Source organism: Nitrospira sp. Vd2 (genome assembly GCF_979581665.1).
On the sequence record NZ_CEFZSK010000005.1, the window covers coordinates 1 to 102,675 of the forward strand.

87 protein-coding genes, 2 tRNA genes and 2 pseudogenes are annotated in these 102,675 nt (G+C 60.9%); 44 read left to right on the forward strand and 47 right to left on the reverse strand.

All coding sequences use genetic code 11. From position 1 onward, the window contains the following. Positions 1 to 35: 35 nt before the first annotated feature. A complete protein-coding gene (locus AC1U7K_RS02650; protein WP_480249246.1) occupies positions 36 to 413 on the reverse strand; it encodes a DUF4410 domain-containing protein in 378 nt (125 codons plus the stop codon). A 1,561-nt stretch (positions 414 to 1,974) separates the two neighbouring features. Between AC1U7K_RS02650 and AC1U7K_RS02655 the strand changes: the two genes are divergently transcribed. Beyond that, a complete protein-coding gene (locus tag AC1U7K_RS02655; protein WP_480249247.1) occupies positions 1,975 to 2,349 on the forward strand; it encodes a hypothetical protein in 375 nt (124 codons plus the stop codon). A gap of 210 nt (positions 2,350 to 2,559) precedes the next feature. On the opposite strand, the gene AC1U7K_RS02660 is transcribed toward AC1U7K_RS02655, so the two are convergent. Next, complete coding sequence (locus AC1U7K_RS02660) at positions 2,560 to 2,847, reverse strand: hypothetical protein (protein ID WP_480249248.1); 288 nt, start codon at positions 2,845 to 2,847, stop codon at positions 2,560 to 2,562. Between the two features lie 982 nt (positions 2,848 to 3,829). On the opposite strand from AC1U7K_RS02660, the gene AC1U7K_RS02665 reads away from it, so the two are divergent. Then, positions 3,830 to 4,510 (forward strand): DUF3313 domain-containing protein, encoded by a 681-nt coding sequence (locus AC1U7K_RS02665; RefSeq protein WP_480249249.1) that lies wholly within the window; start codon positions 3,830 to 3,832, stop codon positions 4,508 to 4,510. Between the two features lie 329 nt (positions 4,511 to 4,839). Beyond that, a complete protein-coding gene (locus tag AC1U7K_RS02670) occupies positions 4,840 to 5,004 on the forward strand; it encodes a 50S ribosomal protein L27 (protein ID WP_480249330.1) in 165 nt (54 codons plus the stop codon). Between the two features lie 1,068 nt (positions 5,005 to 6,072). Here the strand turns inward: AC1U7K_RS02670 and AC1U7K_RS02675 are convergent. The 9 genes from AC1U7K_RS02675 to AC1U7K_RS02715 all read right to left on the reverse strand — a co-directional run bounded on the left by AC1U7K_RS02675 (position 6,073) and on the right by AC1U7K_RS02715 (position 18,303). Further along, complete coding sequence (locus AC1U7K_RS02675) at positions 6,073 to 8,832, reverse strand: cation-translocating P-type ATPase (protein ID WP_480249250.1); 2,760 nt, start codon at positions 8,830 to 8,832, stop codon at positions 6,073 to 6,075. Positions 8,833 to 9,023: 191 nt separating this feature from the next. Then, the gene (locus AC1U7K_RS02680) at positions 9,024 to 9,857 is read right to left on the reverse strand and encodes a universal stress protein (RefSeq protein WP_480249251.1); all 834 of its coding nucleotides are present in this window, start codon (positions 9,855 to 9,857) and stop codon (positions 9,024 to 9,026) included. Between the two features lie 99 nt (positions 9,858 to 9,956). Next, positions 9,957 to 12,641, reverse strand: coding sequence for a formate dehydrogenase subunit alpha (fdhF, locus tag AC1U7K_RS02685; protein WP_480249252.1), 2,685 nt, complete (start codon positions 12,639 to 12,641; stop codon positions 9,957 to 9,959). Between the two features lie 5 nt (positions 12,642 to 12,646). Beyond that, positions 12,647 to 14,143 (reverse strand): NADH-ubiquinone oxidoreductase-F iron-sulfur binding region domain-containing protein, encoded by a 1,497-nt coding sequence (locus AC1U7K_RS02690; protein WP_480249253.1) that lies wholly within the window; start codon positions 14,141 to 14,143, stop codon positions 12,647 to 12,649. A gap of 85 nt (positions 14,144 to 14,228) precedes the next feature. Next, positions 14,229 to 14,699, reverse strand: a complete 471-nt coding sequence (locus tag AC1U7K_RS02695; protein WP_480249254.1) for an NADH-quinone oxidoreductase subunit NuoE family protein — start codon at positions 14,697 to 14,699, stop codon at positions 14,229 to 14,231. A 10-nt stretch (positions 14,700 to 14,709) separates the two neighbouring features. Further along, a complete protein-coding gene (locus AC1U7K_RS02700; protein ID WP_480249255.1) occupies positions 14,710 to 16,059 on the reverse strand; it encodes a hypothetical protein in 1,350 nt (449 codons plus the stop codon). A gap of 88 nt (positions 16,060 to 16,147) precedes the next feature. After that, complete coding sequence (locus tag AC1U7K_RS02705) at positions 16,148 to 17,119, reverse strand: universal stress protein (protein ID WP_480249256.1); 972 nt, start codon at positions 17,117 to 17,119, stop codon at positions 16,148 to 16,150. A 114-nt stretch (positions 17,120 to 17,233) separates the two neighbouring features. Beyond that, positions 17,234 to 17,749: a universal stress protein gene (locus AC1U7K_RS02710; protein ID WP_480249257.1), complete on the reverse strand. Its 516-nt coding sequence runs from the start codon at positions 17,747 to 17,749 to the stop codon at positions 17,234 to 17,236. A 59-nt stretch (positions 17,750 to 17,808) separates the two neighbouring features. Continuing rightward, on the reverse strand, positions 17,809 to 18,303 hold the full coding sequence (locus tag AC1U7K_RS02715) for a hemerythrin domain-containing protein (protein ID WP_480249258.1): 495 nt from the start codon (positions 18,301 to 18,303) through the stop codon (positions 17,809 to 17,811). A 652-nt stretch (positions 18,304 to 18,955) separates the two neighbouring features. On the opposite strand from AC1U7K_RS02715, the gene AC1U7K_RS02720 reads away from it, so the two are divergent. The 7 genes from AC1U7K_RS02720 (at position 18,956) to AC1U7K_RS02750 (ending at position 23,057) form a co-directional block, all read left to right on the forward strand. Continuing rightward, complete coding sequence (locus AC1U7K_RS02720; protein WP_480249259.1) at positions 18,956 to 19,354, forward strand: HPF/RaiA family ribosome-associated protein; 399 nt, start codon at positions 18,956 to 18,958, stop codon at positions 19,352 to 19,354. Between the two features lie 87 nt (positions 19,355 to 19,441). Then, on the forward strand, positions 19,442 to 19,900 hold the full coding sequence (locus AC1U7K_RS02725) for a cupredoxin domain-containing protein (RefSeq protein ID WP_480249260.1): 459 nt from the start codon (positions 19,442 to 19,444) through the stop codon (positions 19,898 to 19,900). 622 nt (positions 19,901 to 20,522) lie between these two features. Continuing rightward, positions 20,523 to 20,996, forward strand: a complete 474-nt coding sequence (locus AC1U7K_RS02730) for an Hsp20/alpha crystallin family protein (protein ID WP_480249261.1) — start codon at positions 20,523 to 20,525, stop codon at positions 20,994 to 20,996. A 35-nt stretch (positions 20,997 to 21,031) separates the two neighbouring features. Beyond that, positions 21,032 to 21,193, forward strand: a complete 162-nt coding sequence (locus AC1U7K_RS02735; protein ID WP_480249262.1) for a hypothetical protein — start codon at positions 21,032 to 21,034, stop codon at positions 21,191 to 21,193. 125 nt (positions 21,194 to 21,318) lie between these two features. Then, complete coding sequence (locus tag AC1U7K_RS02740; protein ID WP_480249263.1) at positions 21,319 to 21,732, forward strand: cupredoxin domain-containing protein; 414 nt, start codon at positions 21,319 to 21,321, stop codon at positions 21,730 to 21,732. An 87-nt stretch (positions 21,733 to 21,819) separates the two neighbouring features. Beyond that, positions 21,820 to 22,674 (forward strand): universal stress protein, encoded by an 855-nt coding sequence (locus AC1U7K_RS02745; RefSeq protein ID WP_480249264.1) that lies wholly within the window; start codon positions 21,820 to 21,822, stop codon positions 22,672 to 22,674. Between the two features lie 14 nt (positions 22,675 to 22,688). Next, positions 22,689 to 23,057: a c-type cytochrome gene (locus AC1U7K_RS02750; protein WP_480249265.1), complete on the forward strand. Its 369-nt coding sequence runs from the start codon at positions 22,689 to 22,691 to the stop codon at positions 23,055 to 23,057. Positions 23,058 to 23,096: 39 nt separating this feature from the next. On the opposite strand, the gene AC1U7K_RS02755 is transcribed toward AC1U7K_RS02750, so the two are convergent. Then, on the reverse strand, positions 23,097 to 23,252 hold the full coding sequence (locus tag AC1U7K_RS02755; RefSeq protein WP_480249266.1) for a hypothetical protein: 156 nt from the start codon (positions 23,250 to 23,252) through the stop codon (positions 23,097 to 23,099). A gap of 93 nt (positions 23,253 to 23,345) precedes the next feature. Here AC1U7K_RS02755 and AC1U7K_RS02760 point away from each other — a divergent pair, with 93 nt between their 5' ends. Then, positions 23,346 to 23,759 carry an MBL fold metallo-hydrolase gene (locus tag AC1U7K_RS02760; protein WP_480249267.1) on the forward strand — a complete coding sequence of 138 codons (414 nt, stop codon included), beginning with the start codon at positions 23,346 to 23,348 and terminating at the stop codon, positions 23,757 to 23,759. A 599-nt stretch (positions 23,760 to 24,358) separates the two neighbouring features. Here AC1U7K_RS02760 and AC1U7K_RS02765 read toward each other — a convergent pair. The 3 genes from AC1U7K_RS02765 to nrfH are packed head-to-tail and all read right to left on the reverse strand — an operon-like array spanning position 24,359 to position 26,537. Continuing rightward, a complete protein-coding gene (locus AC1U7K_RS02765) occupies positions 24,359 to 24,691 on the reverse strand; it encodes a hypothetical protein (RefSeq protein WP_480249268.1) in 333 nt (110 codons plus the stop codon). A 6-nt stretch (positions 24,692 to 24,697) separates the two neighbouring features. After that, positions 24,698 to 26,065, reverse strand: coding sequence for an ammonia-forming cytochrome c nitrite reductase subunit c552 (locus tag AC1U7K_RS02770; RefSeq protein ID WP_480249269.1), 1,368 nt, complete (start codon positions 26,063 to 26,065; stop codon positions 24,698 to 24,700). A 25-nt stretch (positions 26,066 to 26,090) separates the two neighbouring features. Next, on the reverse strand, positions 26,091 to 26,537 hold the full coding sequence (nrfH, locus tag AC1U7K_RS02775; RefSeq protein WP_480249270.1) for a cytochrome c nitrite reductase small subunit: 447 nt from the start codon (positions 26,535 to 26,537) through the stop codon (positions 26,091 to 26,093). Positions 26,538 to 26,953: 416 nt separating this feature from the next. On the opposite strand from nrfH, the gene AC1U7K_RS02780 reads away from it, so the two are divergent. The 8 genes from AC1U7K_RS02780 to AC1U7K_RS02815 all read left to right on the forward strand — a co-directional run bounded on the left by AC1U7K_RS02780 (position 26,954) and on the right by AC1U7K_RS02815 (position 37,976). After that, positions 26,954 to 27,271, forward strand: coding sequence for a DUF2934 domain-containing protein (locus AC1U7K_RS02780; RefSeq protein ID WP_480249271.1), 318 nt, complete (start codon positions 26,954 to 26,956; stop codon positions 27,269 to 27,271). A gap of 127 nt (positions 27,272 to 27,398) precedes the next feature. Then, the gene (locus AC1U7K_RS02785; RefSeq protein ID WP_480249272.1) at positions 27,399 to 30,140 is read left to right on the forward strand and encodes a bifunctional acetate--CoA ligase family protein/GNAT family N-acetyltransferase; all 2,742 of its coding nucleotides are present in this window, start codon (positions 27,399 to 27,401) and stop codon (positions 30,138 to 30,140) included. Between the two features lie 498 nt (positions 30,141 to 30,638). Further along, a complete protein-coding gene (gene hyfB / locus AC1U7K_RS02790; RefSeq protein WP_480249273.1) occupies positions 30,639 to 32,663 on the forward strand; it encodes a hydrogenase 4 subunit B in 2,025 nt (674 codons plus the stop codon). Between the two features lie 16 nt (positions 32,664 to 32,679). Continuing rightward, positions 32,680 to 33,630 carry a respiratory chain complex I subunit 1 family protein gene (locus AC1U7K_RS02795; RefSeq protein WP_480249274.1) on the forward strand — a complete coding sequence of 317 codons (951 nt, stop codon included), beginning with the start codon at positions 32,680 to 32,682 and terminating at the stop codon, positions 33,628 to 33,630. After that, positions 33,631 to 34,293, forward strand: a complete 663-nt coding sequence (locus AC1U7K_RS02800) for a hydrogenase (protein WP_480249275.1) — start codon at positions 33,631 to 33,633, stop codon at positions 34,291 to 34,293. Positions 34,294 to 34,301: 8 nt separating this feature from the next. Beyond that, the gene (locus tag AC1U7K_RS02805; protein ID WP_480249276.1) at positions 34,302 to 35,834 is read left to right on the forward strand and encodes a hydrogenase 4 subunit F; all 1,533 of its coding nucleotides are present in this window, start codon (positions 34,302 to 34,304) and stop codon (positions 35,832 to 35,834) included. Next, positions 35,834 to 37,417: a hydrogenase large subunit gene (locus AC1U7K_RS02810; RefSeq protein ID WP_480249277.1), complete on the forward strand. Its 1,584-nt coding sequence runs from the start codon at positions 35,834 to 35,836 to the stop codon at positions 37,415 to 37,417. Before AC1U7K_RS02805 ends, AC1U7K_RS02810 begins: the two co-directional genes overlap by 1 nt. Positions 37,418 to 37,436: 19 nt before the next feature. Then, positions 37,437 to 37,976: an NADH-quinone oxidoreductase subunit B family protein gene (locus AC1U7K_RS02815; protein WP_480249278.1), complete on the forward strand. Its 540-nt coding sequence runs from the start codon at positions 37,437 to 37,439 to the stop codon at positions 37,974 to 37,976. An 825-nt stretch (positions 37,977 to 38,801) separates the two neighbouring features. On the opposite strand, the gene AC1U7K_RS02820 is transcribed toward AC1U7K_RS02815, so the two are convergent. The 11 genes from AC1U7K_RS02820 to AC1U7K_RS02870 all read right to left on the reverse strand — a co-directional run bounded on the left by AC1U7K_RS02820 (position 38,802) and on the right by AC1U7K_RS02870 (position 54,692). After that, a complete protein-coding gene (locus AC1U7K_RS02820) occupies positions 38,802 to 39,770 on the reverse strand; it encodes a formylglycine-generating enzyme family protein (protein ID WP_480249279.1) in 969 nt (322 codons plus the stop codon). A gap of 72 nt (positions 39,771 to 39,842) precedes the next feature. Then, positions 39,843 to 40,727 carry a formylglycine-generating enzyme family protein gene (locus AC1U7K_RS02825; protein WP_480249280.1) on the reverse strand — a complete coding sequence of 295 codons (885 nt, stop codon included), beginning with the start codon at positions 40,725 to 40,727 and terminating at the stop codon, positions 39,843 to 39,845. 213 nt (positions 40,728 to 40,940) lie between these two features. Further along, the gene (locus AC1U7K_RS02830) at positions 40,941 to 41,855 is read right to left on the reverse strand and encodes a carboxypeptidase-like regulatory domain-containing protein (RefSeq protein WP_480249281.1); all 915 of its coding nucleotides are present in this window, start codon (positions 41,853 to 41,855) and stop codon (positions 40,941 to 40,943) included. 387 nt (positions 41,856 to 42,242) lie between these two features. Then, positions 42,243 to 47,153: a hypothetical protein gene (locus AC1U7K_RS02835; RefSeq protein WP_480249282.1), complete on the reverse strand. Its 4,911-nt coding sequence runs from the start codon at positions 47,151 to 47,153 to the stop codon at positions 42,243 to 42,245. Positions 47,154 to 47,684: 531 nt separating this feature from the next. Continuing rightward, positions 47,685 to 49,082 carry a sigma-54 interaction domain-containing protein gene (locus tag AC1U7K_RS02840; RefSeq protein WP_480249283.1) on the reverse strand — a complete coding sequence of 466 codons (1,398 nt, stop codon included), beginning with the start codon at positions 49,080 to 49,082 and terminating at the stop codon, positions 47,685 to 47,687. 49 nt (positions 49,083 to 49,131) lie between these two features. Then, positions 49,132 to 49,599, reverse strand: coding sequence for a response regulator (locus AC1U7K_RS02845; RefSeq protein ID WP_480249284.1), 468 nt, complete (start codon positions 49,597 to 49,599; stop codon positions 49,132 to 49,134). A 244-nt stretch (positions 49,600 to 49,843) separates the two neighbouring features. After that, entirely contained in the window at positions 49,844 to 51,091 is a 1,248-nt protein-coding gene (locus tag AC1U7K_RS02850) for a protoglobin domain-containing protein (RefSeq protein ID WP_480249285.1), read from the reverse strand. Positions 51,092 to 51,148: 57 nt separating this feature from the next. Continuing rightward, positions 51,149 to 52,516 carry a sigma-54-dependent transcriptional regulator gene (locus AC1U7K_RS02855; protein WP_480249286.1) on the reverse strand — a complete coding sequence of 456 codons (1,368 nt, stop codon included), beginning with the start codon at positions 52,514 to 52,516 and terminating at the stop codon, positions 51,149 to 51,151. A 280-nt stretch (positions 52,517 to 52,796) separates the two neighbouring features. Then, complete coding sequence (locus tag AC1U7K_RS02860; protein WP_480249287.1) at positions 52,797 to 53,102, reverse strand: hypothetical protein; 306 nt, start codon at positions 53,100 to 53,102, stop codon at positions 52,797 to 52,799. Positions 53,103 to 53,238: 136 nt separating this feature from the next. Next, positions 53,239 to 53,314 (reverse strand) — tRNA-Lys (locus AC1U7K_RS02865). A 55-nt stretch (positions 53,315 to 53,369) separates the two neighbouring features. Continuing rightward, entirely contained in the window at positions 53,370 to 54,692 is a 1,323-nt protein-coding gene (locus AC1U7K_RS02870; protein WP_480249288.1) for an adenylosuccinate synthase, read from the reverse strand. Between the two features lie 249 nt (positions 54,693 to 54,941). Here AC1U7K_RS02870 and AC1U7K_RS02875 point away from each other — a divergent pair. Then, positions 54,942 to 55,017 (forward strand) — tRNA-Ala (locus tag AC1U7K_RS02875). 440 nt (positions 55,018 to 55,457) lie between these two features. Continuing rightward, on the forward strand, positions 55,458 to 57,293 hold the full coding sequence (locus tag AC1U7K_RS02880; protein WP_480249289.1) for an ABC-F family ATP-binding cassette domain-containing protein: 1,836 nt from the start codon (positions 55,458 to 55,460) through the stop codon (positions 57,291 to 57,293). A gap of 598 nt (positions 57,294 to 57,891) precedes the next feature. Here the strand turns inward: AC1U7K_RS02880 and AC1U7K_RS02885 are convergent. Further along, the gene (locus tag AC1U7K_RS02885) at positions 57,892 to 58,260 is read right to left on the reverse strand and encodes a PilZ domain-containing protein (protein WP_480249290.1); all 369 of its coding nucleotides are present in this window, start codon (positions 58,258 to 58,260) and stop codon (positions 57,892 to 57,894) included. 27 nt (positions 58,261 to 58,287) lie between these two features. Next, positions 58,288 to 59,634, reverse strand: a complete 1,347-nt coding sequence (locus AC1U7K_RS02890; protein ID WP_480249291.1) for a replication-associated recombination protein A — start codon at positions 59,632 to 59,634, stop codon at positions 58,288 to 58,290. 112 nt (positions 59,635 to 59,746) lie between these two features. Between AC1U7K_RS02890 and AC1U7K_RS02895 the strand changes: the two genes are divergently transcribed. Further along, positions 59,747 to 60,538: an alpha/beta fold hydrolase gene (locus tag AC1U7K_RS02895; RefSeq protein WP_480249292.1), complete on the forward strand. Its 792-nt coding sequence runs from the start codon at positions 59,747 to 59,749 to the stop codon at positions 60,536 to 60,538. 24 nt (positions 60,539 to 60,562) lie between these two features. On the opposite strand, the gene folE is transcribed toward AC1U7K_RS02895, so the two are convergent. From folE to nuoF, 5 genes are all read right to left on the reverse strand, one after another. Beyond that, a complete protein-coding gene (folE, locus tag AC1U7K_RS02900) occupies positions 60,563 to 61,153 on the reverse strand; it encodes a GTP cyclohydrolase I FolE (RefSeq protein WP_480249331.1) in 591 nt (196 codons plus the stop codon). Between the two features lie 38 nt (positions 61,154 to 61,191). After that, complete coding sequence (locus AC1U7K_RS02905; protein WP_480249293.1) at positions 61,192 to 61,608, reverse strand: 6-carboxytetrahydropterin synthase; 417 nt, start codon at positions 61,606 to 61,608, stop codon at positions 61,192 to 61,194. Between the two features lie 79 nt (positions 61,609 to 61,687). Then, a complete protein-coding gene (gene erpA / locus AC1U7K_RS02910; protein ID WP_480249294.1) occupies positions 61,688 to 62,008 on the reverse strand; it encodes an iron-sulfur cluster insertion protein ErpA in 321 nt (106 codons plus the stop codon). Positions 62,009 to 62,023: 15 nt separating this feature from the next. After that, positions 62,024 to 62,401, reverse strand: coding sequence for a 2Fe-2S iron-sulfur cluster-binding protein (locus AC1U7K_RS02915; RefSeq protein ID WP_480249295.1), 378 nt, complete (start codon positions 62,399 to 62,401; stop codon positions 62,024 to 62,026). Positions 62,402 to 62,445: 44 nt separating this feature from the next. Beyond that, a complete protein-coding gene (gene nuoF, locus AC1U7K_RS02920; protein WP_480249296.1) occupies positions 62,446 to 63,744 on the reverse strand; it encodes an NADH-quinone oxidoreductase subunit NuoF in 1,299 nt (432 codons plus the stop codon). Positions 63,745 to 64,113: 369 nt separating this feature from the next. On the opposite strand from nuoF, the gene AC1U7K_RS02925 reads away from it, so the two are divergent. The 6 genes from AC1U7K_RS02925 (at position 64,114) to AC1U7K_RS02950 (ending at position 72,178) form a co-directional block, all read left to right on the forward strand. Further along, positions 64,114 to 65,817, forward strand: a complete 1,704-nt coding sequence (locus AC1U7K_RS02925; protein ID WP_480249297.1) for an NADH-quinone oxidoreductase subunit 5 family protein — start codon at positions 64,114 to 64,116, stop codon at positions 65,815 to 65,817. Continuing rightward, a complete protein-coding gene (locus AC1U7K_RS02930; protein ID WP_480249298.1) occupies positions 65,814 to 67,121 on the forward strand; it encodes a proton-conducting transporter transmembrane domain-containing protein in 1,308 nt (435 codons plus the stop codon). The genes AC1U7K_RS02925 and AC1U7K_RS02930 overlap by 4 nt, the downstream gene beginning before the upstream one ends. Continuing rightward, positions 67,118 to 70,351 (forward strand): DUF2309 domain-containing protein, encoded by a 3,234-nt coding sequence (locus AC1U7K_RS02935; RefSeq protein ID WP_480249299.1) that lies wholly within the window; start codon positions 67,118 to 67,120, stop codon positions 70,349 to 70,351. Before AC1U7K_RS02930 ends, AC1U7K_RS02935 begins: the two co-directional genes overlap by 4 nt. 18 nt (positions 70,352 to 70,369) lie before the next feature. Next, positions 70,370 to 70,705, forward strand: coding sequence for a DUF190 domain-containing protein (locus AC1U7K_RS02940; RefSeq protein ID WP_480249300.1), 336 nt, complete (start codon positions 70,370 to 70,372; stop codon positions 70,703 to 70,705). Positions 70,706 to 71,342: 637 nt separating this feature from the next. Continuing rightward, positions 71,343 to 71,687: a hypothetical protein gene (locus AC1U7K_RS02945; RefSeq protein ID WP_480249301.1), complete on the forward strand. Its 345-nt coding sequence runs from the start codon at positions 71,343 to 71,345 to the stop codon at positions 71,685 to 71,687. A gap of 92 nt (positions 71,688 to 71,779) precedes the next feature. After that, positions 71,780 to 72,178, forward strand: coding sequence for a carbonic anhydrase (locus AC1U7K_RS02950; RefSeq protein ID WP_480249302.1), 399 nt, complete (start codon positions 71,780 to 71,782; stop codon positions 72,176 to 72,178). On the opposite strand, the gene AC1U7K_RS02955 is transcribed toward AC1U7K_RS02950, so the two are convergent. From AC1U7K_RS02955 to AC1U7K_RS02970, 4 genes are all read right to left on the reverse strand, one after another. Further along, complete coding sequence (locus AC1U7K_RS02955) at positions 72,138 to 72,743, reverse strand: urate hydroxylase PuuD (RefSeq protein WP_480249303.1); 606 nt, start codon at positions 72,741 to 72,743, stop codon at positions 72,138 to 72,140. The genes AC1U7K_RS02950 and AC1U7K_RS02955 overlap by 41 nt on opposite strands. 69 nt (positions 72,744 to 72,812) lie before the next feature. Next, entirely contained in the window at positions 72,813 to 73,757 is a 945-nt protein-coding gene (gene mdh / locus AC1U7K_RS02960) for a malate dehydrogenase (protein WP_480249304.1), read from the reverse strand. A 168-nt stretch (positions 73,758 to 73,925) separates the two neighbouring features. Then, positions 73,926 to 74,330, reverse strand: coding sequence for a hypothetical protein (locus AC1U7K_RS02965; RefSeq protein WP_480249305.1), 405 nt, complete (start codon positions 74,328 to 74,330; stop codon positions 73,926 to 73,928). A 3-nt stretch (positions 74,331 to 74,333) separates the two neighbouring features. Beyond that, positions 74,334 to 77,360: a nitric oxide reductase activation protein NorD gene (locus AC1U7K_RS02970; RefSeq protein ID WP_480249306.1), complete on the reverse strand. Its 3,027-nt coding sequence runs from the start codon at positions 77,358 to 77,360 to the stop codon at positions 74,334 to 74,336. Positions 77,361 to 77,643: 283 nt separating this feature from the next. Between AC1U7K_RS02970 and AC1U7K_RS02975 the strand changes: the two genes are divergently transcribed. The 6 genes and pseudogenes from AC1U7K_RS02975 to AC1U7K_RS03000 all read left to right on the forward strand — a co-directional run bounded on the left by AC1U7K_RS02975 (position 77,644) and on the right by AC1U7K_RS03000 (position 82,957). After that, positions 77,644 to 79,467, forward strand: a complete 1,824-nt coding sequence (locus AC1U7K_RS02975; protein ID WP_480249307.1) for an ABC transporter ATP-binding protein — start codon at positions 77,644 to 77,646, stop codon at positions 79,465 to 79,467. Positions 79,468 to 79,542: 75 nt separating this feature from the next. Further along, positions 79,543 to 80,616 (forward strand): Rieske 2Fe-2S domain-containing protein, encoded by a 1,074-nt coding sequence (locus tag AC1U7K_RS02980; RefSeq protein ID WP_480249308.1) that lies wholly within the window; start codon positions 79,543 to 79,545, stop codon positions 80,614 to 80,616. Positions 80,617 to 80,802: 186 nt separating this feature from the next. After that, entirely contained in the window at positions 80,803 to 81,231 is a 429-nt protein-coding gene (locus tag AC1U7K_RS02985; RefSeq protein WP_480249309.1) for a ferredoxin-thioredoxin reductase catalytic domain-containing protein, read from the forward strand. An 86-nt stretch (positions 81,232 to 81,317) separates the two neighbouring features. Further along, positions 81,318 to 81,737, forward strand: a pseudogene (locus AC1U7K_RS02990) (M28 family peptidase); the annotation flags it as partial. A gap of 100 nt (positions 81,738 to 81,837) precedes the next feature. After that, positions 81,838 to 82,494: a hypothetical protein gene (locus tag AC1U7K_RS02995; protein ID WP_480249332.1), complete on the forward strand. Its 657-nt coding sequence runs from the start codon at positions 81,838 to 81,840 to the stop codon at positions 82,492 to 82,494. Positions 82,495 to 82,510: 16 nt separating this feature from the next. Continuing rightward, positions 82,511 to 82,957 (forward strand): WapI family immunity protein, encoded by a 447-nt coding sequence (locus AC1U7K_RS03000; RefSeq protein ID WP_480249310.1) that lies wholly within the window; start codon positions 82,511 to 82,513, stop codon positions 82,955 to 82,957. A 516-nt stretch (positions 82,958 to 83,473) separates the two neighbouring features. Here AC1U7K_RS03000 and AC1U7K_RS03005 read toward each other — a convergent pair. From AC1U7K_RS03005 to AC1U7K_RS03030, 6 genes are all read right to left on the reverse strand, one after another. Continuing rightward, a complete protein-coding gene (locus tag AC1U7K_RS03005) occupies positions 83,474 to 83,896 on the reverse strand; it encodes a glycine zipper family protein (protein WP_480249311.1) in 423 nt (140 codons plus the stop codon). An 11-nt stretch (positions 83,897 to 83,907) separates the two neighbouring features. Continuing rightward, positions 83,908 to 84,240, reverse strand: a complete 333-nt coding sequence (locus tag AC1U7K_RS03010) for a DUF167 domain-containing protein (RefSeq protein ID WP_480249312.1) — start codon at positions 84,238 to 84,240, stop codon at positions 83,908 to 83,910. Then, positions 84,218 to 85,045 carry an AAA family ATPase gene (locus AC1U7K_RS03015; protein WP_480249313.1) on the reverse strand — a complete coding sequence of 276 codons (828 nt, stop codon included), beginning with the start codon at positions 85,043 to 85,045 and terminating at the stop codon, positions 84,218 to 84,220. The genes AC1U7K_RS03010 and AC1U7K_RS03015 overlap by 23 nt, the downstream gene beginning before the upstream one ends. 108 nt (positions 85,046 to 85,153) lie before the next feature. After that, positions 85,154 to 85,531 carry a tetratricopeptide repeat protein gene (locus tag AC1U7K_RS03020; protein WP_480249314.1) on the reverse strand — a complete coding sequence of 126 codons (378 nt, stop codon included), beginning with the start codon at positions 85,529 to 85,531 and terminating at the stop codon, positions 85,154 to 85,156. 114 nt (positions 85,532 to 85,645) lie between these two features. Next, a complete protein-coding gene (locus AC1U7K_RS03025; RefSeq protein WP_480249315.1) occupies positions 85,646 to 89,131 on the reverse strand; it encodes a PAS domain S-box protein in 3,486 nt (1,161 codons plus the stop codon). Between the two features lie 145 nt (positions 89,132 to 89,276). Then, positions 89,277 to 90,776 (reverse strand): phosphatidylglycerol lysyltransferase domain-containing protein, encoded by a 1,500-nt coding sequence (locus AC1U7K_RS03030; protein ID WP_480249316.1) that lies wholly within the window; start codon positions 90,774 to 90,776, stop codon positions 89,277 to 89,279. A 204-nt stretch (positions 90,777 to 90,980) separates the two neighbouring features. Here AC1U7K_RS03030 and AC1U7K_RS03035 point away from each other — a divergent pair, with 204 nt between their 5' ends. The 8 genes from AC1U7K_RS03035 (at position 90,981) to AC1U7K_RS03070 (ending at position 97,964) form a co-directional block, all read left to right on the forward strand. Beyond that, entirely contained in the window at positions 90,981 to 92,471 is a 1,491-nt protein-coding gene (locus AC1U7K_RS03035) for a hypothetical protein (RefSeq protein WP_480249317.1), read from the forward strand. Positions 92,472 to 92,477: 6 nt separating this feature from the next. After that, entirely contained in the window at positions 92,478 to 92,813 is a 336-nt protein-coding gene (locus tag AC1U7K_RS03040) for a glutathione S-transferase N-terminal domain-containing protein (RefSeq protein ID WP_480249318.1), read from the forward strand. A gap of 42 nt (positions 92,814 to 92,855) precedes the next feature. Continuing rightward, on the forward strand, positions 92,856 to 93,971 hold the full coding sequence (locus tag AC1U7K_RS03045; RefSeq protein ID WP_480249319.1) for a KamA family radical SAM protein: 1,116 nt from the start codon (positions 92,856 to 92,858) through the stop codon (positions 93,969 to 93,971). Between the two features lie 24 nt (positions 93,972 to 93,995). Continuing rightward, positions 93,996 to 95,162, forward strand: a complete 1,167-nt coding sequence (locus AC1U7K_RS03050) for a 2'-deoxycytidine 5'-triphosphate deaminase (protein WP_480249320.1) — start codon at positions 93,996 to 93,998, stop codon at positions 95,160 to 95,162. Between the two features lie 6 nt (positions 95,163 to 95,168). Beyond that, positions 95,169 to 95,546 carry a hypothetical protein gene (locus AC1U7K_RS03055; protein ID WP_480249321.1) on the forward strand — a complete coding sequence of 126 codons (378 nt, stop codon included), beginning with the start codon at positions 95,169 to 95,171 and terminating at the stop codon, positions 95,544 to 95,546. Between the two features lie 88 nt (positions 95,547 to 95,634). After that, positions 95,635 to 96,336, forward strand: coding sequence for a TIGR04283 family arsenosugar biosynthesis glycosyltransferase (locus tag AC1U7K_RS03060; protein WP_480249322.1), 702 nt, complete (start codon positions 95,635 to 95,637; stop codon positions 96,334 to 96,336). Then, positions 96,333 to 97,079: a TIGR04282 family arsenosugar biosynthesis glycosyltransferase gene (locus tag AC1U7K_RS03065; protein ID WP_480249323.1), complete on the forward strand. Its 747-nt coding sequence runs from the start codon at positions 96,333 to 96,335 to the stop codon at positions 97,077 to 97,079. The genes AC1U7K_RS03060 and AC1U7K_RS03065 overlap by 4 nt, the downstream gene beginning before the upstream one ends. 150 nt (positions 97,080 to 97,229) lie before the next feature. Continuing rightward, a complete protein-coding gene (locus tag AC1U7K_RS03070; RefSeq protein WP_480249324.1) occupies positions 97,230 to 97,964 on the forward strand; it encodes an SDR family NAD(P)-dependent oxidoreductase in 735 nt (244 codons plus the stop codon). 345 nt (positions 97,965 to 98,309) lie between these two features. On the opposite strand, the gene AC1U7K_RS03075 is transcribed toward AC1U7K_RS03070, so the two are convergent. From AC1U7K_RS03075 to AC1U7K_RS03085, 3 genes are all read right to left on the reverse strand, one after another. Continuing rightward, positions 98,310 to 98,633, reverse strand: coding sequence for a glutaredoxin family protein (locus tag AC1U7K_RS03075; protein ID WP_480249325.1), 324 nt, complete (start codon positions 98,631 to 98,633; stop codon positions 98,310 to 98,312). Positions 98,634 to 98,923: 290 nt separating this feature from the next. Continuing rightward, positions 98,924 to 99,163: a BolA/IbaG family iron-sulfur metabolism protein gene (locus AC1U7K_RS03080; RefSeq protein WP_480249326.1), complete on the reverse strand. Its 240-nt coding sequence runs from the start codon at positions 99,161 to 99,163 to the stop codon at positions 98,924 to 98,926. A gap of 57 nt (positions 99,164 to 99,220) precedes the next feature. Further along, positions 99,221 to 100,399, reverse strand: a complete 1,179-nt coding sequence (locus AC1U7K_RS03085) for a GGDEF domain-containing protein (protein ID WP_480249327.1) — start codon at positions 100,397 to 100,399, stop codon at positions 99,221 to 99,223. A 447-nt stretch (positions 100,400 to 100,846) separates the two neighbouring features. Here AC1U7K_RS03085 and AC1U7K_RS03090 point away from each other — a divergent pair. Beyond that, positions 100,847 to 100,996 (forward strand): annotated as a pseudogene (locus AC1U7K_RS03090) (5-formyltetrahydrofolate cyclo-ligase); the annotation flags it as partial. A gap of 208 nt (positions 100,997 to 101,204) precedes the next feature. Here the strand turns inward: AC1U7K_RS03090 and AC1U7K_RS03095 are convergent. Beyond that, the gene (locus AC1U7K_RS03095) at positions 101,205 to 101,579 is read right to left on the reverse strand and encodes a response regulator (protein WP_480249328.1); all 375 of its coding nucleotides are present in this window, start codon (positions 101,577 to 101,579) and stop codon (positions 101,205 to 101,207) included. A 147-nt stretch (positions 101,580 to 101,726) separates the two neighbouring features. Between AC1U7K_RS03095 and AC1U7K_RS03100 the strand changes: the two genes are divergently transcribed. Next, positions 101,727 to 102,590, forward strand: coding sequence for a class I SAM-dependent methyltransferase (locus AC1U7K_RS03100; protein ID WP_480249329.1), 864 nt, complete (start codon positions 101,727 to 101,729; stop codon positions 102,588 to 102,590). Positions 102,591 to 102,675 lie beyond the last annotated feature (85 nt).

The following is a 102,675-nucleotide window of genomic DNA, read 5'->3' on the forward strand; positions in this document are numbered from 1 at the left end:
TCCTGGCCAGCGTGGCTCGATTTTGTCAGCGCACTTCAGAGACAGGACACTAGATACCCGCGGAGTACGAGGTCGTTGACTTGCGGCTTCGAGAAGTCCGATGCGCGTCTCGCCGAGAGCCCCATGCTGAGAATCTCCTGGACCAACTGCTTGGCAATCTGAGAGCCCAGCTCACGGCCCACGGCGATCTGTTCAGGAGTTTGAGAGGTGGAATGATCGACGGCCGCCGCTGAGATGGGTGCGTCGGAAGGAACGTCCTCCGGCGTCGCGGCGAAGTCATAGACCCAGATGTCGGCGGGTCGCGGAATCTTTCCCCCCTGATATTCTTGACGGCCGGTTATTTGAGTCGAGGCACACCCGGCAGCGAGCACGAGAGCCAATAGCGCAATGAAGAGCCGCGAGAAGGAACGCATAGCACACCTCCGTGTATCACTGATCCGCCGTTGAGGAGCAGCGAGTCTCCTGTCTTCCGTTTTCTCCGGTTTCACCCGGCTATGGGAACCGATCGGCTCGGGGAGGTATTCGGAGGGATGTCAACCTCTTTAGGCTGTCTTCCCTTTCTTGTCGTTCACTCCGGTGTAGCGGTCAGGGTAGGAACTAATGGGCGCTCCAGGAACTGTCAGAATTGACAGCGCACCTGCGTTGAAAGCTGCAATTGCTCGTTATCAGATGTGCGAGAGGAAAAAGGCGCTCTCAATCGCCTTGCCGTCGGAGCGAGTACAAGGCCATTGATAAATGGTGAGCCGCCTGGGACTCGAACCCAGGGCCCTCGCTTACAACGAGTTACAAGGATCTGTCCTATATAGGACAACCGGCTTTGAGCACCGGGAACCGTAGTGATGACAAGCGCGTCGCCTCGTTTCCCTGCAGAAATGGAGGCTCGAAAGATGACCGTTAAAGAGCGCGTTCGAACGCACCGTGCGCGACTGCAAGAAAAAAGCTGCTGCCGCCTGTGGGCAGAACCGTCCTGGACGATCTCAAGTTCGTCGCCACCATCGCGGTCTTTTCCTTCGACACGTGCTGCACGAGGCGCGCGGCAGTCTGTTACCAGATACGAAGGTGTGCTGAGCGTGATGAAGCGGTGTTCCGCCGCCCGTTCGCGGTAACCGGTGGCCATGATGCTGTCGTCTGAGGACAGGCCGAAACAGGAACGACGGAGAACGGCTTCGTCATCAGCGTGGAAGCCGGGGGCAGAGTGGCAACCCTCGTGGCCGCCCGACGGTTGCCGCGGAGATCCGGGACCTGGCTCGCAATCATGCCCGGGAGGCGATTGAGCGGCTCGTCGCGTTGGTGCAGTCGGACAACCCGCAAGTCGCCCTTCGTGCTGCGGAGGCGCTGTTGGACCGGGGTTACGGACGGCCGATGCAAGCCATACAGGTAAACGGCAACGATAAGAGGCCGATTCAGTCGATAGAAGTAGTTTTGTGGAGCCGCCCAAGGTCGTTAAGCAGCGGCGCGCGCAGCGTCAGCGTAGAGATTCCGAAACGCGCCTCACGGATGACGACAATCGGCCACCCGATTGAGACTCACGAGCAAGTACGAGCGAATGTTCACAATTGGGCCGTTGGTTCGACGATTCCACAAGGGGCTCCGCATCCGGTCACCGTGAATTTGTGTATCTTAACCGCACCGTGTCTGTGTGCCGTTTGACGGGGGCAACTCCAAGTTGCGGTTGCCGCTGGAAGAAGAGCGCCTGTCACTCCTGACAGTATCCTCCGGTCCTGCCCGGAGAGACGATACGCGAAGGTATTCGGTAGATACGAAGGGCTCAAGAGCAGGAGGTATGGGCGGCCTTGCTGTCGTGAAGCGCGAAGCCCGGCGCACCGCCGGTGTGGCTCTCTATTTGTTCGTTTGTTTTAGTATCCTTGGACCCTGAATAAACTGTTTCTGGCGACCTACCAGATCGAGGTCTCTGCGCTGGTACCGGCAGTCATCGGTACGCTTGCTCTCGCAAAGGTCGTTGTTGTTCTTGACATGACAGCCGTCGCCGCCCGTCTGGACAACAGACGTCCAATCTGGGTGGCCGCGCTGTACAAGACCGTGTTCTATTGTGCCGTCAGTGTCCCTATACTGCTCGCGGAGAGAGTCGGGCATTTCTATCAGGAAGCCGGGGCGCTCGACAAAGCCGTCGTAGAGGCATGGAAGCATGCCGATCGAAACCGGGTGCTCGCCAAAGTAATCATTGTGGCCCTAGTGTTTGGGTGCTACCACCTCTACAAAGGAATCGACCAGCGTCTTGGACAAGGCAAGCTGTGGCGCATGATGATCAGTGAGCCGCAGGCGAAGCCGGCCACCGGGAAGGCCGACGGTTCATCGCCGAAGGTCGAAAGCGTGAAGGACTACCGCTAGCCCTGCTTTCGTTTTCTTAAACCGACGCGCACCTCGCAAGCCCACTCAGATAGAACGCGTTACTTCATCTTGGCTCGCCCACTTCCATCGGGGCTATCAGCTGTGTGGCCTCGACGGCGCTTCCGTTGCTGGTAGACGGCGTGACCAGTCTTTCGTTCGTGCTCGCCGGCGCGGTCCTCATGCTCGAAATGCCATTCTGCACCACACTCTTCACAGACGAAAACCCAAGTACTGTAGGCGCTTGTGGTCATACATCACCCTCTTCGGCTCCCAGGCAAGGCCTTCAGCGTCTGCAACGGGATGCGGGTTTAGGTGACCAGACGGCGTGCCACTCATGCGTGAGGTTGCGCCGGCATTGGATAAAGGTTCTATGGTTAATCGAGAGTGAAGACGTAATGAAGCAGTAAAGATTGTCCTTGTTATGCTTACGGACTTGCGGATTGGCAGCACCACGGGAATCGGCACGCGCAGCACCGCGTAATCGACGAGGAAATCCATGGGTACACTCCTCATCTCCAAGTGCGGTCGGCGAGCAGAAAGGTTACAAAGGTGAGGCGTCTTGGTTACAGTCCATCCGGCACAGCGGACTGCGGCAGAAGCTCTAGCTGTCTAGCGGGTGAAGATTGCGGACAAGATGTGGTGTCCATAGAATACATGGCATCGACCATGTCTTTCAGACCCGGTGCATGTGCCTCCCATTCGTCGTGTCCAAAATAAAAAAGCCGCGTCCGGTGTGCGGCGACGAGGCATCGATTGATGGGCGGGTCGTCACTCAACCTCAACGACTCGCATGGCACAACGACTCCACCAAATCCGCAACGAATAATGATGACACGGGTGCGATCCGCCATTGCTTTCTCCCTGGCTTCAACAGGGAATTTTCTGCACGCCGCCCATTTCCCACTACCGCATATAACCGAAATCCTCTGTGCCCCGGAGCTGTGAAAAATTGACAGATCACGCGGCAGACCCATTCCTGGCAGAACCGAACGACAAGCAACTGGCGTTGGCCGTTGGTATCAGAACAGCCTTCCGTCCGGAAACTGTCTGGTTGTGGACCACCGGCTGTTTAAAAATTCACCAAGGCACGTCAATGGCGCGCTCGGGACCGCGGGTTCCGGAGCAGGAATGGGCCTGCTGAAGCGGCGCCGGCGATTTCCGAGGAGCAGCTGCTATTTGTGACAGTAGTCAACGCGAAGGGGTGGAACGATGATTGTGGAGGCGCAGAGAAGAACATCAAGGCGTTTATCTGCCGATAGTAACCCATAATTTGAATTCTTTTTGAGATAACAGTTATGTGACTGACTCAGCGACCTGGCCTCTCGACAGAGGGCTTTGGTGAAAGGAGGCAACCATGTGCGTGGATCGGTGGAAGGTACCAAGAGAACGTCAAACCCAAGCGGTCACTGCTAGATCCCAGATGCTAGTTTTGTTTGTCCTGGCGATTGTCATACTGGTCGGCTGTGCACAAACGCGACATGTGACAAGAGAACGAGATATCGACAAATCGGGATTTTTGGGATCAGAGCTGTACGAAAAGCTGGCGCCGGGTGATGAGAAGCAACTCGAACCGGCCTTTCGGTGGCGCGATGACACCGTCAATTATGGACAGTACAGCAAAGTGATGCTCGACCCTGTCCTTCTCTATCGTCAGCCTCACCATGTCGGAGGCGGCAACACAAACGAAAATGCGCAGGCGTTGATTGATTACTTTCACGCGAAGCTCAATGACGCGCTCTCTAAATATGTGACCATCGTCGACAAGCCCGGCCCTGACACCGCACGCCTTCAATTGGCATTGGTTGATTATGAGGCGACGTGGGTCGGCTTGGACATGGTCTCCACCCTCTATCCTGCTGCCAGGGTGCTCGCGGAAGCCAAAGCTCTTGCGGTCGAGAAACCATCATTCGTCGGCGCAGTGCAGGCCGAGTTTAAGCTTTCGGACTCGGAAAGTGGCCAGGTGATGATTGCCGGGATTGATCGCCGAGTCGGGGGGAAAACGCTGAGCAAAGGGGTCTCACGATGGTCCGATGTCCATAACGCGATGGACTATTGGGCGCTCCAAACGGCATATCGAGTCTGTAAACTCACGGCAAAACCCGATTGCATCAAACCTACCTACGGGATGATGGGGACGCTGAAGACAGAGACTGAGAAGTGATGGGGGTACGCCGAAATTCCTTCAGGCAGGTCGAGAGCGTGACCTGCTTTTCGAAAGTTTTACACTTCAGTGGCACGAGTCACAGGGGTGTCTCGTGCGCCACTGATATCTCGAGGCGGAACCCCGTGACCAACTGAATCTGGACGAAAAGGAGATAGCCGCCTTTCGGAGCCTTAACTCCGCCCGGAAGCACGGCGCCGTCGCAGTTAAGGAGGTAGAGGCGCTGATACGCGAGCAGTTGGTGGAACGCTACCGAGCCTATCATACCACGGGCCTGGCCGGCATCGCCCCCTACGAACGAAACAGTGGAGGTCAAATTCTCGGCAGCGATGAGCTGTTCCTCTCCTCGAAGGCATCTACAAGGCGTACGGCGGCGAGCAGGTTCGGGCGGGCAGCATCATTGTCAGCGCGGCACACAGTTCCATCCGGGGTTCAACGTCGGACAGGGCCGCGACTATACGGCTCCTTGCGAAGTATCTCCCACATGCCTATGAACTGCTGCTGAATTACCCGATGACCAAGATAGAAGAGGCCGAGAGCTTCGAGGAACAGTTTTTCTGGCTAAATTTTGAAGTCTCCGGGCGGCCGACGTACGTGTTGTCTCACCGCCTGCTCTTCCGGGTGGGCGAAGCGTCTCTCATCGCTGATCGGCACTACTATGCTAGCCATGATTACAACACCTGCAGCAAGGAGCCGCAGCGATCCCAACGAAGGAGGGCATGGTCGTCACTTAGTCAGTCGGCTCTGGACTGATCAGATTACGGGATTTGGATCTGCGGCGAAGCGGAGCATTGCTCGCGCTATGATGATGCCTCGCCTTAAAGAGCAGCTGCTTGCCCTTCGAGCGAAAGCTGAAAAGCGGTAGCGATGCCAAGAAGGCGACCCCGTCCGGATCACAACGGAACCCGGATGGAGCAATGTGCGAAGCTTCAAGAAAGTATGAGGCCTCCGTGTGCAGGCGGGCGAAAGTCATCGATCTGCACTTCCATGATCTCCGCCATACGTTCAGCACCCACCTGCAACGGCTGGGAGCCGATTATGAGCGTCGTCAGGCATTGCCTGGCATCGGATGCCGGGCATGACGGTGACGGCGAGTATTCGCACGGAGGTCCCGCTTGGGATACCAAGCTCCGGGAAGCCGTCACATTGCTGGAAGCCGGCTACCAGTTGTCCTGTGGCCTGTCCTATGGAGAGAAAGCGGCAGTGGTTGGTGCAGCAGAAGGTGTTGGTAATTGGTGAGCCGCCTGGGACTCGAACCCAGGGCCCCCTCGCCTTAAAAGGGTAGGCGAGAAAAAGTTCGCCTAATATTACTCTGCAATGGCTAATGAAAGAGTCTCACCGGAAAAAGGCGTCAAAGTTTGTCACACTGAATTTCAGACATTTTCGTCTTTTTACACTTTCAAAAGGCGCTGGCGCCTTTTTGTAAAAACTTACTCATGCGGAATAGATAAAGCGAGAATGTGATTCAACCATTGTCGAATGACGCACTCATTCCGACGATTCGGATAGCCTTGAACGGTCAAATCCTATATTTGCCGAAGCGGGAGGCGAATTTAAGTTCGTCATTGCTGTGCAATATCAGCTCGAGGCTCTCCTTTGTCGTTTCCATGTTGCGGCTCAATCATTAGGGCGCGTATGGCTTTCCACAGTTCCATCGCCCCCAACGGCGAGAGCGCCAGGCCGACAACGAGGAACCAATCGGCCGGCGAAAGCGAGACGACGTTAAAGATCGGCTGCATCCACGGCGTCCAGACCACGAGAACCTGGAGCACGGCCGACCCCATGATCGCTGCGAGTAGCGGCAGATTCGTGTGGAGACCCAGCACAAAGATCGACACCGTGTTGCTGCGGCAGTTCAAGGCGTGCACGAGATGCGCCATCATCAGTACGCTAAAGGCCAGTGTCCTTGCATATCCTAGCGTTTCGCCCCGGCCCCACAGCGCAACGGTGAAGACACCCAACACGAGCACGGCCAGAAAGAGCCCTTGCACGAGCATCAGCCCCAGCCGTTCCCCATTCAGAATTTTGTCGGCGGCACGGCGGGGCGCCTCGTGCATGATGCCCGGCGACACGGGATCGATCGCCAGCGCAAGAGCCGGCAAACTGTCGGTGACCAAGTTGATCCAGAGGATCTGAACGGGAAGAAGCGGCAGCGGAAGACCCAGCACGGCGGCGAGCAGCATGACGAGCACTTCACCGATATTGCCCGATACGAGGTATTGAATGGTCTTCAGGATGTTGCTGTAGATACCTCGCCCCGTTTCCACCGCCTTCGCAATCGAAGCGAAATTATCGTCAGTGACGACCATATCGGACGCTTCTTTCGTCACATCCGTCCCGGCCAATCCCATGGCGACTCCGATGTCGGCTTCCTTGACGGCCGGCGCATCGTTCACCCCGTCGCCCGTCATCGCGACAACCGCGCCTCGCGCTTTCCAGGCTTTCACGACACGCAGCTTGTCGGCGGCCGAGACCCGAGCATAGACGGCGATCCGTTCCACTCGTTCGGCCAGCTCGGCATCGCTCAGCCGATCTAATTCGAGGCCGGCGATGGCGTCATAGCCGTTCAGGATACCGAGCTCACGCGCAATTGCGATTCCGGTCTCCTTGTGATCGCCGGTGATCATGATGGTCCGAATGCCCGCTCCCCGGCAGGCCCGGACCGCCTCAACCGCTTCGGGGCGGAGCGGGTCTTTCATCGCGACCAGCCCTAGCAAGGTCAGCTCTCGCTCGACGTCGTTGCCCGCATCCGTGTCCGGCACAGCGGTCAGCACTCGACGGGCGACGGCGATGACCCGCAGGGATTCACGCGCGAAGGCTGCACCAACGGCCAAGAAGCGTTCCCGCTCGGCAGTCTCAAGCGGCACCACCGCCCGGTTCTCGGTAAGATAGGACGACGCCCGAGCCAGCACGACTTCCGGCGCCCCCTTGACGTAGGCGATGGCCCCATCCGGCGTTCGGCGAACCATCGTCATCAGCTTCCGTCCGGGATTGAATGGAATCTCTCGGAGCAACGGCTGTTGGGTCGCGACCGCCTTCTTCCACACACCGTGCTTGGCTGCGACAACGAGTAGGGCCGCTTCCGTCGGATCTCCAACGATCCGCCAACGTCCGTCTTCCTGTGACAGCTCGGCGTTGTTACAGAGGACGGCGGCGGAGAGGAGATCGACGAGCGCCTGGCTTCGATGAGCCGGGAGGCCGCCCACTCGAATCTCGCCGTGGGGTGCATACCCTTCCCCCGTCACGTTCATGCGAGAGGCTCCGAGGTAGAGCGCGGTCACGGTCATCTCGTTCTTCGTCAGCGTCCCGGTCTTGTCGGTACAGATAACCGTCGCGGTCCCGAGCGCCTCGATGGCGGCGAGGCGCCGGATCAACGCATGCTGCTTGACCATTCGCACGACTCCAAGCGCGAGTGTCATTGTCACGATCGCCGGCAGCCCCTCGGGAATGGCCGCCACGGCGAGGCTGACCGCGGTGAGCAGCATTATGAGCCATGGTTCGCCCTGAACGAGCCCCGCTCCGAAGACCGTGGCGCCGGCGATCAGCGACAGAGACAGCAAGCGTCGGCCGAGATGTTCCATCTTGCGTTCGAGGCTGGTCCGCTCGTCCCCCTTGGTCTGCATGAGGGCGGCAATCCGGCCCAGCTCGGTTCGAAGTCCCGTCGCCACGACAAGCGCCCGCCCCTTCCCGCCGACCAGGCTCGTCCCGAAAAACAGCATGTTGCGGCGATCCGCCAGCGGCAGACTCGACGCACCGAGGAACCGAGCGTTCTTGTCCACGGGCATCGACTCTCCCGTTAAGGCCGATTCCTGCACGCGCAACGTCGCGGCCGAGAGTAGGCGAGCATCGACCGGCACGTGATCTCCGGCTTCGACTTCGATCACATCCCCCGGGACGAGATCGCGGGCCGGGATGGAGTGCAGCACACCCTCACGAACGACTCGTGCCGTCGCGATGGACAACCGCTTCAGCGCCGCGAGCGCGCGCTCGGCCTTGTACTCCTGAACGAACCCCAGCACGCCGTTGAGCAGGACGATGGCAAGAATCGCGACGGCATCGATCCACTCCTGCAACAGGCCGGAGAGGATCGCAGCGCCGATGAGAACCCAGATGATCAGGCTGGAGAATTGGGACAGGAGCAAGCGCCACGGAGAGACCGGAGGCTCTGCGGGCAACTCATTTGGACCGACGGTGGCCTGACGGCGTAGTGCCTCGGCGCCGGAGAGCCCGAAAGTCCCATCCGACTGCAGTTGGTCCAGCAGCGCTTCGAAAGACAAGGCGTGCCAGACCGCGCGGCTCTCGAGTGTTTCACGATCGATCATGCCTCCCCCCGGCCCGGTCGATGACCGATATCGCGAAAAGACATCTCGCCATCATCAGCACTGCCGGATTCGAGAAGGAAGCCAACTTCGGCAACGTTTCGGTCGTTTCTTGGTTGGTCGAATCAGCCAAGTCGCAATTTGGTCATCCCAACTTCGACTGTCATCGCAACCCGACCACAATGGAGATGGGGTCATCGAACAACGAGGACCGAGCAGGGGCTATGATGGAGGAGTTTCGTCGAGACGCTTCCCAACAAGAACCGGGCGACCGCGCCCAGGCCCTTTGCGCCGGCCACAATCATATCGGCCTGGTTTCGTTCGGCAATCTTGATCAGCTCGTCGGGGGCATGTCCGAGTTTCAGTGATTCCGTCACCTCATAGCCCGCCTTCGCCAGTCGTTCGGCATCGCGATCGACGAGCGCCTGCCCCGCCTCTTTGAGTTCGGGATATTTCAGAAAGGGCATGATATGCCCGACCATCACCTCGGCCCCCTCGGGCCGCATCCCGCCGGTCAGAAAGCGTAAGGCTTTATCGGAGCTTTTCGATCCGTCGGTTGCGAACAACAGTCGGCGCAACGGACGCGCCGGCTGTTTGACGACCAAGACCGAACAGGGAGCATGGAGAATCACCCGCGTGGAAACGCTGCCGAGCATGAAGCGATCCAATGGGTTCAGACCACGACTGCCGAGAACGATCAGGTCGCCACGACGAGCATGCTTCAGAATCGTCGGCGCGACCGGTCCCTTTTCCAGCACGATTCGGCCTTTGAGAGTCGCCGACGCAAGAAACTGCCGGGCCTCGTCGATCACGCGCTTGGCCTTCGCCTGCAGCCGTTCGATCTCGGCCTGAATGTAAGGCTCGTTGCCGGCGACGAGCGGCTGAACTATGAAGGGGGCCCGCACCGAGGCCACATCGACCGCATGAATGGCCATCACGTTGGGCGGCGTGCTGAGGGGCAGCCGCGACACCCACTGCATGGCCCACCGACTATGTTTCGATCCGTCCACTGCAAGGATGATTTTCATCCAGGCTCCCTGTGTCGAATCAAAGATTGATTGCCTCGATCCGCATCGGACGATCCTTCATTCAGCGCTCGGTCTGAGGCACGCGGTCATCGACGGGCTTCAGCCGGGGGAACAGCCGGCGACTGAATCGACACGCACCGCCGAAACTTTGTACTCTGGGCATTTCGAGCTTTCATCCGCACTCGACGACAACAGCGAGTTCACGTCACTCGCAGGAAAGTGAAAGCTCGTGAAGAGCTGCCCCCGTTGCACCCGCTCACTGAGCGTCACCGAAAGGACCGCTTCGCCTCTCGCGCTCGTCAGCCTCACCCGCTCCCCGTCACCAATGCTCAACGCCGCCGCATCGGCAGGATGCATCTCGAGGACGTCTGCGGTGACGAGCTTGATGATGTCGGTCCGCCTCGTCTGGGCGCCGCAGTTGTAGTGGTGCAGGATGCGACCGGTCACGAGAAGAAAGGGATAAGTATCGCTCGTTGATTCGCCGGGGGGAAGGTACTCGACGGGGACAAAGCGCGCGGCGCCGCGCGGGAACCGGTCGCCGTGCATGAGTGCGGTACCCGGATGATCGGCGGTCGGGATAGGCCACTGCAGACTCCCTTCCTCCTCCAGCCTTGCATACGAGACGCCGGCGAGCGCGGGTGTCAGTCGCGCGATTTCATCCATGATCTCGGAGGGGTGACGATACTCCATCCGATAGCCCATCCGGTTCGACACCTCGCAGACGACCCGCCAGTCCGCCAACACGGCCTCGGGCGGCTCCACGGCTTTGCGAACGCGCTGCACGCGGCGTTCGAGATTCGTAAATGTTCCGTCCTTTTCAAGGAACGAGGCGCCGGGGATCACCAGATGCGCAAGCTTCGCCGTCTCGCTCATGAACAAATCCTGAACGACGAGGAACTCCAGCCGGCGCAAGGCCTCCCGCACCTTCTTCGAATTGGGATCGGTCTGCGCGACGTCGTAGCCGATGATCCACAGTCCTTTCAGCCGTCCGTCCAGCGCCGCGTCCCACATGTCGGGGATCTTCATGCCGCGCGCGGTCGGCAACGGCTGTCCGGTGATCGCCGCATGCTTCGCTTGCAACTCCGGATCATCGAAGGGCTGATACCCGGCAAAGTAGGTCGGAAGGCAGCCGACGTCGGATGCCCCTTGCACGTTGTTCTGCCCGCGGAGCGGATTGATCCCGGTACCCGGCCTGCCGACATTGCCTGTCGCCAAGGCCAAATTGCAGAGCGCGATGACCCCGTGACTGCCCCATCGGTGCTCCGTCACGCCGAGGCCGTGGACACAGAGTGAAGCGCCGCTTGTCGCGTAGGCTCGGGCGGCCTCGCGGACGGCGGATGCCGCCACGCCGGTGATCGCTTCGGTCGCTTCCGGACTGCAGTCTCGAATGGATTCCATCCACTCTTCCAGCCCGGCGGTACGCGACTCCACAAACGCGTGGTCGAGGCATCCCTCCTGCGCGATGACGTGGCCCATTGCATTCAGCAAGGCGACGTTGGTCCCCGGCTTGAGCTGAAGATGCACGTCGGCCAGCCGGGCGACTTCCGTCCGGCGAGGATCGATCACGATCAGCCGCGTCCCGCGCCGGACCGCCTGCTTGATCCGCGCTCCGACGACGGGATGCGACTCGGTGGGATTCGCCCCCACCACGAGAATCAATTTTGCAGCATCGAGGTCTGTAATCGAGTTGGTGGCGGCCGACGCGCCGAGCGTCTCCATCATCCCCGTCACGGTCGCGCTGTGGCAGACACGGGCGCAATTATCGATGTGATTCGTCCCGAGGACACAGCGCACGAACTTGCCGAACAGATAATTCTCCTCATTGGTTCCGCGGCTGGAGGAGATCACGGCAAGCGCGTCCGGGCCATAACACGCCTTAATGCGCCCGAACTCCTCCGCAATCCGATCCAGCGCTGCCGGCCATCCGATCACTTCACAGCGGTCGCCGCGGCAAAGGACGGGCCGACGAAGCCGGTCTGGAGCATTGATATAGGTCCAGCCGTAACGGCCTTTCATGCAGGCATGGCCGTGATTGGCAGGGCCGTCGGCCGGCGTCATGCTTACCACGTGCCCATCCCGGACACCGGCTTCGAAGGCACAGCCGACACCGCAATAGGCGCAGATCGTCCGGACCGCATGCCTCGAAGGCCCGAACGCGAGCCGCGAGCGGTCCTGTAAGGCGCCGGTTGGACATTCGGCCACGCAGGCGCCGCAAGACACGCAATTCGATCTCATGAATCCGCTGCCGTCACCCGCCACCGGCCGTGTGTCGAATCCGCGCCCGATCATGGTCAGCGCACACGTCCCTTGAATCTCCTCGCAGGTCCGCACACAGCGCGCGCATGAGACGCACCGCGCATTGTCGAAGCTAAAAAAGGGATTGGAGTCGTCTCGGTATGCCGTACGGCGCGTCTTTCCGCCAAAGCGATTGGGCGATGCTCCAAACGTGCGGGCCCATGTCCGCAACGGCTCCGGCGGTTCGGCACCGTCAGGTTGCTCGGACAGATAAAGTTCGAGGACGCCGCGGCGCAATCGGGTGATTTGCGCGCTGTCCGTATGGATCACCATGCCGTCGCGGACTGGTGTGGTGCAGGAAGCCGGCGTGCCTCCCTGTCCTTCAATCTCACAGAGGCAGAGACGGCAGGCGCCGTACGGCGCCGTGTGATTCGACGCACACAGCGCCGGGATGGCAATGCCGGCCTTGTGGGCGGCGGTCAAGACGGTATCGTCTGGATTCGCCGTCACCAGACGACCGTCGATCGTGATGTGGACGTTCGTGGCCATCCTCCTCAACGTGCAAATGGAAATTGCCGCTCACAGAATTCGTGTCCGAAATGCTCGATGGCGGTCAGCACCGGATAGGGCGCCCGGCCGCCGAGCGCACAGAGGCTTGCCGCCTTCATCGTCTCGCCGAGATCGGCCAACAACTCCAGGTCCCCGACGCGCCCGTGTCCTTGCTCCAAACGCTCGAGAATTTCCTTGGCACGGACTGCTCCGATCCGGCAAGGCGTGCATTTCCCGCACGACTCATCGGCCGTGAACGTCATGAAATGGTGCGCCAACTCTACCATGTCGGTCTCCTCGTCAAAGACAACGATGCCGCCGTGTCCAAGAATCGCGCCCGCTTTCGCAAACTCGTCGTAGCAGATAGGGATGTCGAGCTTCGACGCCGGGAACAGACTCCCCAATGGCCCACCCACCTGCACGGCTTTGAACCGCGCGCCCTCGGCCATGCCGCCGGCAAACCGATCGAAGACCTCACTGAGCGTGAGCCCAAAGGGCACTTCCACGAGACCCGGTTGTCGCACGCGCCCGCCGAGCTGAAGTGGGATGGTCCCCTTCGAGCCTTCCGTGCCCATGGATGCGTACCAGTCACCGCCCATTGAGAGGATAGCGGGCACGGTCGCAAAGGTCAGGACGTTACTCACCACAGTCGGGCGGCCGAACAGGCCGGAGACAGCCGGATACGGAGGTTTGATCCGGACGGTCCCCCGTTTGCCTTCCAGAGATTCCAAGAGCGCCGTCTCTTCGCCGCAGACATACGACCCGGCGCCGACATACACTTCGAGATGAAATGACGCGTCGGATCGGCTGAACAGTCCCGCCTCCTCCGCGATCGTGATCGCCCGCCGCAAAGCTTTTTGGGCGGCTGGGTACTCATGCCGGCAGTAGATGTACCCCTGGTCCGCCCCGATGGCCCTCGCACAGATCAGCATGCCTTCGATGAGGCGAAACGGCTCTCCCTCCATGATCATCCGATCGCAATACGTGCCGGCGTCCCCTTCATCCGCGTTCGCGACGACATATTTCCGATCCGCATTCATTTGTCGTGCGATCTGCCACTTGGTCCAGACCGGGAAAGCCGCCCCGCCCCGGCCGCGCAAGCCGGACGCCTTCAATTCGTGAATGATCGCATCGGGTGAAAGCTCCCAAGCCCGGTCCAATCCCTTCAGGCCGCCGTGGAGCAGATAATCGTCCAGCGACAGCGGACGCAGTTCGCCGAAATTCGCATACGTCACGCGCGTCTGATCGCCGAGAAACGAGATGTCGGCCAGACGAAGGCCGCCTTCGCCGTTGAGGATCGTCGGCAGATCTTCCGGCCTCGCACGAGGCCAGGCCCGCCTCCCATCCGGCATGTCCCGTTCGACCATCGGTTCGAGAAAAAAGGCGCCGCGTGAGGAGGTGCGAACGATGTCGACATCGGGCGTCCCGGCCCATGCCTGCGCCAGCTCCTCGATGCCGGCGGCTTGCGCCGACGTATCGTTGGATAGATAGAGGCGGATCATCTGTCTGGTCCGTTTAGTCCGTGAAGTCCGTTAGCTTCGCGTAGCATTAGTTTCTTCCCAACGGAAGAAACGGGCGACACGGCATTCACCGATACTTCTCCAGCAGGCGGCGGACACCGGTAGCTGTCACTCGCCCGTAGACATCCTCATCGATCACGACTGTCGGCGCCACGGCACAATTTCCCACGCAGAACACGCGCTCCAGCGTGAAGCGGCCATCCGAGGTCGTCGCATTGAGCCCGAGTCGCAGTTCCTCTCCGAGTGAGGCCAAGAGCCGTGCGCAATGATTGGCGACGCACGATTCCCCCATGCATAGACGTATGATGTGCCGGCCCGGCGGCCGGGTTCGAAGATCGGGATAAAAACTGCGCACGCCCGTCACCTGCGCCTCCGTCATGCCCAAGCGGCGTGCAATGTCGGGGACAGCTTCTGGAGGGACAGACCCGTGTGCATCTTGAACAGAGAGCAACGCGCCGAGAATAGTCGGCCGACGGCAGACCGGGGTCAAGTTTAGGTTGAGAGAAAAAGCATCCAGCTTTGGGGACTCGTGTTCCATGTGCTCAACCTCATCCTTCCCCCAGCCCGATGTGTGCGCGAAGCGTATTGTAGTCATAGCCGCGCTTGCCGGTTTGGCGCACTCCTACGTCATCGCGTTCGATCTGATCGATAATGGCCGCCACTCGATCACGGAGAGCCGACTGGGCGGCCGCATGGCGGGGTGTCCGGCCCTCGAGCGCGGCCGACGGCCGGTCCGGCCATTCGAGATAGACCGTCTCCAGGAACGACGACACCAGCCGGTGTTCTTCGTCCCGAGAGACGATCACGACCGGCGGTGTCGGCGTCTCCGCTTCCAGATTCACTTCTGGGACATGATGCCGCGGCACCGCCGTCGTCTCACCGCGGAAATGAAGTGCAAATCCGAACACCGAAGCCAATTGATGCTTCAAGCCGTTCAGCCGGTCCTCACTGTCACATTCGAGAAAGAGTTGAAATGGCGTCACCGTGATACGGGAAATGATATCGCCGGCTTTGTTGCGTTGGACCCACTCTTTCGCGTGTTCCAACGGTTCCGAAGACACTCCTATTCCTTCCAGCTCGTTCAAACCGTCAACCACATGGCGACACGCATCGTGCTCGTACAGCGCTATGGCATAGAGGAACGGCTGCCCGTCGGGCGTGCGATACACGATCGACCGCTCGGCGGCCAGCAGGGCGTCCAGCCGCGCTTGAGCGAACATCCAGAGCAGGACATAGCCATAGCGCTTGGTGTACTCTCTCCAGTCCCCAAGATTGAACGACCCCGATTCGGCCTCCATTTCGCGTTGGCACTCTCGACAGGACTCAACAATGCGCCGGGCTATCGACGGAGCCAGGACAATTGCGGTCCCCGGCCAGGTGATGGCCTCGGGCTGAGCGGGGAGCGGAATCAGCCGCGTCAACAGCCCTTGTCCGGCCGTCACCCGCTGCGAAAATCCACCGACCGCCAGCTGAAACGTACGCCCGTCTCCCATCGACCTGAGCGTCAGGCTCCCCTCTCCGCCGTCCTGTGTGATCGTCCGGACCTCCAGCAGATCCATCGCCGAGTGTTTCAACGGATCGAGCCACTGCCGCTCTTCGTCGGGAACATGGACCTCGATCGTGTCTCGAACCTGCTCGATGAGCGAGAGCTGTCCGTCGTCGGGGAAATAATCGGTCGACACATACAACTCTGCCAGGTCCAATTCCTCGGCCAGCGGTGTCAATCCGATCGGCTGGGCATTCTCCATATAAGGCTGAAGCGCTCGACCCAAGGCGATCTCGCGTTGACGGCGGAATGCCGGGCGCAGCGCAAGAGCCTTGAGCCGACCGATCAGCGCGCGAAGCGACCGATCGTGGAAACCGGATTGGAGTACCGGAGCGGCTTGCTCGGGCTTCATGGATTTCCTCCATGACGGCCACCTCGGCTTCGGGCCGATCGTCGAGCGCAACGCCCTCTCTGCTTCTTCTCCTCGTGCCTGCTCACGATCACCTGTGCCCTGGGGCCTCCTTATCGGCAAGCTCACTTCGATCCGCGGAGAGTCGGATGATTCGCCGATAGCCGGGGGCAAACTTCGGGCTCTTGACGGTGAGGACGGGACACCGCGCACGGCGCAACACCGCCTCGGCGACACTGCCCCTCATTGCGTGCGACACACCGCGCCGCCCGTGCGTTCCCATGACGATCAGGTCGTACATTGATGTCCCGACGAGATCGAGAATCGAATCGGCCGGCATCCCGCCCTTCACCAGATAGTCCACGCCAAGTCCCTCGGCTTTGATCGCGCTTGCGACCCCATCCAGCTCTGTGAAGATTCGGTCTCGGAGCCGCTCTCGCTCTGTGGGATGAGCAACGGTGAAGTCCAGACCATAGGAGACGGGTTCCAGGACGTGCACGATCGTGAGCGTCGCTCCGAACTTCTTCGCCACCTGCGTTCCGTACTCGAGGGCACCCAACGAGCAGTCGGAAAAGTCGACGGGGATGAGCAGGCGTCGGAGTCGGATGGGATCGAGCACACGGCTTGGCGTCGGGTTCGACGTCCGCACCGTCAAGACAGGACAGGGTGCCGTCGCCACGACACGCTCCGCGGTACTTCCCAGCACGATATGTTCGAGCCCCGTGCGCCCACGGGTGCCGACGACGATGAGATCCGCTTGGCCTTCGCCTGCAATCGTACAGATTCGCGCGCTCGGGATCCCGATCACCTGTTGGCCGGCAACAATCAGCTTCCGCCGCTGCAGCCGTTCGACTGTCGCCGCCAATTCTCGATCCGTCTCGCTCCGAAGCTGCGCCAAGTAGAGCGTGTTCACGGGATACTCTGGGTTCATTCCCGGATACAACTCCAGCACATGGAGGACGTCGATCGTCGCCCCGTACGTCGTTGCAATACAGGCGACATACTCTTCCGCCTGCCTCGCGCATTCAGAAAAGTCTGTCGCAAAGAGCAGCCGAGTAATCACAACCTCCTCCTCAAAAAACCGTGAAGGGCATGAAACCATGGGCAAGGGATCCAGCGAGCGAGACGCCGCGGAGAAGAAGAGCCTGCACCAAGACTGAAGGTCCATGCCTCATCATCATTCCTCCTTCAACCGCATGGCGTGCTCTCGCGCGGCGCTTGGCAGAGGCGTCGGAAGTGGGACCGTCAACACCGGACAGCCGACGGTCCGGACGACCTTTTCGGCGGTACTCCCAAAGAACATCTTCTCCACGCTGCCCGACTGGCCGCTATAGCTGCCCATCACGATCAAGTCGACCTTCTCGGTGCGTGCCATCCGGGCAATTTCAACAAACGGTGTGCCTTCCCGGACCGAGCGCCAGATGGCCACTCCTTTGGCGGCGTCGCTGCGCATCAAGCGCCGCATGTTGAGCCGCGCAGTGTGACGCAGCCGTTTCTTTTGCCTCGCCTCTTCGCTCGGCAGGGCCAGCCCCAGCCGATTGAGGGCCTCCAAACTCTTCGTATCGACGACATGGAGCAACAGGACTTCGGCCTGGAACACCCGAGCGAGTGAGAGCGCCACCCGGAAGGCTTCCTCCGAGCACGGGGAGTAATCGACCGGCACGAGAATCTTCGAGAACAAAAGTTCCGGCATGGCATCTCCCGCAAGACGTCAAGGCTCTGATTGTGGTTCTTGCAACTTCACCTTAGCCTTCAACCTCCGCCTATCTTTTCGTGCCCCATCGACCCGCAGCATTGGTGGAACTGCTCCTCTGGCATCGCTTCCATGCGAGCGATCAACTGTTCGGCTTCCCCCTCCCCGACCATCCGATCGAGCCATGGGTACAGCACGTGTTCCTCCTTTTTGTTGTGCACCAGCAGGGCCTCGACCAATTCCTTTGCCACGTCGTCGATGGGCTGCCCGTGTGCAAGCCGATCATGAATCCGTTCGAGATGGTCTTTGATGGCTCGATGCTCCCGCCGCATGACGGCCGTCGGCCCCTGGCCTTCCATGCCTGAACGTTCATCAAAGATCGGAAACAGGATCTCCTCTTCCCACACGATGTGCCGCTGCAATCCTTGCCTGAACTCGGCAAACCGGCGGGCAACGCTGTCCGCATCCTCCCCGATCAGCGTCTGAACATTTTGGAACCGACCGTCCAAGCGGTCGTGATCACCCTGCATGAACGTCTTGATCGTACTCATCATCGCTGAACTCCTTTCTCTCCTCAAAGGACTTCGCAAGGGCAATGCCATGATGCCGACCTGTCTCCCGCTTAAGAGAAGCACAAGCTTTACGGAGGTCCGCGACGCGAAGAATAATGAGCGTCACGCTTGCGGACGCCGGCGAGATGGTGAGCCGGCGGTATCTGAGCGGCGCGCCGCGTGACGCGTCCGAGCGGTCCACGCCGCTCCGTCTTTCAAGCGGAGCTGCTGCTCCCGTCCCGGCTCTTCTCCCACGGCACAAGATATTTTGAGATAGGTTGTAAAGTGAGGCTACACCGGGGCCCCGAGAAGAAGAGGAAGATCAACGCTCTCGCTTCAGCATGTTCCAGTTAACGATTCAAGCCTCTCTTTGAACCTCGAAAGCCTGTTTGCCTCTCTTACGACCGCAGCGGGCGGCTGTTCCGTTGCTTGCATGTTGATGATGCAATGGTCGCGATGGCACTAGGGGAAGCCATCGATCGCGTGGAGGACTGCCGCATTTGGCTTCATCTTTAGGACTGCAACTGAGGAAAAACGCGCCAGGGGCCACAAGCACCTGTTGTCGATATCTTCAAATCATTGGCCGAGGCATCGCGGTCGGCGTGGCATGTCGCTTGCGGATGGATACCCTAGCAGTGGAACCCAAGGAGAATCTATGAAGGTCGAAGTTGGAAGTCGAAATGTGACGATGGCGCCTCGATGGAAGGATGAAATCGACAAACGCATGACCAGCCTGCAGGCCGGTCATCAGGATTTGACCCACGGCCGGGTCACCCTCATGAAAAACCGACACCACAAGAAAGACGTGCGGGTGGCGGAGGCGTTGATCGTCGTCGCGCTTCCCGGTCGGCATACGATCACGGCCCGCAAAAAAGACAAGACGTTCGAAGAAGCGATCCGGTCCGCCTTCTTCGCCGTTGAGACGGAGCTTTGCAAGTATCGAGAGAAGCGCGTGGCGAAGAAAGTCCGAATGGAACCGGAGGACAAGGGCGAACAGGCGACCATTGCCGGCCCCATTGTCAGCCTGATTCCTGCACTGCCCGGCAAGGAGTAAGTGGGCCGACGGTGCCGGTCCATCCTGGTGCGGCCGAACCAGACAAGAGGAGCACCTAGATTTCACGTTCGAACCAAGGAGGAAGTTATGAAGCGTCTACCGTCTACCAAAGCGCTCCTCATTCCTGTGGCAATGGCCGCAATCGCGCTACCGGGATTGGGACGAGATGCGGCTCCACAGGCGGCGGAGCCGGAGATGAAAATCGAAGTGACGATGAAGGACAAGGAATATCACGTCAAGGGACACACGTTACCCGGCGCGCTGACAGCCATCGTCCTTCGAAATCAGGACACCGTGACGCACGGATTCAGCTCCACTCTGTTCAAAGACGTGCCGGTTCGTAAGGAGGGGGACGCCGTCGAGGTAAACAAAAAAGGTCTGCGGTCCTTCCATGTCGATCCGGGAAAGACCGCCACCCTGTATTTCACGAAAAGCCACAGCACCGACCGTGAGACGATGCAGTATCCGTTCTGGTGCGACATCCATTCACACATGAAGGGAGAATTTCTGGTCGTCGAGACGACCGGCGAGATCGGCGGGGGCTGATACTGCTTGGCGCGCGGCGCGGCGGATGCACTCCAGGCGCATCCGCCCGTCCGTTCTCACCTCTTGCCCGTCGGTTTCGCACACCCGGCGCGATAATCCATTACGAGGCGCTGTCACTGATCAACTACATTTCGCGGAGCACGTGACCGAACATGGACGGGTGGGCGCAGACCTCGCCTTCCTCACCCACCTCTTATTAAAGCCGGGCGAGGGCATGGCGATGCTGGGGCTGGGCAATTGTCGGCGTCATCGTGGTCAACGCAATCTTCTTTGTTCAAGAATACCGCGCCGAACGCGCCTTCGAAGCGTTGCGCCGATTGCTGCCGCCATCAACGTGGGTCGTCAGAAACGGACAGATGCAGCAAGTCCCACTAGTTCCCGGTGCATCCGCTGATCGAGGAAGGCGAGCAGGTTCCGGCCGATGTGGCATTTCGGGACAGCCCGGTTGACGCAATGATGCCAATCACCACAGGACGTGCCGAGCGTTGAAGAGGGCTCCTGTTGTCGTTTGAACTACCGCCTGCTTCGCCAATCCTGACCGGGAAACATTCTGGCACCGCCTGTGCAGCATTTTGTAAGCAAAGGTCAACGGCAAACGGAAGCTAACACAAGGAGGACGATCATGGCTCTGTTGACGCGATGGGAACCGGTCAAGACCCGCTGGGATCCGTTCAAGGAATTGGAGGAGATGGAAAAACGTCTGTCGACCTTGCTCGGCCGAGCGCCCGCGAGGACGGACGGCGAGAAAGAGGCGATGACGGTCGCCGAATGGTCGCCGCTCGTGGACATCACGGAAGATGAGAAAGAATACGTCATCAAAGCCGAATTGCCGGGGATGAAAAAAGAGGACGTGAAGTTGACGGTTGAAGATGACGTGCTCACGATCTCAGGCGAGCGCAAGTACGAGAAGGAAGAGAAGGGCAAGAAGTATCATCGTGTGGAGCGAGCGTACGGGAGCTTCGTGCGAAGCTTCACGCTTCCGGAAGACGCGGACGGCAGCAACGTGTCGGCCGAGTACAAAGACGGCGTGCTGAAGGTGCATCTCCCCAAGTCCGAGAAGGCGAAGCCGAAAGCCATCGAAGTGAAGATCGCATAGCATGATCGCTGGAAACCGATGAAGGAGGTGGGGCCATGGCGGCACGACTATTTCATCTGAATCCGCACATCCTTGCCGGAGCAGAAGAACACATCGCAGGAGCGCGAGTCCGGCACCAGCATTGGATGCTGATTGTCGTGTTGGCACTGCTGGCGTTGTTTTTGATCGGGGTAGGCATCACGAGCGGAATTTGGTGAGTCTTTGCGCCGCTTGATGATGAGCTTGAGCTGAAAGATTGAGGACACTATGGCGACGGGAGCCGTGAAAGCTTATTGATCAATCACCAATGAGGCCTTCAATGAACAGACGACAAGCATGGTCGATGGTTCCGATGGTTCTGGCATTGCTCACTCCGGCGATCCCGAACGCATCCGATGTGCCGCCGGCCGTCGAACGTGCGCAGGAGCAGCGCATCGAGCTCGTCATCCGCAATTACGAGTTCATGCTGACGCAGCCCACCGCGATCCGTGCCGGCATGCCGACCATCATCATCCTGCGCAATCAAGACATCGTCCGCCACGGCTTCACCTCTCCCGTGCTCGCACAGCTCAGCGCACAGGGCGAGGGCGAAGGGATCGCGTCTTATGGCAGAGGCATTGAAGGTTTCTATATCGATCCCGGCAAGACGCTCGTCATCCGATTCACGAACGACCGTCCCGGCAACTATTCGTTCCGCTGCGATCTCCACCCGAATATGAAGGGCGAGCTGTTCATGCTCGAGGTCCCGGCGGCGTAAATAAATGGTTCAGGGTTCTACGTTCGAGGTTGTTGAAGACCGGAACCCGACCTTCGAACCTCGCGCCTCGGACCCGGAGCGTCCCCAATGCGAATTCTCATTGCCGTTGATTGGTCGGATGAAGCGTTCAGCGCCGTCCGCGCCGCGCTTGAGCTCTACCGACCCCAGGAGCTGATATTGCTCCATGCGGTCGATCTTCGTCCGTTCGACAATCCGGTCCTCGCGCCGGCCGTGGCGAAGCAGGCGTTGGAAGAGTTCCAGCGTGCCATGGAAAACGCGGGACATCAGCTTCTCGATCGGACGGCGGAACTAGTGCCCAAAGAGGTACACCTGACGCGGCTGCAGGAATTCGGGCGTCCCGCTCCCATTATTCTGGATGCGATCGACAAGATGCGCCCGGATTTGATCGTTCTCGGCTCACGGGGCCGCGGACGGATCGGAGAACTGGCGCTCGGGAGTGTCTCTCACCGCATTCTGTTGCATGCGCCGTGCTCAACCCTCATCGTCAAAGGACCGATGGCGGGCTTGCGCCGCGCGCTCGTCGCTGTCCAAGGATTCGAGGATGCGGAACGGATTCAAGGGTGGCTTAAAGCTCATCCGTTCAACGAGCCCGTCGACCTCACGATCATCTCCGCGGTCCCGACCCCGCACCTCATGGAGCCGGCCCCGCTTCCGCCGTTCGAGCCATGGGACACAGCGGCGGTCGCCGCCGCCCAGGATCTCGTCAAAGACCTCGCCGCAGTTTTCACTGACGACCGCTACAAGGCGACCGGACACGTGTTTCGCGGGGACCCGCCCGCAATCATCGAACGAGAAGCATCACAAGCCGACCTGGTGATCGTCGGCTCGCACGGACGCACAGGCGTCCAACGGTTCCTGATCGGCAGCGTCTCGCACGCGATCACGCATCGAGTCGCCTGCCCGATCTTGATCGTCCGCTAAGTGAACGAGAAAGGATGCTTGTGAGACCAGGACTTTCGATCGTGATGACCGTGATCGTGCTGTTCGGCCTCGGCGCGTGGGTCTCGGCGCACGCTCAGGGTCGCATCCGGACGGGGGCCGCCATCTATGAAGAGCACTGTGCCCGCTGTCACGGCTTGACGGGCAGAGGCGATGGTCCCGACGCGCAAAGCCTCATCGTCCGGCCAGCCAACCTTCAGTCGCTCCGCTCACGTGCCAAAACCGATTTCGATCTCTTCACGACCGCCGCTTACGGCATCGCCTACAGCCCCATGCACGGCTGGCGCGGCCGGTTGACCGATGAGGAAATGCTGGAAGTGATCAGCTATGTCCGCACGCTCGCCCCATTCTACCCGGCACTCTAAAGAGAGCGGGGAACTATTTTTTGCGCGGCCCGTGCCGTTCTATGATGAGGACTTCCGCGAGCTGCCATAGATCGTCACGGCCGGCAGGATGCGGGGGAGCGCGTCGAACCCTTCGACGAACTCGCCCATAATCCGGAAGAGCCGCCACGATTCTTCCTTGGCCAGCGCGTCGATCTGATAACGGTCGTTCATCATCTAGTCTCCCTCTAGAGGCAACAGCAAATGCAATGCCGCGCCTTTTCGCCAACGTCGCTTGCCGGCACTTCTTTTGCTCGTTCTTCTTGATACATGATCTCTCTTCAATTCTTTGGCGCCACGCGTTCGGTCACCGGCTCCTGCTTTTTGATTCAACATGGGCCGACTCACCTGATGGTCGACTGCGGACCCATACAAGGTCCGCCGGAAGCCGCGGTCCGCAATCGGCAACCATTCCCGTTCGATCCGTCCTCTCTCGATGCGGTCGTGCTCACCCACGCACATCTCGATCACACCGGGTTGACTCCCCGACTTTTTGCTGAAGGGTTTCGTGGGCGCTTCATCACCACCGGCATTACCAAAGATTTACTCCCCATCCTCTGGGAAGACTTCGTTCACCTGCAACAGCTCGGACAACTCGATCGCCGTGTGCCGTTTGACCATGCCGAACCGTCGCTCTACGGTGCCGAAGAGGTGCGGAAGGCCTTACAGCTTTGTGAAGGTTAGGGGGAGATGACCGTTATATAAGAAGATGGCGCGTCCTTGCGCTTGCTTAGCGGTGAGCCGCGCTGGGTGGGGAATTTCACGCACTCGCGTAGCCGCTCGGATCAACGGATGATCTCAGGCATGGGGCAGTAACGCCACGTGGGCTCGGCGATCAAAAGCCTGAGGGCGCGGAATGACGCCGAGCGATTTGAAATTATCAAAGAAGGACATCGAGGGACAGCGATGTCCCCACATCACGGACTTGAAAGACAAGAGATTGAAGATCTCTTGGGCTATCTGAACGTCCTTCGCGCAAAAGAGACACCAAAGCACGGCCGGGCTTCCGATCATGAAGAGAGGAATCAACTATACCGCCCTGGACCCGATGAAGATGGCACCCGAGCATCAGTCAGATAATTCTCCAGCACCCAGCGCTATGCGCACTTGATTACACTGTGGACATCGGGGATCCGGGATTACCATAGCTTGCTGTCCGATTATTTGACGGCCAATTCAATTTTTGTCGCGGCCATCGGCTTCTTGCTCGCTCGGCCTGCCGTCACGTCGGCGCTGACGCTTCTGATCGTCATCCTGTGCCTCTTCGGAATTCTCATGGCGCTTCAAATGGCCATCGTGTTAGGCCGCTTTTCCGCCCAAAACGCCCTTTGGGAGTGGCAGCTCCGCCGCATCGAACGTCGATGCGCTTCGGATGAAATGGGGCTGTTCCTCAACTGTTCCGATTTCGTGATCGCCACGAGCCCCTTCACGACGCCGGGAATGATCCGTCGGTGTTCGAGCTCAACTGGGCCGTGCGGCAACACCGTCAGTGGTGGGCTCGCCGAGAAATCAGTTTTCCGCTGTTCTTCGGCGTCGTCTACGCCCTTTTCCTGCTCTTGGTGCTCGGGGGTACCATGTAGCGCGCTTCTCTCGGAGACGTTGAGGACCTTGGTCATCGCCTTTCATCGACCCCGAAGGCTCAGCTGGCCCTGGCGCACCAGATCGATCGCCTGACCCAGTATGCGTGCCGCCTCTTGTGGAGCGTGAAAGCCCGTGCTGTTTTCCGCTTCGACGAAATCAAACAGGAATTGTCCTTGGCGGTGAAACGCCTGGGCACGGGCAAGTTGCTCGCTCGATGCTCCCGTCTCGCGCGCGGCTTTGAGGTCACCGATCAGGGCAACCAACGCATCCATCGCACGGTTTCTCACCTCGAACGTGCGATCTTGAATCATTTCGACGCGAGCTTTGAGCTCTGCCTCCGGCCATTTGTGACAGGTCTGGCACGCCCGATTGATGTTCAGTAACGGACTTCTGACATGATGGTCGCTAATCTTCATCCCGCCTTCACGCTTATACGGCATATGGCAATCGGCGCACGCCACGCCGGATCGCGCATGGATGCCTTGGCTCCACATCTCAAACTCCGGGTGTTGCGCTTTCAATAGCGGCGCGCCGGTATCCGCATGCACCCAATCTTTAACCTGCGTGGCCTCGTAGTACGCGAGGATGTCGTCCGCATGCAGACCGTTGGCCCAGGGGAATGTCAGGCGTTTCTCGGTCCCTTTGAAGTAGTACTCGACGTGGCATTGCGCGCAGACAAAGGCCCGCAGTTCTTGGCGTGTCGCCATCGTATTGACGTCGTAGTTTTCAATCCCATCACGCGCCTTTAGAGCGCGAATCCCTTCGATGAAGGCAGGCCGTGTAATGCGAAGTTGCATCGTGTCGGGGGCGTGACAGTCAATACAGGAGACCGGATGCTTGACGAGCTTACGGGCGTCCGCATACGGCAGCCCGTTCATCTTCTCGAATCCCTTCAGCACGTCGCCATTGCCCAAGTCCATCATCGCCGTGTACACGGACGCGTGGCACTGTAAACAGGTGCCGGGCTGCTTCACGGCGATTTGTCGCTCGGTATAGGTTTGGTCGTCCAGCATATACGCATGCCCGCGGTCTTCGCGAAAATCGCGGGCAAACGCATAGCCGGCCCAGATCGTCTTGAGCCGAGGATCGGCTTCCAGCTTCGACTGGGCGACCACGGAGCGCGGATCGACATTGGTCGGCGTCCGAGGGATCGCTTCACTCCCCCCGTATCGCGTCCGAACTTGATCGACCGTCCGCAGATACGCGTCATATTGAAACGGGAAATTTTTGCCCCACACCGCCGGGTCATCGATCCGATCGTTGAGTGCGACCACGCGAAAAAAGGTGTGCTTGCTCTCCTGTTCGCGCTGGAAGATATTGATCAACAGGGCAGTAACCGCAAAGGCGCCAATCGCCGTCACGACGACTGCGACAATCAACGTCCGTGTCGATGGTCCGCTCCCGTTCATGCTGCCTCCCCCGTCCCGTGACCTGTCATTGATGCCCTACGTTCCGATGACAACGAAGACAAGACAGTTCTTGACCCCTATCGACGCGGAGGGCTTCGACGATGTCCGCATGACATTTCAAGCAAGCGTGGTCGGTGATCGCGCGGGTATAGGGCTTCAACTGGATCGCGTCAGGAACATGCCCGCTTGTGAAGGCCACCGAATGGAGAAAACCGTTATAGGCTTTCGAGGCATATTTCGGCACGATGCCGTCCGGTGTATGGCAGTCGTTGCACACGGCTGCTTGTCGGTGGCTGGCTTTGACCCATCCGTCATATTCGTTGCGCATCACATGACAGTTGACGCAGGCTTTGGGATCATCTGTGAGATAGGAGGCGCCCCGAGCGTAGACGAAGGTATAAAGGCCGACGCCGACAGTCAGCCCCATGGAGAGAGCCAGCAGCCAGACGAGCAGCGCCGATCGAAAGGGCATGCGAAGAGCTGCTGCAAGTCGGGAGCCACATTGGCGTTCGCGGATCACGTGATCAGTTTGCGATGAGAGGCGCCTTTCTCACCGCCCCTTATCGCTTGCTTGATTCGTGACCTTAGCTTCGGCTTCTCACTGTAGAAGGATTCCCCACGAAAGCCTCTTCATCTGTTGCATTTTGCGGCAGGCAAAGCTCGCCTTTTGCCTTCCATTCGAATGGTCTAGTCCTTCGCGCGACAGGAACCGCGGATCGAACAACCGACGGGCGTGACGCACCAGGTACCAACCGGTCGTGGCGTTGATCACCGGAAGACGACGAAACGATTTTGAGATAAGCTCTAGAATCCCGACGCCTTTGGGGCTATGTGTGGCACCGATCTTGGGAGAGAAAGAGGCTAACCATTGGACGGGCGAGGTGCACCATGGCAACAGCAGCAGGACGGAAGCGGGAAAGTCGTCGGGCGGGATCCACGAAAATCAAGGAGCCGACTTCCAACTTCGCGCAAGGTTCTTCTCCTCGGGTCTTCAATGACGTCTCGGGCCAACTGCTTCAGGAACGAATTGCGAAGCGTGCCTATGAGCTGTATGAGCAACGAGGCCGAGAGCCAGGACATGAACTCGACGATTGGCTTACGGCCGAGCGCGAGGTGCGCAAGGTCGCCCAAGAAGGTCACGCGAACCGGGTCGACGACGCTGAGTTGATCACGATGACCGAGGAGGATGATATGGGATGGCTCTGACAGAGCGCCGTTCAAGGCGGCACGGCGGTGCCGATCGGACTGCTCTCAACCGCGTCCCGAAAGAGCAATTTTGCGCAATCTGCGACCCGCCATGGCCTTCGGCCGCAGTTCCTCGTGAGGAGACACGGTGGCCCCTATCCGCCCTCTTTACATCGTTCCCTCCTCGGATCAAGGGATCGAGTCCGGGTATTTGATCCTCCGTGACGGGACCACCGCTGCGATTCGACTCGCTCGGCCCGGCGATCTTCCGGCCCTCCACCGGTTCATCGTTCGGCTTTCTCCCGAGTCTCGCCGCCATCGATTCTTCTCGGCATCCGGGCCCTCGGACACAGACCTGACGCGCATGTGCGACGGGTCGACTCCCGGTTCGTGCCTCACACTGCTCGTCTTCCGATCGCAGTCAGATACCCCAGACGTGATCGCCGCCGGATCCTATTTCAGAAGGGACGAAACAACCGCCGAAGTCGCGTTGGCGGTGGATGATGCGTATCACGGGAAAGGGGTGGGAACCCTGCTGGTCGAGCGCCTAGCCCTGCTGGCCGTCCGCGCCGGGTTCGCCCGCCTCTGGGCAGTGACGCATGCCGACAATCTCGCCATGCGCGAGGTGTTCCGTGAATCCGGATTCGAGATGCACGAGCATCTGGAGGATGGCGAGATGGAAGTGGAATTATCGTTGGTGCCGACCAAGGCGACGGTGGCGCGCTCCGAAATTCGCGAACGTATCGCGGCCTCGGCCTCGTTGCGGCCGTTTTTTCACCCCCGTTCGGTGGCGGTGATCGGAGCGTCGCGCGATCCCTCGAGCATCGGGTCCCGGCTCGTCGAGGCGTTGGTCACGAATGGCTTCGTCGGCCCCGTCTATCCCGTCAATCCTTACGCCGCCTCACTTCGTGGTCTTCGGGCCTACCCGTCGGTAAAACATATTCCCGAGGCGGTCGACCTAGCCGTGATCGCAGTCCCGCCGAAGGTCGTCCTTGAGGTGGTCCCTGACTGTGCCGCCAAAGGCGTCCGCGCGCTCGTCGTCATCACGGCGGGTTTCGCCGAGGTCGGTGAGGAGGGCCGCCGGCTTCAGCAACGCCTCGTCACGATGGTGCAGCAGGCGGGCATGCGGATCGTCGGGCCAAATTGTTTTGGGATCGTGAATACCGATCCCCATGTCCGCCTGAATGCCACGTTCAGCTCGACCTTTCCCCCTGCCGGCCGCGTGGCCATGTCGTCGCAAAGCGGGGCGCTTGGGCTTGCGCTCCTCGGCGCGGCCCGGCGCCTGAATCTCGGCATGTCGACGTTCGTGAGTGTCGGCAACAAGGCCGACGTGTCGGGCAACGACCTCCTGCAATATTGGGAAGAAGACCCACAAACCGACGTGATCCTCCTCTATTTAGAGTCGTTCGGCAATCCGCGGCGCTTTGCCCGCATTGCCCGACGGGTCAGTGCCCGCAAACCGATCGTCGCCGTCAAAGCCGGTAGGTCGCAGGCCGGCCGTCGAGCCGCAGGATCGCATACGGCGGCGCTGGCGGGGAGCGATGTCGCGGTTGAGGCCCTGTTTGAGCAGACCGGCGTGATCCGCTCCGAGACCTTGGACGACATGTTCGCGCTTGCGACGGCCCTCTCCAATCAGCCGCTTCCCAAGGGCCGGCGCGTGGGCATCATCACGAATGCCGGAGGTCCTGCGATTCTCTGCGCCGACGCCTGCGAGTCGGCAGGCCTGCTCGTGCCGGAGTTGTCCGAGCAGACGAAGGCGCATTTGATGACCTTCCTGCCGCCGACATCCGCCGTGAACAATCCGGTCGACCTGATCGCGTCGGCCACAGGCGAGCACTATCGGCGGACAATCACCGCGGTGCTTTCGGACGCGGAGATCGACGCCCTCATCGTGCTCTATGTCTCCGTGAACATCACCGATACAACGGGAATTGCCGACGGCATCATGCAAGGCATCCGAAACACCCGCGCGACGGCGAAGGACAAGCCGGTTCTGCTCTGTTGGATGGTCGAAGGCGACTGCGATCGCACCTTTGCCCTCGACGGAGAGACGATCCCCACCTATTCCCTACCGGAGACACCGGCTCGCGTACTGGGGAAAGCGGTCCGTTACGCCGAGTGGCGGCAACGGCCACCCGGCGTCATCGTGGATTTCGACGATGTCGACTGGCAACGGGCGCGGGCCGTGTGTACGAATGCCGTCGCACGGCGCAACGGCGGGTGGCTGACCACGGAAGAGACACGGCGCGTGCTCGAGGCGATGAAGCTCCCGCTGGTTCCGGTCGGGATCGCCACAACGGTTGACGAGGCGATCCAGACAGCCGAGCGCGTGGGCTTTCCCGTCGCCATCAAGTTGGCGTCGCACCGAATCGTCCACAAGACGGAGGTTGCAGGCGTTCACCTCAATTTGGAAGATGCATCAGCGGTTCGGCACGCCTTTACGGCGATTCGGGATCGGTTAGCCACCGATGGACGGCTGGAGGCGATGGAGGGAGTCTTGGTACAGCCGATGATCAGGGGTGGCGTCGAAGTCATGGTCGGCATGACGCACGATCCGTTGTTTGGGCCGCTGGTCGCGTTCGGGCTCGGCGGGATCCACGTCGAGATCCTCGGCGACGTCCGTTTCCGGATCGCACCGCTGACGGATCGCGATGCCCAGGAGATGATCCGCGAGATCCGCGGGTACCGGTTGCTCGAAGGCTACCGCGGTCATCCGCCCGCAGACATTGCCGCTCTTGAAGAGGTGCTGCTCCGCATTTCGCGCCTGGTGGAAGAGATTCACGAGATCGTCGAGCTCGATCTCAATCCAATCTTCGCGCTCGCGCCCGGTCAGGGTTGCCGCATCGTCGATGCACGGATTCGGGTGGGGTCCATACCGGACATCACCTGAAACTGCTTCTTTGAACGAGACCGGCCTTGGTGCCACCATACCCACTTTCAACTATCTCGCGACTAGAACCTATCACCTTTCCCGCAGTCGGAACGGGAGCAGTGGCAGAGCGCATCAGAGCGGCGCGGCGACCCGCTCAGCGAGGCGGCGGCGTCCCGGTGGCGCCTGCTGTCCGAAGGTGCGTTCAACGCAGCTCGGACGCACCGAGTTCAGGCGCCAGGTCGTCGCTGAGCGTCCGAGCGGTCCACGCTGCTCTGTCTTCAAGCGGAGCCATTGCCCCCGTTCCGACTGCTCTTTCCCGATATAGATGATTTTGAGATAGGTTCTAGCGCATCCGATTTCTTTCTGATACCATGCGCCCTGTACAGAAAAGTGCATGGTGTATAACGCTCTTCGACAGCGTGCCCTCTCTCCGTCACAACCCGTGACACGGCTAGTGTCCACCCTCTCAGGGGCCCTTGTTCAGTTCCTACCACGGTATTTGGCACAGGAGGAGCGGTGACCGTCCTGCTGACGGCGGTGGTATGCACCTATCTCCTGGGCATCGTCAGCCCGCTGTCTGTTCAACGGCCCTCGCGCCAGAGCCTCTGCGCCTACGGCTCCGCTGCGCTCGGGTGTCTTCTCGGGGTCATCCTGGCCGCACTTGGCTCGGCGGCCCCATCCCCGTTGCTTCTCTCGCTGCCGTCAACGTTGCCGTATTTGACGTTCGCGGTCCGGATCGACACGCTGGCTTCTGTCTTTCTCATCATGATCTCCGGTGTCGGCCTCGCCGTGTCGATCTATGCGCTAAGCTATGCCCGGCACGCCCATTCGCAATTCTCCGCGGCCACGCTCGGCGGGCTCTACAACGGCTTCTTGCTGGCCATGACCCTAGTCGTGCTCGCCGATAACGGCTTTTTCTTCTTGATGGTCTGGGAGGCGATGTCTCTGCTGTCGTATTTCCTGGTCATCGCCGACCACGAAAAACCAGAGACGCGATACGCCGGCCTGTTTTATCTCGTCATGGCCCACCTCGGGACCGCGTTCATCATCGTGACGTTCCTAATTTTCTTTCAAGGCACCGGCTCGTTCTCGTTTAGCGCGTTCCGGCAGCTCGATCAGCCGCTCTCCGAGGGATTGCGCACTCTGGTATTCATGACCGCACTCCTCGGTTTTGGTGCCAAAGCCGGCATTGTCCCCTTGCATGTGTGGTTGCCGTACGCGCATCCGGCGGCGCCGTCCCACGTGTCGGCGTTGATGTCCGGTGTGATGATCAAGACGGCGATCTACGGCTTGATCCGCGTATATTTCGATTTTCTCGGCGGACCGTTTCCCTGGTGGTGGGGTGCGGTCATCTTGGTCATCGGCGGGGTTTCGGCCTTGCTCGGTGTCATGTATGCGCTCATGGAACATGACCTGAAGAGCCTCCTCGCCTTCCATAGCGTCGAAAACATCGGGATCATTTTGCTGGGACTGGGCGCCGGCATGATCTTTTTCTCGTATGGATTCATGGAATTGGCCGCCCTCGGGCTCGTTGCCGCCCTCTACCACACGATCAATCATGCGGTGTTCAAGGCGTTGCTGTTTCTCGGGGCCGGCTCGCTGCTGGCGGCCACGGGGACCCGAAACATCGAGGCGTACGGTGGCTTACTGCGCCGCATGCCGTGGACAGGCGCATGCTTTCTCATGGGGACCGTCTCGATCATCGCGCTGCCGCCGACGAACGGCTTCATCAGTGAGTGGCTAATCTTTCAATCCCTCTTTTTGAGTGCACAGCTGCCGGACCTCCTCCTCAAGCTGTTGCTTCCGATTAGTGCGGCCGCCCTCGCCCTGACGGCGGCCCTCGCCTTGGCGTGTTTCGCGAAAGCCTTCGGCCTGTCGTTCCTCGCCTTACCGCGTAGTCGTCACAGCCACACCGCGCAAGAGGCGCCGTTCTCGATGCGGATCGGGATGGTGAGCCTCGCCGTCCTGTGTCTGGCGCTCGGGCTGGCACCGATGCTCGTTCTTTCCGTCTTGGACCGCGCGGCCGCCCCGTTCGTGGGTGTCGCAATCGCCAAAAAGATTCTCGCATTCGACGGGTGGGCCGTTGCGCCGGCGAACGTCTCGTTTTCCAGCGTGTCGCCACCCGTGTTGGCGCTCATGCTCATCTTGGCCGGCGGCTTGGCGCTGCTGCTCACGGTCGTCATCGGAGGACGGCTGAAGCGGCGATACTCTCGAACGTGGGCATGCGGCCTCAGACTGTCACCCCGCATGGAATACACCGCTGCCGGATTCGTGCAGCCGATCCGACAAGTCTTCAGCTTGATCTATCGACCGACGGTGAAGCTGGAAACCGAGTTGCTCGAAGAGTCGCACTACGTTGCCAAGCGGAGACGATTTGAGTTTCACATCGAACCGGTCTTTCAGACCTATCTGTACGAACCGATCCAGCGGGCATGTGCCGCGGCGGCGGACCGTCTTCGTCCGCTCCAGGCGGGGAGCCTGCACGTCTACCTCACCTATATCTTCGTCACGATCGTGGCCCTGTTGCTCGTCGGTGGGTGAATAAGGACCCGGAGGAATGCTGCCGTCCATCATCGTCGTCGTGCTCCAAGTCCTCGTGCTGCTCGTCGTCTCCCCGTTCATCGTCGGCCTGATCAGAAAGACCAAGGCGAGACTGCAGTGCCGTCAAGGACCGACCCTGTCTCAACCGTATGCAGATCTGTTCAAGTTATTCCGCAAACAGCCCGTGATCTCAACGACCGCCTCCTGGATCTTCACGACGACGCCGTATGTGGTGTTTGCCGCGACGCTGGCGGCGGGTCTCCTCGTGCCCGTCTTTGTCTCACGCACGCCGCTGAATTTTGCGGGGAACATCATTGCGCTCGCCTACTTGCTCGCGATCGGGACGTTCGTGTTAATCCTCGCGGGTCTCGACGCCGGATCGGCATTCGGAGGGATGGGGAGCAGCCGGGAAGCGATCGTCACGACCCTCACCGAGCCCGCGATGATCCTCTCGATGTTTGCAATCGCGCTGACCGCCGGATCGACCAATCTCATCACGATCGTGCAGACGACGGCGAGCGGCCTCGGCATGACGGCGGCCCCGCCGGCTCACCTCATGGCGTGTGCCGCCATGTTCATCGTGACGCTCGCGGAGACCGGTCGTGTCCCCGTCGACAACCCGGCGACGCATCTCGAGCTGACGATGATCCATGAGGGCATGGTCCTCGAATACTCCGGGCGCTATCTGGCACTGATCGAGTGGGCGGCGGCGATGAAGCTCCTGGTCTTCTTGACGCTGCTCGCCAACGTGTTCGCGCCATGGGGGATCGCCACGACCCTCGATATCCCCGCGGTCGCGCTTGGCCTGATCGTCTACCTCGGCAAGGTGGCGGTCCTCGCAGTGGCGATCGGCGTCATCGAATCCATGTTCGCTAAGCTGCGTCTGTTCCGTCTCCCGGACCTGCTCGGGACGGCCTTTATCTTGTCGTTGTTGGCCGTGGTGTTTTTCTATGCGCTGCGTGGCTAAATGCTGACGCCTCACCTTGGCTCGCAACTCGTGAATCTCTGCTCGGCGCTCTTGCTGTTGACCAGCCTGGCGATTGTCGCGCAGCGCCGCCTATCGGCGTGCGTGGACCTGTTTGCACTCCAATCGTTGGGCCTCGCCATCACGGCGGCCATTGTCGCGTTGTTTACCGGCATCCATCACATCTACCTCGCGGCTGTGTTGACGGTAGCGATCAAAGTGATCGTGATCCCCCGCATTCTGAAAAAGGTCATCGAGCGACTGAATGTGACGCGTGAGCTGGTGATGAACGTCAACGTGCCCGTGGCTTTGTTGATCTGCGGCGGACTCGTGATGTTGGCCTTCTTTTTGACCAGACCCATTGTGTCGCTCGGGGCCCTCTTGACCCGTGATTCATTGGCGATTGCCCTGGCCATCGTGTTGATCGGGTTCTTTACCATGATCGCGAGGAAAAAAGCGGTGACGCAGGTCGTCGGCTTTCTGGTGATGGAGAACGGTCTGTTCCTGGGAGCGACGGCCGCCGCCTACGGGATGCCGCTGATCGTTGAGTTGGGAGTGTTTTTCGATGTGCTCGTCGGCGGGCTCATCGTCGGCATCTATACCCACCGGATACAGGATGCCTTCGACACGGTCGATATCACAAAACTCAGCGCGTTAAAGGAGTAAAGGAAACGATGGCGATGGTCGTCCCGCTGTTGCTGATCGCGCCCTGCGTCGCCGGGCTCCTGAGTCTCGTGTTGCAGAGGCCCCGGCTTCTGCACACGTTGAATTTTGTCACGATGATGACCCTCGTCGCAGCCGACGCGGCGATCACCCGGCGAGTGCTTGCCGAAGGGCCGATCCTCCTGTTCTCAGGGTTGATCCACATCGATGCGCTGTCCGGCTTCCTGCTCTTCGTGATCACGACCATCGGTCTGGCCTGCTCGCTCTATATGTGGACCTATATGGATGACCAAGTCGCGGCCGGGGTTATCGAAGCGAAACGACTCGGACGATTCTTTTTTCTCTTCCACATGTTCTTGCTCGCGATGGTCGCGGCCGTCGCGGCGAACAGCCTGGGAGTATTGTGGGTAGCCGTGGAGGGAACGACATTAGCGAGCACGTTTCTGATTGCCTTCTTCCGTCGCCGTGAGGCCCTGGAGGCCGGATGGAAGTATCTCATCCTGTGCTCCGTCGGCATTGCCCTGGCGCTGTTCGGGACCGTCCTGACCTATTACTCATCGGTACACGTGCTGGGTGACGCGAGCACGGCCTTGAACATCAGCGAACTGCAACGGGTCGCCGCGCAACTGGACCCGCACGTCCTGAAGCTCGCGTTCATCTTCATCCTGATTGGATATGGCACGAAAGTGGGATTGGTGCCGATGCACACGTGGTTGCCGGATGCCTATACCGAGGCCCCGGCCCCCGTCGCAGCGATGCTGGCCGGCGTGCTCGAGACCGTCGCGGTGTACGCCGTGCTCCGGAGTAAGATGATCGTCGATCAAGTCCTCCCGGTGTCGTTTACGGGAAACCTGCTCGTCCTGTTCGGGCTGCTCTCGTTCGCGGTTGCGGCCATGTTTATCCTCCTACAGAAGAACTATAAGCGCTTGTTCGCCTATTCGAGCATCGAACATATGGGGTTGGCAATGATCGGGTTCGGAGTCGGCGGGTTGATCGGAACATTTGCCGGTCTCTTCCATCTGCTGAATCATGCCTTGGCCAAGTCGCTGGCGTTCTTTGCCGCCGGAAATATTCACCGGCGTTTCGGCAGTCTTGAAATTGCCGGGGTGCAGGGATTGGTGCGGGCACTGCCGCTGACCGCGATGGCGCTCTTCGTTGCTGGGTTCGCGCTCGTCGGGGTTCCCCCGTTCAGTCCGTTCTCAAGCGAACTCCTCGTCGTCTCGGCCCTCTCCACGCAAAACTTTGCCTTTGAGACGATTCATCTCGGAAAATTCATCACACTCTCCATCTCCGATGAAGTGCGCAGCCTGGGTCTCGTGCTGCTGTTGTTGATCTTTGCGGTGGTGCTCTTTGCCGGATTCGTCTCTCGGCTGTCGGCGATGGCGTGGGGGGCGCCGCGGGTCGGTGTCACATCGGGCGAGCGATGGAATCTCAGCCATCTGCCGTTGCTCGGCATCGGCGTGCTCTTGGTCGTCTTCGGCCTGGCGCTGCCGCAGCCCATTAACGTCTTGCTTGAACGCGCCACCGCGGTGCTGGTGAGGTAATGCCGAGGACGGCGCTGCGACAGGCGATCGGACAGTTGGAGGAGCACGGGCCGTGCGCCATCGAGGACTATCGCGGCATCCCGTTGGTTCGAGTCAAGAAGGACCGGATCACGGGGATCGCCCAGCACATTCACAGTCGGCTCCGCGGCACGCTCTCGATGATGTGGGCCGTCGATCGTCGGCCGCATGCCGAGCAGTTCTACATCTACTACCTCTTCACGCTCGCCGACTCGAAGGACTGGCTCCTGGTCGGCATTGACCTACCAGATGGTGATCGGTTCTACCCCTCGATTACGCCGAAGGTCCACGGCGCGAAATGGTATGAGCGCGAGATACGCGATCTCTTCGGGCTGATCGCGCAGGGGCATCCAGACCTCCGCCGCCTGGTGAGGCACGAGCATTGGCCGAAGGACATTCATCCACTCCGGAAAGCGATCCCATGGAATACGACCCTCACCCGACAAGAGGGCGAGTATACGTTCAGGAAGATTGAGGGCGAGGGCGTCTTTGAGATTCCCGTTGGACCGATCCATGCGGGAATCATCGAGCCCGGGCATTTTCGGTTTTCGGTTGCCGGCGAGCCGATCATGCAGCTCGAACTGCGTCATTTCTATAAGCATCGTGGCGTGGAGAAACTGTTCGAGCAGCAATCGTTGGCAGGAGGAGTCGAACTCGCTGAACGGGTGTCCGGCGATACGACATTCGGCCATGGGCTCGCGTACTGCCAGGCGGTGGAAGACCTGCTCGGCATCGCCGTTCCGCCACGCGGCCGTTACGTACGGACACTCTTCCTCGAGTTGGAGCGGCTCTCCAATCACTTGGGGGACGTCGGCGCGATGTGTAACGACGCGGCGTACACGCTCGCGTACGCGCACTGCGGACGCTTGAAAGAACGGATCATGCAGATCAATGACCGCCTGACCGGCTCTCGGTTTCTGCGCGGCGTCAATTGTGTGGGAGGCGTAGCGAGAGACCTGCCTCAAGAGCATCTCAACGATGTCGTGCGAGAGCTGACCGTGATTGAACGGGAATTTGCCGACATCGAACGAATCCTGTTCGCAAACGCGTCCCTCATCGATCGGCTCGAGACGACGGGCATCCTGACCGAGCGGGCGGCGTGGGACCATGGTGTCGTCGGGGTTGTCGCTCGTGCGTCTGGAATTGATCGCGACGTCCGGCGGGACCGCCCCTTTGCGGCATATGGGGAGGTGCCGGTTCACGTAGCCGTGTATCGCTATGGCGACGTGCGGGCACGGATGCGAGTGCGTATGGACGAGATCCACGAGTCGATGCGCGTCATAACGGAAGTGCGACGGCGAATCGAACCAGGACCGGTCTGTGGGGAGGCGACGAGGCAAGCGGAGGGAGAAGAATGGGCGTTGTCCGCCGTCGAGGGTTGGCGCGGCGAGATTCTCTATATGGTGATGGCAGACGGCCGCGGCGGCATTGCGCGCTGCAAAGTGCGCGATCCGTCGTTTGCCAATTGGCCGGCGATTCAACAGGCGGTCATCGGCAATATCGTGCCGGATTTTCCGCTGATCAACAAAAGCTTTAATTTGTCCTATGCGGGAAATGATCTGTAGTCGAGCATGAGAGGAGCGTATGTTTCGGATTCTCAAAAAGAGCCTCAAGACGGGTGTTGTGACCGGGCAGTACCCCGGTGCCGGGACACCGCCAATCGCGATCCCGCCGGATGCCGATCCCAAAGCGGCGCTCTTTCACCGGTCGCTTGGCATCCGGGAAGTAGACACCGGTTCGTGTAACGCCTGCGAAATGGAAATGAATGCACTGATGAACCCGGTGTATGACGCCGAACGTTTGGGCATCCAGATTGCGGCATCGCCCCGTCATGCCGATGCGCTCGTGATCACCGGACCTGTCACAGTCAATATGCGGCGAGCATTGAAGGACGTCTATGACGCTACGCCCGATCCCAAACTCGTCATTGCGCTAGGGGACTGTGCCATCACGTGCGGCGTCTTCAAAGGGAGCTATGCGGTCGTCGGACCGGTCGACCGACATGTGCCGGTCGACCTCCGCATTCCCGGCTGTCCGCCGCGTCCGGCCGAGATTCTCGCCGCCCTCGACGCCCTACGAACGTCTTCCCCGGCCTCCGGTGAACCGACGAGCGAGCGCCCGTGATGACCTGCGTCCTGTCCAGGCTATCCGTCGCTACGCCGCCATTGAGGAGACGAGGGTGATCCGCCCGCTGCCGCATCTGCCGGCCGATCTCCCCGAGATCGACGTGGAGCTGCGCGGCCGGGAATATCACCACCTCTTCCTCGGAGACGTGGTCCTGAACGGCTTCCGTGAGCTCGCCGTCGGTTGGTGCCGCCTGCCAAAATTTATTGGTGAAGTCGCGGGCAAAGGCCGCTTAAGGTCACTCTTTGCCACCCTTGCCATGCGACCAATGCAGAAGGCTTTTCCCGCTGGTCCAGCCCCTGTCCCTTGTCGATCCTTTTGGGGACGGCCGCACCGGGTTGGTACCTGCGTGGGCTCCCTGCCATTGATCCACCGGCCACGCGCGGACCAAAGGCGCCAGAAATCGGCTGCCTAGAGAAGGTGTCCGATGTGGATAATCACTGCGCCACAGAAGATGATCCGAACACGCATTATTGTTTGAGTTCGCCCTCAGCACATGAGCGTCATGACGGCCGCGTGGGGCTCAGCATGTAGCTGGCCACATCGTGAAGTCGCGGTTCAGTCGCTCGGCGTTGCTTTCTCTACAAGAATCGGTCTCGTGCATGGCTACGTCACGAGGCGGAACTACGGACGGCCTCCTCGATCGCTGTATCCTCATTCACGGCGATGCGATCCCTTACCAGATTTCATCGGCCCGCAGCTTGCTGATGTCCTTCGCTTCCAATGTGAGAAGGACATCGAATTCCCTGATGAAGCCGATGAACCGCCCGGCCGCTGGAGGGGGATGCGGACGACGAGTTGCATGTCCCTCCCCTCCTTCACGATTTAGGGCGCGGCCTGAAAGACCTTCGCTTGACCTTGGCCGGCATCCTGTTGAGCATCCCTCGCGCACCGGAAACCCAGCCAATTGATCTTCGTCTCGGGGTCGGCCCCGTTCCGCATTGCGGCGCGCATAGTCGTCGTGCTGTCCATCCATCCGCCCCCGCGAAACGCTCGTTGCGTCCCGGCCAGCGGCCCCTTCGGATTCCGCTCCGGCGCCACCTGGTAATAGTCCTTGTCATACCAATCCGCGACCCATTCGGCGACGTTGCCGATCATTTGATGCACGCCATAGGGACTGACCGCATTCTCATACTTGTCGACTGCGATGATCGGCGGATAGAGCATGAGCCGCTCCGGACGATCGCGCACGGGGCCGGAGAGACCGGTGCGACCGAAATTGGCCCGGCTCAACCCGGCCGGCTGATTGCCCCACGGGTTCACACGGCCGTCCTCGCCGCGTGCCGCCTTCTCCCACTCCGCTTCGGTCGGCAAACGCTTACCGGCCCACCGGCAGTACGCGTCGGCATCGTACCAAGAGACGTGCATCACCGGATGGTGGGTCATCGTTTCTTGAAAATTTCCCCCGTCGTAGCGCCAATCCACCAACGGCTTGCGATCGGTCGCCAAGACGAACTTCAAATACTGGAGTGCGCTCACCTCGTATTTGTCGATCTCGAAGGCGTCCAGATACACGGTTCGTTGCGGAAACTCCGACGGGTAGGCGTTGCGATCGACTTTTTTCGTACTGCCCATTAAAAACGGACCCGCAGGGACGAAGACCATCTCATCCTTCGCGGGCAGCTTCACCCGCTCCATCGCGAGCTTCTTCCCTTCGGGTGTCCACTCGGTCGTGATCACGTCGGCAACATCCAGTCCGAATGCCGCCGTCGCAATCGCGGCCACCACCGCCACGGCGAGGAGAACGTTGACGATGCGATTGAGGTTTCTCCAACCGTCCTGTTGCGATTCCATGAATGGCCTCCTCTTTTTTTATCAAGTAAGCGTAAATAAATAACTGAGTATCGCACTAACTTACTTAAGTACTTACCGGCGCTCGCCATCCCTCGCGCATCGAAATCCGATCAAGTACGACCGATGGTCCACCGGTCGGGCGCCGCGGCCCGCCGATCGGGCGACTTCCGGATCTTCGTTCCACGACCCGCCGCGAAAGACTTTTTGTTCACCGACCACCGGGCCGTCGGGGTTGTAGTGCGTCCCATACTGGTAGAATTCAGGGTCGAACCAGTCCGCCACCCATTCGGCGACGTTCCCCGCCATCTGATACACCCCATAGACGCTGCGGCCACGGTCGTAGCGGTCGACGTTCGCGAGCGGCGGATACTTGAATCCGCGCTTGGAGCCGGGATGCGCGATGTTGCTCCGGCCCCAGCCGGCGGGTTGGTTACCCCATGGGAAAATCCGTGCATCGCTCCCACGCGCGGCCTTCTCCCACTCCGCTTCCGTCGGCAGCCGCTTGCCGGCCCACCGGCAGTAGGCATCGGCCTCTTCCCAGCTCACCCCGATCACGGGATGGAGCGCCATCTTGTCGGGAAACGGCGATTCGTTCCAATACGGCGGCCACGCCTCGCCGGTGCGTAAGACGTACCGCAGATAGTGGACGTTGGAGACCTCATAGCGGTCGATCTCGTAGGCATCCAGGTATACCCAGCGCTGAGGCGTCTCCTGGGGACCGGCATCGATATCCGCACGTGGATCGCTTCCCATCCGAAACCACCCGGCCAGGATGGAAACCATGCCGTCGGGCGCATCCATCGCCGCCAACCGCTCCGCCTCGACCTGCGGCCACCACGGCGCGCGGACGACCTTTTCATGATCGGCAAAGGCGACCGGCAGAAAGCCCAACAGTCCAGCCAGTACCGCAACTGCAAATCTCAATGTCGTGTTCTGTAGCGTAGGTTCTGTAATCAAGAGGCTGCTTAAAATGGCCGTCCAGCGAGGCCGCAGGGAGGCCGGCGACTGAGCCGTACCGTTTTCACCCACCCGCCCCGAGCTTGCCGAGAAAGCTCCTTTCCCATGGCGCTACGTCGCAGGGAGACGGCCGACCGAGAACGAAGCCCGGGAAGGGGCGCGTCTCGGCGCGCCTGGGGCGGCGCGGGTGAAAATAGAGCCATTTTCAGCAGCCTAATAACTTTGCCTTTCCAACGTCGGTATGATCGACGCCCCAAGAATCCCTAACCCAAATCGCGGGTTCTCGACCGCCTCATTCGCATAAAGCCGGCCCGTCGGCGCAGCGAGGGCGATATCCAACCGCGCCGTGCCGTTCGCCTCGATCGTCACCGTCTGCTCCTTCTCGCCCAGCCGCGGATGCCAAATCGTGATCCTGTAGGTTCCCGGCGGAATGTCGTCGATCCTAAATTGGCCGTCCTGATCCGTGACAGCGAAATATGGAGTGTCGATGGCCAAGCCCCAGCTCTCCATATACGCGTGAAACCCGCACTGCATCGCGAAGCCGCGCCGCCCTTTCGTCATCTTCACCGTCTGCCGCATCGGCTCGCCCGGTAGATGCTTGTGGTATTGGGCCGCCTGACTCATCTCGCGGGGGTGCAAGGCATTCATCGGAAGCGGCACGTTGAACAGCACGCGCGGGCCGAGCTCCGACGTCTCGTACGCCTGAATGTCGTGCATCACGGGATCCATGTTCACGACCTCGACCGGCATGCGATCCCGCACGATGGTGACGAATGGCTTGAACATGCAATCGATGGCTTCAATCCGCGGCATCTGGAACGAAAAGGGCTTACCCTTCTCGACACCCTCGATCAGCACGACCACGCCTTGAAATGCTTGCTGCGCGCCGACTTGAAACGACTGCAGCAACCGCCATCCGTTCCCGTCGGAAACCCGACCGCAATAGACCGGATCGGGAAACGTGACGAGGTTGTAGCCCTTCGGCTTGGGCACCACACCATTCAGCGTGATCGTGCCGCTCAGCGTCCCGCCGTCGGTTACCGTCGTTTCCTCGTAGGCGTAGGCTGGCGTATGGAAGGCGCTGAGCGCCGCGATCAGCAACGCTCCCAACATTCCTCTCGTTAACATCCCGGCCTCCTTCGTGATTCGTTGATCGTCATTCATGAATTGTTTCACGGAGCACATATTCGCGGCTAACGACCAACGCTGCCCGATAGCAAAGAGGCAGCGCCGCTCACCAAGCCGACGCTGCCTCTTTTCTTTTTTCTATCCCTCTTTTCTATCGATCGGCGCTATTTCCAATCATCGCGTTGGATGGAAGGGACGGGCACGGAGGTTTTGCCATGGCGCCACTGCCTCTCCATTCGCCGTAAGGCTGTCGTGAGCTCCGGCATCGCGACCTTGTCGCGGCCTTAGAGGAGCTCACGACCATGAGTACGACTCCAGGCGCCGCCTGATATCGACGCATCTTGGCAAAACTGGAGCTGCCCTCCCTTCCTCAATCCAACGCCTCCTTTACTTCATCGCCGTCGGCACGGCTTTCGGCACCGTCGGCTCCACTTCCGCCCGCTTCGCACCGATGTTGTTCTGCGACAGCGGGAGGATCCGCTGATCGCCGGCCGGCAGCACTCGGAAGTAGCCCCACTGCCCGGATTGCGTGTACGGCAGCCGCTGATTGGACCACAGGAAGTCTCCGACCTGACGGAACGGGCCGCCCGCTCCGCCGCGGAGGAAGACGTCCAGGGTTTCCGAACCCGCGTACTCCACGACGCTGATCATGTCGGCACCCGGCATGTAGGGTTCGATCGGCCACTCGTGGCCTTCGACCGCGAACATGCCGTTCTGCTCGCTGTTCGCCCCGATCACGTGGATCCGCACCGGGTCACCGGCGTGCGCCTCGATGGTCGGCGTCACGGGATCTTCGGGCTTGTCCACCGCGCACGGCTGGAAGATCTTGCCGAGCGAGCAGCCTTGCTCCTCACGGAACTTGTACGGTTCCGCGCGGTAGTTCACCGCCGTCAGCCCGGCGACGTTCTGCACATAGGGCATGAACGCCGTCCCGATGATGTTGTCCTCGTCCTGGAAGAAGAGGGCGACGTCCCGGTAGTTCACCTTGCCCGCGTTCTCCGGCAGGCTGCGATCGATGATGACGTCCGCACGCCAGGCATTCTTCTGCGACAGGTCTTCGCCGGTCACCGGATCGCGATACAGCGACCCGCGAGGTCCGACGATGACCGCGCCGAACAAGCCGTTGCGCGGATTGGTCACGATGTTGCCGCCGTCCCACACCAACGACGTCGTCTCCTTGTTCTCAGGATGCGCGTAGTAGGTGTAGGTCCGCGCTTCACCCGGGGCGATGGTCTGGTCGCCGGGATTGTTCCCGACGTTCAGGCCCAGACTGTCCTTCGGATCGAAGGCCAAGCCCGGCGCGAAGAACGACGCCCGGCTGTCCTTCATCTTGTTCTTGAGGTTGACCTTGACGCAGTCGCCGAGGTTGACGCGGAGCGTGAGCGGGTTCGGCATCACGGTTCCGGCCACCTTGGTCGCTTCATCCTCGAGCGCGAAGATCTTGCCTTCCGGCACGCGCATTTCGATCTTGCGCTCGAAGTCCACCTCGATGGCGTCCGGGGCCTTCGGATTCAGGGTCAACGGGCGGTCCAACGCCACGACGTTGAACGTCTTCACCGGGGCATCGGCCGGACACACGGACTTCGGCACCGCCGGGATCTCCTCGGACTTTGTTCCCGACGGCAGCGGCTTCAGATCCGCCACCGGCTTGTCCAACACGCGGAAGATGCCCCATCCCCCTTCGGCGAAGTGGGAGCTTCGGCCGTTGAAGTGGATGTAGTCTCCCGGCATGCCTTGGAAGCCGCCCGCCTTGGTGACCAGGTCATACCGCTCGGCGATCCCGACGTGGATCGAGTTCTTCCGATTGGCATCCCCGGCATACCGCTCGGTGAGGAAGGTATGGCCGGCGATGGTCCAGACGTGCGACTCGTTCATGAGCTGGTGCAGCAGGCGGAACACCACGGTGTCCCCGACGTACGCGCGGAGGAGCGGCGTATCGGGATCTCCGTGGATCGCGCTGCTGAACAGCTTGGAGGTATCCGGATTGTTGGCCAGACGCTGGGCAAAGGGCTCGGCGCGGAAGTTCAAGCCGCTCCCCGTCGTATGCGTCCCGCCGTTGATGTACTTGTTCGGCGCCGCCAGGATCTTCTCCGGCATCGCGAACGACACCGTCTTCCCGGCCTCGAGCGCCACTTCGATGGGCTGTCCGGGCGGATTCCCCGCCTCCACCGTGTTCACGGTATGGGGCACCGTGTCGTGGATGGACACCATCAATTCACGGAAGCTGCCGTTCACGCCGTATCCGATCGGTTCGGTCGTATGGATGTCGGCGATCGGGCCGCTGTAGACCGTCTTGCCGGTCTTCGGATCGTGGTAGGTCGAGCCGTAGGGCTCGATGATCACGCTGCCGAACCCGCCGTGCGGCCACGTGGTGGCGCCGAAGGCGTGGTCGTGCCAGAAGACCGTCCCCAAGTCCGAGTCGACCCACCATCGGTATCGCACGAACTCAACGGTGGCGATGTCGTTCTTCGGATGATCGAACTTCAAGGGCGTGGCCAACGCAATCGTATTGCCCTTGATCTCCTTGATCCGCGCGACTTCCGAGCAGGAGATATCGCGCTTGATCGCGCTGCTCTCATCCTTGCTCGACTGCAAACAGTCCGCGCCGATCAGCAACTCGGTATTCAGGTGGTACTGCGCCGCGTTCTTCACGGTGATCGAGCGCGCGCCCTTCTTGGCTGTCTCCGTCAACACCGTGTTCATCGGCGCCGGCAAGCCGTGCTTGCCTTTCTTCTCCAGCATCGTGAACGGCCGCATGGACTGCTCGTAGGAGAGTCCGCTGATCACGCCGTCCGACGCCTGGTTGTCGAACTGCATGAAGTGAGGATGGATGTTGATCTTCGACGACTGGAAGTTCGTGTAGTCGTCGTCATCCCACTCACTGGTGAGGAGTACGTCCACGCAGTCATACACGTTCGCACGGATGACCGCGGGGTATTTCAAATCGTCATTCGCCCGGATGGCCTGCTCCTCTTCATGAATGACGTAGATCAAGCCATCCTTGTCGGTGATGGCGGGTTCCTTGCCCTGCGCCTTCGACAGTGTGATCGGCAGCCGAATGAAGTGCAGGTTGTAGAACTTCCGGTTCGCGTTCTCCGGACAGAGGCTCCAGCGGCCTTGCTCGCCGGGCTGGGCCGGCTCGGCCGTCCGCTCGCCGTTCGCGTCCTGGTGGATTTGCTCCAGCCACGGCGCGCCGTTGTGATTCGGTGGGAACATGATCCGCTTGCCAAAGTGCGGCTTCACGAGCGGGAACGACACTTTGCCGGTCTTCGGCTCGAACAGAATCGCCGGCCGGGTGCTGTCGTCCCACTTGGCGGCAGCAGGATACTTCGGGTTCTTGGCGGTGCTTTCGCGCTCACCCAGCGCCCGATTACCGTCCCACTTCCAGTCCCACACGGTCGCATCGTACGCCAGGATCTGCCCGCGCTCGTCATCCTTGTGACCGGGCTTGCCCATCGTGGGCACCTGCATCTCGACCCAGTCCTTGATATTGACGATGCCGGCCTTCCAGTCGGTCTTCTGACCCTTGTCCACGATCTTGAAAATCTTGCCGAACCAATCGACGCTCTTCCCGACCAGTTGATCGGAGGTCACGCCGACCTTCATGCGGCCCGCACGATCCGGCAGCTCACGCAGATCCGGCATCGTGTCGGTGTGAGATTGGCCGACCTGCAGCGTGTTGTACGTGCGGCCATAGCCCCACATGCCTGCCACGTAGTGGTGCGCGACGTGGCAGTGGAACAGGAAGTCGCCCGCCAACTGCTGGCAGAGACCCGATCCACACTCATTCTCCAGATCCAACGCTTCAGATGGCCCGATCACTTCGACGTCCACGCGATCCGTCTTGGTCCGGACCACGGGGTATTTCACGGGACCGTCTTTGGCGGTCGCCCACAGTTCGGTATCCACCGCGCGCGGGCTGCGCGGCCAACGGATCGACCCGCCGTGCGGGTGGTGGGAATGGAACACTTCGGAGCCGCCGTGCACGATCCGCCACTTGACCGGATCGCCGAGGTAGGCGCGCGGAATCGTCGTGGGCGGATCGCCGAACGTATAGGCGCTGTACGCCAACGATTCATCCTCGAACCCGAAGTACTCATGTTGCAGATGCATCTGGTCGATACCGAACGGCTCGCTGCGATAGTTCAACGCCCGGCCGCCCGGACGGTACGCATCGGTCAGCGGATCACGCTGCGGCAGGAAGTCGCCCTTCTTGTTCAACGGCCGGAAGGCTTCATCCCCGATCTCGTGATAGAAGATCACGTGCTCGCGGAAGTCCGGTCCCGACCCGTTGTCGATCATGACCTGCCACCCGCTCTTGGCTTCCGTCGCCGACCCGGTTCCCAGCGGCTCGAGGTACTTTGAGCCCTTGGGCTCGACGACGAACGCGCCGAACAGCCCGAGCACCGTCAATTCCCGATCGTTGCTGTACGAGTGAAACTGCCGCACGCCTTCTTGAATCCCGGGGTGCAGATACCACTCCAACTCCACCGTCTTGCCCGGCTCCAGCGTCGCATCCGGATTCGTGGTCGTCGCGGCCTTGCCGGTCGCGGACACGACCATACTCGACGCCTGGATGTGCAAGCTGCCGGTCTCATCCTTCATCTGATTGCGCAACGTGATCTTGACGCAATCGCCCTGATTGCCGCGAATGACCAAGGGCTGGATCATGTCCCCTTGCAATCCGGTCGTCACGGCGCCCGGATCCCATTCCTTCTCGCGCGCCGCCTTATTCTTCGCCTCCTCCGCACGGACCTTGTCGATGTTCTCCGTCAAGATATACATGTAGCCGGGGTAGTAGTCCTGCCATCGGTTCAACGTGATCTCGACGCTGATCATCGACACGTCGTAGTGCTTGATCGGCACGTTCGCCGGACACCGGCCGCCGTTCATCGACACCGGCTCAGCCTTGTTGTCCGACATCAGCAGGAAGCTGGACCCGTCCTGCCCCATGTACTGGTGCATCATCGACATGCCGTTGTAGCCGCCGGACGTCCATTGCGCCTGCGCCTCGTTGGACATCTGCTGCTCCATCTGCCGCATGAGCCGATGGTGCTGCAATTCGACTTTCTCCGAGCGACCCACTCGACCTTCCAAGGACTCTTCCACGACGGTTTGCCCCTTCAATGCCTGCGTCCAGCCCGGCATCGAGGTCGGAGTTGCATGTCCCTGATGATCCTGGTCACCCGGGCCCGCGGCCACCACCGGCCACGCAGCAAGGCTGCCGGCCAGTATGGCAACTTGCAGACCCATGGCTACACGAGCCATGCGCCTGCGTTGTAGAGACTGACTACTCATCAGATGGCCTCCTTTCTTTATGCCAATGATGAATGAGGAGTGAATGAACGAGGAGCTGAAAGCCTTCAGTTCGTCGATCATGGAATTGCGCCTATGGCCTCACTATTTGATCGGAGGGTGAGAGACGGCGACGCCCCTCGTTCGTCGCTCAGCACTCAGCACTCGTCACTTTCTCTCCTAATAAGGGGCCGGTGAAGGGTCCCGTCTTGCGATGGGTAGGGTCATACGGAGGCCGGTCCTATGTCCCACCCTTCACCAGCTTGCGACTATTAGCGCAACATATGTGCCGATTGTCGCGGCGACGGCGATCAGCAAAAACAATTGAACTTTGAAGGACCTAGGGATCGAGGGTGATGGAGAGGTCCCGGAAGGGCGGGGAGGCAGAGTTCCACAGACTAAGAGAGGCGTGACCGTGAAATGATGATGATACAGAGAATCAAACGCTTACGGTGTCTAAGACTTTAGACAGCCGAATGGCAAAACTGTGGCGAGAAGGGACAGGAGGAAGGAGGAACAGTAAGGCTCTCGGCCTCACTCGGTGACCTCGATGCCATAGGATCTCAGTTTGTTGTACAGAGTCGCTCGGCTGATCCCAAGGAGACGCGCGGCCCGAACACGGCTTCCTGCCGTCTGTCGGAGGACTTCGAGGATCCGTGTTCGTTCAGCGGCGCGCACCGCATTCCGAGCCACACTCCGCAGATCGTCGTTCGCCACGTCGGAGGTTGTCCCAAAGAAATCTCTTGATCGTAAGGTGGTGTGCTGTGCCGTCACGATCGCTCGCTCGATCAGATGCTTGAGCTGACGCACATTGCCGGGCCACGACGTAGCGGTGAGTCGATGCATCGCGTCATCAGACACCGTGCAGATCGGCCGGCGCTGGCGGGCGCAGGTGACCGCGACAAAGTGTCGAACCAACAGCGGGATATCCTCACGCCGGTCACGGAGCGGGGGCAGCAGCAGCGGCAAGACCGCCAGCCGATAGTAGAGGTCTTCACGAAATGCCTTTGCCTTCACCAATTCGAAGAGATCTTTGTTGCTCGCCGAAATGATGCGGACGTCGACCTGGATCGGCCGGGTGCCCCCGACCGGCTTGATTTCCCCCTCCTGCAGGACCCTCAGGAGCTTGGCTTGAAACTGTGGCGTCGTGTCGCCGATCTCGTCGAGGAACAGCGTGCCGCCGGCGGCGACCTGGAATAGCCCCTTTTTCGCTGCCGCCGCACCGGTAAAGGCACCTTTGACATGGCCGAAGAGCTCGCTCTCGAGCAGGGTCTGGGGCAAGGTTCCACAGTCCACGACCACAAAGGGTCGCTCCCGCCGAGGGCTCAAGCGATGTACGGTCCTCGCGACCAACTCTTTGCCGGTGCCGCTTTCTCCTTGGATCAGGACCGTCGCGTAGCTGTCGGCCACGAGACGGATCATTTCGAAGAGATGACGCATCGGCTGGCTCTGCCCGATCAACTCGCCCTGGTTTCGACTGCTGTTCGGCCCGTCGGTCTCGCTACGGGCGCCGAGAAAGCCGTGTCCTTGCGCCTTGTCGATTCCCGCCAAGATCGCCATGACTGCAGTGGTGTTCCCTTCACTCGACACAAGCGGAAAGACTTCCTTCAGCCCGCAGACCGGCGCGTTATTCTGCGGGACTGAAAAGACACGGACCTCGCCCGAATGCAAGGCTTGCGTGGCGAGGCAGGGACTACACGCCTCCGCGCGGGCAAGGCAGGCCTCGTAGCATGTCACGGACCCCGATTCCCTGATCTTGTCCGGCATGGCGTCCAGGGCCGCCTTATTGGCGTAGCGAATCGTGAGATCGCGGCCGAGGACCAGGACCCTTTCCCGTACGCCGTCGGCGAGAAGATGCATGCCGTCGAGGGGGGTAGTGACGGCAGGGTCATCAGAGGGGACAATCCGGAATGGTGCGCGAGATCCGGCCATCTCGTGATCCTTTTCCACCCGACAATTGGACCCGCTACGAGCGCTCACGTCATGCCGAGCGTAGCGGCCCCGTTCCGTCTCCATTCTTATGGAGGATGCGTCGGATGGCGGCTTTCAAGTCTGCGATGCGAACCGGCTTGTCGAAGTAGGCGGCTACGCCGAGTTCGAGCGCACTCGCCCTTGTCGGAGCGTCGCCGAATGCCGTCATCAAGATAATCGGAACGCCAGGCGCTAACGTGCGGAGCCGCGCCACATGATCCAAGCCGCCGGCCGGCATGCGGAGATCCGTCAGGATCACATCGGGCCGGCTTTCTTCCAGATGCCGGAGCGCTTCATCGCCATCGGCTGCCTCAACGATCCGATACCCCATGTCCCAGAGTTCATCGCAGAGCAAACTCCGCATGGCATGATCGTCCTCGACTATGAGCAATACGACTGCAGCATTCGATGTCACAATCTTCCTCGCGCAGCAATCAGCAGACATGTGAGTCATCACCGTCCCCTCACTTGTGTGCATAAGTGAGCAAGCGGCATGCCGAGTTGGTTTTCCCAACGACTCAAGTTCTGTGGAAACTCAGGCCCGCCATTCCCGTTTCGCTGTGAAGCCCGGCATGCATGTCGAGTTACACCACAGCGGACCAAGAACAGGTGGTGCGAATTGCTACAGCGAACGGATTTGAATATCGGGATTGGATGTAGGGACGATAGGTCGATTGAACTGGTTGGCCGAAGGGATACGGTGCCGAGCGATGCTGTTCGCGCTACCCGCTCATCGGCAGAAAAATGGTGAAGGTGGTCCCGCGACCTACTTCACTGTCCACTGCAATCGTGCCACCATGGTCCTGAATGATGCCATGGACGACGGTCAAGCCCAGGCCTGTCCCCTTCCCGACCTCTTTCGTCGTAAAGAAAGGATTGAAGATCTTCGACAAATCCTCTTTCGAGATTCCGTGCCCGGTATCCGACACCACCATTCGGATCACGCCGTCGGCTTGGGCCAGCTCGATTCTCAGCGTGCCGCCGCTGGCCATCGCCTGCACGGCATTGATTACCAAGTTAAGCAATACCTGGCTGATCTGGTCGCGATCGACTAAGACGAGGGGCAGCTGATCGTCGAAGATCGTTTCCACCCGAATGTGATGGCGGTGAAAGCGCTCGTTCATCACCTCCAAGCTATCGGCAATGACCCGCCGCAAGTCCGTCGGCCGCCGGTCCATGGGGCGGCGGCGCGCGAAGGTGAGCAACTGATTCATGATGCGTGTAATCCGCTCCACCTGAACAATAATGATCTCCAGCCCCTTCTTGATGCGCTCGTCGCTGGTCCGTTGCAGCAGATGTTCGGCACGGCCTAGAATCACGTTCATCGGCGTCCCGATTTCGTGGGCCATCCCTGAGGCGAGGGTTCCCAATTCCGCCAGTCGCTCCGTCTGTCTGAGCTGCTCTTGCGTGTGCTGCAGGTCTTTTTGCTTTTGCTGAAGTCCTTTGCCCAAATTTCGGCTGAGATCGGCCAATTGCCGGTTCGCGAACTTTAACTTCTCAGAGGACTTTTGAATATAGGCTTCGATCGCCAACTGAATGTCTAAGAAAATGACCTTGGTGAGTGCGTTCAGCGCACTGTCCGCGATTCCCGGCCGATGTCGAAACTCCTCAAGGATGAGCGGCTGAATCAACGTCAGGTACAGGGAATAGGCCCCAAGATACCATTGAGGGGTGAGACCGATACGGTCATGGACCTGGCCGATTTTAAGACGACTGTCGCGATAGGAATCGTCATACTGTCCGGCCACCAAGGAGGTCAAATAGTTCTTTTGAGCATGCTTGAGGCGGCCCGCGATCAATTCATCCGTCAATAACTGCCGCGTCTCGCTGAAGCTCAGGAGATGATTATAGAAGGCCTCCACGAGCTCGTCGACATAGCGCTCCATCAAGGGCTGGAGCAGCTTCAAGTTCCGCTCCTCCTCTTCACTCAGGAGGAGAAAATCTTTTCTGACTTTCCACTCGTCGGCCATTTGAAAAAGCACCTTGGGGAACGTAGTCCTGCCAGACGGCCGGAAGCTCTGCCCTGCCTACTTATTCTCTCCTTCGATTTCGCTCAGCTTGCGATAGAGCGTCTTCCGATCGATCCCCAGCACCTGGGCCGCTTGGTACTTATTGCCACCCGTCTTCTCCAGGATTTTCAGGATGTATTCCTTTTCCACTTCTGCCAGCGGCAAGGTCCGTTCCGCCGCCTCGTCGATCACCCGCCGCTCCCCACGCGCGCCCTGGATGGCCGCCGGGAGATCTTCCGTCACGATCTTGTCTCCACGCGCCAACGTGACTGCCCGTTCAAGGACGTTTTCCAACTCGCGCACGTTCCCCGGCCACTGATAGTCCAGCAACAGAGCCAGTGCGGACTCGGCGATTCCGTGAATGTTCTTCCGGCCCGTCTCGGCGCACCGGCGAAGGAACGCCTCGACCAACAAGGGGATATCTTCTCTGCGATCGCGGAGCGGGGGCAAGCGAATCTCGACCACATTGAGGCGGTAGTAGAGATCCTCCCGGAACCGCTTCGCCTTGACCTCCTCGGCCAGGTTCAGATTGGTGGCGGCAATAATGCGCACGTCGACGAAGACGGGACGGGTGGCCCCCACGCGTCGGATTTCCCGCTCCTGGATCACGCGCAGCAACTTGGCTTGGAGCATCAGGGCCAACTCGCTGATTTCATCCAGGAACAGCGTGCCATGTTGCGCCTCTTCAAAGAGACCCCGCTTATCGGTCTTCGCATCGGTGAAGGCGCCTCGGACATGGCCGAACAGCTCGCTTTCCAACAGCGCCTCGGGGATGGCCGCACAATTGACCGGAACGAAGGCCGCCTCCCGACGATCGCTGTTGTAATGGATCGCCTTTGCCACTAATTCTTTCCCGGTTCCACTCTCCCCGGTGATGAGTACATTGGTAGGGCTGTCGGCGACGCGACGGATGAGTTCGAAGACCTCCTGCATCGCCTTGCTCTTACCCAGGATCTGATGGAAGCTATATTCCTTCAGCACTTCACGCCGCAGGCGGTTGACTTCCTGCCGCAATGCCGCTTCACGGGCCGCGCGGGCCATAACCCGTAAGAGTTCTTCATTTCTGACCGGCTTGATAAGGTAATCGTAGGCGCCTTGTTTCATGGCCTCGATGGCCGTCTCAACCGAGCCGAAGGCCGTCATGAGAATGACATTGGTGTCAGGATGAGTCCGCTTGATCTCCGACAGCAACTCGATCCCCTGCATGTCTTTCATGCGGAGATCGGTCACGACGACGGCATACGCCTGTTCAGCAAGTCGTTTCAGCGCTTGGCGCCCGCCGTCGGCCACATCGACCTGATACCCGTGCTCCTGGAGCACGTCCTGCACCAACGCTCGCATGTCCGGCTCGTCGTCGACGACGAGGATCGGTCTGTCTTCCGCCATACGAACCACTGCTCCGTGAACGGCCATCGATGCAAAGACGCAGGGTAGCGTACCGGCCCTACATCAGTGGGTCAAGGGCGGCCTTTGGCTAAGAGGACGGAGTCAGCGGGGGATCGGCATGCACGTGAAGCGGGGTAAGTACCTCACCGAATGAGGAGTGCCTTGGCCGACGCACGGCGGATAGCGGCACCAGGATCTTCATAGTGCTGAGGCGGGAAACGTTGTTCAGGCGAGGCAGGGCTATCTCGGCTTCCGTGCCCGCCGCCTTACCTCCGAAGGCTCACATACGCTCATGACTTGGTGCTTGCGCTCTCCGAAGCTGACGCTGCCTTGAGCGAATTGTCAGGGCTCGGGAGAAGATCCCCAGCGTCGTCCCTTCTCGCTTCGCCTCGATGATGCCGGCAGCTTTTCCATCGATGTAGCGCAAGTAATCGGCGAAGCCGTGCGGAGGATCGAGTGGGAAATTTCGAAGAGCGACGCCCCGTGCAGCGGTGAGATGGGCATCTTTGAAGTCTTGAACTGACCAGCCGGCTTTCGTCAAGAGCTGGTCGATATGTTCCCGTGCCTTGTCTTCCGACGCTGGCATAGCGGCCCTAGCAAGAAACCGGGAAGGAGTGTATCGAAAAGATCAGCACAAAGCTACTGGACCGGAGTCTGTAACGGCAGAGAAAACCGCCCCGATCAGTCTTCAGCGGAGTAGGCTTTGGATGTATTTCAAAATATGGTGAGCCGCCTGGGACTCGAACCCAGGGCCCTCGCCTTAAAAGGGCGATGCTCTACCGACTGAGCTAGCGGCTCACCGTGAGGCTGGAGTAGTTGTCGAGATGATACGCGAGACTTTTCAAAGCTTGCTTCATGAACGTCGCGCGGATTTTTGGCTGCGCTTCGGCGCCATGGGATTTCTGAGAATGATCGTTTCCTGACGCTTGGAGCCGGTGGAGATCATGTCGATCCGGCAATCGGCCAGCTCTTCGATGCGTTGCAGGTACCGCTTTGCTTCGCGCGGCAACTTCCCGTACGACGTCACGCCCGTCGTCGACGCCGTCCAACCGGCCATTACTTCATACACCGGTTCGCATCCCATCAACACGTCGAGATCGGACGGCATGTCACGATAGAGCTTGCCGTCGTAGCGATACCCGGTGCAGAGCTTGAGCTCCTCGCACCCATCCAGCACGTCGAGCTTCGTCAAGGCGAGCGACGTCAGGCCGTTCACCCGCGTGGCGTAGCGGACCACCACGCCGTCAAACCAGCCGCAGCGCCGCGGCCGGCCCGTCGTCGCCCCGAACTCTTTTCCACGTCCCTGCAGTCCGCCGCCGACCTCATCGGTCAACTCGGTGGGGAACGGCCCGCTGCCGACCCGTGTGGTATAGGCCTTCGCGACACCCATCACCGCATCAATCTTCGTCGGCCCTACGCCGGTGCCGATGCACGCGCCCCCAGCCGCGGCGCTCGAGGAGGTGACATAGGGATAGGTTCCGAGATCGATGTCGAGATGGGTCCCTTGCGCGCCCTCGAAGAGCACGCTCTTGCCGCTATCGATCGCCTTGTTAAGCAGGAGCGATGTGTCGACGATGTGTCCCTTCAATCGGTCGGCGTAGGTCATGTATTGCTGAAAGACCTTTTCCACCTCGAAGCCCTCGACTTGATAGAGCCGCTCGAGGAAGAGATTCATCTCAGCGAGATTCTCTTCGAGCTTGCGTCGAAACAGGGTGGGGTTGAGGAGATCGCCGACCCGTATCCCGATGCGCGCCATCTTATCGGCATAGGACGGCCCGATCCCGCGACCCGTCGTGCCGATACGTCGCGAGCCTTTCGACTGCTCGCTCGCCTTCTCGATCGCCTTGTGATACGGCAGGATGAGATGGGCCCGCTGGCTGATCGCGAAATGTTTCCCGATCCGAATGCCCTTCGCATGCAGTTGATCCAATTCTTCGATCAACGCTCCCGGGTCCACCACAACACCGTTCCCAATGACGCAGAGTGTCCCTCGATAGAGGATGCCCGACGGAATCAGGTGAAAGACGAAGGTCTCGTTCCCGTTGACCACGGTATGGCCGGCATTCGAGCCGCCCTGAAAGCGCACGACCACCTTGGCATCACGCGCCAAGATATCGACGATCTTGCCCTTCCCTTCGTCTCCCCACTGCGTGCCAATGACGACCAAATTGGGCATCGATGCGGTACTCCTACGGCTACACGTGCGAAAAAAAAGCTCTGACCAAAGACAGTCAGAGCCGCGCCGGCATCATACTAGGGAGGGGTGGCGGGCTTTGTCAAGCCAACCTGACCATGCGCTCATGCGGCGGTGATGCACAGAGAAGCGTGCGATTTGACTGAAGATGCAGGCGAATGGTAGCATGCACGCTGTCTTGAGTTCCGAAACTCAGCATTCATAATTCAACACTCAGCACTTGGCAGATGTGGGGCTGTGGCGCAGCTGGGAGCGCGCGTGAATGGCATTCACGAGGTCGCGGGTTCAATCCCCGCCAGCTCCACCAAAAACAAGACAAAGGATGGAACCCGCGACCGGGGGTTCCGAAGGGGGTGTGCCCCCTTCGTGGGTAGTATGCGAGGGGGCTGGCCCCCTCAGCAAGAGTCGGTGAGAAAGGTTTTTTGGTTCGAACCGACGAGGGAGCGCGGTTCAATCCCCGCCAGCTCCACCAAAAACACGATACCAAGCTTGCTTGAGCCGTTTGCCACGTTCTGTAATTGAAACAGACAACAGACTATATGGCGAGCAAATGGATAGTTACTCCGAGATTTCTCTATTCCAGAACAAGCTTGCTTGAACGGCCGGCTTTTTTGAGAGATTCAATACCGCGCGGTCGCCTCGCTTGATCTCAAATTAAACGTTTTGATCTCTCCTTTCTTCGTCACCACAAAGAGCCGTGGCGATTGAATAGACGGCGAGGGCGTACGTTGCCTCGCTGCGAACATCATGCTGCAAATAGAGCACATCAGCAAGCAATTCGCCGCCCGCATCTTGTTCAAGGACGCGTCCGCTCACCTGCGCCCACAGACCCGTACCGGGCTCGTGGGCCCGAATGGGGTGGGAAAGACGACCCTGATCCGCATGATCCTCGGTGAAGAATCGCCCGACCAAGGGACGATCCGGAAACGACCCCGCCTCCGCCTGGGCTATCTTCCTCAGGAACTCGAGACCCTGTCGGGCAAGACGGTACTCGATGCCGCACATCGCGATCTCTATCCTGAGCATGAGGCCAAACGCATCTTGTCCGGGCTCCGCTTCAGCGAGCAGGACTTCGGACGGCCGGTTGAAAACCTCTCCGGTGGTTATCGCATGCGAGTCGCACTTGCGCATCTGCTCTTGTCCGATCCCGACGTGCTGATGCTTGATGAGCCGACCAACCACCTCGACAAGCCCACGCAAGCGTGGTTCGAGCAATTCTTGCTGCAGTCCAAGATGACCATCCTCGTCATCAGCCACGACACGGCGTTTCTCGACCGGATCGCGACGCACATTTGGGAAATCCGCAACCACACGATCGAGGAGTACCGCGGCAACTATTCAAAGTTCCTCGAGCTGCGGGCCGCGCGTGATGCGCAAATGGAATCCGCGGCCAAGCGGCAAGAGAAGGAAATCGCGCGCGTTCAGAAATTCGTCGACCGCTTTCGCTATCAGGCCAACAAGGCGAGCCAGGTGCAGTCGCGGCTCAAGCAGCTCGAAAAGATCAAGCGGATCGAGTTGACGCGTGATGCCAAGCGCGTGCGATTCAAGTTTCCGGTGCCGCCGGCCAGCGGGCGACAGGTGTTCGAGCTCCAGGGCGTGGCCAAGAGTTATGGGTCGAACGTCGTCTATCGGTCATTGGATTTTTCGGTCGAGCGCGGCCAGCGTGTCGCGCTGGTCGGTGAGAATGGCGCGGGGAAAAGCACGCTGCTCAAAATCCTGGCCGGCGTCCTGCCCTTCGAGCAAGGCAGCCGCACCGTCGGCCACGGTGTGACCCTCCATTATTTTGCTCAGCATCAAGCGGAGACGTTGAATCCCGAACACACGATCTTGGACTCATTGGCCGAGGTATCCAAACAGGCGGAGATGAATTTCCTTCGCGGGATCGCCGGCGCCTTTCTCTTTTCGGGTCCCGACCAGAAGAAGCCGATCAAGGCGCTCAGCGGAGGCGAGCGCAACCGGGTGGCCCTCGCCCGGATGCTCGTTGAGCCGGCCAACACGCTGCTGCTCGATGAGCCAACGAACCATCTCGATCCGGCGTCGGTCGATGTGCTGACTGACGCGCTCACCGAGTTCCCGGGCACCATCATCTTCATTTCGCACGACCCGACGTTTCTTGCCCGCGTGTCGACCCGCGTCGTCGAGATCGAGAACGGGCAGGCACGAGATTACTTCGGTGACTACGAGTACTACCTGTGGAAGAGGGCTCAGGAGCTGGACTCGATCAAGGGCAGTCAGGATGAGGTCGTGCCGACCCAGAAGCAGGCGGGCAACGGGAAGGCCGCAGCGCCAGCGCCCACGCGGTCCGCCGCTGCCGATCGCCGCGACCTGATCAAAGCTCAGGCGCGACTCGAGAAACAAGTTACGCGAGCCGAAGCCGACATTGCGGACCTTGAAACGCGCATCAAGGCGCGCGAGCAGGAATTAGCCTCCCCCGACCTCTATCAAGAGTACGACCGCTGGCATACGCTGCACGAGCAGCAGGTGCAGTGGAAACACGAGCTTGAGCGATTGACGGCTAAGTGGACGAATCTCTCGCAAGAATTGGAAGACGTGAAAAAGAAGGTACTGAGTTTTGAGTGCTGAGTGCTAAGTTTCGGAGTCCCAGTTCACCCGCCGCTACGCGCCTGTTCAAAAAGACCTGCAATCATACCCGCCCTCCCCGGCCAATGTTTTCCACCCACCCGAACCCGGAACCTGCCAAGACAGGCTCCCTCTTCGAGGGACCTGCCCTTGTCCCGAGAAGGCCGGAGCAAAGACACCCCCTGAGGCGTACATGGAATGTACGTTGAAGGGGAGGGGTGAGTGAGAACGCAACACGGGACACTGCGCGTCTCGGCGCAGGGGTGAGCGGTGGTGACAGTGGGCTTTTCAGTCCTGACCTGGCGCCTGCTCAAAAAGACCTGCAGCAAGGCCGCAGCGAAGCCCGGCCCCTGAGGCGTACATGGCGAGTACGTTGAAGGGGACGGGGCGAGTGAGAACGCAGCACGGGACATTGCGCGTCTAGGCGCGCAGCAGTGGGCGGGTGGTGACAGTAGCCTTTTTCAGCAGCCGAAACAGCTGGGCGACTCAAAAGCCTCGCCCAGCGAGGCCGCAGCGATAAAAAACCGGAGGCGTACTGTCAGCAGTACGTTGAGGATTTTTTCGCAGCGAGAACAAAGCTGGAGAGGCTTTTCAGTCGCCGCTACGCGGTTTCTTTGAGGGTTTCGTTGAGATAGGAATACAGCCAGCGGTTCCGCTCTTTCGTAATAATTTGATCCCAGACGATTCCGATCAGATAGCCCTTTTCCCACGGGCGCACCCACGCGACCGTTCCCGTGAGCTTTTCCTGCTGCTCGTCGCCTTCCTGATCGAGAAACGCAATCGAGATCGACACCGATTCGTTGACCTGAAGTTGCTCCCGGGCATGGAAGCCGGCGCCAAGCTTGTTCGCATTATCGAGCACGGCGCTCAGCGCACGGCCGGATCGGCTCGCCGAGCTGATCAAGGCCGGACCCACCAGCGTCACCCGTCGCTGTCGGCGTCGATCATCGGTTTTCTTCGTGCGTTCCATTGCGTCCTCGCTGCACAGTATAACTCTTTAGCCGGCTTTGTCTATAGGCTTTTTTGGCGCATCTGCCGCCGGTTCGGCCGGTGGTTTGCGCTTCGGGCGATAGTACTGCCGGCCGCGTAACGGCTCCGGCAGATGCGCCTGGTCGGCCGCTGCCCGCGGATCATCGTGGACGTACCGATAGCCCTGCCCATACCCGAGGTCTCGCATCAACGAGGTGATCGCATTGCGCAAATGCAACGGCACGGGAAGGTTGCCGCGCTCCCGCGCATCCTTGGCGGCCTCGAGAAGCGCGACGTAGGAGGCATTATCTTTTGGCGCGGTCGCAAGATACGTCGTGCCCTGCGCCAGATTGATTTGAGCCTCCGGGAGCCCGACCCGTTCGACGGCCTGAAAGACCGCAGTCGCGATCAACAGCGCCTGGGGATCGGCATTGCCGATGTCCTCGGAGGCGAAGATGATCATGCGGCGCGCGATGAATTTGGGATCTTCGCCGCCCTCCAGCATACGGGCCATCCAGTAGAGCGCCCCATCGGGGTCCGAATCCCGCATGCTCTTGATGTACGCCGAGATCAGGTTATAGTGCTCCTCCCCGGCACGATCGTAGCGTAACGCCTTCTTCAGCATGGCCGCCTCAAACGCCGACTCCGTAAGCCGCACAATTCCATCGGCATCGGCTGCAGTCTGTGTCACGAGAAACTCCAGCGCCGTCAGCATGAGCCGGGCATCACCATTGCCGAAGGCCAAGAGCCGTCGCCGCCCCTCCTCGCTCAGCTCGACACGATAGCGCCCGAGGCCGGCCTCGCGGTCCTTCAACGCGCGGTCGAGAATCCGGCCCATAGCGTCATCGTCCAACGGCTTGAGCACGACGACCATCGACCGGGACAGGAGCGGCGCGATGACCTCGAAGGAAGGGTTCTCCGTCGTCGCTCCCAGCAGGATGATCGTGCCACGCTCCACATGTGGGAGAAACGCGTCCTGCTGCGCTTTGTTGAACCGATGGATTTCATCCACGAAGACAATCGTCCGGTGCCGGTAGAGCGCGAGTCGCTCTTCGGCCGCCTGTACGACGGCGCGTAGATCGGCGATGCCGCTCGTCACGGCGCTGAACGGTACAAATTCCGCCTTGGTATGTTTGGCGATGATATGCGCGAGCGTCGTCTTTCCGGAGCCGGGCGGTCCCCAGAGAATCACCGACGACAACGTGTCGGTTTCAATCGCGCGGCGCAGCGGTCGATCCGGTGCCACGACCTCTTCTTGGCCGACGAAGTCCGGAAAATCTTGCGGGCGCAGGCGTTCGGCGAGCGGGGCGTCGGCGGGAGGACCGGCGACATGAAACAGCGTCATCTCGGCCGGCTTCTGGCGTCTGGTTGGCATAGGGGAGCCTTCAGTGATTGTATCCGCAAGCGAGCAACGACCGCAAACGCGCCGACAAGCCGGTTGACCACCGCCTGCCGCTGTGTTAGCAACCCACACACGGAGGCTGACGATGCGGGCAACGATCAACGGCGTTGAATTAGCGTATGCCGACCACGGACAAGGGACACCGGTGGTGCTCGTTCATGCCTTCCCCTTGTCACGAGAAATGTGGGAACCGCAACTCGACGCGCTCAGTCCCTATTGCCGCGTCATCGCGGTTGACTTGCGGGGTCACGGCGAATCGGCTCCAGTTCGAGGCAAGCTGAGCCTTGATGATTTTGCCGACGATGTGGTCGGAGTCCTCGACTATCTCAAGCTGCCACGGGCGATCTTCGTGGGACTCTCGATGGGCGGCTATACGTTGTTTGCCTTGCATCGCCGCCATCGCCGCCGGATCAAAGCCTTGGTCCTCGCCGATACGAGAGCGCAAGCGGATACGGCCGAGGGACGGGAAGCGCGATTTGCGATGATCCGAACGGCCGAGGAAAAGGGCCAGGGCGCGATCGCGGAGATCATGCTGCCTCGGCTCGTGACGCCGCACTCACTTCAGCATCGTCCTGATCTGACGCAGCGGCTCCGCGCAATCATTGAAAGGAATCCGGTTGCGACCATTGTCGCGGACCTGCGGGCAATGGCCGAGCGTCCTGATTCGGTCTCCCTCCTCGGTGAGATGGAGCACCCGACACTCGTCATCGTGGGCGAGCTGGATCAAGGTACGCCGCCGGCTGACGCCACAACCATGGCTGAGGGCATCCGTGGAGCGCGCTTGACGATCATCCCGAACGCCGGGCACTTGTCGAACTTCGAAGCGCCCGCCGCCTTCAATGCCGCGGTATTGGAGTTCATGAACGGACTGCGCTAGGAAGACGAAAGAAGGGAGAGCAGGTCAGTCGGAGAGACCGGCCGGGCCGCCGCGGATCAGCTTGAGGAACTCTTCACGCGTCTGCAATTGACTGCGGAAGACGCCGAGCATCGAACTCGTCACCGCGATCGTATTCTGCTTTTCCACGCCGCGCATCATCATGCACAGGTGCCGCGCCTCCATCACGACGGCGACGCCGTGCGCGTTGAGCTTCGACTGCAGCGTTTCGGCGATCTGGACGGTCAGCCGCTCTTGGACCTGCAGCCGCCGCGCAAACGCATCCACGAGCCGCGGAATCTTGCTGAGCCCCACGACGCGCTTGTTCGGCATATAGCCTACATGACATTTGCCGAAGAAGGGCAGCAAGTGGTGCTCGCACATGCTGAAGAAATCGATGTCCTTGACGATCACCATCTCATCGTACTCGATGGGAAACAGCGCGCCGTTCAAGAGGTGATCGATGTTCTGCGTGTACCCGGCCGTCATGAACTGAAGCGCCTTGGCGACCCGTTCCGGGGTCTTCAACAAGCCGTTGCGCTTGGGGTCTTCACCGAGCACGACCAGCATCCGCTCCACCATGTCCCGCAGTTCGGATGGATGTCCGTTGCCCGTCATATCGACTACCCGCCGCAGTGATTTTTTCGCTCGTACGCTCATGCCGCTCCGGCGTATTCGAAATAATTGTCCCGCGTCTCGATCAACCCGACCTTCTCCAACTCGCCGCCGGGAATCTTGTTCACCAGGAGATCCCACACAAAGCGGACGAGATTTTCGCCCGTCGTGGTGCGATCCGCGAAGCCTGGGTCACGATTGAGGTCCTGGTGATCGAACCGCTGCACCACCGTCTCGTGGACGATCCGATCCAGCGTCCCGGGGTCGGTGACCCGTCCCGATCGCGGATCGATCGGTCCCCGCACCGTCACCAACAAAATGTAATTGTGACCGTGGCCGTTCGCATTGTTGCACTTTCCGAAGACGGCCCGATTCTCGGTCTCCGAGAGCCGGTCGCAATGGAGCCGGTGCGAGGCGGCGAACGCATACCGTCGAGTCAGACTCGCCACGCCAGTCATGTCCGTCACGCTGGTGCCCATGAAGAAAGAGCCGGGCCCCGTCGTCCGGTAGCCCGGCTCCTGTTCAATACTGCTTCCGTTAGGAACTGAATGAGCTACCGCACCCGCACGTCGTTTTCGCTTGCGGATTCTTGATGGCGAACCCGGACCCTTGCAGGCTGTCGACGTAATCGACCTCGGCTCCGTTCAAGAGCGGACCGCTCTGGGAGTCGACGATCACCTTGATATCGCCCTTTTCGACGACGGTATCGTCCTCGGCAATCTTCGTCTCGAAGGCCATTCCGTACTGATAGCCGTGGCAGCCGCCGCCGCGGACGTAGATCCGCAGCCCAACGGCATCCTTCTCTTCTGTCATCAACTCCTTGATCTTCTGCTCGGCAACCGTCGTAATTGTCACCATGCTCGTCTCCTTACGTTAAGTGTTCGCCTTCCCGAGTTCCGCCCATGCCCGCTCACGTTCCTGTCCCGCTTCCGGGTCGACCGACCCCGGTGCCTCCCATTTCCGCTCGGGTACCCGTACCACGACATCACCGACCACCCGGGCTTGGCAGCCCAGCCGGTGCCACGGCTCCGACAGCGCCTCCCGGTCGAGCAGGTCCTGCTCGTCGAAATCAATCTCTGAGAGATGGTCGCCGCCAAGCTGCACTTCCACTCGGCACGTCGTGCAGGAGGCGTTGCCACCGCAATCGTGATTGAGACGGAAGCCGATCGCTTCGGCGGCCTCGAGCAATGTCGAGCCCAAAGGAACCTCTCCGCTCTTCCCTTCCGGGTGGACAAACGTCACCTTCGGCATACGACAACCATTATATCAGCTAGGTCGGGGACATCGTGTCGGCGTCAGTGGTGCGAAGCGGCCGCGACACTGGGTTGATACGGACAACGCTTGAGCGCGATGTGCTCATCGAATTCCGACCGGAACAAACGCAGGCTGCTCTGAACCAGCACCGCCGCGCCGGTGACCAGCGTACAATAGCCCGTCCCTTTCACGAACCCACAGAGCTGCAGAAGGCTGTCCAAGTCCTTCTGGCTACCTTCGCCGTTTTCAATCTTCGTAAGCAGCGTCGCCAAGTTGATCGTGCCCATGCGACATGGCGGACATTGGCCGCAGCTCTCGTTCTTAAAGAAGGTAGAGAACTTGAGCGTCTGCGCCACCATGCACGTCGCGTCATCTACCACGATCACGCCGGCGGACCCGAGGCCCGTCCCCGCCTTCTTCAGTGTGTCGAAATCCATCGCCAGATCGAGTTGGTCGGCCGTCACCATGGAGAAGGCGGGACCGCCCGGAAAGACCGCCTTGACCTTCCGGCCGCCCGGTACCCCTCCGCCGCACTCCTCGACCAGCCGCCGCAACGGCATCCCCATCGGCAACTCATAGACGCCCGGTTTGTTCACGGCGCCGCTCAATGAAAAGAGCATCGTGCCCGGACATTTGTCGGTGCCGACCTCGGTGAACCAGTGCGCGCCCTTCGACAAAATCCGCGGGATGTTGCAGAGCGTCTCAACGTTGTTGACGAGGGTCGGCTTTCCGTAGAGGCCGAAATCGGTCGGGTAAAACGGCGGCTTCTGCCGGGGCATCGCGGGACGCCCCTGCATCGATTCGAGCATCGCGGTTTCTTCACCGGCCACGTAGCTGCCGTGGCCCGCGAAGATCTCCAGTTCGAGATCGAAGCCCTTGCCCAGCACATTCTTTCCGATCAAGCCGTGCGCCCGCGCCTGCTCGATCGTCTTCTTGAAATTCCGATGCTCTTCCTCGTATTCGTGGTTCAGATAGATGAACGAGGCCTTCGCCTGCACAGCATAGGAGGCGATCAGGCAGCCTTCGAGCAGTTGGTGCGGGTAGTGCTTGAGCAGGTAACGGTCCTTGAAGGTACCCGGCTCATGCTCGCCCGCGTTACAGACGAAATATCGTTCCTTGATCCGGTGATTGAGGACCTTGTCCCACTTGGTCCCCGTCGGGAATCCGGCCCCACCGCGCCCGCGCAGTCCCGAGCGCTTGATTTCGTTGACGATGTCCTCCCGGCTCAGGCCCTCGACGCACTTGCGCCAGGCGTCGTACCCTCCGGTCGCCATATAGGCCCGGATATCAGTCGGGTCGGCAGCGGGCGGATGCAGAAGCCGTGTTCCGTTGAGAGTCAACGTGCGATCTCCAAGAAAGAAGTGTCCTACTATAAGGGACGCCACCCTGACCGTCAAGCACCGGGCAGGATAATTGGGCCTTATTCTCAATCAGTTAGGACTATTGCCGACTCAGTCCCGCTTCCGATGGGTCTTTTGGCACGTCGGTTCGCCCGCAATGGCCTGCCACCGTCCGTCGTCATGAGTTTCGCTCGACGGAGGGCAGCCAGCCCCTTTACAATGCCGACCACATCGGGCGGTTCAGAGAAGGACCTGCGACCCTGAAGATAGCCGCGAGACGGCGGTGGACGTGATCGGCTCTTGGGCTCTTCCGGTGATTCCTCTGTACTGTAAGGTCGTGAACCAAGATCCAAAGAGGCCGGAGCCTGCATGTCGCTTGTGATGCTCGTCGTTCCATTGCTCGCGCTGTCATCGGCCTTCATCGCGGTCGTCGGCAATCGCGAAAGAGAGTACCAACGCATCAAGCTGGCCACCATTCCCCTTGTCGCGGCCTGGCTTGGCTCGATCGCGATCTTAGCGATCGTTGCCTCCCACGGGACCTTTACCGTTCGATTCTATGACCCGGCCTCCATCGCGAACCTCGCGCTCCCCTTGGGTCTCCAGATCGACCGACTGAGCGCGGTGATGATGGTCTTGATCGCCGGAGTCGGGACTATTATCTATCGGTACTCCGTCAGTTATATGTATCAAGAGCCGGGGTACCGTCGGTTCCTCGCTCTGATCGCTTTTACCACCTTCATCCTCCTGTTCATGGTCTCAAGCATCAACCTGGTGATGCTGTTCGTCTGCTGGCAGCTGCTCAGCTATCTCCTCTCCTTGCTCGCCCATAACCTCGGCCACGCGGCTACGCTAGATGGCGCCTATCGGACGTTTCTCTTTTTGCGCCTCGGGGACGCCGCGTTTCTCGGCGGCATCGTGCTGGCCCATTCGTTGTACGGCACCATTGAATTCGATGAGCTGTTCATGCGGGCGGCCGAGACGCCGACCACGGTTTCCCTGCTCCCTGGCCTGGAGATCAGCGGCCCAACGGCGGTCACCCTGCTCATTTTCGTCGGTGCGATGACGAAGTCGGCGCAGTTTCCTCTTCACGTCTGGCTGCCCCGCTCGCTCTACGCGCCGACCCCCGTCCATGCGCTACTCCATGCCGGCATCATCAATGCGGGCGGCTTTCTGATGAACCGCCTCGCGCCGTTGTACGGGCTGAGCGCACCGACGCTCCATCTCGCCTTCGTCGTCGGCATGCTCACCGCCGTGCTTGGCGCGTCGATGATGCTGACGCAGAACGACATCAAGAAGACCCTTGGCTTCTCGACGATCGGTCAGATGGGCTACATGATCATGGAGTGCGGATTGGGGGCGTTCGCATTGGCGGTGTTCCACCTCATCGCGCACGGCATCTTCAAGGCGACGGTCTTCTTGAACTGCGGCAACGTGATCCACAAAGCCCGGCAAGAACCGGTCTTCCCGCATACAGGCTCCATGCCTGAGGAAGGCGAGTTCTCGCGCCTCACGTGGACGACTGGCTTCTTCACCACCCTCCTGATGCCGCTGATGATTTTACTCACCGCGCACGGCGTATTGCGAATCCCGCTCATCGATTCGCAAGGCACGGTGATCTTCCTCTTCTTCATTTGGGTGACGTCTTCTCAGGCGATCCTGACGCTTACCCGTCTACGCGCTGTGGCATCGTGGAAGGTGTCGGCGGCGATGCTGGTCACGCTCCTCTTCGTAGTCTTCACCTATCTCTTCGCGGCGGAGCGGTTTACGGAGTTTCTCTATCCGGACCGTGAAGCCGTCGCATCCTATTTTAAGGCGGCGGCCCTTCCCGGCCCGCTCTTTGATGGCCTCGTCGCGATGACGACCCTGCTCATCGTGGTCAGCTGGTTTTACCTCTATGGTCGCACCCGCGGGCAGCACCTCCACATGCCGGCTTGGGTCGAGCACCTTCGCGTTCGCTTCTATGTCTTGTTCGTGAACCAGCTTTACGTAGATGTGCTCTACTCCAAGATAGGACGCGCGATCCTGCGGCTCGCCTCTCGTCTGGATCGAGGCTCGCTGGGGAGAGCGCTGTGACATCAATCACTGACGCATTCCTCCTGCTCGTCGGGCTGCCGCTCCTAGGGGCGGGGGTCGGCCTCGCCGTCCGCCACAACACCGAAGCGCTGAAAGGGTGGCTCCTGCTGGTGGCCTTCGGCACGATCGGAACCGCCGCGTGGATGGCCGTAAGCGGCGCACCGGAGCTTCCGGCATGGCCACTCGTCGTGCTGCTACCGCTGGCCGCCTTTGTCTCGCTGCTTGGTCAGCCCTTACACCGCAGCCATTGCGCGCCGTGGCTCTTCACGCTGCCGCTCCTCGCGTTGGCCTTGGGGAGTGTGACCGCTCCACCTCCCCTCTCATGGTCCCTTTTCCTTTTGCTCGTCATGCTCCTTGGCGTACTACTGTTCCACTATCGGCATCTAGGGGACGTGGATGCCCGATGGGGAATTGGGACGGCCGCGATCAGCGCGCTGGCTCTGATCGGCGTCATGACTCTGGCTCCGCCGGTCGCCGCGATTGCGTTGATCATTGCCTGCGCCACGGCCCTCCCGCTCATGCCGTTTCACTCGGCCTATGTCGCTGCGCTCACCGGCTTGCCTGGGAACTTGCCGGCTTTTCTGGCCGTGCTGCTCCCCGTCGTGGGATTTCAGCAACTGTTCGGCGTCCTGCCCCAGATACCGGAGTGGGCCTTGCATGTCGTCTCAGTGCTCGCCCTGATCGGGATGGCCTTCGGCTCCTTGAAATGCTTCACGAAATCTCGTGTCGCGTCCGTCGTGGCATACGGCGGTTCGGCCTTTTTTTCGATCCTCTGGTGGCACCTCAGCACTGGGCGGGGGGCGCCTGCGTCGGCGACGATCTACATGAGCGCAGTCGCCCTTGCAACCAGCGGCCTGCTTCTGGCCTGGCACGTCTTACGGGCTCGCTATGGGGAGATTGCCTTTCGTGCGCTGAGCGGCCTGGCCGAACCCATGCCTCGGTTCGCGGTGCTCCTGTCGCTGGTCGCACTCGCGGCTCTCGGGTTCCCTCCGTTCGGAGTCTTCGCAGGTTTTGTCGGAATGGTGCTCGCGCCCTCTTTCTCCTGGTCCCCGGCCGTGTTCGTCATAATCCTGGCATGGCTCAGCGCGTCCTGGTATCTGTTCGACGTCGCGCAAAGCGTCTTGTTTGGCCGACGGCAACCGGGACGGCGTTATGAGGATGTGCGCACTCATGAGTTCCTGTCGCTGACCATCGTGGTGGTGCTGTTGATTGCTCTGGGCGTAATGCCGTCGCGACTGTTCGAGGTCGGGCGCGCCGACACGCCACGGACGTTCGTGAGCGAGGTTCCCGCAGGAAAGAAATGACAACGGCCATCGACGTCGAAACCCGCCGCATGGAGCTGCGCGGCATCGTCCGTGTCGCGAGCGAAGTCATCGCGCAATACTGGCCGATGCGCACCTTCGTCCATCACAACCCCCTCCATAGCCTCGAGTATCTCCCGTTCGACGAGACGGTGCGTCTGGCCCGGAAATTTCTTGGAGGCCGAGGCTACCTCTCGGGCGACCTGTATCGCGCCTATCTGCGCTCCGGCCGTATACAGCTGCATGATCTGGAGGAGGCGCTGCGGCCGTTGACGCAGGATCGCCACGTCACTGTGGGGCCATGCCGCATCGCGCACGGAGAAACGCTGCGTGCCTGTCTCACGCATGGACTCTGTGAGGCCGCAGAGGAGCCACTCGATGTATTGCTGGACCGCGGGCCGGCCGAGGAACTGGTCCACGCAGTAGCCGACCATCTCACACCCGCCCTCACTCCCCCAACTCTGGAAGAAGAGATTGGTCGGGTGGTGCGGGAGGACGGGGCCGCGTTGGGTCGCTATCTGACCTTGTCGGATTGGTGCGACCGGACGATCGGCACGCAGATCGTCACCCTTGTGAACAGCGAGTTGATCAAATGGTGCGAGGCTTTCTTGGACGAGGGCCACGCGACATGGCCGATGCCGGGACGCGAGCACGGCTTCTACCAGGCCTGGAAGTCCCTTGCGGCGCAGCAATGGCCGCCGTGCGGCATTGAAGACAGCGCGCGCAAGATCGCGGCGTTGCCGGAGCACCCCGAGGATGCCGTCTATGAAAGCCTCGATGTGCTCGGCATCCCGGAGGAGATGCGGCAAGACTATTTGTCCTTGCAACTCACCGCGCTCCCCGGCTGGGCGGGCTTCATCAAGTGGCGCGCGGAGCAACGGGACTATGCGTGGCAGCAGGCCCACCCTGTGAGTTTGGTGAAGTTCCTCGCGGTCCGGCTGTGGTACGTGCGGGAATTGGTCCGAAAGGCGTGCCGCGACGAGCTCAACATCGGGGGGCGCTTCGCCGACATCGTGGCCTACATGCAGGATCACCCCCACGAGTACGTGTTGCGCAAGGAGCGCGTCGCTGGCCGCCTGCCCGCGGTGTACGCCGATCAGGTGGAGCGCTGCACCGGGAATCGAGGGAACGGATGGAGCGCGATCGTCAACCGTCTCCATGCTGAAACCGCGCCACAGCGAGACCGATCAATGAGGCTCTCAGCGGCACGCCGGCTCATCACACTCGCCCACGCGCTCGAGATCGTGCCGACCGTCCTGCTCGAAGGCCGTCCCGAGAACCTCGTCACCGTTCTCGGTTGGATCGAGGCGTTCCCTGAATGGGACCACGGCCCCGTCTGGCTCAAGGCGTTTGAAGCCGCCTACCAACACCAAATGTTCGGCATGCTGAAGCGCACGGCCTCACTCCGCGAGTCAAGAACTCCTGAAGCGGGGTCCGCCGTCCGACCTCAATCCCAATCTGTGTTCTGTATTGACGTGCGCTCCGAGCCATTTCGGCGGCACCTGGAATCCACCGGCAATAACGACACGTACGGGTTCGCCGGATTTTTCGCCGCCTTTATCCGGTTCCGCGCATGGGGCAAGGAGCATTACACCGAGCAGTTCCCCGTCGTCATGCGCCCCCGCAATGAGGTCCGCGAGATTCCACGAAGCTACCTCGACCACATGGTGACCAAGTACCGATCACGTTCCAAGCTGCTGCACGCGGGACATACCCTCTTGCACGATTTGAAGGAAAACGTCGTCACGCCGTACGTCATGGTCGAGTCGCTGGGCTGGTTTTATAGCCTTCCTCTCATCGCCAAGACGATGATGCCATCCCTGTACCGGCGGCTCGCCACTTGGGTCCAACGATGGCTCGTGCCGCCGATCGCGACAACCGTGACCGTGGATAAGCTGCCACCTGCGGACATCGAGGAAATGCTGGTCTCCGAGCAGCGTGCCGTGATCTGGAACGCGCTGCGCGATGCAGCGGGACTACGCAGTTCGAGAATCTCCGGGGAATTCGTGGAAGCCCTGCGGCTTCACGCGATGAACGGGGACACGGCCGGGGAACCGGCACTGCTCCGTGCTGCCGAAGCACTGAACTTCTCGAAGGATGCCGTGACGGCCCTGGTGGAGCGACTGCGACGCGAGTATCGCATCAACCAGCGGTCGGCCTCGTTGCAAAAGGAACGGATCACGCGCACCGGGTTTACGCTCGAAGAGCAGGTGCTGACAGTCGAAACGGCCCTCCGCATGATGGGGCTGACCCGGAACTTCGCGCGACTCGTCCTGATCTGCGGACACGGCAGCACCTCTGAGAACAATCCGTTTGAATCGGCGCTGGACTGTGGCGCCTGCGGCGGCAACGAAGGGAAGCCGAATGCCCGGGTACTCGCAGTCATGGCCAACAATCCCAAGGTGCGGGAGCGGCTGGCAAAGAACGGCATTGACATTCCGTCGGACACCCATTTCCTCGCCGGTCAAGTCAACACGACGGTTGATCACGTCGAATTGTGCGATCTGGAAGAAGTGCCGCCGACCCACCGGAAGGATGTCGCGCGGTTGCTTGAAACCCTTCGCGAAGCGGCGCTCCTGACCTGCCAGGAGCGGTACCTGCGATTTCCGGAAGTGCGTGCTGACTCCTCACTGCAGCACGCCCGCGATCATGTGCGGGAACGGAGCGCGGATTGGAGTCAAGTCCGCCCCGAATGGGGCCTCGCGGGCAACGCGTCGTTTATCATCGGGCCACGGCACCTGACCAAAGGCTTGAACCTCGGCGGCCGCGCCTTTCTCCATTCTTATGACTATCGGGAGGATACGACAGGCCGGCTCCTCGAAGTGATCATGACCGGCCCACAGCTCGTTGCCCAGTGGATCAACATGGAACATTATTTTTCTGCGGTCGATAATGACGTCTACGGCGGCGGCAGCAAGGTCTACCATAACGTCGTGGGCCGCATCGGGATCATGTCGGGACCGTGGAGCGATTTGAGGCTGGGGTTGGCGCGACAAACCGTGATCAGCGGCGACATGCCGTATCACGAGCCGATGCGGCTCCTGACGATTGTCGAGGCACCACGGACGCGGATCGTCGAACTGATCGGCCGGCACGAACTGTTGCAGCATTTCTACCATAATGAGTGGGTGCACCTGGTCGTCCTGGACCCGGAAGATACGGGTGTGTACCGGTATCGACCGACGGGAACGTGGAGCCGGGTTGACGGTGATGAACGGCTGACGGTGAGGTGAGCGGAAAGGAGTCGGTACATGAGCGCGTTGACATTGTATCCCATGAAAGAAATTCGAGTCGTTGTCGCGGGCGAACATCGCGCGTTCGTGACCGAGTTGTTCGATAAGGTGAATGCGACCGGATACACGATCATCGGCAACGTGTCGGGCAAGGGGCACCACGGCGTCCGAGAAGCGCATTTCATGTTCGCCGAGCAGGAGAGCTTGGTCATGATCATGACGGTCGTGCCAGAAGAGAAGGTCGAGCCGATCCTCGCCGGCCTCCGGCCGCTCTTCAGCAAACACTCCGGTGTCATGTTCGTGGCCGATGTGGCGGTCAGCCGACGTGAATACTTCGGCAAGGCGCCCAACTGAGCCTGGCGCCGGGCGTAACCGTGCGGAAGGCGGCGAGCGCGTGAATCCGCGCCAACGTCCCTCCACGATTGCTCCTGATTCTCCCGCCATGCACCGCACTCACGGGAGCTCGCGTCGGGTCGTACAAACGAGGATGGAGATTTCGATGCGATTTCGATGGAAAAAGAATATCGTTCGGTGTACAAGGATCACTTGTTAACCCTGCAGACAACGCCGTCCTTAGGGCAACACGCGCATCGAAAGCCCAAGAGAATCGGACAACGCGGTCCTCAGCCGCCATGCGGTGAGGACCCTTTTTTTGGGAAAGATCGAGGTGGACGAAGAGCGATCTCTCTTCGAGTGCCGTCATCTATTCCGAGACCGAGAATTGCGCAGGAGGCGACGAGGTCAATGAAATATTTTTCCAGCCATGCCCTTATGCTACTGGTTCGAATGCCGGACGAACGCTATTCAGAGGACAGTGGACCGCGCGACGTCCAAGGCGATGCGATGGATCAACATCTGACTCGCTTCAACAGGAGAAACCGACGGACGGCGCAAGCGCCGCCGCGGTGAGCACATCCCCACGCCACCGCGGGACCATGATGCCGAGAGGCCGATGGTCGTGAAGTGGGGCAGACACAAAGGAGGAGTGGCCATGCCGGACTCGATCGGAGATACCGATAAGCCGAAGCAAAGCAAGACCCGGAAGACGACGCGAAAACCTGCAACCGCGCGCTCGGTGCAGAAATCGACATCCGAGACCCGACCATCGGCGTCCACCGCCGAGAAAGTCCCCCATACCGGCGGTACGGCCACGAACGCTGCCCGAACCCCGCAGGTCGTCATCACCGAAGATGAATACCGTTCACTGGTGGCTCAAAAAGCGTACGAATTGTACCTGCAGCGCTGCGCCGTAACCGAGGTCGACGACTGGTTCCAGGCGGAACGGATCGTAAAAGAGATGCTGCTCGCTCAAGGACGGGCGGCCGGGCTCGTGTAGCGCCGTTGTTCCTATTGCCAGCAGGCCTGACCACGGTCTTGTAAAAGGCGCACCTGGGTGAGGCACTTAGTCCCTCCCGTACGGAGGGCCCGATGGAGAAGCTCGCCGAGGGATTCAAGACGTTCCAGTCGGAAGTCTTTCAGAGGAAGCAACAACTTTTCAGCAAGCGTTCGCAAGGCCAGGAGCCGCGGCTCTTCATCACGTGCTCGGACTCCCGCATCGACCCGACGATACTTACCCAGCCCGAGCCCGGAAAGCTGTTCCTCGTGCGCAATGCGTGGAACATCTCCCTTCCTACGCCTCGGTGTTGGGCGGACCACGGCGATGATCGAGTAGACAGTGTCGAAGGCCGGCTGAACAGCGTCCGCTCCCGAGTCCCAACTTCGAATGAAAAAGCCAAGGGACAGGTCCCTTGGCTTTTTCATGCAGCCGAATTCGCGCTGCTCCTTCCTACTTCACGGCCGTTGCGAGATGGCTCGCTGCGCCCATGAAGAAGAGCATCGGGACCGACAGCATGAAATTCACGCGGGAGGCGAGCAATGCCTTGCGGCCCAACGCCGCCATCTCGGGAGGGGTCGGCTTGCCGGTTTCTGCCGACTCTTTCGTCATCCGGATGATCTCGCGCTGACACGGCCAGATGATCGCATGCACGTTGATCATCATGATGATGCCCAGCAGACCGCCGATCCAGATCGCAATGTCGCCCGTCCCTGACGGAACGGGATGGAGCATCGCGATCAGGATGATGCCCGCGAGCACCGTTACGGTCGCACCGTGACGAAACCACCACAAGGCGCTCGGCATGAGACGCGGCACGACGACGCCCTTTTGGCCGGCATCGAGTTGCTTGAGAAACCCCGCGTTGATGAGGTTGAAGAAATACAACAAGCCGATCCAGGTGATGCCAGCGAGGAAATGCGTCCACCGGAACAGTTGCTCCAGCCACGCACCGCCGCCCGACGGCATCCCGACGATCGCAATCCACACAATGGCCAACACCACGGTCAATGCAAAACCGGCACCCAGGGTCTGATACGGATCTTCGAGAAATTTCATTGCTTCACCTTCTTCAGTTCGCTGCTAAGCCACGTCTAGCGTAGCCGGAGTCGGAAAGTCAATAAATCTTCACGTGCCGGCCGTCAAGCGGTCCACGGCCTCGCACAATTCTTTGACAGCTGCGGCCGACGTCATCAGGGCCGCGCGTTCATCGGCCGTCAAGCGATACTCGATGATCTCTTCGGCGCCGCCGCGCCCGAGCTTCACCGGCACGCCGACAAAGAGGCCTTGGATGCCATACTCGCCGTCACATCGGACCGCGCACGGGAGGATCTTCTTCTCGTCTTTGAGGATCGCCTCGACCATCTCGACGACGGCGGCCGAAGGGGCGTAGTAGGCGCTGCCGGATTTCAGGAGATTGACGATCTCGGCCCCGCCCTCGCGCGTCCGCTTCACCAAGGCGTCCAACCGCTCCTTTGGCAGCCACTCGTCTATCGGACGGCCGGCCACCGTCGTGTAGCGGATCAGCGGGACCATCGTATCGCCGTGACCGCCCAGCACCATGGCCTGCACGTTCTCGACCGAGACGTTCAGCTCAGCGGCAATGAACGCGCGGAACCGTGCCGAGTCGAGGACGCCCGCCATCCCGAGCACGCGCCGCTTCGGAAAGCCGCTGACCCGGTGCGCGACGTACGCCATCGCATCGAGCGGGTTCGTCACCATGACGAGAATCGCATCCGGCGACCGCTTCGTGACCTCGTTCACGACGCCCTGGATGATCGTGGCGTTCGTGGTCAACAGCTCATCGCGGCTCATGCCGGGACGCCTCGGCACACCCGACGTAATGACGACGACGGCGGAGCCATCCGAGACGTCAAAGCTCGTGGCCCCGGCGAGATGCGAGTCGTACCCGCAAATCGGCCCGGCTTGGGAGAGGTCGAGCGCCTTGCCCTGCGGGACGCCGTCGACGATGTCGACGAGCGCGACATCGTAATAATTCTTCTCCGCCAACCGCTGCGCGACCGTCGCGCCCACGTTCCCCGCGCCGACTATCGTAATCTTTGGCCGTGCCATAACGCCCTCCAATCTCCCCTCCACCCCTCGGGGTGGGGCATCAGCGCGACCTCCACTGCGCGCATTGTTTACACCCGTCCGGCCCCAGGCGCGCCAAGACGCGCCCCTTCCCGAGCGAGCACCTTCCGAGCGTGCGCGCTCTGCGAGCACAGAGGTCGCGCTGATGCGCTACCCCGACTCTTCGTGTCCCGTCCAGCCGCCGACTTTGAAATTGATCGTGCAGACGAAATTTTCGCCGTCGTAGAAATTCACCTTGATCTTCTTCTTACCGTACGTCCGCGCGAGAAACTCTTCCGGATGGTCGATCAACTCCTGATACGTCCCCGGGGCGTATTCACCGAGGTCATGAAACGTGACGATCATGCCCGCCTTGACCTCCTCGAGAACCTTGACCGAGCAGCGCGGAAAGACCTCCCAAAACTTCGCGTCGATCTCTTCCTTCGTCGGCTCGGGGCGGTCCTCGCCGGGCTTGGCCGGCCTGGCAAACTTCGCCAACCGGCGGACGTACGGGTACTGATGTCCCGTGAACAACTTGTAGAGCCAAGGCGGAATCGTATGTTGGGACATCGTCACATGCTACGCCGTCAGCCATTGATAGAACCTGGGCAGTCGCTCGGGGAGCGCGGCGATACGATCGATCACCATGTAGGACACGTCGCCATACATACGCTTCACATACGGCTCGGTGGCCTGATCCACCGTGATGCAAAATGGATGAACACCGGCGTGCCGAGCCTCCTGCAGGGCTCGCTTGGTGTCTTCGAGCGCGTATTCATCGGTGTAGCCGTCGTCCAGCGGCCTCCCATCACTAATGAGGACCAGCAGCCGAATCCGCGCCTCGCGCTCGCGCAACTTGCGCACGGCGTGCCGAATCGCCGCGCCATCGCGATTCTGTTGCAGCGGCTGGACGGCTCCGATGCGGGGCGCCGATCGCGCCACGCGCTCGTCAAAGTCCTTCAGCACGTGGAAGTCGACTGCATGGCGCCCTTGACTTGAGTAGCCATAGATCGCGTATTGGTCCCCAATGGCTTCGAGCGCCTCACTGAGGAGGATCAACGCTTCTTTTTCGACGTCGATGATCCGCCGGTGCTCGGGCTCGATCCGACGGCTCGTCGACCCGCTGAGGTCGATCACGAAGGCGACCGCCACGCTGCGGTCGCGGTACTCGCGACGGATGTACACGCGATCCGATCCATCGCGTCCTGCCGCTTGGTCGACGACGCGACGGATCGTAGCATCGAGGTCGAGTTCCTCCCCGTCGATTTGCGCGAACATTCGGCGTAGGCCGGACGGGCGAAGGGCCTCGAAATAGCGGCGGAGCAGGCGAATCGAACCGGCGCGCGCGCGCAGGGTCGCGTCGACGAAGTCCGGGTCAGCTTCCGCTGTCGTTCGTTCGATCACGCGGCACCATCGCGACCGATAATCGCGAATGGCGCCGTCCCATTCGTCATAGACGAACACGGCGCCTTCCTGTCGACTCGGCTCATCTACCTGCTCGGTGTGGTCAAGCCCTTGCTGGCCGGCCGGCGCCGGTGTGGGAACAGACTTTGGAACCAGTTCGTCCACCTCATGACGCGCCCTTTCTTCCATCAGGGTCTCCGTTGACACCCCCGTCGGTTCGGTCACGCCGGCTGACACGACTCCCGCACTGGTCGCGCCAATCTCTTCGCCGGTCTGGCGGCTCCGATCTTTCACCATCTCGGCATTCATCTCCCCGCGATAGGTCCAATTCGTCACCGGCCGATAGCTCCCGACACGTTCAGAGGCAGCCGGCCCGGTGGTCGTCGACGACTCCGGCTCATTCGCGGCTGAGCCCTCTGGCGGCGTTTCGACCCGCCCCACCATGGCGTCGAGCAATTGGTAGATGCGATGCGCGGCGCGTATCGAATCTTCGGACGTCGCATTAGCGCTCAATACCGGCCGGACGAGGTCCCACGCCCGGGTCATAATCGGCTCAAGGACGTCGGGAATCCGGACGGTGGCCGGCTCCGAGGTCGTCAGCAACAGCAGGCAATCGACGACCATTTCCTTGACCGTCATGCCATGGGTCAACGAACGCGTCGTCACTGCTTCTCGCGCCAATTCGGCAAGCGACTTCGCCAGACCAGGGTACTCGAGTTGGAGCCGATGCTCGACGCGCGCATCCTCCAGAATCGTCCAGAGGTCACGGATGAGGGCCGGCTGCGGATAGGCCTGGAAAAGGTCTGCCAGCGTGCCGATGTGATCAGGGTCGACGTAACGAGATCGGACGTCTTCGACGACGTCATGGAGCAATTGGAAGTTCGTGTCGTAGGTGCCGAATTGGAGATGGCCCGCCTCGTGCGTGACCATCGCCAGGTACCAGCGAAGATTCTGCTCGCGGTCGGCATACCGAGTGACCGCGGCCGGGAGACTGAACGTCCGCCGATCGGCTGCCACCACCGGGCGCGCCTGAGCAACTGTCCCGTTCCCAGCGTCCGGCAAGGCGCGGATGAGGATGTCGTAGCCACACAACCCCTCGGCGAACAGCTTGAGCGTTCGGGCGACCTCCGGCAGGCGCACGCGATGGGCCACCTCCTCGACCGCCGCGAGCGCGTTGCGCGTTTCCATCGCGAAGTAGGCCCGGCCGCCCTCGATGCTGAACTCCAATATGTCCATGCCGCCGCGATACCACAGGTCAAACGCGCTCGACGCAGCCTCTCCGGCCTGCAACACGACATCCGACGCGTGCCGGATGTATTGCGAGGCGGCGTCCGCATCCCGGTCGGCTACCAACATGCCGTACGTCAGCACACGGGTACGCCAGTCGTCGGAAGGCAGGCGGTCGAGAATCACAGCGCTGTCGGCCAGAAATCGAATCGCGATCGCAGGATCTCGGTCCGCCAACACCGACCCGAAAGCGATGACCTGCTTGCGGATGAGTGGGCTCGGAATCGTGCTCAAAATCCGGGGGCTGCTGCGGAAAAACTCGAGCGTCCCGACATAGTCGGTCTTGCCAAGCGAGTTGGGTCGGATCAGCTTCATCCCAAAGGCGATCCAGGCACGGACATCGGCGGCAGGAACTATCTCAGCGATCGAGGCGCTCTGGCGGAAAAATTCCACACCCACGACATAGTCAAGCGAAGCCACCTCCAGGCCGATCTCGACCCAGTGCGGAATCTCGGCGGACGGCACTGCCGACAACAGACCGGCCGCCTGGCGAACCCATTCGAGCGCGATATTGGCGTCCCGCTCCGCCAATTCCAACGCCTGTTGCAACACTCGTTCACGGTCGGCATCGGTCGCGAGGAGGGCCAACGAAATTGGGCTTTCCTGAAGATACTTCAGTGCGGTGGCGCCCGATGCTCCGGCCATGGCGATGCCCAGATCCAGCCACGGCAGCGCGACCGCAAGCAGCTCACGGCGGCGAAGTTCGGAGAGACCCGTCACAGCCGCCGACAAAACCTTGCGCGAGACATCCTCGAGTTCGTCCAGCAGCGACACGATGCCGGCCGCAACTCGGCTTCCATGCCGAAGGAGGTCGGCGACCAACAGCTCAGCCTCTTCGGCGGGATTACCGGAGGAGAGCCGGGCGATCAGCGCACGGCGCAGTGACTCATCGGGTGTCGACATCACATCCGTCATCAAAAATCCTGTCTGTTGGAGAAGTTGTGAATTGTAAAGAAGCGTTCCGCGCTTTGTAAATGGTGCCGGCTGTGATTCGGGTGGTCGATGGCGGAGATACGGACTACCAGGAAGGCCGGACCACTGGAGTGAGTCGCCCGCCGGAAGTCTGCCTGAAAGGCAAGGACGACAGGATAGGGCGGAGCCGAAGCGTGCTGATACGTATTTCAGTTGTAAGCGTGCGGCCTATTTGACAATTACCTTTTCTCCTACTATTGTTTGCGTAAAGCGTTTTTTAATTCCTTTGTCGTTGGCCGTCGTTCATACGTCCTCATCGTCGTCCTGCCTCTACGCGCGACTCTTTCAGTATCTCCGACCCTTCTGGTTGCGGTTGTTCGGCGTCTTCTGCTTGAGCTTGCTGTCAGTTCCCCTCGCCTTGTTGATGCCGATTCCATTAAAAGTCGCGATCGACAGCGGCCTGGGCGCGCAACCGCTTCCCCCTATTTTGGATACGGTGGTCCCCGCGCTCCTCGGCGACCAGGCCGTTCGTCGGCCATTGATCCTCGTGTCCGTCGCGGTCGTACTCTATGTCGTCCTGGCGGCCCTCTCCCACTCCCGCGGCCTCGCCCTCTGGCTGCTCTCGGCGCATACGGGCGAGCGGCTGATTCTCCGCTTCCGGAGCGATCTCTTCGCGCACGCGCAGCGCCTTCCCCTCTCGTACCACGACACGACCTGCACGACCGAAACGCTGTACCGCGTCTATCACGATGCGCCCTCCATCAAGCACATTCCCATTGATTGCATCATCCCCTGCCTCAATGCCTGTTTCATGTTCACGGGGACCGTCTATGCGACCGTGTTGATCGACTGGCAACTGGCACTCGTTGCGATCGTCGTCACGCCGCCGCTCCTCCTCCTCACGCGGCACTACAGTCGCCGGCTTCGACGAGAATGGGCCGAGGTCAAGGCAATCGAATCGAGGAACATCAGCCTCGTGCAGGAAGTCCTCGGATCGTACCGACTCGTCAAAACATTCCATACCGAGGCGGAGGAAAGCCGGCGTTTCCGCGAGCGGGCGTGGCGGTGCACCAGCGGCTACCTCCGGCTCGCGGGGCTCGGGAGCCGCTTCGATTTTTTCACGAGCATGATCATGGCACTGGGGACCGCGGCCGTGCTGTTCATCGGCGTGCAACACGTGCAGGCCGGCGTGCTGACCATCGGCGAGCTCCTGATGGTCATGGCATATCTCGGTCAAATCTATGCGCCGCTCGACACCGCGACGAAAAAAGCCGCGGAGTTGCAGTCGTCCTTCGCGAGCGTCGAGCGCTGCTTGGCGTTACTGGATCGCCAACCCGAGGTGATGGACTGCCCCGGCGGGCGACCACTGCCCCGCGCGCTCGGAGCCGTGACCTTTGACCGCGTGTCCTTCTCGTACGACGGCACCCGACCGGTGCTCGCCGATGCCTCGTTTACCGTCACCCCGGGGATGCGGGTCGGCGTGGTGGGGCGGACCGGCGGAGGCAAGAGCACGTTGATGAGCCTCCTGACACGCATGTATCTGCCGACCTCGGGACGTATTCTGCTCGATGGAATCGACCTCCGAGACTATAACCTGGGCGACCTCCGACGCCAATTCGCGATCGTCCACCAGGACCCCTACCTGTTTTCGACTACCATCGCGCAAAACATCGCCTATAGCCGACCCGACGCCTCCTTCGATGAGATCGTCGCAGCCGCACAAGCGGCGCACGCGCACGAATTCATCATCCGTCTCCCGCTGGGATACGACACCATGATCGGCGAGCGGGGCGTGCGGCTCTCCGGCGGCGAGCGGCAGCGCCTCTCGCTGGCGCGGGCGTTTTTGAAGGATGCCCCGATTCTGATTCTCGATGAGCCGACCAGCGCGCTCGACGTGCGGACCGAGGCTCTGATCGTCTCCGCGATGGAAGGCTTGATGGCAAACCGGACCACCTTTCTGATCGCCCACCGGCTCTCGACCCTCAAGCACTGTGACGTCCAACTCGTGCTCAACAGCGGGTTGGTGACGGTCACCGACCCGGCCCCGCTCGATGCGCCTGACGTGGCCGACCTCTCGGTCCTCTACGACGCGCCGCACTACTCGCAGTAACATCGGGCGATTCCCCGCTCGGCTCATTTCCTTCCTTGACCCCTCCGGCGTCGATGCACTACTCTGGGCGCGCTCATGGCGACTGAGGTCAAACGCGCGCAAGCGGCTCCGCTGACGGGCTTCTGGTATCCCGCGCTGCTGTCGGGTGACATTGGCCCGGGGAAGATGAAGGCACAGACCCTCCTGGGTCAGCCGTTACTTCTCTGCCGTGGTCGAGACGGCCGGGTAGCCGCGCTCCACGATATTTGTCCGCACCGGGCGATGCCGCTCTCGTTTGGGTGCTTCGACGGTGAGCGGGTCGAATGCGCCTACCATGGCTGGCAGTTCGACCTGGCCGGCACGTGCCGTGTCATTCCGTCGCTGATCGACGGCTCGCCGATCACGCCAGAGAAGATCGGGGTCATGACGTACCCGTGCGCGGAGCAGGACGGCTACATCTGGGTTTACATGCCCGATCCGCAGAACCCGACGGAGAAGCTTCCGGACGTGCCGCGCCTGCCGGTGCTGTCGGACCGCTACCGGTTGTTCCATATTTGGACGACACTGAGCTGCACGATCGACAACGGCATCGTCGGGCTGATGGACCCGGCGCACGGCCCGTTCGTGCATCACAGCTCGTGGTGGCGCACACGTAAGAGCATCCATGAGAAAGCCAAGACATTCGAGCCGATCCCGAACGGCTTTCGCATGAAGGCGCACGCGCCGTCGAAGAACAGCGGGCCGTATAAACTTCTCGGCCTCTCGCGTGTGGAGATCACGACGACGATCGATTTTGTGCTTCCCAACCTGCGTCACGAATTCGTGCAGGCGGGCGATCGGTGGGTGTCGACACGCGCGACGGTCACACCGCTGACCGAGCAGGAGTGCCGGATTGATTTTTGCGCGGCATGGAACTGTTTTCGCTGGGTGCCGTTCGCGGGGGCGCTGTTTCGGGTGTTCGCTCGGACCTTTCTCAATCAGGACAAGCGCGCGATGGAACAGCAGGCGATCGGCTTGAAGCACTCGCCGCCGATGATGCTGCTGGATGACGCCGATACACCGGCCAAGTGGTACTTCAAATTGAAAGCGGCTCACCTGGCCGCCAAGCAGCACGGCGGCCCGCTGGAGCATCCGCTCAAGGAGCCGGTGACGCTGCGGTGGAGAAGCTAGCTGAAATAGTGCTGAGCGTCGAGTGCTGAGTGCTGAGTTAACGAACTAGGTTCTTGAAAGATGAACGTGCCGAGATAACACGGCATGGTGGCAGTATAGTCATTCAACCCTGTTTCCGATGTTCAGCCTCAATTTGATTTTCACTCAGCACTCACTACTCAGCACTCAGCACTAGGGCTTCGAGGCATGGGCGCGCCGAGTCAAGAGAGTCTCGAGAAGATGTGGAAGTTCGTGAAGGGGTTCGCGGAGAAGAGCGGCACCACCTTCCATCCCAATCCCGCGGTGACGGAGGCCGTGGTCAAAGGATTGGCGAGCCACGTCGACGAATTGGGAAAGCCGCTCTGCCCCTGCAACTTTTATCAGGACAAGCAGGCGGAAGCGAAGCTACGCCGGTGGATCTGCGCGTGCGATGAGATGCAGATCTACAAGTATTGTCACTGTCTCCTATTCGTTCGCCCGGACGGTCTGCCGATTACCGAATATCTGCCGGAGAACCACGAGGGGCGCGAAGTGTACGGCCTCGTCACCGATCCCACACCGGGCAAAGGCCGAGCCCTGCGCCATCGCGCCCACGCCGACACTCCAGAAGAGGCGTCAGGCTCCACAAAGCGTTGAAGCGCCGGATCGTCCTTCTCACTGCCGGCCTCCTCGCGGCCCTCGCGTTGGGCCTCGTCGCCTCGCCGTTCCCTCGCTCATACACCATGCATCCGATTGATGCCCGCTCCTTAAAGATCACGAGCGAGACGGCCGCTCGGCTGAAATCGCACGTCGACTATTTGGCCAGTCCCCAGCTGGGCGGGCGCAAGCCCGGGACCGAGGGCAATCGGCAAGCGGCCGACTACATCGTCCGCGCGTTTGAGCAGCTCGGGCTCGAGCCGCTCGCCTCGCTCAACGGCTACCGACAGACCGTCTCACCCCAGCTTGGTGACAATATCCTCGGCGTGCGTCGGCCGTCAGGCGAGGCGATTGATCAATGGATCTTGATCGGCGCGCATTTCGATCATTTGGGGCCGACATATCTCGGTGCAGACGACAACGCCTCGGCGGTCGGCATTCTGCTCGAAACTGCCCGCACGCTCGGCCCGCTCCGCCATCACCCGATCGTCTTCGCCGCCTTCAATACCGAGGAGGCGCCCTACATCCGGACGCCGCAGATGGGCTCGCAGTACTTCGTGGATCATCTGCCGCCTGGAAATCAGTCGGCCGACGAACTTCCGCGCCGTGATCATCATGGACTTGATGGGCGGCGTGCACTGGGCACCGATCCAGCACAGCCTGTTCGCCACCGGCGCGGAGATGAGTCCCGAGTTGTATCGGCGCATCAAAGAGATGGGGATGCGGGCCTCATCACCCGGAACGGGTCAGACCAGTGGCTTGCTGTCCGTCGTGCCGCTCGGCCTGCATCTCGTCGAGGAGATTCCGCTGGTCGGCCGCGTCCCCTTCAGCGACTACGATGCCTTTCGCAACGCCTCCGTGCCGTTTCTCTTCCTCTCGGCGGGCCGCACCCCGCGCTACCATCGCCCGACCGATCTCCCCGACACGCTCTACTACGAACGCATGGCGACCACGGTGCAATGGCTCCAGGACCTTCTTCACGAACTCGACCAGGACCGCCAACGCTACACCTTCGATCCCACGCACATCGAATTCACCGACGAAGTCGCCGCTTTCCGTCCCTTGACAGTGGCCGCCGCGAACGAGGACACGATGATCCCGAACACGTCGGCCGTCTCACTGTGGAAACTAAAGAGCGATGCCGACTGGCTGAAGAAGCTCGACCCAACGAAAGCGAGCTCCGAAGACATCCGCCGGCTGGAACGACTCTCGCTTAGAATGCAATGCCTGCTCGCCGACTTTCCGGGGTGCTTTCTGCTGTAGAGCTCAGCCGACTCAAATGAACTTAATCGAGCGACTAGGCGTTCCTGACGTCACAATCGGCCCACTGCAGATATGGGTCCATGGAAGAGAATTTGAACACGAACATGATTACTGGGACGGAAATTGGCTCCGGGTAACAGCTCATTGTGCAACAGCAGAATCAAAGGCAACCGTGCAAGGGCCGATAATACACCTAACCGAACTCTCTGCCTTTACAAAGCAACTGAAGGAGTTAGATTCTAGCGAGCAGGAGCAGGCACAACTTCTGTGTATAGAGCCGAATCTCAAGGTTACTCTTATTAAGAAAGCCGATACCCTCGGCCATATCGATCTAAAAATACAAATGACGGCCGACAACTTGACGGAAGAGCATCGATTTCACGTCCATATTGATTCCTCCTATTTGCCCTCAATGATTGAGGGGTGTAATGCAATACTAAAGAAGTTTCCGCTTCGTGGATAAGGACACCAGTTGTCCCTTTTATTTGCGCGCTGACTCAGGGTCGAAGCCACTGCGCGCGTCTGTTTTCACCCCGCCCGCCCCGGCGCATCTTTTCCACCCGCCCAGGCCCGAGCCCGCCAAGACGGGCTCTTTCCCCGTTGGACGCGCCTCTTCCCGTGCAAGCACATTCTGATCGTACGCGGTCGGCTCTGTTATCTTCTTTATCTCTATCTTGCGGGCTGGGTCATGGGCGAGAGCCACTGCGCGCGTCGAACGAGGGCCTTCTGAGGCCGCGCGTTGCGCGAGCACAGCCCCTCGCCCGTGGCCCAGCCCGCTCTTCCTATTTAGCTCAATTCGCTTTCCATCATTCCAACCACCGAGGGGGCAGGCTGATCGCCCTTCACTGCGCGAGCATCTTTTCACCTTTTCCCTCCCATGAGGTGGCGGCGGAGGTCCGGCTCTACTGCGCGCATGGACCGAGCACATTCTGATCGTGCGCGGTCTGCGCGCACGGAGCCGGCCTCCGCTGCCACCTCATCACTCCCATCCCATCGGCTCATACCCCTTCTCTTTCAAACATCGATCGACCACGTTCATGTACGCCTGACCTGGTCTTGGCCGCGTGAAGAGGCCGCGCAAGAGGCCGATCGTCGCACCGCTCGCGGCGCCGACGGCGGAGCCACGGCCTGCCGCGCCGACGACTGCCCCGCCGACCGCGCCACCGGCCGCTCCAACCCCTGCCCCGACGGCGGTACTGCCGGCCACCCGCCCGGCTCGGCCCTCGGTGGGACGCGCGCCCGCCGCTTCGGCGACTTCCCGACACTCGGCAATGTCCTGTTTCGCGATCTCCGGGCCAACGGCCTGATAGTGCCCGTTCGGATACAAGATCGGCTTCGGCCCGGCACACGCAGCGAGTGATCCGCCTAGCATGAGCACGGCCGGTATCACGATTCTCCTCATCGGCCTATCCCTCATGACAACATGAACAGACCTTCGATCTCGGCGGCGGAGACGCCGCGGATCAGCACGCGTTTGCGCCGGCCGGCCGCGCCGGTCTGAATCTCAATGGCCTTCAGCGACACGTGGCAGCACTCACTCAAGAATCGCCGGAGCGTGTCATTGGCGGCGCCTTCCACGGGCGGCGCGGCGACCTTGACTTTGAGCGCATCGCCGTGAATGCCCACGTATTCGGTCCGGCGTGCATTGGGTTGGATATGAAGGGTGAGGAGAGCGCCGTCGGGTGTGTCGAGGATCGGCGCGGATGGGGCCGAAGAAACCGGATTATCCGAAGATCGCTTTGGCAAACTCCTGGATACTCCGTTGCATGTCCCGGTCGTCGGTAATGGGCCGTGCGACGGCTGCATCGCAGGCGAGGACCGGGGCAATGCCTTTCACGATCAATTCGCCGGCATAGATCAAGAGGCGGGTGCTCACGCCCTCTTCCAAGCCATGGTTGCGAAGGTTCCTGACCTTCTCGGCGAGGCGCACCAGCCGTTGCGCGATCTCGGGACTCACGCCCGCTTCGCGCTCGATGATCCGAGCTTCCAGCTCGCGCGGCGGGTAGCCGAACTCGATCGCCATGAAGCGCTGCTTGGTGCTCTGCTTCAGGTCCTTGAGCACGCTTTGATAGCCGGGGTTGTACGAGATGACGAGCATGAAGTCGTCGACCGCTTGGAGCACCTGGCCCTTTTTTTCCAGGGGCAACAGCCGGCGGTCGTCGGTCAGCGGATGGATGATGACGGTGGTATCTTTCCGCGCCTCGACGATCTCGTCCAGGTACACGATTGCGCCGTGCTTGGCCCCGAGCGTCAGCGGGCCGTCGATCCAGACGGTCTCCTCGCCTTTCAAGAGGTAACGGCCGACGAGATCCGAGGCCGTGAGATCCTCATGGCACGCGACCGTGATGAGCGGGCGATTGAGCCGATAGGCCATGTGCTGCACGAACCGGGTTTTCCCGCAACCCGTCGGCCCTTTGAGCATGACCGGCATGCGGTTCTCGGCCGCGGTCGTAAAGAGCTGGATCTCGCCGTTGACCTCGGCATAGAACGGCTCTTCCCGGACGCGGTAGTGCTCGACGTCCAGTTCGCGGCCTTTGACCGATGACTCCATGCGTCACGAATAGCGCAAACTACCGGCAAATAGCAAGCTTGCACCAGGAGCGCGGTCCTGAGCGAAGAATTTGATGATCCTCCACTCAGGACGCAGCACTCGGCACTGTCACTTCATCATCTTCAGGTGCGCTTTGAGAATCGGCGAGTCTTGGATCTCGGGATTGCCCTGACCAAGTTCCTGGGCTTTCTTGAAATGCTCGGTCGCGGCTTTGTGATCGCCTGCCTTGTCGAGCGCCAGGGCGAGATTGTAATGCGCCTCGGCCGACTGCGGATCGGCCTTCGCCGCTTCCATGAAATGCGTCTTCGCTTTATCCCAATGGCCCTGCTTGAAATGCTCGATGCCCTCGGTGTTATGCGTCTCGCCCTTCGACCCGGCTGCGGCCTTTAACGGCACGGCAGCCGCACCCATGTCGGCCCAGGCGGCCGCGCCGCTGATCAGGACCCCGAACGCCATGGCCGTGACAACGTGCAATACGCGCTTCATCGCATCCTCCTTGGTTTGACTGTTCAGCAACCATCCTCTTACCACATTACGGAGGGGGAGGTCGGTCGGATGCATCGAGTGCGGCGTTGTAGGAGGCAGGGCGTGGACGCGTCGTTAGCGCCCGTCGAGGACTTCGCGCACTTTGCGAACCAGCATATGAGGGGTAAACGGCTTTTGGAGAAACGCGGTGCCGTCCTGCAGCACCCCATGATGCACGATCGTATCATCGGTGTAGCCGGACATGTAGAGGACCTTGAGATGAGGCCGTTCGTGCATCAGGCGTTCAGCCACTTCACTGCCGCTCATCTGCGGCATGATGACGTCGGTGACGAGCAGATGGATCGGTCCCAGATACTGACTGCCGGTCAGCAGCGCTTCAAGACCGTGCCGAGCCTCGAGCACCTTGTAGCCTTGCTGGCGGAGCACCTCGGCCGCCAAGGCCCGAATGGCCGGCTCATCTTCGACGAGCAGCAGGGTCTCGTGCCCCAGCCCCAGATTGCGCTCTGGCGTGACGGGCTGAGTGACGGCTTCCTCTTCCCCGGCTCGGGGGAAATAGACCGTGATGGTGGTGCCGAGGCCGGGTTCCGAATCGACCACGATTTCAGCCCCGCTCTGCTTCACGATGCCGTAGACGGTCGAGAGCCCGAGCCCCGTCCCCTTGCCATGCTCCTTCGTGGTGAAGAAGGGCTCGAACATATGCGACCGCGTGTACTCATCCATGCCGGAGCCGGTATCGGAGACGACCAGTTCCACGTACTCGCCCGGCTCAAGGGTCAACGGTCGACCCGGCGATATCGCCGTGAAGCAGACGCTGCGCGTCTCGATGATCAGCTTGCCGCCCTTCGGCATCGCATCGCGCGCGTTGACGGCCAGATTCATGATGACCTGTTCGAGCTGACCCGGGTCGATGTGAATTCGGCCGAGTGATGGCGCGAGCGTCACCACGAGGTTCACGTCCTCGCCGATGAGGCGCTGCAGCATTTTCTCCAAATTCACCAACGTGACGTTGAGGTCGACCAACTTCGGCTGGATGACCTGGCGCCGACTGAAGGCCAGCAGTTGGCTGGTGAGGGCCGCGGCACGGTCGCCGGCCTGCTTGATCTCTTCGATCTCGGCGCGCAATGGATCGTCCTTCTTCAACGACTCCAGCGCGACCTGGCTGTAGCCGGAAATGACGGTGAGGAGATTGTTGAAATCGTGCGCAATGCCGCCCGCCAAGCGGCCGATTGCCTCCATTTTTTGCGATTGCCGGAGTTGCTCTTCCAATTGCCGTCGTTCGATGAGATGCCCCACCTGACTGCTGATCGTCGCCATGAGCGCCAGAATGTGCTCATCCGGTTGTCGGATATCCCGGCTGAAAAACTCCAGCACGCCCTCGACGTGGCCGGCGACGAGAATCGGAAAGGCCGCCACACCGTGCAACCCGACCGTACAGGCCATCGGCACCCGGGGGAAATTCGCGTCGTGGACGATGTCGGTGATCCACGCCGGCCGGCCCGTTTCCCACACCCGCCCCGGCAGACCCACGCCCCGCAGAAACGTCCGCTGCCGACTGGCCTGCTGAAACAGCGACACATCGGCAGTCGGGGACGCCCAACTGTCCATGCAGCGCAAGACGTTTGCCTGTCGGTCAACGATCCACAGGTTGCCCAAATTCCATCCGAGGGGCTCGCAAATCGTCTCGAGGATCACGGCCGCGGCTTCCTTCAACGTCGTCGCCTCGGCCAGCACACGGTTCATCGCGTGCTGCACCCGCAAGCGTTGCTCGGCGCGCTTCTGATCCGTAATGTCGGTAAAGGAGACGACCACGGCGTACGGCAGGGGGTCCGGCTCGCGCATCAGCGGCCGGGCATTGACTGAAATCCACTTGACCGTCTGGGCCGGCGTACGGACGCCCATGATGACGTTGGAGCACGGCTGCCCCGTTGTGAGCGTGACGATCATCGGCCAGCTTGCATAGGAGAACGGCGTCCCATCTTCGTGAATCAGCTCCCAGCGCGGATCGTCCAGATTCCGGCGGAGCAGCTCGTCGGCGGAGAGCCCGAGGATCCGTTCTGCACTCGCATTGCACGCTTGCATCTGACCTTTGGCGTCGACGAGCACAACGCCTTCTTCCAACGCACCGACGACCGACCGGTAGCGCTCCTCATTCTCGCGCAGCTGCAGCTCCGCGCGTTTCCGGTGCGTCACGTCGCGGACAAAGCCGCTGAACGTATACGTGTGATTGATGCGTGCCGGCGAGATGGAAAATTCAACGGGAAATTCATGTCCGTCACGGTGGCAGGCCGTCATTTCCAGCCTGCGGTTCAGGACCGGCCCTTGCCCCGTCTCGAGAAACCGACGCAGCCCCGCTTCATGGGCCTCGCGATAGCGGACCGGGATGATGGTATCCGAGACGCGCTGGCCGAGAATCTCCTCGCGGGACCACCCGAACATCGCCTCGGCCTGGGCATTCCATTCCAGGATACGGCCCTCCGCGTCCATCATGATCACGCCGTCGAGCGCCGTATCGACGATCATCCGGCTGCGCTCCTCGCTTTGCCGCCGGGCCGCCTCCGCCGCCAACGCCCGAGCCGTTTCCTGCTGCGTCTGCGCCCATTCGCGCTGGAGGCGCCCGGTCGCCCAGAGCAGCGCGATGAACATGGGCGTCCAGACGGCCGCCCCGGCGATGCCGATGTTCAGTAATACCAGTCGCACGGGCCCAAGGATCGCGCTTCGGTCGATGCGAATCAGCACTGACCATCCAAGGCCCTGAAACTCACCGTAGCCCTTCGTGCGTGCATAGCCCGTCACGACCGGTAGATGCCGGCGCATATGCTCTTCCTCGACATAGCCGGGCTCATCGGAGTCAGTGAGGACGGCCGAGCGCAGCCCCATCGTCTTCAGATTGACGTGCCCTTTATGCGCGAGGTCCGAGTCGATGAAGACCTGCCCCGACCGGGTCATGAACTGGTACTCGACGTGATCCAGCACCTTGGCTCGGCCTTCGAGCGCGTGGATCGTATGGGTCAAGACGTCTTCGAGCATCGGCGTCCCGAGACGGGTCGTCACCACGCCCAAGAAGCGGCCGTCGGCGGCAACGATCGGCGCGGTGAACGCCACGGCTTCCACCCCGCCGACCGCTTCATACGCCCCCACATCCCCTGTGTGCACGCGTCGGCTCTCCCGGGCGGCCTTGAACCAGGTCTGCTGGGACCAATTGCGGCCGAGCATTGACGGATCGGTCGAGGCAATGACGATCCCGTTGGCGTCCGTCACCCCTAGCCAGACATAGACCGGGGCATAGGCGTCTTTCATCCATGTAAGAAATGAATCGAGATAGGCGCGATCCTGCATTCGCAGACTGAAGGCCCGCGCCATCATCGAGACATCCCCGTAACGCTCGAACAAGAGGCGATCGAGTTTATCCATGATTTCGGCAGCCGCGAGCGTGAGGTTCTGACCTGCCCCGGCGATGAGCCGCTCTTCGACGTAGTAGAGGACGAGCGTCCCCATCACGATGGCGACGACGGTCATCGCGACGATCAGGATCGGGAGTCTGAAATACGGGCGCCGGAGTTCGCGGGAGCTGATGGCGGGCGAAGACGGCGTGTGAGCCATCGTGGCGTCCTGAGCGTGAAAGAGTCTAAGGCAAAGGCGATAGTACTCCGTTCCTCGGAGACAGTCAAAGAAAGGCAGCGGGCGGGATCAGTGAGTTCGTTCGTCCATCCGGCCGGCCGACGTGAGTCACGCGACCAAAGACGATTTAACCGCTCGTCGCTTCCGTCGCGATATAGCTCGGAATGAGTCGGAGTGGGCGATACTGCTGTTTGGATTGTTGGAGCGAGGTCAGGCCGGAGTCATCCAGCGTGTTGATCAGGCTCGCGCCGGCTGCGTGCGCCTCCTGGCACAATCGCCGGAAGATGAACGTAGGCAGCCCGTCAAAGGAACGATCCGCCACTTCGGCCAGCACGCAAAAGACCTGTGGCGATCGACGATAGCCGAACGTGTACGCGACCAGCGAGCCGTCGAGCCAGACCGCTCGCGCCATGAGCTTCAGCGTAGGCCATCGGGCGAGCAATTCCTCATGCGCCGCGGTCGTGTCTCGCAGCATCTGCTGCCCCACTGGGTCGAGCGCCTGCGCTTCCTTTTGGCGAATCCAGCGCGCAAGCAGCGTACGACACGCCTCACGATCCTCTTCACGAAGCGCCTCGTAGCGCGGCTGACAGCTCCGGAGGAATCGGTTATAGGCGGCCCGCTGTGACTTGTATCGATCACCGCGCAACTCGGCGATCGCCTTCGCGTCATACAGGTAGTCCGGGTCCTTTGGCGTCACTCGGTAACCCAAGGCCTCGAAGTCCGCTGTCCATTCCTCGGGAATATTCTCGATCCGGGTGACGCCCGAGCCTTGATTCAACCGCCGCATGACTTTAAATGCCTGTGCGACGGCTTCGGGTGAGAGGCTCTTGCCTAACGGCGGAAGCGGCATGAAGATGCCGTCCCGATACGAAGCGAACAGGCACAGCCGTCCGGTCAACTCCGCCCAGCGGTAATTGAACGAGGATCCCCACATCAGGTGCGGCGGTAAGGCGTAGGCCGCGAGGGGCGTGTCGATCTCGGAGAAGGCCGTTTCAAATCTTGTATGATCGTCGACCCGTAACGGCATCAACGTCGGGAGCCCTAGGCGCTCCCGCAGCCGACGGGACACACGCGGCACGTCACGCAGAACGATTACATCATCCTGGTACCGACCGACCAAGTCGGGATGGTCCGCGATGATGTCGATCATCTTCTCGTCTTCCAGACGACGAGTGATCTCCTCCGCATACGATTCGATCGTGTCATGACCGGCCCCCGCGCCCGCGCCCCGCTGTGACACGAACGGGCACTTGGTATCCCACCCAAGGACGACTTCGCTGTGATCCGCGGCCCACATGAGGGCGAGCGGGTAGAGCTGACAATCGAGCGGTCGTGCGTCGTAGATCCGGCAACGCGACGTGTGGGGATCGAAGGCCGGACAGATGTACCCAGGCCCAGTTGGATTCGGCACAGCGCGAATCCGGCTGCCCCTTGGATCGGGAAATAAGCCGGCATCAAGCCCCAGGCGAGAGGCGCGAGCCATCTCCTCCCCGGTAAAATACGGGCGCAACGGACTGTCGCGGGCGGGGAACCGGCAGCAGACGTCGCAGGCAAGACAGGCCGACGTTGGGACGTACTGCGCGAGCGGTTCAATGCGGATCAACGGAGAACGGTCTTCGAAAGTCATGATCCCATCATGATACGCCGAGCAGCGGCGTGAACAAAGAGTCGTCGGAGGGCCCGCGCCGCCGTTTCCGTCCTCTTGTCTCGCCCGGACACGCCATGCTACGATCACTTATCTTCACGAGTGGCCGCACGAATCATAATCCCGCGAACCATCCGGATGTCCCCTTTTCCACGGACCCAGACGCTGTGAGCCGATGCAGCATCCATGCTGAAGTCGAGGAGCGTGGTGGGACTGGCGCATAAGGGACCGACCCCGACTCCTGCTCTGCCCCCTCGCGACCGTGCTCGTGCTGTCCAGGAGGCCGTGACGAAGGCCGGCCTGTTTCACGATCCGATGACCGGCGAGCGCGTGGAAACGAGCGACGACAGCAATCCCACGCACTGGCGAGTCGGCACCGCTCCGTTTCCCCTCTCCGCTTCCGACGTCGCCGTGTTCGAACGATTGGGCCAGCACCTGCTCGCGTTCTACCGTGCCTTGAACACCCTGTATGTCGAAAGCGCGCGCGGCGCACAGCCGAGCTGGGTCGCCGGCTATCTCGACCAAGGCAAGCCCGAAGCATTGATTACGTATAGCCGAATGAAGCGCCATCGGGACGCGATCCCGCTGGTGATCCGTCCGGATATCCTATTGACCGAGGACGGGTTGAAAATCACCGAGCTCGATTCCGTCCCCGGCGGGATTGGATTGACGGCCTGCCTGGCGGAGACGTATGCCGACACCGCGCCGGATGACAGCATCGTCGGCCGGCGAGATGGGATGGTCGACGGGTTTGCACAAATGATTCGGAGTGCCGCCGGCGGTCGGGGCGGCGTCCTTGCCATCGTCGTGTCTGAAGAAGCCAAAGACTACCGTCCGGAAATGACGTGGCTTGCCGGCAGGCTTCGGGGCCTTGGGATTGATGCGTACTGTGTCAGCCCGCGCGACGTCCGCTTTACGGAAGACGGTCTGCGGCTGACCGATGGTGGAACGGAGCACCACATTGCCGTCCTCTATCGCTTCTTCGAACTCTTCGATCTCAAAAACGTACCGAAGTCCGAGTTGATCATGTACAGCGCGAAGAAGGAGCAGGTGGTGGTCACCCCACCGTTCAAGCCGGCGTTGGAAGAAAAGCTCGCGTTTGCCCTGCTCCACCACCCGAGGCTTGCACCGTTCTGGGATCGCGAATTGGGCGAGGAGACCAGTGCGCATCTCAAGAGCCTGGTACCACAGACCTGGATTCTCGATCCGCGGCCGGTTCCGCCGATGGCGATCATCCCGGGGCTCGAGGTCGGCGGGCAGCCGGTCGCCGACTGGCATCAGTTGGCGGAAGGCACGCAAAAGGACCGGCGCTTCGTCATCAAGCCGTCGGGTTTCTCCGAGTTGGCCTGGGGCAGCCGGGGCGTCTCGATCGGCCACGACCTCCCTCAGCGAGAATGGGCCGAGACGATCGAGCGGGCGCTTGCGTCGTTTCCGGCGACGCCCTATGTGCTGCAGCGATTTCACAAAGGGCGACAGGTCGAGCGCTCGTACTATGACGCGTCTCAGGACGCGGTCGTGCCGATGCTGGGACGTACGCGATTGTCTCCCTACTATTTCGTGGCCGACGGCGAAGCGCAGCTCGGCGGCATTCTCGCGACGGTCTGCCCGATTGACAAGAAGATCATCCACGGGATGAAAGATGCGATCATGATCCCGTGCACCATCGCCGAACCGTAAGTTCGCATGTCTCTGACGCTCTACCATGTGAGTTGGTGCCCTGAATGTGCCGTCGTCCGGGAAAAGCTCGAGGCATTGCACCTCGACTACACCGACGTGGTGGTACCCGATTTTCGCTCGGCTCGTCGGCAAGTGTTCGAGGTCTCCGGGCAATACTATGTCCCGGTGCTGGCCGACGATGAGCTCGTGCTGACCGAGACGCGGGACATTCTCCAATACTTGGACGAGCGGTACGGCGCTCAGGGCGGGGAAGCCGCATCGGCAAAATGGAAGACGAAGTCCGCGCGTCACGCCCCAAGCGGACTGGATGAGAGCGACAACTACCCGTCTTGCGGATTATGAGGCCCAGTCTGACCTTTACCTGCCAGGAGGGACCGAAGCACGATGGAAGAATGGCAACGCATTCTCGCTGAGAGCATCGTGAAGCCGAAGGACCTCGCCGATCGATTCGGGCTCAATGAGAAAGAGGTCGAAGCGATCGTCGGCAACTACCCGATGCGGATTACGCCGACGGTGCTGGCGACGATCAAAGACAAGGGCGACGCGATCTGGAAGCAGGTGGTGCCCGAGGTCGCCGAACTGGACGATCTCGACGCCGAGGATGATCCGCTCGAAGAGGACCTGATGAGCCCGGTCCCGCACCTGGTCCATCGCTATCCCGACCGGGTACTGTTGATGGTCACCAATCAGTGTCCCATCTATTGCCGGTTTTGTACGCGCAAACGGCTGGTCGGGAAGCCAGGTTTCTTGAAGAAAGGTGAGCTGGATCGCGCCATCGCCTATCTTCGCGAGCACACCGAAGTGCGTGACGTGATCCTTTCCGGCGGCGACCCGCTGCTCCTGCCCGATCATTTACTCGAACGGGTGTTGAAGGCGTTGCGGACGATCCCCCACTTGGAGCTGATCCGCATCGGCTCCCGCGTTCCCGGCTCCCTGCCGGAGCGGATCACATCGAAGCTCTGTGAGATGCTCAAGCAGTATCACCCCTTGTACATGAACCTGCATTTCAACCATCCCGACGAATTGACGCCGGCCGTGAAAACGGCGTGCGGCCTGTTGGCGGACGCCGGCATCCCGCTCGGCGCGCAGACGGTGTTGCTCAAAGGCGTGAACGACGATCCCGGGGTGATGAAGCGCCTCGTGCACCAGCTATTATTGGCGCGCGTCAAGCCGTATTATCTGTACCAAGCCGACCTCACGAAGGGCACCAATCACTTCCGGACGACCGTGGAAACGGGCCTGGCGATCGTTCGCGAGTTGCAAGGCCATACCAGCGGGATGGCCGTCCCGCACTTCGTCATCGACGCCCCGGGGGGCGGCGGCAAAATCCCCGTCCTGCCCAACGACTACGTCGTGCAGATGGACGAGGACGGCGTGACGCTGAAGAACTACGAGCAGAAGACGTTCCACTACCCGCAACCGAAGACGGACCGCCGGGAGCTGCCCATGGTGGGCGCGTCGCCCTCGTTCAACGGCTGCGGCGGTCTGGATGACCACTGACCGGGACGGCATCGTCAGAGGATTATGACGGACCGATTTCTCACGCTCTTTCCCGAACTCGAGCGAGACCTGCAGAGCCTCGCCTTTACCACCGGCATCTTGCCCTCGCAAAAAATCCATGAACTGATCGACAACGGGCGCGTGTCGGCGGCGGTTCCCATCGAGGACGAGCAGATCCAGCCATCGAGCATCGATCTTCGCCTGGGACCGATCGCCTATCGCATGCAGGCGAGCTTTCTCCCGGGTCCGAACGGGGTCGTCGAGACCAAGATCAAAGACCTCGTGATGACGCAGATGGACTTGACGCGGCCGACGGTGTTCGAGAAGGGCTGCGTCTATCTGGTGCCGTTGATGGAGCGGTTAGCCTTACCCGCTGGCCTCTCAGCCAAGGCCAATCCGAAGAGCACCACCGGCCGCTTGGATATTTTCACGCGCCTGATCTGCGACGGCGGGACCGAGTTCGAGCGCGTGCCGGAAGGATACAAGGGCACGCTCTACGCCGAAGTGGTCCCGCGCACGTTCACGGTCATCGTGCAGCAGGGCGTGAAGCTCAATCAGCTTCGCTTCGTTCGCGGCTGTCCGCCGCCCTCGGAGTCCGCGCATAAACGGCTCGACGCCGAGGAACGGTTGGTCTACCGGCAGGAAGAACTTCCTCAGGAAGCGCAGATCGACGGCGGGCTCATGGTCTCGTTGAACCTTGAGCCCGATCACACCGGCATCATCGGCTACCGCGCGAGGCAAAATGCCCCGGCCATTGATCTCTTGAAGCGCGACTACTATGACCCCGAGGATTTTTGGGACGCGATCGAAGCGCCACGCAGCCGGCGGATCATCCTGAACCCCGACGACTTCTACATCCTGCTGTCGAAGGAACGGGTGCGGATTCCGCCGGGCTATGCCGCCGAGATGGTCGCCTACGATCCATCGATGGGCGAGTTCCGGATTCACTACGCGGGGTTTTTCGATCCCGGATTCGGCTATGGGGCGAGCGACATCAAAGGGACGCACGCGGTGCTCGAAGTGCGGTCGCATGAGGTGCCGTTCCTGGTCGAGGACGGCCAGATCGTCGGGCGCTTGATTTACGAGCGGCTGCTGGCGCCCTCGGACAAGATCTACGGGATGGGGATCGGATCGTCCTACCAAGGGCAAGGGTTGGCGCTGAGCAAACAGTTCAAACGACGACAATCGTAATCAACCATGGTGATCAAAGACGATCTGGAGCCGGGCTCCTCCCACGAGGATCGGCAGTTTACGGTCGCGATGATGTTCGTCGGCGTCGCGATGATGTTCGTCGGCTTTCTCGACGTCTTTCTGTCGATCAGCGGGGGATTCGAGTTCGCCGGTGTGACGCCGCTGCTCCTCTACTTCGGCGGCCTCGCGCTGTGGGCGCAAGCAACGATCGCGAACCTCACCATCCGTTACATCGTCATGGGAACGGCGATCGTGCTGGGGCTGGCAATCTTCCACTATGGCGAAGTTCTCTTCTGGCACAAGCAAGCCGTCTTTTGGGGCACCATTGCGATGGTCGTCTTCTTCATGTTCAAGTCGGCACCGCCCGGCCCGCCGGCGCGATAGCAGAGTGCTGAGTCTTTAGACTCAGACCTGATCGAGGACCTTCTTCTACTCAGCACTCGGAACTCAGCACTCGGTACTTCTCCGCCCCATGCGCGTCAGCGTCATCATTCCGACCCTCAACGAGGAGCGCACGATCGGTGAGACGCTCGCTCGCGCCGCGCGCTCAGGTGCTGACGAGATCGTCGTCGTCGACGGCGGATCGTCGGACGCGACGGTGGCGCGTGCGAAATCCACGAGCAAGGCGCTGGACGGCCTCCCCGCCATTCACCTCCTCACCGCCCCGCCCGGTCGTGCACGCCAGATGAATGCCGGTGCGGCGGCGAGCCACGGAGAGATTTTGCTCTTTCTTCATGCGGACACCGAGCTGCCGGACGGCGCGGTCGCGGCCGTCACGCGTGCCTGCGTGGACGGCGGCTGCGTCGGAGGTCGATTCGATGTCCGCTTCGATGCTTCGCACGGATGGGCGCCGGTCATCGCCACGCTGATGAACTGGCGGTCGCGATGGACCGGGATCGCAACCGGCGATCAGGCGCTGTTCGTTCGGCGCGATGTGTTCACGCGACTGGGCGGCTTTCCCGATATCCCCTTGATGGAGGACATCGAGTTCACGCGCCGGTTGAAACGTCAAGGACGGCTCGCGGCACTTCGCCTCCGGGTCACTACCTCGTACCGCCGGTGGGAGCGAAACGGCGCCGTGGGCACGATTCTATTGATGTGGCTGTTGCGCGCCCTGTATTGGCTCGGGATGAGTCCCGAGCGACTGGCGCGGCTCTATGCGGAGGTCCGGTGAGCCACGCCAAGAAGACGACAGGGCCAGCTCCACGACCGGGTCGCTCGCACGCCACGCTGATCATTTTTGCCAAGGCCCCGATTCCCGGCCAAGTGAAGACACGGCTCTGCCCGCCGTTGACAGCAGATGAGTCCGCCTCGCTCCATGGCACCTTCGTGCTCGATGTCCTGGAACGCAGTGCGGCGGCTGCCCGACGCGGCGTGCCGAAAGGACACCAGGCCTTTGACCGCATCGTGGCCTGTTCGCCGTCCGCCGATCACGTCTTCTTCAAAGTCCTGGAGGACCGCCATGGGGTCGTGCTGATCGATCAAGTCGGCAAGGATATCGGGGCGCGGATGGCACAGGCCTTTGAGGTAGTATTCAGCCGAGGCTATCAAACGGTGGTTCTTGTCGGCACCGATGTCCCGACCTTACCCGATTCGGTCTACACGCAAGCGTTCGCACAGCTCGCCACGCACGACCTTGTGCTCGCGCCGGCCGAAGACGGCGGCTACTACCTGATCGGGATGACGCGGCCGCTCCCCCAGCTATTCGAAGGCATCAACTGGTCGACGGCGACGGTCTGCTCCGAGACGCAACGAAAGGCAGAAGGACTCGGCCTCCGCGTGAGCCTCTTGCCTCGCCATCGCGACATCGATACGATCGAGGACCTCAAGGCGTTGATCGCCCAGGGCACCAAGGATCTCTCGACGCGCACGGCGGGAGCGATCAGACTGATCGCATCGCGGCTGGATCGGCGGTGAAGGGGAGCGCGACAGGTCAGTTCACATCCCCGCGTTCGCAAGGAGGGGAAGGGACGGTAGAAGCAATGCCACCCCACTTACCTCCCCTTAACAAGGGGAGGAATCGGAACTGTTTCACGTGATTTCTGATTCTCGTATCGAGAGGACACCATGAATGAGCGCGTGGCGGTCATCACGGGTGGAGGACGAGGGATCGGCCGTGGCATCGCGCTCGATCTGGCGCCACACGGCTGGGCGGTCGCCGTCACCTATCGGCGTAGCAAAGAGGACGCGGAACGGACGGCGGCGGAAGTCTCGGCGAAGGGGGGGCGCGGGCTGGCCCTCCAGTGTGACGTCTCCGATCCGAAAGCCGGCCGTGAGCTGATCGGCCACGTCGAGCAGACGTGGGGCCGGATCGACGCGTTGATCCATTGCGCCGGGCCCTACCATCGGATCAATTTGCTGGAAGAGACGGTCGAGGGCTGGCACGACATGTTCGCCAACAATCTGCACCCGATCTTCTATCTCTCCCAAGCCGCCATCCCGGGCATGAAGGCCAGGAAGTTCGGACGGATCATCACGTTCAGCATGGCCAATGCCGATCAGATGATCGCGCAGCCGGAGATTACCGCTCATTACATCGCCAAGGCCGGCGGGCTGATTCTCACGCGCACGTTGGCGAAGCTGCTCGCACCGCACGGCATCACAGTCAATGCGATCTCTCCCGGCTTCATCGACTCCGGCAGCGCGCCCCCGGAAGAACTCGCTCCGATGGCCAAACGCATCCCGGCCGGGTACATCGGTGAGATCAAGGATACGGTCGCGGCGGTTCGATTTTTGTTGTCCGATGAGGCGCGCTACGTGAACGGGACGAATGTCCACGTCAGCGGCGGCTGGGGGGTGTGAGGCTGCTGAAAACTTCGGTCTCACCCGCCCGCCCAAGCGCACCAAGATGCGCTCTTCCCTAGCTTCGTTCTCGTCTCGTCAAAGTCCTCAACGTACCCCAGAGGGTACGCCCCCGGCTTTGACTTCGACTGCGGCCTTGTTGGATAAGCGTTTTGAGCAGCCTCTAGGGTGGCGAGCCGAGCCGACTTAGCTCTGTGCTCGCGCACCGAGCAGCAATCGGAATGTGCTCGCACGGGAAGAGGCGCGTCCAACGGGCAAGGAGCCTGTCTTGGCAGGCTTCGGGGCAGGGCGGGTGAAAATGACGCGCACAGTGAAAGCCGGATCCCTTACTCCATCGCTTTTCTTTTACTTCCCGAACGCTTTCTTCAGCAGCGGCTCGAGTTCGCCTTTCTTCTCCATCGGCTCCAAGATGTCGGTGTCGCCGTAGAACGTGCCGTCGATGAAAACCTTGGGCAGGGTGGGCCAGTTCGTCATCTTGGTCAAGGCTTCGCGTTTGCCCGGGTTCGGGAGCACGTCGATAAGTTCGTAGGGATAGCCGTACTTGTCGAAGAACTGCATCGTCTCGCGCGTGAACCCGCACATCGGCATCGTCTTCGTGCCCTTCCCGTAGATCAGAATCTTGTGCGCATTGATTTCGCGTTGGATCTCTTCTTCGATTGGATTTCCCATAGCGGCCTCCGTCTGTGTCTTAGATGGTCAGCGGGATGGTCAAAAAGGTCGTCCAGCGAGGCCGCACCGAGGCGCACGGCGTCGCGGATAAGCGACGCGCACGTTTGTGCGCGCCGGCGAGATGGTGAGCCGGCCGTGTCTTGAGGCGAGACGTACTTTGTCGGTACGTTGAGCCTCCGAGCGATGCGAGGCGCGCGAGGCGAGGAATAACTCGCCTCAGGTTTGCGCGCGGGCGCGAGATGGTGAGCACCCAGTGTCTTTGGAAGCTGGCGGCCTTTTTCAACATCCCGCTACGAACCGTCTTTGGTTTCGGCTTTCAGTTCCAGCGCGTGAATCCGCCCGTCCTTCATCGGCTCATCGAGCGCCCCGTAAATCAGGCGATGCCGGTCCAGGAGATTTTTCCCGCGAAAGCCGTCGGACACCACGCGGACCGACAAATGGTCCATGGTCCCGGTGCGATCGGTCACCGATACGTCGGCGTCCGGAAGGACACGGCGAATGTACGCAATCAGCGTTTCTGTCGTGATCATGCGCGTCAATGTACGATAGCCGAGGCGCGTCGACAAAGGCAAGACGGGGAAGGGCGACTACGAGATAACCTGATTGCGACCTGCCGCTTTCGCACGGTACAAGGCCTGGTCGGCGGCTTTGATGACCTGTTCAGGGCTTGATCGCGTGGCGGTGCGCGCGGCCGCGCCAATGCTGACCGTCACGGACACGCCGCGCGGTATCCTTGCAGCCGGGCGTCCTCGTGAGCGCTTGGTCGCCCGCCAACGACCCCGGAGCGAAAACGGGGTATCAGCGACGGAAGACCGAACTTGCTCGAGATGCGGCAAGGCCTTCTCCAATGGCATCCCCGGGAAGATCAGCACAAATTCCTCGCCACCATAGCGAAAGGCTTGGCCGCCGCCGGAGACGCGCGACAGCCGCGCCGCCACCATGCGAAGCACTTGATCGCCGACATCATGACCATAGCGATCGTTGAACGACTTGAAATGATCCACATCCACTATGGCAATCGTGTACTCTTCCCCAAGCCGCAGCAGCAATTCATGAAAGGCGCGGCGCCCCGGCAAGCCGGTGAGCTCGTCGTGATACGCCATCGCGTAGGTCGCCTGAAGAACGGAAAGCGCAAGCGTCACGGCGGGCACCATCATGAGCAGAAGCGCGTGGGGCCGCGCGCTTTGCTCAAGCGAAAGCCAGAAACCCACGGTGGCCCAACAAAACGCCCGATCGATCGCGTTCGGCCTTAGCGCCGCACGGACGGCGAAAAACAGGGCGACGCCACCGGAGACAAGGAGCGCCGGCGAGGACATGGGCCAACTCGGCCAGGTGCCCATTCCGACAACGTGAAGGGGTGGAAGCAAGCGAGGCCGGGTCAACGAGACGAGCAGTACGGCTTGCACAATCAGCGCACCGAGGACGAGCAGACCTTTCTTCGTGAAGACGCCGCGTTCGGGCAAGAGGGCCAGCGCGAGGAAATTCAACGGCACGCCGTACGAGAGAGCGATGAGAACGGCTCGGCCGGGCGCGGCGGAACCGTGTTTCAAGGCATACATCGCCATCGCAACCACGAGAACGCCGAACACGATTCGACTGCGGTGAAAGAACAATCCCAGCAACACGCCGGTCACGAGAGTCAGGAACGGTGCGAATCCCACTAAGGGCTGGAGCGCTCCCGGCACCACGCCCGGCCATGCGGTGACGGCGACCACGGCGAGGAGGATCGCCCCGCCGGGCAGCAGAAAGGCCATGAGCTGTTTCAACAGAATCCGCACGTGAACGTCTGACAGGCGTTCTCCCCGTGATTAAAGTATAGTGGTTGTTTCAAAATCGGCGTCGATGAGCCAGCCAAGGACTCAAACCGCAGTGATAAAAGCCGCGATCCGACAGGAGGTCTGGGACCGGCTCCAACGCGAGGGCTTGGCGCGCTTCCCCTTTCCGCCGCACGACCGTATCCCCAATTTCAAAGGGGCCCGCGAGGCGGCTGCGCGTCTGTTTACCGTCGAGCCGTGGGCGTCGGCCCGCCGGCTGAAGATTAACCCCGACGCCCCGCAGCGGTACGTCCGTGAGGAGGCCCTACGCCGCGATTGCGCGGCGGGTTCTTTTGTCTCGATCCGGCCCGCATCCCGCCGGATAAGATCCCGGAAGCCGCAACCCTCTCTCGCGGGAATCGATGGGCCGAGCGCATCCCACTGTCTGCACTTCCCGCGATGGACGCCATCGTCTGCGGCTCTGTGGCAGTGACGCGCACCGGGCATCGGTGCGGCAAAGGCGAGGGGTACAGCGATCTGGAGTACGCAATCCTTCGGGAGCTTGGACACCGGGGAGTCCCGGTCGCAACGACGATCCATCCGGTTCAACTCGTTGCGTCGATCCCCCATGATCGCAATGATCTTCCGCTCTCGGTCATCGTCACGCCATCCGAGACGATCCAGGTTCGGCGTCCACCGCCTGCGCCGCGTGGTATTGATTGGGAGCGTCTCTCGGCGGAACAGATCGCCGAGATGCCGATCTTGCGAGACCTACAGCAACTGAAGCGAGGGAAAGGAAAGAGCGGGCGAGGCGGGCTTACGTCTCGGCCTGTAGCACGGAGTCCACGGTTTGGAGCAGGTCCTTCAGCTCGAACGGCTTCGCCAGCGTCCGCACGGCGCCGAACCGTTTCGCGACGTCCAAGGCATCGAAGTGAATCCGGCGGCTCCCGCCGGACAGGGCGATGACTTTTGCGGCGGGGTACTCTCGCCGCAACTCGCGGATCACTTCCAAGCCGTCCTTTTCCGGCATCAAAATATCCGTGATGATGAGGTCCGCTGGCTGCTGTCGCCACAACCGGAGTGCCACGTCACCGTTCGGCGCTTCGATGACGGTGTGCTGCGCATGTTCGAGCACCTGACGCAGCATCCCGAGAATCATCTTGTCGTCGTCTATGATGAGAATGCGCGCCATGGCTGCTTGAGGCAAGCTCTCGTATGTCTGTCATACCTGATGAGGTGAGAGGCGTCAACTTTTCGAACGCCGGTGTCGTCTAGCAACGCTCGTACGGCTTCCGCAATAATAGGGCCGAACGGCACTATCGAATCAGCGAGGCTGTGGATGGGAACCATCGACTATCGGCACGTGATCGAGACGCAGCAGCAGGACTGGAACCGCGTGGCGGCGGGATGGGAAAAATGGGACGCCCTGCTCGATCAAAACCTGGCCTTCGTGAATTACCGACTGCTCGGTGATGCCCGGATCAGACCAGGCCAACGCGTTGTGGACGTGGGCTCCGGCACCGGGTATCCGGCGCTGCTGGCTGCTCAGGCCGTTGGGCCGCATGGCCGGGTGCAGGGCTTCGATCTCGCCGAGGCAATGCTCGACCGCGCACGGTGCAAGGCTCAGCGACTGGGACTGAGCAACGTCACCTTCCAGGCCGCGGACGCGACGACGCTTCCGATCGGCACAGATTCCATTGACGCCGTCATCTCGCGTTTCTGCCTCATGTTCCTTCCCGATATCCCGAAAGCGGTCGGTGAAATCATGCGCGTCCTGGTCCCGGGTGCGTATGTCGCCGCAGCGGTGTGGTCGGCCCCCGACCGCAATCCGTTCCTCAAGATTCCCATGGATGTGCTGAAAACAATGATCGAGCTGCCTCCACCGGATCCCGAGCAACCCGGCATCTTTCGTTTGGCCGCAGCGGGCGATCTCGCCTCCATCATGTCTCGGGCCGGACTGGCCGACGTGCGGGACGACGAGATCATCGGCGAGGCGCGCTTCGACTCACCGCAACAATACTTGGAAAGCGTGATGGACCAGGCGGCGCCGCTCCAAGCACTGTTCGCGCGATTGACCGAGGCACAACGTCGCGAAGCTCAACAGGCTATTCTTCGGGCTGCGGAGGCCTACCGGCGCGGTCAGCATGTCCGCATGCCGATGGCCATCCGGATCGTGTCGGCTCGCAAGGAGCGAGTCGGTTAGCCCTGTGAGGCTCCCAGGCCAACGAGGCAGCGCTAGTGTCCTGTCTCTGAAGTGCGCTGACAAAATCGAGCCACGCTGGCCAGGA

Coding starts and splice junctions, on each gene's coding strand:
- AC1U7K_RS02650 (WP_480249246.1), bottom strand. CDS start 413: ATGCGTTCCTTCTCGCGGCTCTTCATTGCGCTATTGGCTCTCGTGCTC.
- AC1U7K_RS02655 (WP_480249247.1), top strand. CDS start 1,975: ATGACAGCCGTCGCCGCCCGTCTGGACAACAGACGTCCAATCTGGGTG.
- AC1U7K_RS02660 (WP_480249248.1), bottom strand. CDS start 2,847: ATGGATTTCCTCGTCGATTACGCGGTGCTGCGCGTGCCGATTCCCGTG.
- AC1U7K_RS02670 (WP_480249330.1), top strand. CDS start 4,840: ATGAGCTGTTCCTCTCCTCGAAGGCATCTACAAGGCGTACGGCGGCGA.
- AC1U7K_RS02675 (WP_480249250.1), bottom strand. CDS start 8,832: ATGATCGATCGTGAAACACTCGAGAGCCGCGCGGTCTGGCACGCCTTG.
- AC1U7K_RS02680 (WP_480249251.1), bottom strand. CDS start 9,857: ATGAAAATCATCCTTGCAGTGGACGGATCGAAACATAGTCGGTGGGCC.
- fdhF (WP_480249252.1), bottom strand. CDS start 12,641: ATGGCCACGAACGTCCACATCACGATCGACGGTCGTCTGGTGACGGCG.
- AC1U7K_RS02690 (WP_480249253.1), bottom strand. CDS start 14,143: ATGATCCGCCTCTATCTATCCAACGATACGTCGGCGCAAGCCGCCGGC.
- AC1U7K_RS02695 (WP_480249254.1), bottom strand. CDS start 14,699: ATGGAACACGAGTCCCCAAAGCTGGATGCTTTTTCTCTCAACCTAAAC.
- AC1U7K_RS02700 (WP_480249255.1), bottom strand. CDS start 16,059: ATGAAGCCCGAGCAAGCCGCTCCGGTACTCCAATCCGGTTTCCACGAT.
- AC1U7K_RS02710 (WP_480249257.1), bottom strand. CDS start 17,749: ATGCCGGAACTTTTGTTCTCGAAGATTCTCGTGCCGGTCGATTACTCC.
- AC1U7K_RS02715 (WP_480249258.1), bottom strand. CDS start 18,303: ATGATGAGTACGATCAAGACGTTCATGCAGGGTGATCACGACCGCTTG.
- AC1U7K_RS02720 (WP_480249259.1), top strand. CDS start 18,956: ATGAAGGTCGAAGTTGGAAGTCGAAATGTGACGATGGCGCCTCGATGG.
- AC1U7K_RS02725 (WP_480249260.1), top strand. CDS start 19,442: ATGAAGCGTCTACCGTCTACCAAAGCGCTCCTCATTCCTGTGGCAATG.
- AC1U7K_RS02730 (WP_480249261.1), top strand. CDS start 20,523: ATGGCTCTGTTGACGCGATGGGAACCGGTCAAGACCCGCTGGGATCCG.
- AC1U7K_RS02735 (WP_480249262.1), top strand. CDS start 21,032: ATGGCGGCACGACTATTTCATCTGAATCCGCACATCCTTGCCGGAGCA.
- AC1U7K_RS02740 (WP_480249263.1), top strand. CDS start 21,319: ATGGTTCCGATGGTTCTGGCATTGCTCACTCCGGCGATCCCGAACGCA.
- AC1U7K_RS02745 (WP_480249264.1), top strand. CDS start 21,820: ATGCGAATTCTCATTGCCGTTGATTGGTCGGATGAAGCGTTCAGCGCC.
- AC1U7K_RS02750 (WP_480249265.1), top strand. CDS start 22,689: ATGCTTGTGAGACCAGGACTTTCGATCGTGATGACCGTGATCGTGCTG.
- AC1U7K_RS02755 (WP_480249266.1), bottom strand. CDS start 23,252: ATGATGAACGACCGTTATCAGATCGACGCGCTGGCCAAGGAAGAATCG.
- AC1U7K_RS02760 (WP_480249267.1), top strand. CDS start 23,346: ATGATCTCTCTTCAATTCTTTGGCGCCACGCGTTCGGTCACCGGCTCC.
- AC1U7K_RS02765 (WP_480249268.1), bottom strand. CDS start 24,691: ATGACCAAGGTCCTCAACGTCTCCGAGAGAAGCGCGCTACATGGTACC.
- AC1U7K_RS02770 (WP_480249269.1), bottom strand. CDS start 26,065: ATGAACGGGAGCGGACCATCGACACGGACGTTGATTGTCGCAGTCGTC.
- nrfH (WP_480249270.1), bottom strand. CDS start 26,537: ATGCCCTTTCGATCGGCGCTGCTCGTCTGGCTGCTGGCTCTCTCCATG.
- AC1U7K_RS02780 (WP_480249271.1), top strand. CDS start 26,954: ATGGCAACAGCAGCAGGACGGAAGCGGGAAAGTCGTCGGGCGGGATCC.
- AC1U7K_RS02795 (WP_480249274.1), top strand. CDS start 32,680: ATGCTGCCGTCCATCATCGTCGTCGTGCTCCAAGTCCTCGTGCTGCTC.
- AC1U7K_RS02800 (WP_480249275.1), top strand. CDS start 33,631: ATGCTGACGCCTCACCTTGGCTCGCAACTCGTGAATCTCTGCTCGGCG.
- AC1U7K_RS02805 (WP_480249276.1), top strand. CDS start 34,302: ATGGCGATGGTCGTCCCGCTGTTGCTGATCGCGCCCTGCGTCGCCGGG.
- AC1U7K_RS02810 (WP_480249277.1), top strand. CDS start 35,834: ATGCCGAGGACGGCGCTGCGACAGGCGATCGGACAGTTGGAGGAGCAC.
- AC1U7K_RS02815 (WP_480249278.1), top strand. CDS start 37,437: ATGTTTCGGATTCTCAAAAAGAGCCTCAAGACGGGTGTTGTGACCGGG.
- AC1U7K_RS02820 (WP_480249279.1), bottom strand. CDS start 39,770: ATGGAATCGCAACAGGACGGTTGGAGAAACCTCAATCGCATCGTCAAC.
- AC1U7K_RS02830 (WP_480249281.1), bottom strand. CDS start 41,855: ATGTTAACGAGAGGAATGTTGGGAGCGTTGCTGATCGCGGCGCTCAGC.
- AC1U7K_RS02835 (WP_480249282.1), bottom strand. CDS start 47,153: ATGAGTAGTCAGTCTCTACAACGCAGGCGCATGGCTCGTGTAGCCATG.
- AC1U7K_RS02840 (WP_480249283.1), bottom strand. CDS start 49,082: ATGGCCGGATCTCGCGCACCATTCCGGATTGTCCCCTCTGATGACCCT.
- AC1U7K_RS02845 (WP_480249284.1), bottom strand. CDS start 49,599: ATGCACACAAGTGAGGGGACGGTGATGACTCACATGTCTGCTGATTGC.
- AC1U7K_RS02850 (WP_480249285.1), bottom strand. CDS start 51,091: ATGGCCGACGAGTGGAAAGTCAGAAAAGATTTTCTCCTCCTGAGTGAA.
- AC1U7K_RS02855 (WP_480249286.1), bottom strand. CDS start 52,516: ATGGCGGAAGACAGACCGATCCTCGTCGTCGACGACGAGCCGGACATG.
- AC1U7K_RS02860 (WP_480249287.1), bottom strand. CDS start 53,102: ATGCCAGCGTCGGAAGACAAGGCACGGGAACATATCGACCAGCTCTTG.
- AC1U7K_RS02870 (WP_480249288.1), bottom strand. CDS start 54,692: ATGCCCAATTTGGTCGTCATTGGCACGCAGTGGGGAGACGAAGGGAAG.
- AC1U7K_RS02880 (WP_480249289.1), top strand. CDS start 55,458: ATGCTGCAAATAGAGCACATCAGCAAGCAATTCGCCGCCCGCATCTTG.
- AC1U7K_RS02885 (WP_480249290.1), bottom strand. CDS start 58,260: ATGGAACGCACGAAGAAAACCGATGATCGACGCCGACAGCGACGGGTG.
- AC1U7K_RS02890 (WP_480249291.1), bottom strand. CDS start 59,634: ATGCCAACCAGACGCCAGAAGCCGGCCGAGATGACGCTGTTTCATGTC.
- AC1U7K_RS02895 (WP_480249292.1), top strand. CDS start 59,747: ATGCGGGCAACGATCAACGGCGTTGAATTAGCGTATGCCGACCACGGA.
- folE (WP_480249331.1), bottom strand. CDS start 61,153: ATGACGGGCAACGGACATCCATCCGAACTGCGGGACATGGTGGAGCGG.
- AC1U7K_RS02905 (WP_480249293.1), bottom strand. CDS start 61,608: ATGACTGGCGTGGCGAGTCTGACTCGACGGTATGCGTTCGCCGCCTCG.
- erpA (WP_480249294.1), bottom strand. CDS start 62,008: ATGGTGACAATTACGACGGTTGCCGAGCAGAAGATCAAGGAGTTGATG.
- AC1U7K_RS02915 (WP_480249295.1), bottom strand. CDS start 62,401: ATGCCGAAGGTGACGTTTGTCCACCCGGAAGGGAAGAGCGGAGAGGTT.
- AC1U7K_RS02925 (WP_480249297.1), top strand. CDS start 64,114: ATGTCGCTTGTGATGCTCGTCGTTCCATTGCTCGCGCTGTCATCGGCC.
- AC1U7K_RS02935 (WP_480249299.1), top strand. CDS start 67,118: ATGACAACGGCCATCGACGTCGAAACCCGCCGCATGGAGCTGCGCGGC.
- AC1U7K_RS02940 (WP_480249300.1), top strand. CDS start 70,370: ATGAGCGCGTTGACATTGTATCCCATGAAAGAAATTCGAGTCGTTGTC.
- AC1U7K_RS02945 (WP_480249301.1), top strand. CDS start 71,343: ATGCCGGACTCGATCGGAGATACCGATAAGCCGAAGCAAAGCAAGACC.
- AC1U7K_RS02950 (WP_480249302.1), top strand. CDS start 71,780: ATGGAGAAGCTCGCCGAGGGATTCAAGACGTTCCAGTCGGAAGTCTTT.
- AC1U7K_RS02955 (WP_480249303.1), bottom strand. CDS start 72,743: ATGAAATTTCTCGAAGATCCGTATCAGACCCTGGGTGCCGGTTTTGCA.
- mdh (WP_480249304.1), bottom strand. CDS start 73,757: ATGGCACGGCCAAAGATTACGATAGTCGGCGCGGGGAACGTGGGCGCG.
- AC1U7K_RS02970 (WP_480249306.1), bottom strand. CDS start 77,360: ATGACGGATGTGATGTCGACACCCGATGAGTCACTGCGCCGTGCGCTG.
- AC1U7K_RS02980 (WP_480249308.1), top strand. CDS start 79,543: ATGGCGACTGAGGTCAAACGCGCGCAAGCGGCTCCGCTGACGGGCTTC.
- AC1U7K_RS02985 (WP_480249309.1), top strand. CDS start 80,803: ATGGGCGCGCCGAGTCAAGAGAGTCTCGAGAAGATGTGGAAGTTCGTG.
- AC1U7K_RS03000 (WP_480249310.1), top strand. CDS start 82,511: ATGAACTTAATCGAGCGACTAGGCGTTCCTGACGTCACAATCGGCCCA.
- AC1U7K_RS03005 (WP_480249311.1), bottom strand. CDS start 83,896: ATGAGGAGAATCGTGATACCGGCCGTGCTCATGCTAGGCGGATCACTC.
- AC1U7K_RS03015 (WP_480249313.1), bottom strand. CDS start 85,045: ATGGAGTCATCGGTCAAAGGCCGCGAACTGGACGTCGAGCACTACCGC.
- AC1U7K_RS03020 (WP_480249314.1), bottom strand. CDS start 85,531: ATGAAGCGCGTATTGCACGTTGTCACGGCCATGGCGTTCGGGGTCCTG.
- AC1U7K_RS03025 (WP_480249315.1), bottom strand. CDS start 89,131: ATGGCTCACACGCCGTCTTCGCCCGCCATCAGCTCCCGCGAACTCCGG.
- AC1U7K_RS03030 (WP_480249316.1), bottom strand. CDS start 90,776: ATGACTTTCGAAGACCGTTCTCCGTTGATCCGCATTGAACCGCTCGCG.
- AC1U7K_RS03035 (WP_480249317.1), top strand. CDS start 90,981: ATGCTGAAGTCGAGGAGCGTGGTGGGACTGGCGCATAAGGGACCGACC.
- AC1U7K_RS03040 (WP_480249318.1), top strand. CDS start 92,478: ATGTCTCTGACGCTCTACCATGTGAGTTGGTGCCCTGAATGTGCCGTC.
- AC1U7K_RS03045 (WP_480249319.1), top strand. CDS start 92,856: ATGGAAGAATGGCAACGCATTCTCGCTGAGAGCATCGTGAAGCCGAAG.
- AC1U7K_RS03050 (WP_480249320.1), top strand. CDS start 93,996: ATGACGGACCGATTTCTCACGCTCTTTCCCGAACTCGAGCGAGACCTG.
- AC1U7K_RS03055 (WP_480249321.1), top strand. CDS start 95,169: ATGGTGATCAAAGACGATCTGGAGCCGGGCTCCTCCCACGAGGATCGG.
- AC1U7K_RS03060 (WP_480249322.1), top strand. CDS start 95,635: ATGCGCGTCAGCGTCATCATTCCGACCCTCAACGAGGAGCGCACGATC.
- AC1U7K_RS03070 (WP_480249324.1), top strand. CDS start 97,230: ATGAATGAGCGCGTGGCGGTCATCACGGGTGGAGGACGAGGGATCGGC.
- AC1U7K_RS03075 (WP_480249325.1), bottom strand. CDS start 98,633: ATGGGAAATCCAATCGAAGAAGAGATCCAACGCGAAATCAATGCGCAC.
- AC1U7K_RS03080 (WP_480249326.1), bottom strand. CDS start 99,163: ATGATCACGACAGAAACGCTGATTGCGTACATTCGCCGTGTCCTTCCG.
- AC1U7K_RS03095 (WP_480249328.1), bottom strand. CDS start 101,579: ATGGCGCGCATTCTCATCATAGACGACGACAAGATGATTCTCGGGATG.
- AC1U7K_RS03100 (WP_480249329.1), top strand. CDS start 101,727: ATGGGAACCATCGACTATCGGCACGTGATCGAGACGCAGCAGCAGGAC.